We start from the raw sequence: 114,388 nt of genomic DNA, 5'->3' as shown, positions 1-114,388 counted from the left end.
ATGCGCGCGCGCAACCAGCAGCGCCCCCGCCAGGTCCAGGCACCACTTCTCCGAAATGAGCTTGGTGATGCTGGCCGGGTGCTGGCGGTAGTCGATGATCGGATGCGGCAGGTACAGCAGGCTGGCGCACTGGCTCAATAACCGGGGCAGTGTGGACACGTCCTCGAATACGCGCCCGGGCGGGAACACGGGCGCTTCCAGCTGCTCGTACACGGCGCGCTTGAAGACTTTGGCCCACACATACATCTGGCGGTCGGCGAAGAAGGTATTGAGGATGGTGGCCTGGTCGCGCAGCAGCGCATGCGGATAGCGCAAACCGACCCGGTGCGATTTGTCTTCCTGATCCGGCAGCCACACGCGGAAGTCGCAGGCGATGACGTCCGGATGGTGCGCGTCGATGGCCTGCTCGAGCGCCGCCAGCGAGCCGGCCAGCAGGCGGTCGTCGCTGTCGACGAACACGATGTACTCGCCGCGCGCTGCGGCCAGGCCCTGGTTGCGCGCCACCGCGATGCCCTGGTTGTCCTGCGCAATTACCGTGCACGCCACCTGCGGGCATGCCTCGAGCAGGGTGCGCACGCGCGCCAGGGTGGCGTCGCGCGAGCCGTCGTCGATGACGATCAGCTCATGGCGCGGCCCCATCTGGTCCAGCACCGATGCCAGGCACGCCACGATGTAGTTCTGCACATTCCAGGCGGGGACGATGATGCTCAATAGCGGCAGTGGCGCCGCGGCGTGCATGCTCATGTACGCAGTCAGCGCGCCAGTCCGACCGGCGCGCGAATGATCTTGTCGACCTGGCTCTGGTACACCAGCTTGTCGTGATGGGCCGCCTGGTCGCGATTGCGCTCCTTGTGCCACAGGTGGAACACCTCGGTGGCGAAGGCGCCGTCCTTGCGCCGCACGCCGGCGTTAAACAGGCGCACCACGAAATCGGCATCTTCATGGCCCCAGCCGGAGAACGATTCGTCGAAACCGTTCACGCGCTCGATGTCGCTGCGCCAGGCGCTCATGTTGCAGGACTTGATGCGGCGCATGGTGAAGCCGCGCCGCACTCGCCCCAGGTCGGGCAGGCGGATCGCCAGCTGCAGGATCTTCTGGATATTCCCGGCGCGCCAGGCACGCCACCAGACGCCCAGGCCCGCCTCGTGCAGGTCGCGCTGTTCGGCCAGGGCGGCGCGGGTAAATTCGGGACACAGCAGCACGCGGCTGCCGGTGATCATGCAGCCCTGCTGCGCCAGGCGCCGGTGGCTGGCCACGAAATCCTTGCGCGGCACGCAGTCGCCGTCGAGGAAGATCACGTAGTCGCCGCGCGCGGCCAGCACGCCCTGGTTGCGCGCGCGCGCCACGCGGAACCCGTCGTCCGGCTGCCACACATGCACCAGGCGGCGCTGCGTGCCCGCCGCGATGCGCTCGACGCAGTGCCGGGTCGCCTCGGTCGACCCATCGTCGGTGACGATGATCTCGAAATCGTCATCATCCTGCGCCAGGCAGGCGCGCAGCACCGCTTCCAGGGCATCGGGCCGGTTGTAGGTGGTGACGATCAGAGAAATGGTGTGCGGACGTGACAAGATGGACTCCCGGTGAAACGACATTCACTGCCAGCGGCAGCGCGCATCGCGTACATACCTATTATACGTCGCCGCCGCGCCGCGTCCAGCCTCTTGCGGGCGCAATGGCGGACGCCGCCTCATGCCAGCCCGCGCAGTGCGCGCACGGTGCGCTCGGCGGCGCGCTGGCGCACCAGCGCGCGGTTGCTCGAGGCCTCGTCGCGCGCGTTCTCGCGGTGCCACAAATGAAACACTTCGGTGGCAAACGCGCCATCCTTGCGCTTGATGCCGGCATTATGCAGGCGCACCACGAAGTCGGCATCCTCGTGCCCCCAGCCCTCGAAGCTCTGGTCGAAGCCGTTGACGGTGTCGATGTCGCTGCGCCAGGCCGCCATGTTGCAGCCCTTGATGCGGCGCCAGCTGAAGCGCGTCCGCACCCGTCCCAGGTCGGGCAGCTTGACCAGCAATTGCAGCGCCTTGTTGAGGTGGCCGCGCGCGCGCAGGGCCAGTTTGTCGGCCAGTCCGAGGGTGTGCAGGTCGCGCTTGTCGGCCAGCACGCGCTGCGTGAAGGCGTCGTCGAGCAGGATGCGGCTGCCGGTGACCATGCAGCCCGCTTGCGCCAGCGCGCGGTGGCGCGCCACGAAATCGCGCTGCGGGATGCAGTCGCCGTCGAGCAGCACGATGTACTCGCCGCGCGAGGCCAGAATGCCCTGGTTGCGCGCCATCGCCAGCCGGAAGCCCTGGTCCGGCTGCCACACATGAAGCAGGGGCACCGTCGCGCGCTGTTGCAGTCGCGCGACACAGGCGCGGGTCGGTTCGCCCGAACCGTCGTCGGCGATGATGATCTCGAACTGCCTGTCGCTCTGCGCAAAGCAGGCTTGCACCACCGCCTCGAGCGCGTCGGGGCGGTTGTAGGTGGCGATGACGATGGAGATGAGCGCGTCCGGCCGCATGCTCATGGCGCCGCCGGACGCAGGCCGGGCTGCGCCTGAAAGCGCGCGCTCGCATACAGGGAGCCGGCCAGCAGCAGGAACCAGTAGGCTTCCGTGACATCCCACAGCAGGCTGTTGAACGAGGAACTGACCACGTAAATCACCCACAGCAGCACCAGCGCGTCGGCGTGGAAGGAGCGCGCGCGCAGGGCCGGGCGCAGCAGGCTGGCGAGCATGGCGAAATACAGCAGCAGGCCGGGCACGCCAAGCTGGGCGGCGATCAGCAGGAATTCGCTGTGCGGCTGGTGGCGCGTGTGTCCGAGTTCGTCCTCGGGCCAGTCGTGCAGCGCGGTCGGCGCATACACCTCGGCGAACGAACCGGTGCCCAGTCCCGCCAGCGGATGGGCGGCGACGATGCCGGTGCCGACCCGCAGATAACTCATGCGCAGGCCGTTGGGCGAGCGTTTCTGGTCGGTGCGCACCTCGGTGATGAGGTCGTCGGTGCGCTGCTTGAAGTTGTTCGAGCTGGCGTAGAAGCCGACGAACAGCAGCACGATGGCGGCCATCCCGAACGTCGTGCGCAGCGGCGTGAAGCGCACCCGCAGCAGGAACAGCACCACCATGCCGACGAACAGGGTGACGTAGCCGGTGCGGCCCTGGTTGAGGAAAATGATCGGTACGCTGAACAGGATCCCGGCTGCCACGCAGGCCACGCGCGCGCGCGCTCCCTGCACATAGGTCGCGCCCAGCAGGCAGGTCACCGTGGCAAAACTGAGCAGGATGCCGATCGTGATGTGATTCTTGAACGAGAACGAATCGGTGGCGGTGCCGATGCGCCACCAGCCTGCGGAGGAGGCGGGCATCAGGTCGTGCCAGACCAGGTAGTTGGAGGTGGCCAGCATCGCCGCGCCGCCGAAAAAGGCGGCCAGCGCGCGCGCCGGCATGCCCGGGTCGCGCAGGCTGGTGGCCACCGCGATCGGCAGCATCAGCAGGCGCGCATATTTTTTCATGGCCGAGGCGATATCGGCCGGCGGCCCGATCGACCAGCTTGTGCCAAGCGCCAGCAGCGCCAGCAAAGCCATGGCCAACAGCGCCGGCGGCGTGCGCAGCGCGGCGCGCAGCGGCGCGCTGGTGGCGACGGCGGCGCCGAAACAGAGCAGGCAGCAACCGGCAAAGACATTTGTCAGGTAAGTGGAAAACGGTACGCAAAACAGCGCCAGCAAGAGCAGGTACTGGACTGCGCGCTCAAGCCTTGTAATCGGAAAACCGGGAGAATCTTGCATTGTAGCAATAGCCTTGTTAAGCGACCTTGGTCGTGCATGCCGCGCGAGCGGCGTGGCGATAGCGGGCGCCGGCCTTCGCGGCAGCTGCCCCCCTAAAATTCGTTCGCCATTTTACAGTACGGTCCGTGCGCGGCCCGGGGCGGGCGCATGCGTGCGCGCGCCAGCGGCCGCGCGGGCGTATTTGGCGGGCCTGCGATGTTGTAGTGGCCGCACCCGGACCGCCTGTGCGAGAATGTCGAGCCTCTGGTACAGGCCGCGTCTTTACAATCGCGGCATGCCGCAACCGGACCAGGTTCGAGCCTATTTCGGTATATCGGGGGAAGCGGGTGACGATGCATGGCGAGCGAGGGCAAGGCGCGAGGAGGCCGCATGGCTAACCATGCAACGACGAGTAACGCAGCACTCGCTTGTCAGGCGCGTCAGCAGCGACTCCGATGTACCGAAATAGGCTCTAAGCCTGAACGCGAAAGAAAACGATGGAAAATAGTGTCATAGTCCGGCGCCTGCTGGCTATCGTCAAACCGTACCGTGCGCGCGCGCTGATGTCGCTGCTGGCCATGGCCGGCACCGCCGTCACCGAGCCGGCGCTCGGCTACGCGCTGCAACTGCTGATCGACAAAGGCTTCGGCCCGAACCGGGTCGAATTTTCGCTGTGGCTGGTGCCGCTGGTGCTGCTGTCGATCTTCATCGGGCGCGGCATCTTCACCTTCTCCACCGCCTACCTGAACAACTGGGTCATCAGCCGCGTGCTCAACGACTTGCGGCGCATGGTGTTCGACCGCCTGCTGCGCCTGCCCGTGGCGCGCTTTCACGAAGAATCGACCGGCAAGATCATCAACGTCGTCATCGGCGACGTGCGCCAGGTGGTCGACATGATCAACTCCGTGTTCGTCGCCTACGTGCGCGACTCGCTCGTCATCGTCGGCCTGCTGCTGATGCTGATGTGGACCAACTGGAAACTGACCCTGATCGCGCTGGTCGTCATGCCGGTCACCGCCGCCATCGTGCGCACCACCGCCAAGCGCATGCGCCGCCTGAGCCGCGACAACCAGCGCGTCACCGCCGAAATGACCCAGGTGGTCGAAGAAGCGGCGCGCGGGCACCAGGTGATCCGCGTGTTCGCCGGCGAGCGCTACGAGCGCGAACGGTTCGAGCAGCGCAGCGGCGCGCTGCTCGGCTTCTCGCAGCGCATCACCGTCGCCAGCGCCGCCACCGTGCCGATCACCCAGAGCGCCACCGCGCTGGCGGTGTCGGTCGTGATCGTGATCGCCATGAGCTCCGGGATGACCCAGGGAGAATTCATCAGTTTCATCACCATGATGCTGATGCTGCTCGCGCCTCTCAAATCGCTGGTCGGCGTGAACGGCCCGCTGCAGCGCGGCATGGCCGCCGCCGAAACCGTGTTCGCCATGATCGACACCCCGGTCGAAGCCGACCCGGGCAAGGTTGTGCTGGAGCGCGCGCGCGGCCACCTGCGCTTCGAGAACGTGCAGTTTCGCTACACCGACAACAACCCGCTGGCGCTGGGCGGCGTCAGCCTCGAAGTGCTGCCCGGGCAGACCGTCGCGCTGGTCGGCATGTCGGGCGGCGGCAAGTCGACCTTCGTCAACCTGGTCACGCGCTTCTATTCGCCCGAGAAAGGGCGCATCTTGCTCGACGGCGTGCCATACGAAGACATCACCCTGCCAAGCCTGCGCGCGCAGCTGGCCATGGTCAGCCAGAACGTGGTGCTGTTCGACGACACCCTGGGCGCCAACATCGCCTACGGCGCCGAGCGGGTCGACCCGGCGCGCCTGGCCGCGGCCATCAAGGCGGCCCACCTGGACGACGTGGTGGCGGCGCTGCCGGAAGGCGTCGATACGCCGATCGGCGAAAACGGCATGCGCCTGTCGGGCGGCCAGCGCCAGCGCGTGGCGATCGCGCGCGCCATCTACAAGGACGCGCCGATCCTGATCCTGGACGAAGCCACCTCCGCCCTCGACAACGAATCGGAACGCGCGGTGCAGGGCGCGCTCGACACCCTGATGGCCGGGCGCACCACGCTCGTCATCGCGCACCGCCTCTCGACCATCGAACGCGCCGACCGCATCGTGGTGCTCGACCAGGGGCGGATCGTGGAAGCGGGCCGCCACGACGAACTGCTGGCGCAAGACGGCATATACGCCAACCTGTACCGCCTGCAGTTCGCCAACAAGGCCGACGCATGAGCGAGGGCCGCACCCTGGTCATCTCGCCCAACTGGATCGGCGACGCGGTGATGGCCCAGCCGCTGCTGCAACTGTTGAAACGGCAGCATCCGGAGCGTCCGATCGACGTGCTGGCGCCGCCCTCGGTGGCGCCGGCCTGGCGCGCCATGATCGAGGTCGACAGCGTGCTCGAAACCCCGTTCCGGCACGGCGCGCTGCAACTGCGCGAGCGCTGGCGCTACGCCAGGGTGCTGCGCGCGCGCGGCTACGTCGACGCCTACGTTCTGCCCAACACGATCAAGTACGCGCTCATTCCCTGGCTGGCGGGAATCGCGCGCCGGGTCGGCTACAAGGGCGAGATGCGCTATGGCTTGCTCAACGTGGTCCATCACGACGACACACCGAAGCGCGCGATGGTGCCGTTCTACGCGGCGCTGGCCGGCGCGCCGCATGCCGCGCTGCGCGCCGGCGTGCCGCGCCCGGCGATGCGGGTCAGCCCGGAGCAGGTTCTCGAGGTACGTGCGCGCCACGGCATGGGAGGGGCGGGGCGGCTGGTGGTATTTGCGCCGGGAGCGGAATTCGGCGCCGCCAAGCGTTGGCCGGCGCGCCACTTCGCCGCGCTGGCGCAATCGGTGCGCGAGCAGGACCCGGCGGCGCACATCGCCTTGCTCGGTTCGCCCAAGGACCGCGAAGCCTGCGCCGAGATCACTGCGATCACCGGCACCGACGGCATTCACAACGTGGCCGGCGCCACCTCGCTCAGCGAAGCGATCGCGCTCATAGCCGGCGCGGCGGCGGTGGTGGCCAACGATTCCGGCCTGCTGCACATTGCCTCGGCCCTGAACCGGCCGGTGATCGCGCTGTACGGCCCGACCGACCCGGACCACGCGCCACCGTTTTCCGACGTCGCCCGCTCGATCTCGCTGCGGCTGGCGTGTTCGCCATGCCGCCAGCGCGAATGCCCGCTGGGCCACCACGACTGCATGGAAAAGCTCGAACCAGGCATGGTCTGGCACGAACTGCGCCAAATGTAACCCCACCCCGGTGTCAACCACCGGTGTCTGTCAACCACCGGTGTCTGTCAACCACCGGTGTCAGGTCTGACATTCGGACACGAGTTCAACTGTCAACCACCGGTGTCAGGTCTGACATTCGGACACGAGTTCAACAGTATGCGGCGTGGGTTTCCCATCTAAAGTCGAGTTCGTGTCCGAATGTCAGACCTGACACCAGGTGGGGGATGCCAGCGTGGATCATTTAGGGTCGAGCTCGTGTCCGAATGTCAGACCTGACACCGGGGTGGGAGGTGAAATGTGGCGCTGGCAAGGGTATGATGTGACATCGTTATCGTCAGTTAGCATGGTTACTTTCAGGATCATCCATGAACCATCCCGTCATTCCGATCGTGCCCCAGGCCAGCAGCCGCCAGCGCAAGCGCCAGGCGCCCAAGGGCCGGCGCGTCGATCCGCAGGCCCTGCTGGACGTGCAAGCCCTGCTCGGCGCGCAACCGCGCCAGCGCGACCTGCTCATTGAGCACCTGCATAAAATCCAGGATGCCTTCGGCTGCCTGTCGCATGCCCATCTGGCCGCGCTGGCGCAGGAAATGAAGCTGGCCCAGGCCGAAGTCTACGAAGTGGCCACCTTCTATCACCACTTCGATGTCGTCCGCGAAGGCGAAAGCGCACCGCCGGCGTTGACGGTGCGCGTCTGCGACGGCCTTTCGTGCGAAATGGCCGGCGCGCGCGATCTGATCGAGCGCCTGCCCGCCATCCTGGGCGTCGGCGTGCGCGTGCTTGCCGCGCCCTGCATCGGCCGCTGCGAACAGGCCCCGGCCGCCGTGGTCGGCCAGCATCCGCTCGCCCACGCCAGCTGCGACTCGGTGGCCGCCGCGGTGAGCCACGGACATACCACCCATGCGCCGACGGGTTACATCGATTACGACAGCTACCGCGCCGCCGGCGGCTACGTCCTGGCGCGCGCGTGCCACGACGGCCAGCGCGATGCCGATACGCTGATCGCCACGATGGAGGAATCGAGTCTGCGCGGCCTTGGCGGCGCCGGTTTTCCGACCGGGCGCAAATGGCGCATCGTGCGCAACGAAGCCGGGCCGCGCCTGATGGCGATCAATATCGACGAGGGCGAGCCGGGCACCTTCAAGGACCGCTACTATCTCGAACGCGATCCGCACCGCTTCCTCGAAGGCGCGCTGGTGGCGGCCTGGGTGGCCGGCGTGGACACCATCTATATCTATCTGCGCGACGAATACCACGGTTGCCGCGCGATGCTGGAGACCGAACTGGCACGCCTGCGCGCCGACCCGCCGTTCGCGCCGATGCCGCAGCTGATCCTGCGCCGTGGCGCCGGCGCCTATATCTGCGGCGAAGAATCGGCCATGATCGAATCGATCGAGGGCAAACGCGGCATGCCGCGCCTGCGTCCTCCTTACGTGGCCCAGGTTGGCCTGTTTGGTTTGCCGACCCTGCAGCACAACTTCGAAACCCTGCACTGGGTGCGCGCCATCGTCGAGCGCGGCGCCGACTGGTTCAGCGGCCAGGGTCGCCACGGCCGTAAAGGCCTGCGCTCGTTTTCGGTCTCGGGCCGGGTGCGCGAGCCGGGCGTGAAACTGGCGCCGGCCGGCATCACGGTGCAGGAACTGATCGACGAATACTGCGGCGGCATGGCGCCGGGCCACCGGTTCTACGGCTACCTGCCGGGCGGCGCATCGGGCGGCATCTTGCCGGCCGCGCTCAATGCAATCCCGCTCGATTTCGATACCTTGCAGCCGTATGGCTGCTTCATCGGTTCGGCCGCCGTGGTCGTGCTGTCGGACCGGGATTCGGCGGTGGCGGCGGCGCGCAACACGCTGCGCTTCTTCAAGGACGAATCGTGCGGCCAGTGCACGCCGTGCCGGGTCGGCACCGCCAAGGCGCTGGCGCTGATCGAACAAGCGCAATGGGACACGCCGCTCCTGGCCGACCTGTCGCAGGTGATGCGCGACGCTTCCATCTGCGGCCTTGGCCAGGCCGCGCCCAATCCGGTCGATTGCGTCGTCAAGTACTTTTCTCATGAATTGGACAAGCCATGAATGCGATCGGCAGGATCAAGCAAGCGGCCTTGCAGGGCGCGCCCGTGGAGCTGGAAATCAACGGCCGGCTGGTAGCCGCCTTTGCCCACGAAACCCTGATCGAGGTGGCCGCGCGCGAAGGCATCGAGATTCCGCGCCTGTGCTACAAGCCGGGCATGGACACGGCCGGTAACTGCCGCGCGTGCATGGTGGAGATCGACGGCGAGCGCGTGCTGGCGCCATCGTGCTGCCGTCATCCGGCCGCCGGCATGAAGGTCGCGACAAACAGCGCGCGCGCCGTGGCGGCGCAAAAGATGGTGCTCGAACTGCTGCAGTCCGACATGCCGGAACGCGCCTACACGCGCCACAACGAAGTCGATTTCTGGGCCCGCAAGCTGGCCCTCGGCCAGCTGCGCTTCGCCGCGCGCAGCCAGCCGCCGCGCGACGCTTCCCACGCGGCCATTACCGTCAATCTCGACGCCTGTATCCAATGCACGCGCTGTGTGCGCGCCTGCCGCGACGAGCAGGTCAACGATGTGATCGGCCTGGCCTTGCGCGGCGACCAGGCGAAGATCGTCTTCGACATGGACGACCCCATGGGCGACTCCACCTGCGTCGGCTGCGGCGAATGCGTGCAGGCCTGTCCGACCGGCGCCCTGATGCCGGCGCGCGACGCCGCCCTGGCCGTGCCGGACAGGCAGGTCGATTCGGTCTGCCCGTACTGCGGCGTGGGCTGCCAGCTGACCTATAACATCAAGGACAACAAAATCCTGTTCGTCGAGGGGCGCGATGGCCCGGCCAACCGCGAACGCCTGTGCGTCAAGGGCCGCTACGGCTTCGATTACGCGCATCATCCGCACCGCCTGACCGTGCCGCTGATCCGCCGCCTCGATGCGCCCAAGAGCGGCGAATTTTCCATGGACCCGGCGCGCGTGCTCGACGTGTTCCGCGAAGCGACCTGGGAAGAGGCGCTCGATGCCGCCGGCGGCGCGCTGGCGCGCATCCGCGATACGCATGGCAAGCGCGCGCTGGCCGGCTTCGGCTCGGCCAAGGGCAGCAACGAAGAAGCCTACCTGTTCCAGAAGCTGGTGCGCACCGGTTTCGGCAGCAACAACGTCGACCACTGCACGCGCCTGTGCCATGCGTCGTCGGTGGCGGCGCTGCTGGAAGGGATCGGCTCGGGGGCGGTGTCGAACCCGGTGATGGACGTGACCCTGGCCGAGGTGGTGATCGTCATCGGCGCCAACCCGACCGTGAACCATCCGGTGGCGGCCACCTGGATCAAGAACGCGATCAGGAACGGCACCAAGCTGGTGGTGTGCGATCCGCGCCGCTCGGACCTGGCCCGCAGCGCGCACCGCTATTTGCAGTTCAAGCCCGATACCGACGTGGCCCTGCTCAATGCGATGATGCACACGATCGTGGCCGAGGGCCTGGTCGACCAGGACTTCATCGCCAGCCGCACCATTGGCTACGCGGAGCTGGAACGGAACGTGGCCGGCTACAGCCCGGAGCTGATGGCGCCCATCTGCGGCGTCGACGCCGACACCATCCGCTACGTGGCGCGCCTGTACGCCACGTCGAAAGCGTCGATGATCTTGTGGGGCATGGGCATTTCGCAGCACATCCACGGCACCGACAACGCGCGCTGCCTGATCGCGCTGGCGCTGATGACCGGCCAGATCGGCCGCCCGGGTACCGGCCTGCATCCGCTGCGCGGCCAGAACAATGTGCAGGGGGCGTCCGACGCGGGCCTGATCCCGATGATGTTCCCCGACTACCAGCGGGTCGACAATCCGCAAGCACTGGCCAAATTCGAGCAGGCCTGGGGCATGCCGCTCGACTCCACACCGGGCCTGACGGTGGTCGAAATCATGCACGCCATCCCGCGCGGCGAGATTCGCGGCATGTACATCATGGGCGAGAACCCGGCCATGTCCGACCCGGACGCCAACCACGCGCGCGCCTCGCTGGCCGCGCTCGATCACCTGGTGGTGCAGGATATTTTTCTGACCGAGACCGCGTACCTGGCCGACGTGATTTTGCCGGCCAGCGCCTTTCCGGAAAAGACGGGCAGCTTCACCAACACCGACCGCCTGGTGCAGATCGGCCGCCAGGCCATCGACCCGCCCGGCCAGGCCAGGCAGGATCTGTGGATCATCGGGCAAATGGCGCAGCGCCTTGGCCTGGACTGGCATTACGGGCACGTGTCGGAAGTGTTCGACGAGATGCGCCGCATCATGCCGAGCATCGGCGGCATCACCTGGGACAGGCTGGAACGCGAGCACGCCGTCACCTACCCGTGCACGAAGGAGGGCGATCCGGGCCAGCCGGTGGTCTTCACCGAGCAGTTCCCGCGCGAGTCCGGGCGCGCGCGCTTTGTGCCGGCCGATATCATCCCGGCCGACGAGCGCCCCGACGCGGCGTATCCGATGGTGCTCATCACCGGGCGCCAGCTCGAACACTGGCACACCGGCAGCATGACGCGCCGCACCGCCGTGCTGGACGCGATCGAACCCGATCCGGTGGCGCTGGTCCATCCGCTCGACCTGGCCGCGCTGGGCGGCAAACCGGGCGACGTGATCAGCATCGCCTCGCGCCGTGGCGAAGTGGCCCTGTACGCGCGCGCCGACGACAGTTCGCCGCGCGGCGCGATCTTCGTGCCGTTCTGCTATTACGAAGCGGCCATCAACCGCCTTACCAACGCCGCGCTCGACCCCTTCGGCAAAATCCCCGAGTTCAAATACTGCGCCATCCGGGTGACGCTGGGCGGCGTGGTGGAGCGGCAGGGCAGCTTCGGCGGCGGCCAGCTGCTGGAAAGGCTGGCCGTACCATGACAATGCCGCAACTGAGCGACGCCCGCGCGGCGCTCACCCACGAGGTGGAGGTGCTGGACGAACGCGGACGCCGCTCGACCATCGCCATTCCGGCCGAGCGGCCGCTGACGGTGTACGTGGACAAGCGCGAACTGGTGACCCTGATGACCCTGGGCGGCGCGCCCGAAGCGCTCACGCTCGGCTACCTGCGCAACCAGCGCCTGGTGACGTCGCTCGCCGATATCGTCTCGGTGCAGGTCGACTGGTCGGTCGACGCGGTGGCCGTGGTCACGCGCGCCGGCATTGCCGATGTGGCGGCGCGCACCGCCAAAAAGGTGGTCACCACCGGCTGCGGCCAGGGATCGGTGTTCGGTGGGCTGATGGACGACATCGACAAGATCGTGCTGCCTGCTGGTGCGCGCCTGGCGCAATCGACCGTGTACCGCATCGTCGACATCATCCGCACGCAGCAATCGATCTACAAGCAGGCCGGCTCGGTGCATGGCTGCGCGCTGTTCTCGAACGCGGGCGAACTGCTGTATTTTGTGGAAGACGTGGGCCGCCACAACGCGGTCGATGCCATCGCCGGGCGCATGTGGACGGATGGCGTGGCCGGCGGCGACAAGGTGTTCTACACGACCGGCCGCCTGACCTCCGAGATGGTGATCAAGGGCGCGCAGATGGGCATCCCGTTCCTGCTGTCGCGCTCCGGCACCACCCAGATGGGCCATATGGTGGCCGACAAGATCGGCATGGCGCTGCTGGCGCGCTGCAGCGGCAAGCACTTTTTGCTGCTGACCGGCCATGACCGCCTCGACTTCGAAGCGTTCGCGCCCTGATGTCGCTGCCGGAGGCCACGCGCGCCGCCTTTGCACTGCTGCTGTCGGGCGACGCCGCGCTGTGGGGCATCGTGTGGATGTCGCTCAAGACCAGCGTGCTTGGGCTGCTGCTGGCGACCGCGCCGGCGGTGCTGCTCGGGTATGCGATTGCCAGCTATCGCTTTCCGGCGCGCCGCATGGTGATCTGGCTGGTGCAGGCCAGCCTGTCGCTGCCGACGGTGTTGATTGGCCTGCTGCTGTATCTGCTGCTGTCGCGCCACGGGCCATGGGGTTCGCTGCACTGGCTGTTTTCGCAGCCGGGCATCGTGCTCGGACAGTGCGTCATCGCCACGCCGGTGCTGGTCGCCTTCACTTTGGCGGCGGTGCAGGCGCTCGACCCGCGCTACGCCGAAACCGCCATTGCCCTGGGCGCGTCGCGCTGGCGCACCATGTTCACGGTACTGCGCGAAGTGCGCTTCGGCGTCGTGGCGGCGCTGATCAGCGGCTTCGGGCGCGTGATTTCGGAAGTCGGCTGCGCGCTCATGGTGGGCGGGAATATCGCCGGCCAGACGCGCACCATCACCACCGCCATCGCGCTCGAAACGAGCAAGGGCGAGTTCGCGCAGGGCATCGCGCTCGGGATCGTGCTGGTGGCGCTGGCGCTGATCATGAACGGCGCGCTGATGCTGCTGCAGGGCGACACGCGCGCCGCCGGAGCCGGCCAATGAGCCTGCTGCGTATCGACAAACTGCGCAAGGCGCATGGCGCACGCGTGCTGTTCGACCTGGACGCCTTTGCGCTCGACGCCGGCCGCGCGTATGTGCTCACCGGGATCAACGGCGCCGGCAAGAGCACACTGCTGCGCGTGCTGGCCGGACTGGAAGCGGGCGACGCCTCCGGCGTGGCCTGGCAAGGGCAGGCCACGGCATGGTCGCCGTATCCGCCGGCGCTGCGCGCGGCGATCGTGTACGTGCACCAGCATCCGGTGATGTTTGCGAGCAGCGTGGCGGCCAACATCGGCTACGGACTGCGCGCGCGCGGCGTGCCGCGTGCGCAGGCGGCGCAGGCGGTGGCGCAGGCCATGGCATGGGCCGGGGTCGAGCATCTGCGGGGCAGCGATCCGGCCCGCCTGTCGGGCGGCGAGGTGCAGCGCGTGGCGCTGGCGCGCGCGTGGGTGCTGCGGCCTTCCCTGCTGCTGCTCGACGAACCGACCGCCAATCTCGATGGCGCCGCGCGCGAACAGGTGATATCGCTCATTCCCGCCCTGACCGCCGCCGGCGGCACGGTGGTGATGGCGTGCCACGACCGTGACCTGATCGGCATGCCTGGCGTGCAGCGCCTCAAACTTCGTGATGGAAAGCTCGAAACCAAATGATCAAGCACACCGTATTGGCGCTCTGGCTCTGCATCGCCGCTCCGCTGGCCCTGGCGGGCAGCCCGGTGCTGCGTCTGTCGACCACCACCAGCACCGACAATTCGGGTTTGCTGGCCTGGCTGCTGCCGGCGTTCGAGGCGAAGACAGGCACAAAGGTGCAGGTGCTCGCCGTCGGCAGCGGCAAGGCGCTGGAACTGGCGAAGAATGGCGATGTCGACGTCACCCTGGTGCATGCGCGCGCCGCCGAGGACCGCTTCGTGGCCGAGGGCCATGGCGTCGACCGGCGCGATGTCATGTACAACGATTTTCTGCTGGTGTGCCCGCCGTCCGACAAGGCGGACATCAAAGGCGGGTCCGATCTCATCGCCGCGCTGCGCAAGCTGGCCTCGAGCGAGGTGCGCTTCATTTCGCGCGGCGATAATTCCGGCACCGACCAGATGGAACAGCGCTATTGGAAAATGGCCGGCGTGCGCCCGCCGCCGCCCCGATACCTGTCGGCCGGGCTGGGCATGGCGCAGGTGCTGGGCATGGCGGCCGAGCTGCAAGCGTGCACCCTGACCGACCGCGCCACCTACGCCACCTGGAAGGACCGCGGCGCGCTGGCGATTCTGGTGCAGGGCGACCCGAGGATGTTCAACCCGTACGGTATCATCGCGGTCAATCCGGCGCGCCATCCGGGTATCAACGAGCGCGCTGCGCGCCAGCTGATCGACTGGATCACCTCCAGCGAAGGGCAGGCCCGGATGGCCGCGTTCCGCCCGAACGGGCAGCAACTGTTCTTTCCGTCGGCCTTGCCGGCGCGATGATGCAAAGAGAGACCCCGGATGGAAAAGATCATCCCGCTTCGCGGTCCTGCGTGCGCACCCGATAAGGCCTATCATATCGCCCTGATGCGCCGCTGCGCGGCAAGGAGGAAGACGACGTGAGAGTTCTGCTATTTGGCGCCACCGGCATGGTCGGGCAGGGCGTGCTGCGCGAATGCCTGCAGGCCGCCGATGTGGAGCAGGTCGTGGCCATCGGCCGCACCCCGACCGGGCAAAGCCACCCCAGGCTGCGCGACCTGGTCCACGCCGATCTGTTCAACTACGCCAGCGTCTGCGCGCAGCTGGACGAGATCGACGCCTGCTTCTTTTGCGTCGGCGTGACTTCCTCGCGCATGAACGAGGCCGGCTACACGCGCGTGACGCACGACCTGACACTGGCGGCTGCCAATGCGCTGGTGGCGGCCAATCCGCGCATGGTGTTCGTGTATGTGTCCGGCGCCGGCGCCGACAGCAGCGAAACCAGCGCCACCATGTGGGAGCGCGTGCGCGGCAAGACCGAGAATGCGCTGCTGGCGCTGCCATTTCGCGGCGTGTACATTTTCAGACCCGGGATGATCCAGCCGCTCGACGGCATCAAGTCCAGGACCCCCGCCTACCGCATTTTTTATGCGCTGATGAAGCCCGTGCTGCCGCTGCTGCGCGCCGCCATGCCGAAGCATGTGCTGACCACGCGCCAGGTGGGGCAGGCCATGCTGGCGGTGGTGCGCAGCGGCGCGCGCAAGCGCGTGCTCGACAGCGCCGACATCGGCCCGCTGGGCCGCAACGCCACGCCGCCGTAAGCGACCGATGGGCCGGCGCCACCACCACAGTGTGTACGTGATCGAGCTGTCGAAGGATGTGCTGTACGAGCCGCGTTTCAGGAAGTCCAATCCCGGCTACGTCAGCGGCAAACCGTGCGTGTACGTGGGCATGACGGGATTGAGTATCGACCTGCGCTTCGACAAGCACAAGGCCGGCATCCAGGCCAACAGGTTCGTGCGGAAGTACGGCCTGCGCCTGCTGCCGGACCTGTACGCGGTGTACAACCCGATGCCGTATGCGGGTGCGGCCGACATGGAAGTCGAACTGGGCATCGGGTTGCGCGAGGCCGGCTACGGCGTGTGGCAGGCCTGAGCTCAGCGCACGCTCTGGATCAGGAAGCTGGCCTGGCCCGGGCTGCAGCTGCGCGAGCTGCCGCTCTTGTCGTAGCAGGCATGCACCTCGCGCAAGAAGCGCCCGCCGCTGGCGCAGAAGGGCAGCACGCCATCCCTGGCCAGGGCCGGATTGGCGTCCTTGAAGGCGCTGTACAGCTCCGCGTTGGTGGTGCGCACAGGCGCCGCCGGCTTCCAATACGGTTCGGGGATCGCCAGCTGGTCCTTGAGCCTGGCCGACAGGTCGAAGTACGCCGCCGGCTCCAGTCCGGAGCAGGTTCCGTGCTTGCTCCATTCGTGGCCGATCAGTTTTGGGGAGGGGAACAGCGGCGTGTATTTTTCGCGCACGTCGTTGGGCAGCTTCTGCTTGGTGCAGTTCGATGGATAGCCTGTTTCGTACTGCGGCCACAGGCCGTGCAGCACGAAGCCGAGCTGGCGGCCGACCGCGCATTGATCGGGGGCGCTGCGGCTGGCGCAGTAGGACGGCGACCAGCTCAGCGCCACCGCGTAGTAATCGAACTGCCCGGTGACCGCACGCGGCGCCTTGGCGTGGCGTGGGCCGCCCCGGGCAGGGTAGCCCCGGCCAGGGCCATGAATGCCACCAGTGCGCATTGCCGTAATCGGACCATGATGTCTCCGCGTCGAAGGTTGAACGAATGATCATTTTTTCTGGAAATCATTTACGGAAAACAGTCATTCAGCATGTTCCTGACGGTGGCCAAGGGGCGCCGTGCGGCGGCGCCTGGCTTTCAGGCGGGATGTCATCCGGCTGATAAAATAGCAAGTTCTGGTCAATTGAGAATCATCATGGAAAAAATCATCCCCCACTTCGGCGCCATCAATCTGGCATTGCCTGAGGAATACAACGAAGCAACGTATCTTGTCGATGGACGCGAAATCGACCTGTCGCTCGCTTTCTTTAACGCATTCTCCGGAGAGGATGGCATTACCGAGTTCTCCGCGGTCAAGGACCTCGATCCTGCCGTGCTCGATCGCGTCGCGGGTTTCATGGAGCAGCTCGACAGCAAGATCGCGCGCGCGCATGCCGCCTGCGTGGCCGACTTCCATGCCGGCGGCGTGGTGCGGGAAACGTATGTCGATCATCACCTGGAAGAGTTCTCGCCCGAGGAGCTGGCGGCGCTGATCGACGGCACCGACGCCACGCTGCCGGTCGAGGAGCGCATGCTGGCGACCCTGCACCTGAGCCATGTGGGCCTGCACCCGATGCCGGACGATTCGGACGCCTCGTTCGCGATGTTCGATTTCACCTTCGGCGAAGACCTGACCAACTACGTGGTCGCGGTCAAGTTTGCGGAAGACGGCACGATCCAGGGCGTCGACGTCGAAAGCTGACGCGGCGCGCGGCCGCGCGGCGGCTCACGCACTGCGTTGGCGGCGGCGCCAGCGTGCCGCGCCCATGCCGGCCGCGCCGATCGCCATCAGCGCCAGCGCCAGCGGTTCCGGCACCGCATTGAGCGCGGCGATCGCAAACCGGGTCTGGTCGGTCCAGATCAGGCCGCGGGTATCGACACCGTTGGCGTTGCGGTAGTTGTAGACGTATTCTTCGCCGGTGATGGTCGAGCTGGTGACCTGGTAGGCGACATCCGACATCGACCAGGTGGTCGAAAACTTCAGCGGCCCGCCGATCCGGTAGCCGAAGCGCTCGATGCTGCATTTCCAGAAATACTGGTCGCCGACGCCGCAACCGATGTAATCGTTCGAACCATTGTGCTTGAACGACATCAGTTCTTCCTTTGCAAACAGGCCGTCGCCGTCCAGGTCATCGGCGATAAAACTGCCCGCGATCAAAGCCGCCGGATCGAACTGGTTGCTCACCTTATCGTAAAACCCCGTATAGCTGAACTGAAACTCGATGGGGCCTGCTTGGGCTACCGCGGCGCAACTTGCAAGCGCCGCCGCGCCGATCAATTTGAAGAACATGGCTACCTCCGCTGAGGATTGAACAAACTCCCGGGGCCGACAGCGCACCGGGCCTGCCACGTGAAGGCCACGTGTGAGCGGATCGTAGCAGGCCGACTCGTGCGCTCAGTAGCATATGCGCAACACATAACATTAGCTGCGGAAAATTTCTGGGGCAAATTTCAGCCACGCCGGGCGCGAGAATGTCAACTATTAAGAATTGAATAAGTCATAATTTTAACGTTGGTAATTTTGCTATAATCGTAAAAGGCAATTTCGCCCTGCACATATAGAGATCATTATGGCAATTGACGTATACCTCCAAATCGAAGGCGTAAAAGGCGAGTCCGCCGATTCCACCCACAAGGACTGGATCGAGTGCGAGTCCGTCGCATGGGCTATTTCGCAGCCACGTTCGGCGACGTCGTCGACCGCCGGTGGTCACACCGCCGAGCGCGCTGAACTCTCCGAGATCAGCTTTGTAAAAATCGCCGACCTGGCCTCGCCAGTGCTGGCGCAACACTGCGCTTCGGGTAAAACCCTGGCGAAGGCGAAGTTCGAATTCTTCCGTGCCGATGGCACGGGCGAGCGCGTGAAATACTACGAGATCGAACTGGAAAACGTACTGGTCGGGCACATCGCTCCGAGCGTCGGCGCTGGCAGCATCATGGCTGAAAGCGTTGCACTGAAATTCTCGAAAGTGAAGTGGAAATACACGCAACAAAAAATCGGCGGTGGCACTGGCGGCAATACGTCCGGCGGTTGGGACGCGGCAGCTAACAAGGTTGTTTGATCGGGCGGCGGCCGTTGGCCGCCGTTTGATGCGCTGTGAGCACATGCTGCTCATTGCGCAAACAAAGACGCTTGCGGGAGAGTCATCTTCCGCAAGCGTTTTTTTATTTGAGGGCGTCCGCTGGCGAATTTTCAGGCCGGCGCGCAGTCCTTCAAGTCCGCCGGACAGGATGATATAGCCTGCGCCCTGATGCACACGCATGGTCGCTGCGCCGGGCGATATGGCGCGGCATAGCGGAACGGTCCACATTGTTATATGCTGACCATGACCCGATCAGCTTTTGCTCGTTATCGTCAAGATGCATCGGGTGGGTTGAACCATCCAATACCAAAGTAGACATATTTTTCTATTAATACTGTTGCTTGACTCGAAAATCCAGCAGCTCGGCATACACCGCACGGCAACCCCAGGATGCGCGGGATTCCGGGTCGCTGCCAAGGCAGGTGCGCCGCTTGCGCACCTGGCGCACGCTTGCGGCGCTATCGATCGCAGCCGCGCCAGCGCAGTAACAGGCCTGGGCGGGCGCGGCGCTTGCTTTCACGATTAATTTAATAATAAGACATAATTTCAACGTTGGTGCTTTTGTTATAATAGTGAAAGGCAATTTCGCCCTGACCTAGGAAACTACTATGGCAATTGACGTATACCTCCAAATTGACGGCATCAAAGGCGAGTCCGCCGACTCCGGTCACAAGGATTGGATCGAATGTGAATCTGTGGCCTGGTCGGTCTCGCAGCCACGTTCGGCCACGTCCTCGACCGCTGGTGGCCACACCGCCGAGCGTGCCGAATTGTCGGAAATTAGCTTTGTCAAAATCGCCGACCTGGCCTCGCCTTTGCTCGCGCAAAACTGCGCGTCGGGTAAAACGCTGGCTAAAGCGAAGTTTGAATTCTGGCGTGCCGATGGCGCGGGCGAACGCATCAAATACTACGAGATCGAACTGGAAAACGTACTGGTTGGCCACGTTGCGCCAAGCGTCGGTGCTGGCAGCATCATGACCGAAAGCGTCGCCCTCAAATTCTCGAAGGTGAAGTGGAAGTACGTCCAGCAAAAAATCGGCGGTGGCGCTGGCGGCAATACGTCCGGCGGTTGGGACGCGGCAGCCAACAAGGTCGTCTGATCGAACGGCGGCCACTGGCCGCCGGCCGCCGCACCGGAGCGCAACACGGCTCCGGGTGCGAACAAAAACGCTTGAAGGAGAGTGCATCCTCCTCAGGCGTTTTTTCTATTTGGCGGTGCCTGCCGCGGCTTCTTTCCGGCCGCCGCCGCACAGCGTCCCCGGGTCCGCCGTGTCCGCGCCTGTATCGCATCGATGCGGGCGCTATCGCCCTGCCGCGCAATTTAACAATTGACATAAAAATAATACATAATTCCAACGTTAATGTTTTTGCTATAATACGCAAGGCAATTTCGCCCCTGTTTAAGGAAGCTACGATGGCAATTGACGTATATCTTCAAATCGACGGCATCAAAGGCGAGTCCGCCGACTCCGGCCACAAGGACTGGATCGAGTGTGAATCGGTAGCCTGGTCTGTCTCGCAGCCACGTTCGGCCACGTCCTCGACCGCTGGCGGACACACCGCCGAGCGCGCCGAATTGTCGGAAATTAGTTTTGTCAAAATCGCCGACCTGGCCTCGCCGCTGCTCGCGCAAAACTGCGCGTCGGGTAAAACGCTGGCTAAAGCGAAGTTCGAATTCTGGCGCGCCGATGGCGCCGGCGAACGCATCAAATACTACGAGATCGAACTGGAAAACGTGCTGGTCGGGCATGTGGCGCCAAGCGTCGGCGCTGGCAGCGTCATGACCGAAAGCGTCGCCCTCAAATTCTCGAAGGTGAAGTGGAAGTACGTCCAGCAAAAAATCACCGGCGGCGCCGGCGGCAATACGGCGGGCGGCTGGGACGCGGCGGCCAATAAAGTGGCCTGATGCGGGGGCGGCCGCTGGCCGCCTTTTTTACTATCATTACGCAGGAGAATACGATGGCGATAACGGCACCCCCGATTCAAGACAGCAGGGGTTTTTTCATGCTTCCGCAGGCACCGCAGGAATCCGGCTATTACGTCTATGGGACACCCGGCAACGGACGTGGACAATATGCTCATCCGGGATTGCTTTCGGCGATTTTCATGGTCGAGCGGCAGTGGGCTGCGATCAACAAGAACAAGTTCGGCATTGGCAATATCAGCCTGGCCGGTGGCCCCCGCTTTGAAGGCCACGGAACGCACAAGAGCGGCTTGGAAGTCGATGTGCGCCCGCTGCGCAAGGATGGCGAGAAGGCCGCTGTAACGCGCTTCTCGCAAGATTACGATCGTGAAGCCACCGCCACGCTGATCGGCTTGTTTCTTGCCCTTCCCAGCGTGCAACTGGTGTACTTCAACGACAAAGCGATTACCGGCGTGCGGCCGATGCCAAGCCACGACGATCACTTTCACGTGCTGATCAAGGTACCGTCATGAAGAAGATTCTTGTCCTGGTTACGCTGGCGCTTGCATTGCCTTTCCACGCTTTTGCAGACGATAAAGCGCCGTGGGAAGGCACGTACAAACCGATCAAGGGCAAGTATGAAATCTATGGCGGCTCGCTGCATGAACAGAAGGCGCCGGGCCGGAATGACAGCAAGGTGGCTTTCCGTGTCGAAGGCACGGCTGCCAAGGACATGTTCGATGCGATGCAGCCCGATGAAAAGCTCAAATGTACCGATGCCGCCGGCTACCGCGAGCGGCGCAAGGACAATCTGTTTTGCACCTACGAGACGGACAGTGGCTACAACTGCTACTTCGGCTTCGATCTGCGCACCGGTAAAAGCATCGGCGGCGCCAGCTGCTAGCCCGCTTCATCCGCCCACGTCCGGCGGATGAACAAAGGCCGCGCCGCTACATCAATATGACGTCGTACTGTTCCTGGTGATACGCGGTCTCGACCTGCAGCGAAATCTGCTTGCCGATGAAGTCCCCCAGCATCGCCAGGTGCTGCGACTCCTCTTCCAGGAACAGGTCGACCACCTCTTGCGAAGCGAGGATGCGGAATTCGCGCGGGTTGAACTGCTTCGCCTCGCGCATCAATTCGCGCAGGATCTCGTAGCAGATGGTGCGGCTGGTTTTCACCTGGCCCTTGCCGGCGCAGGCCGGGCAGGGCTCGCACAGGATATGCGCCAGCGACTCGCGCGTGCGCTTCCTCGTCATCTCCACCAGTCCCAGCGCCGAAAAGCCCGACACCGACACCTTGGTGCGGTCGCGCGACAAGGTCTTCTTCAACTCCTGCAGCACCGCGTGCCGGTGCTCGTTGTTGTCCATGTCGATGAAGTCGAGGATGATGATCCCGCCCAGGTTACGCAGCCGCAGCTGGCGCGCGATCGCATGCGCCGCTTCCAGGTTGGTCTTGAAAATGGTATCGGCAAAATTGCGCCCGCCCACGAAGCCGCCGGTGTTCACATCGATGGTGGTCATGGCCTCGGTCTGGTCGACGATCAGGTAGCCGCCCGATTTGAGGTCCACGCGCCGCCCGAGTGCGCGCAGGATCTCTTCTTCCACGCCGTACAGGTCGAACAGCGGGCGCTCGCCGGTGTAGTGCTGCAGGCGCGTGAGCACCGTCGGCGTGTAGGCTTTGGCGAATTCGACCAGCATGGCGTGGTTCTCGCGCGAGTCGACCTGGATGGTGGCCGTTTCGTCGTGCACGAAGTCGCGCAGCACGCGCTGGGCCAGGCTCAGGTCCTGGTACAGCAGGCTGGTGGCGGGGCGCGTTTTGGCGCCGTGCAGAATCGCGCTCCAGGTCTTGCGCAGGTAGTCCACATCGGCCGCCAGGTCGCTGTCGGACGCTTCCTCGGCCATGGTGCGCACGATGTAGCCGCCTTTTTCCTCGGCCGGCAGCAGGCTGTGAAGGCGCGTGCGCAGCAGTTCGCGCTCGGACTCCTTTTCGATCTTTTGCGAGATGCCGATATGGCTGTCCTGCGGCAGGTACACCAGCATGCGCCCGGCGATAGAAATCTGGGTCGACAGGCGCGCGCCCTTGGTGCCGATCGGGTCCTTGATCACCTGTACCGTCAGCACCTGGCCGTCGAACAGGATCTTCTCGATCGGGGTCGGCGCCACGCTCGGGCCTTCGTGGGTGCGCGCTTCCCAGATGTCGGCCACGTGCAGAAAGGCGGCGCGTTCGAGGCCGATGTCGATGAATGCCGACTGCATCCCCGGCAGCACCCGCACCACCTTGCCCGAGTAGACGTTACCGGCCAGCCCGCGCGTGAGGGTGCGCTCGATGTGCAGTTCCTGCACGGCGCCTTGCAGGATGAGCGCCACGCGCGTCTCCTGCGGAGTGATGTTGATCAGGATGTCTTCGTTCATGGTTCAGGGCCGCCGTGCAGATTGTAGTGTTAGGGACGAGGCCGGGGGGACGCGGCTGGCGCGCGCACAAGGGCGCATCAGGCCAGCGGAATGCCCGCTTCGCGCAGCAGCTGCGCGGTCTCGAACAGCGGCAGTCCGACGATGCCCGAATGGCTGCCTTCGATATGTTCGACGAACAGCGCGGCCAGGCCTTGCAGGCCGTAGCCGCCGGCCTTGTCGTACGGTTCGGGAGTGGAGCAGTAGGCCTTGATCGAGGCCGCCGACAGCTTGGCGAAGCGCACCTGGGACACTTGCGTGACCTGGCGTTTCATGTCGGTGTGATACACCGCGATCGCGGTCATCACCTGGTGGGTGCGGCCGGACAGGCGTTCGAGCATGTCCATCGCCTCGTTGGGCGAGCCGGGTTTGCCGAGGATGGCGCCATCGATGGTGACGGTGGTGTCGGCCGCCAGCACCGGACGCAGGGTCAGGCGGCGGTGCTGCACCATGTTCCAGCCGAAAGCGGCTTTTTCGTTGGCCACGCGCGCCACGTAGTCGATGGCCGCTTCGCCCGGGTTCACTACTTCGGTCACGTCCGGACCGCGCGGCGTATCGTTGCGCAAGGTGAGCAGCTCGAACTCGACGCCGATCTGGCGCAGCAATTCGCGCCGGCGCGGGCTTTTCGAGGCAAGGTAGATTTTTCTGTCGATCGGTTTCATCGGATTCCCGTTTTCTCAGACGCGATGATAAGGGTGATTCTGCGTGATCGACCACGCCCTATACAACTGCTCGGCAAGCATAACACGCACGATGCCGTGCGGGAGCGTCATACTGGAAATACGAATCAGCCCCTCGGCGCGCGCCTTGAGTTCGGGATCGAGGCCGTCGGCCCCGCCGATCAGGAAGACGGTGTCGCGCCCGTCCTGCTGCCACTGCATCAGCTGCTGGGACAGGCCCACGCTGGTCAGGTCCTTGCCGCGTTCATCCAGCGCGATGATGCGTGCGTTCTTGGGCAGGACTGCTTCGATGCGCTCGCGTTCGAGCGCCATGGCGGTGGCCGCCGTTTTGCTGCCGGAGCGTTCGACCGGCTTGATTTCCTTGAGCACGATGCGCAATTCAGGCGGCATGCGCTTCGTGTACTCGGAAAAGCCGGTCTCGATCCAGGCGGGCATCTTGTGGCCGACCGCAGCGATCATGAGCTGCATCGATGCTTACTCTGCGTCTTTTTTCGCGACGCGCTTGATGACTTTCTTGACCGGCACGGCGTCGGCCGGAGCCTTTGGCGCCTTGACGGCGGCGGCGCGTTTCGGCGGCAGTGCCTTGAGCGCCTTGACTGCGGCTTCTTCGGTCTTGGTCGCGGCGACCTTGACCACTTTGCCGACGGCTTTGCTGGCGGCTTTTTTGGCTGGCGCTTTTTTGGCGGCGGCAGAGGTCTTGGCGGCGGCGGCTTTTTTGGCGGCTGGTTTGCGTTCGTTGACCGGCTTGACTTCAGGCGCTTCCTGGGTCGAGGCAAGGTGCTTCGACTTCGGCTTGACTTCGGCCGCTTCGGCCGCTTCCACGGTGCCCTTGCGCTTGGCCGCGCCCAGCTTGACCGGCTTGTCGCCCCAGATTTCTTCGAGACGGTAGTACTGGCGGATCGCCGGCTGCATGATGTGGACGATCATGTCGCCCAGATCGACCAGGACCCATTCGCCGGTGTCTTCGCCTTCGATGCCGATCACGTCGCCGCCGGCTGCCTTGACCTTGTCGCGCACGGAGGCGGCCAGCGCCTTGGTCTGACGGTTGGAGGTGCCGGAAACGACGGCGATGCGGTCAAAGAGGCTGGTCAGGTGAACGGTATCGAACACGGTGATGTCCTGGCCCTTCACGTCTTCGAGGGCGTCGACGACGAGGGTCTGCAGTTTTTTAATATCCATTAGATTTCGTATAAATTATGTTGTTGAATATAGTCTAGCACTACCGGGGAGATAAGCGAGTTTGCCTTCTCGCCCCGTTGTAATGCCGCACGAATCTGGGTGGCGGAGATGTCCACATCCAGCGTCTCGGCCAGGTAAGCCCTGCCGGACGGGGTGTTACGCAATTGCGCCAGGCTGCCCCGGCGCATGGTGAGTTCTTCGGCGACGGCCGCCGGCAATGCCGCATCGGCCATCGAAAATCCAGGGCGTGCCGCCACGCCGATATGGGCCAGCTCGAACAGCGCGCGCCATTCGCGCCAGCTGTCGAGCTGCTGCAACTGGTCGGACCCCATCAGGAAAACGATCGACGCTTGCGGCCCGAGTTCGGCGCGTACGCTGCGCAAGGTGTCGATGGTGTAGGTCGGCGTGCCGCGTTCGATTTCCTGCAGGTCCAGCGTGACCGCCTTCGTAATATCGGCAGCGGCGCCGCCGAAGGCCAGCCGCAGCATGGCGATACGGTCGGCGTCGCGGGCCTGCAAGCCGCTCTTTTGCCACGGACTGCCGGCCGGCAGGATGCGCAGCTGGTCCGGTTCGAGCAGGGTGGCAAACAAGGTGGCCAGCGCCACATGACCGTTATGGACCGGGTCGAAACTGCCTCCCAGCAGTGCGACGCACAAGGTCACGTAGCGAGCCAGTCGCGATGCACCAGGAAGTCGCTGTACAGCGTCGCTTCGGCGCTGCCGGCTTCCGGATGCCAGTCGTAGCGCCACTTGACGATCGGCGGCATCGACATCAGGATCGCTTCGGTGCGGCCGCCCGACTGCAGGCCGAACAGGGTGCCGCGGTCCCACACCAGGTTGAATTCCACATAGCGGCCGCGCCGGTAGGCCTGGAAGTCGCGTTCGCGCTCGCCGTACGGCGTGTCCTTGCGGGCCATCAGGATCGGCAGGTAAGCCTTGACGAAGGAGTCGCCCACGCTTTGCGTCATCGCGTACGAGAGGTCGAAACCGGCTTCGTTGAAGTCGTCGAAGAAGATCCCGCCCACCCCGCGCGGCTCCTTGCGGTGTTTCAGGTAAAAGTAATCGTCGCACCAGTGCTTGAAACGCGCGTGCAGGGTGCTGCCGAAAGGCGCGAGCGCATCGTGGCAGGTCTGGTGGAAGTGGCGCGTGTCGCCTTCGTCGCCGTAGTAGGGCGTCAGGTCCATGCCGCCGCCGAACCACCATACGGGTTCCTCGCCTGGCGCGGTGGCGGTGAAGAAGCGCACGTTCATGTGGACCGTCGGCGCGTACGGGTTGCGCGGGTGGACCACCAGCGACACGCCCATCGCTTCCCAGGCGCGGCCGGCCAGTTCGGGGCGCGAGGCCGCGGCCGATGGCGGCAGGTTGGCGCCCATCACGTGCGAGAAGTTGACGCCGCCGCGTTCGAGCACATTGCCTTCCTCGATCAGGCGCGAGATACCGCCGCCGCCCTCGGGACGCTGCCACTCTTCACGCAGGAAGGGCTTGCCGTCGGCTTCTTCGAGCGCTTGCACGATGCGCGCTTGCAGGTCGAGTAGCCAGGCCTTGACGGCCGCAGGGGAAGGGGATGACATCGGGGAGCGGGACCGGGGAATAAAAATTGAGGACGAATTGTACACCGTGCCGGTGTTTTATGATATGTGCAGCATCGTTAAACTAAGAACCGTCGTTCTAATGGTCGTCGTCCCCGCCTCTGCGGGGAGTCGGGTTCGGCAGTGCCGGAGACGACAGTTTTGGGGCTAGTGGTCGATTCTTAGTGTTTCAACCCGCGCCAGCCGATATCGCGGCGGAACTGCGCGCCGTTGAAGTGGATCTTGTCGACCGTCTCGTAAGCCTGCTTCTGCGCCATCTTGACGCTGTCGCCCAGGCCCACCACGCACAGCACGCGGCCACCGCTGGTCACCAGCTTGCCGTCAAGCTGGCGGGTGCCCGCATGGAAGGTCACGCATTCCGGCGTTTCGGCGGGAATGCCGTCGATCACATCGCCCTTGCGCGGATCGTCCGGATAGCCGGCAGCGGCCAGCACCACGCCCACCGCCGTGCGGCGGTCCCATTCCAGTTCGACCGTGTCGAGCGTGCCGTTCACCGCATGCTCCATCACCGTCACCAGGTCGCTCTTGAGGCGCGCCATGATCGGCTGCGTCTCCGGGTCGCCCATGCGGCAGTTGAATTCGAGCGTCTTCGGATTGCCTTTGTCGTCGATCATCAGGCCCGCGTACAAAAAGCCGGTGAACGGAATGCCGTCCTTGGCCATGCCGTTGATGGTCGGGTTGATAATCTCGCGCATCACGCGCGCATGCATGGCCGGCGTGACGATCGGCGCCGGCGAATACGCGCCCATGCCGCCCGTGTTGGGGCCTTCGTCCGCATCTTTCAGGCGCTTGTGATCCTGGCTGGTCGCCAGCGGCAGGATGTTTTTGCCGTCGCACATGACGATGAAGCTCGCTTCCTCGCCCGCCAAAAACTCTTCGATCACGATGCGCGCGCCGGCGTCGCCGAAGCGGTTATCGGCCAGCATGTGGTCCACCGCCTGATGCGCTTCGTCGAGCGTCATCGCGACCACGACACCCTTGCCGGCAGCCAGGCCGTCGGCCTTGATGACGATCGGTGCGCCATTGGCGTCGATGTAGGCGTGCGCCTGCGCCACGTCCGAAAACGTCTGGTAGGCCGCCGTCGGAATGCCATGACGCTGCATGAAGGCCTTGGCGAAGTCCTTCGAGCTTTCGAGCTGCGCCGCTTCTTTGGTGGGTCCGAAAACCTTCAGGCCGCGGCCGCGGAAGAGGTTGACGATGCCGGCCGCCAGCGGCGTCTCGGGACCGACCACGGTCAGGGCGATGCCTTCGCGCTGGACGAATTCGGCCAGCTGCTCGGGGTCGGACAGTTCGACGTTGACCAGGCGGATGTCGCGCGCCGTGCCGCCATTGCCGGGAGCGACGTAGACCATCTGGATACGTTCGGATTGGGCCAGTTTCCAGGCCAGTGCATGTTCACGGCCGCCAGAGCCGACTACCAGGATTTTCATAGGAGCTTAATCTTCGATCAGGACGTTGGTATAGACTTCCTGCACATCGTCGAGGTTCTCGAGCGCGTCGAGAATTTTTTGCATCTTGATGCCGTCTTCGCCGCCGATCACGGTTTCGGTGGACGGCTTCATGATGATCTCGGCCACTTCGGCCTTGAAGCCGGCCGCCTCTAACGCTTCTTTCACGGTGGCGAACGCGAACGGATCGCACAGCACTTCGAAGCCGCCTTCTTCGTCGGCCACCACATCTTCGGCGCCGGCCTCCAGAGCCGCTTCCATCAACTTGTCTTCGTTCACGCCGGGCGCGAACAGGAACTGGCCGCAGTGCTTGAACATGAACGCGACCGAACCTTCGGTGCCCATGTTGCCGCCGTGTTTATTGAAGGCGTGGCGCACTTCGGCCACCGTGCGTACGCGGTTGTCGGTCATGCAGTCGACGATGATGGCCGCGCCGCCGATGCCGTAGCCTTCGTAGCGTACCTCTTCGTAGTTCACGCCTTCGAGCCCGCCCGAGCCGCGCAAGATGGCGCGCGTGACGTTCTCTTTCGGCATATTGGCGTCAGCCGCCTTGTCCACCGCCAGGCGCAGGCGCGGGTTGGTGGCGATGTCGGGGCCGCCCATGCGCGCGCCAACCGTGATTTCCTTGATCAATCGGGTCCAGATCTTGCCGCGCTTGGCGTCGGTAGCGGCCTTCTTGTGCTTGATATTGGCCCATTTGCTGTGTCCAGCCATGTCGAAATTTCCTTAGACGGTATGCATCAGTGGCCGACATTTTACCATAGCGCCCTTGTCAAAATCCGCCGGCCGCCAGCCAGTTTGCGCGATTCGTTCTACAATCGCTGCATGAACAAAAGCGCAACGGCCGTCGCCGCCCAATCGATCCCGCGCCAGGCCCTGATGGCCGGCCTGGCTCTCGCCATCGCGGGCGCGGTGCTGTTTTCGACCAAGGCGGTGCTGGCCAAGCTGATGTACCGCTACCACGTCGACGCCGTCACCGTGCTCGCCTTCCGCATGCTGTTCTCGCTGCCGGTGTTCGCCGCCGTCGCCCTCTGGAAGATGCGCACCGAAGCGCCGCTGCCGGTCGCCGACCGCTGGCGCCTGGTGTTGCTGGGCGTGGTCGGCTACTACCTCTCCAGTTTTCTCGATTTTCTTGGCCTGCAGTTCATCTCGGTCGGGCTGGAACGCCTGATCCTGTTTCTCACGCCGACGTTTGTCCTTCTGATTACCTCGGTGTTCCTCAAGCGGCACATCAGCCGCATCGAGTGGCTGGCGCTGCTGGTGTCGTACTGCGGCATCGTGCTGGTGTTCGTGCATGACCTTGACGGCGGCGCCGGCAGCACAGGACGCACCAGCGTCGGCGCGCTGCTGGTGCTTGGTTCGGCGCTGTCGTACGCGGTGTACCTCTTGATGTCGGGCGAGATGGTGCGCCGCATCGGCTCCCTGCGCCTGGTGGCGTATGCGATGTGCGTCTCGAGCGCGGTGTGCATCGGCCAGTTCTTCGTGCTGCGGCCCGCCTCGATGCTGGTGCAGCCGGCGGCGGTGTACTGGTACTCGCTGGCCAACGGGATTTTTTGCACTGTGCTGCCGGTCTTCATGACCATGATCGCGGTGCAGCGCATCGGCGCCTCGACCGCGTCGCAGGCCGGCATGATCGGCCCCGTCTCGACCCTGTTCCTCGGCGCGCTGGTGTTGAAAGAGCCGATCACCGCCGTGCAGCTGGGCGGCACCGCGATGGTACTGGCGGGGATTTACATGCTGTCGAAGAAAAAATAGTCGTCAGTCCACCACCATCAATCCGACCTCACGAAAGCGACCGAATGAACCAACCGACCATGCCCCGCATCGCCCTGATCGCGCACGACAAGAAGAAGGACGACATGATCGTGCTCGCCGGCGAGTACCTCGATTTCCTGCGCGGCTGCCAGCTGATGGCGACCGGCACCACCGGCGCGCGCCTGATCATGGAGCTGGGGCTGGCGGTGGAACGCAAGGAGTCCGGCCCTTTTGGCGGCGACCTGCAGATCGGCGCGGCCCTGGTCGAAGGCCGGATCGACGCGGTGGTGTTCCTGCGCGACCCGATGACGCCGCAGCCGCACGAGCCGGATATCAACGCGCTGGTGCGCGCCTGCGACGTCCACAACGTGGCCTGCGCCACCAATCTGTCGACCGCCCATGTGCTGCTGTCGCATCTCAGGCTGGCGGCCGCACAACCCGATTTTGAATCAGACAGGAGTCCAGCATGATGGCAAAAGCAATCCGCATCAACCGCACCGGCGGCCCCGAGGTCATGGAATACGTCGACGTGGAAGTGGGCGAGCCCGGACCGGGCGAAGCGCGCGTGCGCCACGCCGCCTGCGGCATCAACTATATCGATGTGTACTTCCGCACCGGCTTGTATCCGCAGCCGCTGCCGGCCGGCCTGGGCATGGAAGGCGCGGGCGTGGTCGAAGCGGTCGGCGAAGGCGTGACCGAGGTGGCCGTGGGCGACCGCGTGGCCTACGCCGGCCGTCCGAACGGCGCTTACAGCGAGGTGCGCAACATGCCTTCGGCGCTGCTGCTGCGTCTCCCGGACGCGATCTCGTTCGAGACCGGCGCCGCCATGATGCTGCAGGGGCTGACCGTGCAGTACCTGTTCCGCCGCACCGTGCCGCTCAAGCGCGGCGACACCATCCTGTTCCACGCGGCCGCCGGCGGCGTGGGCCTGATCGCCTCGCAGTGGGCGCGCGCGCTGGGTGTGAACATGATCGGCACCGCCGGTTCCGATGAAAAGGCGGCGCTGGCCAAGGCGGCCGGCTGCAGCCACGTCATCAACTACAACACCGAGGATTTCGTGGCGCGCGTGATGGAGATCACCAACGGCGACAAGGTCTCGGTGGTGTACGACTCGATCGGCAAGGACACCTTTATCAAGTCGCTCGACTGCCTGCGCCCGCTCGGCACGATGGTCAGCTTCGGCAACGCGTCCGGCCCGGTACCCGATTTTTCGCTGGCCGAACTGTCGTCGCGCGGCTCGCTGTTCATCACCCGTCCGACCCTGTTCAGCTACGCCGCCAGGCGCGCCGACCTGGAAGCGATGGCGGCCGACCTGTTCGCGGTAGTCGCCAGCGGCGATGTCAAGATCGCTATCCACCAGACCTACAAGCTGGCCGACGCCGCGCAGGCGCATATCGACCTCGAAGCGCGCAAGACGACCGGTTCGTCGATCCTGGTGCCATGAGCGCGCCGGAGGACGATGGCTCGCCCAAGTTCGGGCGCCTGTTGATCGGGCTGATTCTGGCGGTGCTGCTGATCGTGGGGATCACCTTCGGTTCGGAGGCCTGGCTCGGCCATCCATGAAAAAACGCGCCCGGTGGTGAGCCGGGCGCGTTTTTTTGCGAGGCCTGGCGACTCAGCCTTCGCGTTTCAGTTCGACCCGCCGCGCGACCCCGCTCACGCCCGGGAATTCGGCGAAGGCGCTGTGCACCAGCGCCGGCATCAGCGCCGGGGTGGACATGTCGCGGCTCATGTTATGCACGGTGACGTCGAACAGGCGCTTGCCGTCCGGGATCGACTTGATCCCGACCTGCAGTTCGCGCCGGTACTGGTGATCGATGCGCTCGCGGTACATCGGCGCGCCGGTCCAGAACGGGTCGTAGAAGGGGCTGTGCCAGCCGCCCCAGTAACGCCGCGCGCCCCAGTGGCGGCCGCGGTAGCCGTAGCCGCCGAAGGCGAAGCGCGGGCTGGCGTAAAAGAAGGGATCGACCATTTCGACGATCCGCACCGGGATGTCGGTGGTGGTGAAACGCATCGAGATTTTGAGGGTCGGCTTGCCGCTTTCGCCGGCGTCGCGGAAACCCAGCCGCGTCAGCTCCCCGCGCACCAGGTTCTGGTAGCTGCGCAGTTCGAGCGTATCGTCCTGCACCGGCGGCGCTTCGAATACATAGGTTTTATCCCGCAGCTCGGCCGGCCATTGGTGGAAGGTGGTCACATCGCTGCGGATCGTGGTCGCGCAGCCTCCCAGCAGCAGGGTCAGCGCCGCACCGGCGGCTATCAATAATCGTCTCATTGTTTTACTCCCATGACTCAAAACGGATTTCACCGAAGCTAACTTTATGTCTCGCAGCCTATTTTCGCAGAATTTTTACAAGTTGTTACCCCCGTTCACACTGCGATACAGGCAAATGCGAGGCAATCGGAGGCAATGAGGCGCGGCGCAAGCTTGCGGTATTGGTAAAATAGGCTCCCGACTCACCGTCCCTTCCGAGATCCCATGCGCACAGACACTCCGCAAACCATCTATCGCAAAGAGTACACCCCGCCCGGCTTCATGGTGGAAACGGTCGAACTTGGCTTTGATCTCGACCCGCAGCGCACCATCGTCGCCAGCCGCCTGAGCATGACGCGCAATCCCGAGAGCCAGGTGCGCGCGATTGAGTTGCACGGAGAGAACATCGTCCTGGTGGCGCTGCGCATGAACGGCACGACCCTGTCCAAGCGCGATTACCGACTCGACGACAAGATGCTGGTCATCCCGAACGCGCCCGACGAGGTGACCCTGGAAATCGAAACCCTGACCGCACCGGTCAAGAATACGACCCTGAACGGGTTGTACGTATCGAACGGCAACTTTTTCACCCAATGCGAAGCGGAGGGTTTCCGCAACATTACGTATTTCCCCGACCGTCCCGACGTGATGGCGAAATACACGGTGATGTTGCGCGCCGATAAGGCGACCTATCCGGTGCTGCTGTCGAACGGCAACCTGATCGAAGAGGGCGAGCTGGGCGATGGGCGCCACTTTGCCAAGTGGGAAGACCCGTTCAAGAAGCCGTCCTACCTGTTCGCGCTGGTCGCGGCGCGCCTGGTGTGCCAGGAAGAAATGTTCAAACTGGCCGATGGGCGCACGGCGCTGCTCCAGGTGTGGGTGGAAGAGGGCAACCTCGACAAGACCGATTACGCCATGCAGTCGCTCAAGAACTCGATCCGCTGGGATGAAGAGCGCTTCGGACTCGAGCTCGACCTGGACCGCTTCATGATCGTCGCCGTGGGCGACTTCAACATGGGCGCGATGGAAAACAAGGGCCTGAACATCTTCAACACCAAGTTCGTGCTGGCCAATCCGCGCGTGGCGACCGACATCGACTACGCCGGCATCGAAGCGGTGGTCGGCCACGAGTATTTTCACAACTGGACCGGCAACCGCATCACGTGCCGCGACTGGTTCCAGCTGTCGCTGAAAGAAGGGCTGACGGTGTTCCGCGACCAGGAGTTTTCGGCCGACATGATCGGCACCGAGAGCGGGCGCGCGGTCACCCGCATCGACCAGGTGCGCACCCTGCGCCAGGCCCAGTTCCCGGAAGACGCGGGGCCGATGGCGCACCCGGTGCGGCCCGATTCTTTTGTGGAGATCAATAACTTCTACACCGTCACGGTCTACGAAAAAGGCGCGGAAGTGGTGCGCATGTACCAGACCCTGCTCGGGCGCGAACGCTTCCGCAAGGGCATGGACCTGTATTTCGAGCGCCATGACGGCCAGGCCGTGACCTGCGACGACTTCCGCGCCGCCATGGCCGATGCGGGCGGGCGCGACCTGTCGCAGTTCGAACGCTGGTACAGCCAGGCCGGAACGCCCGTGGTGCGCGCCGAAGGGCGCTACGACGCCGACGCATTGACCTACGAGCTGACCCTGACCCAGCGCTGCCCGGCCACGCCCGGCCAGGAACACAAGCTGCCGTTCCATATTCCGGTGGCGGTCGGCCTGCTGGGCGCCGACGGCCGCGACCTGCACCTGAACGTCGATGGACTCGATGCCGTCACGGCGGTGCTGGAACTGACCGACGCCTCGCGCACCTTCCGCTTTTCCGGTGTGAAGGAAGCGCCGACGCCGTCGATCCTGCGCGATTTTTCGGCGCCCGTGGTGCTGGAATACGACTACACCGACACCGAACTGCTGCACCTGTTCAGCCATGACAGCGACCCGGTCAACCGCTGGGAAGCCGGCCAGCGCCTCGCCATGGCGCGCCTGCTCAAGCTCACCGCAGCCGTGGCCGCGGGCGACACGTTAGCGCTGGACGCCACCTTCATCGACGCGCTGCGCAAGATCCTGGCCGACGCCTCGCTCGATGCGGCCTTCCGCGAACAAGCCTTGCTGTTGCCGTCCGAGAGCATGATCGCCGACCAGATGGAAGTGGTCAATCCGCAGGCGATTCACCAGGCGCGCCAGTTCGTGCGGCGCACCATCGGCGAGGCGCTGCGGGTGGACTTGCGGGCCCAGTACGAGGCCAACCAGACTCCGGGCGCGTACAGCCCCGATGCCTTGTCGGCGGGCCGGCGCGGCCTGAAGAACCTGGCCCTGGCCTACCTGGCGTCGACCTCCAGCGAAGAGGGTATCGCACTGGCGCAGGCGCAGTTCGACACCGCCGGCAACATGACCGACCGGGTAGCCGCGCTGGCGGCCCTGATCCACGCGGGCGCGGCGTCGGCGCAGGCGGCGCTGCAATCGTTCTACCAGGACTTCGACAACGAGGCGCTGGTAATCGACAAGTGGTTCGCGATGCAGGCCTCGGCCCCGGCCACCGACCTGGCGGCGGTGCGCGCGTTGATGCGCCATGCGGCCTTCAACATCAAGAATCCGAACCGCGCGCGCAGCCTGGTATTTACTTTCTGCGTCGGCAATGCCTCGCAGTTCCACGCGCCTGACGGCAGCGGCTACGCCTTCTGGGCCGAGCAGGTGATCGCGCTCGACAGCCTGAACCCGCAGGTGGCGAGCCGCCTGGCGCGCTCCATGGACCGCTGGCGCAGGTACGCGCCGGCGCTGCAGGCGCACATGAAGAAGGCCTTGCAGAAGGTCGCCGGCGTGAAAAAATTATCCAACGACGTGCGCGAAGTGGTGAGCAAGGCGCTCGCCAATTAATCGCCGCGACGACCGGGGACCTCGAAAAACCTACTGCGCGTCGTCATTTTCGTCCGGGACGCGCAGTCCTGCGATGCTCACCGTACCTTCGTACGGCTGCGCTTCTCGTACGAAACTGACGCCGCTCGCTACGGTTTTTCGAGGCCCCCGGCCAAAGCATATTCAACACACCAAAGGGAAGTGAATGAAACGCGTCAGTCTCACGCAACACCTGGTCGAAGAACAACGGCTGCATAACTCCATCCCGGCCGAACTGCGCCTGCTGATCGAAGTGGTCGCGCGCGCCTGCAAGACCATCAGCCATTCGGTCGGCAAGGGAGCGCTCGGCGATATCCTCGGCAGCGCCGACACCGAGAACATCCAGGGCGAAGTGCAGAAAAAGCTGGACGTGATCTCGAACGAGATCCTGCTCGAAGCCAATGAATGGGGCGGCCACCTGGCGGCGATGGCGTCGGAAGAGATGGAATCGATCCATCCGATCCCGAACCGCTATCCGATGGGCGAATACATGCTCTTGTTCGACCCGCTCGACGGCTCGTCGAACATCGACGTCAACGTCTCGATCGGCACCATCTTCTCGGTGCTCAAGGCGCCGGACGGCATGGGCACGCCGACCGAAGCGGACTTCATGCAGGCCGGCAGCATGCAGGTCGCCGCCGGCTACGCCGTGTACGGCCCGCAGACCATGCTGGTGCTCACCACCGGCAATGGGGTGAACTGCTTCACCCTGGACCGCGAAATGGGCTCGTGGGTGCTGACCCAGCGCCACATGATGATTCCCGAAGCGACCAAGGAATTCGCGATCAATATGTCGAACCAGCGCCACTGGCATGCGCCGGTGCAGCGCTATGTCGACGAGCTGCTGGCCGGATCGACCGGCGTGCGCGGCAAGGACTTCAATATGCGCTGGATCGCCTCGATGGTGGCCGACGTGCACCGCATCCTGAACCGCGGCGGCATCTTCATGTATCCGGCCGATACGCGCGACACCTCGATGCCGGGCAAGCTGCGCCTGATGTACGAAGCCAATCCGATGGCGATGATCGTCGAACAGGCCGGCGGCGCCGCGACCGACGGGCGCACGCGCATCCTCGATATCGCGCCGCACAAGCTGCACCAGCGGGTGCCGGTGTTCCTCGGTTCGAAGAGCGAAGTCGAGCGCGTGAGCAGCTATCACGCCGAGTAAAACTGGTTTTTTTGACAGAAAACCGAAAGAACGCGTATTCGGACTAGCAATTTTGCCGGGTTGTTTGCTAGAATACGCGTCTTCGCCGATTTAGCTCAGTTGGTAGAGCAGTTCATTCGTAATGAAAAGGTCGCCAGTTCGATTCCGGCAATCGGCACCAGGTACATGCAGCAAGTCAGAACCCGCACGCCTCACGGCGTAGCGGGTTTTTTCTTGTGCGCTGGCGCGCCACCCGGGCGGCGCTACCCGGCATGCATGCGGCCGCTGTGGCGCGCTTGTGCCACCGGAAACGTATGCGCAGCGCGCGCCGCCAGCAGATCGATGCTGGCCTTGGCGCGTTGCAGCAGTTCAGGGTCGGGTTGCAGATAGCCTTCGATGGTGCTGATCTGCCCGCGGAAGTAGCCGCTGTCCCACACATCGGGTCCCGTCATGGCATCGGCGTGCCGGATCAGATTGCGCAGGGCCATGTTTCCCCGCTCGCATGGTTGACTCATGCAAACATTGTCATTGAACGGTCATGGGCCAGGCGCTCGGCGTGCGCGCAGCGCCGCTCATCGCACGCCTCGCGGATGTGCGCCGCCAGCCGCGCCAGATCGCACAGCTCGGTGGCATTCCAGCCGCCGGGCCGATGCAAGCGGGTGCCGTCATGACCGATGAAGTCGGCGCCCTGGGGACAGGTCACTTTCACCACCTCGTTGCCGGCCATCTGGCAATCGACCCGCGTCGCCGCCAGTTGCGTCAGCTCTTCGTCGAAGCCCTCGCCGACGAACATCGTCAGTTTCATGCCGTGCCACATTGTTTGCGTTACCGTCATTCAGCGCGCTCCCCATATCGTTGAGACAGGTACTATATTAGTCCGACTAATGATTTTTGTAAATAGTCCAGCTGATATATTTCGCTAAAGTGTTGTTTATTTGAGCATAAAACAGAAAACCCGCACAGGGCGGGTCGGGGTTGGGGGAGGGCGCGGGGAGGCCCCGGCCTGGCTGCTTGCTGGCCTCAGACGCGGCCCATCAGCGTGCGCGCTTCCTGGCGCACCACGCGTCCGACGATGATGCATTCGCCGCCGCGGCAAGCGCGCCGGTAGTAGGCCGGGTCCGGATTCATGGATGCCAGGTACCACTCGCGGCCGTCGCGCACCAGGCGCTTGACCACGGCTTCGCCATCGAAATTGACGGCGTAAAACTCGTTGTTGATGGGCTTGGTGTCGGCAATATTAATGACCACCACATCGCCTTCGATCATCAGGGGCCACATGCTGTCGCCCTTGACGCTGATGGCCAGCAGGCACTGCGGCACCAGGTCGTTTTCTTCGATGAAGCGCAGCGGCAGATCGATCGTGCTTTCGGAGGCATCCTCCTGCGACGCCTCGAAGCCCATGACGCCGGCACGCAGGGTCAGGCTGACCTTCTTGATGGGGACGTGCTCGGCCTGCTGCGCATCGATCGTGATGCGTTTGCCGACGATGCCGAAATCATGCTCGCGCGCCGTCGCCATCGCCATCGCATCCTTGGCTGCGGCGAAGTCATCGGCGTGCGAGGCCAGCGTGGAACTGAACGCCGAGATCGGCACCCCCAGCAATTTGGAGAACTTGATGGCCACGTCGATATTCAAGGGGATTTTTCCATTGAGATATTGGTTCAACGCGCTTTGACCGAACTGCAGATGGTTGGCGGCTGCTTCCTGGGACGCCGGCAGCCCTTGGCTGCGGCGCGCTTGTTGCCACTCAATGAAGAGTTGCTTGAGCTGCGCTGCTTCCGCGAGCTCGAATTGGTTTAGGGGGAGGGCTGGCATAGGTCGCACAATATAAGGAAAGCTAATAAACATCAATTAGTCGGACTGTTGACAAAGGTCATTAGTAAGACTAATATAGCACGTATGAACTCAATCGCACACATCCGGGCCAGGCTCGGCGTTACCCAGGCCGTGATGGCGAAGGGGATCAATGTTTCTCAGGGCAATGTTTCCAACTACGAGCGCGGGCAATCGATGCCGCCCGACGTGGCGGCCCGGCTGATCCGCTACGCGGCGTCGGTCGGCTGCACGATTTGTCACAACGATGTGTATGCGCCGCCCGCCGGCGCGCACGGAGACGCCCGCCGGGCCTGACCCGGCTGTTCGGTTTTACCCGGTTCCACCAAAAGCCCAGCGCCATCGCCAGCAGCGATGGCGGCTGCACCCCCACGTCCGCGCCAGTGGCGCTTTCACCAGAAGGAAGACACATGACCGTTCTACCCGAACTCAATCACGAGGCACGCCAGGTGCTCGCCATGGCGTGTGCCTGGCGCGACAGCCGCAACGCCACCTTCGCCCTGCGCGGCGTCACCGCGGAGCTGATGCAGTTGCGCCACCGCCTCGATGGCGACGCCTTGGCCGACGCCATCGACAGCTACTGGAGGACAGCATGAAAGCGCGCTGGACCGAAGCGCTGCGCACCAGCATCGTCAACGCCCTGGTGGACGGCCCCACGCAAGTGATCCCGCTGGCGCAGCGGCTTGGCGTCGACCCCGAGCAGGTGCGCCAGCAATGCCTGCTGCTGTTTCGCGAGGGCGCCATCGCGCGCGAGCCGCGCACCCGGCGCGCGCACATGGTGTACAAGTCCGCCGCCGACGCGCACGACGCCCCCGAGCACGACCCGCACCCGATCCAGCGCGTCCTGGCTGCCGAATGGAAGGGCCATCCGTTCCGCGACCCGCTGGTGGCCGCCCTGTTCGGCCCGACCGGGCCAGCGCGCGGCGCCGCCGGCATTGCGGCGCACGAGGGCGCCGCTCATGCCGCCGGCCAGCATGCGCGGTCGGCCTGACACGGCGGACCAGCGCGCCGCGCTGCGCGCCGCCGGCCAGCTGCGCCATCTGCGCACGCGCGCCGAGAAACGCCGGCTGGCACACGAACTATGCCGCTATCTGATAGCGGTTCTGAAACGCGGTCATTCGCAACGGAGGTAATCAATGGCAGGAGAATGGATCAAGATGCGCACCAATTTGTGGAGCGATCCGCGCGTGTCCCGGCTGTGCGACCTGAGCGGCAAGGGCGAAGCGACGGTGGTCGGCGCGCTGTACTGGCTGTGGGCCACTGCCGACGAGCATACCCAGAGCGGTCATATGCCGGGTCTGAGTATGGCCGGCATCGACCGCAAGACCGGCATCGACGGCTTTGGCGCGGCATTGCTGGCGGTCGGATGGATCAGCGACACCGACGGCGGCATCAGCCTGCTGCGCTTCGACGAACATAACGGTTCGTCTGCCAAGAACCGCGCCACCACCGCGCGCCGCGTGGCCACGCACGCCGCCGGTGCGCGCGCCAGAACGCAGGGCGGCGCCGTTGCCACACCCGCATCGGTGGCCGATGGCGAGAATGCTAACGGCGCCGCCGTTAGCGCCCCGTTAGCTAAAGAAGAGAAGAGAAGAGAAGACGTAAACAAACTTGCCCTGACCCCGCCTGTTTCCGCAGACCCGATCGTGGCCGGGCATCCGATCGCAGCGGCGGCTCCGGCCAGGCGCCGTGCGTCGGGCGCCATCTCGCTCCCGGCTTACCTCGAGCAATGCAAGCTGGCCGACGACAAGCCGATTCGCGCCGACGATGCGGTGTTCGACTATGCGGCCAAGGTGGGCGTGCCGACCGAGTTCCTGCGCCTGCAGTGGCTCGAATTCAAGGAGCGCTACAGCCTGGAGGGCGCGAAGCAGTACAAGTCGTGGCCCACGGTGTTTTCCAAGTCGGTCAAGGGCAACTGGTTCCGCCTGTGGTACATCCTGCCCGATGGCGCGTACGCCCTCACCACCAGCGGCCAGCAAGCCAGGCGCCAGCACGAGGCGAGCGCTTGAGCCGGCCCCTTTTCAGCATCAGCGCCGAACAGGCGGTGCTGGGCGCCATCCTGGTCGACAACGGCGCGCTCGACAAGATTCCGACCCTGCTTGAACACGACTTCTATCGTGCCGATCACCGCCTGATCTACGCCGAGATGGTACGCCAGGTGATGGACAACAAACGCGCCGACGCCATCACCCTGGCCGACACGCTCAAGGAACGCGTGGCCGATTGCCTGCCTTACCTGTTTGCGCTGCAGGCCTCGGCGGCCAGCGCGGCCAACGTCGTCAAGCACGCCGCGATCGTGCGCGACCGCGCCATGCTGCGCGCGCTCGACGCCTTCGGCCTGGAAGCGCAGAGCGAGGCCAGCGGCGCGCTCGAACCGGCGCGCGTGGTGCTCGACCGCATGGCGCACAAGCTCGATGCGCTGGCCCTGAACAAGGAAGAAGGCGCGCCGCTGCACAGCGCCGAACTGCTGGGCGGCTATGTCGAACTGCTGACCCAGCGCATGGATGGCCTGGTGCGCGCGATCCCGACCGGCTTTCGCGACCTTGACCGCCAGCTTGACGGCGGACTCGAACGCGGCACGCTGTCGGTGCTGGCGGCGCGTCCCGGCATGGGCAAGACCGCCATGGGCCTGGCGATGGCGCGCAACGTGGCGCGCGAGGGCACCGCCCTGTTCCTGTCGATGGAAATGAACCGCACCCAGATCAGCGACCGCAATATCGCGGCTCTGGGCGGCATACCGGTGGCGTGGCTGCGCAACCCGCACGCGGGCGATGCCGCCACCTGGGACAAGGTGGCGGCGGCGTGCGCGGCCAACGGACAACTGAACCTGTACGTGGACGATGCGAGCAGCCTGTCGATGCTGGAGATCCGCGCCAAGGCGCGCGCCATCAAGCGCCGCCACGGACTCGATCTGCTGGTGATCGACCAGCTCAGTTTCATCACCGGCGGCGGCAACGAGAACAAGGCCTACGACATCGGCGAACACACGCGCGGCGCGGTGGCGCTGTCGAAGGAGCTCGATTGCGCCGTGCTGCTGCTGGCGCAGCTCAACCGCGACTGCGAGAAGCGCCACAACCGGCGTCCCATCATGGCCGACCTGGCGATGTCGGGATCGGTCGAGCAGGATGCGGCCAACGTCCTGTTCCTGTACCGCGACGAGATGTACAACCCGGCCACGCGCGAGCGCGGCATCTGCGAAGTCATCACCGGCAAGCAGCGCCAGGGCGCCACCGGCACCGTGGGCGTGCAGTACATCGGCAACCAGACCAGGTTCGAAGACTTGCAGTACGCCTGGCAGGCGCCGAACCAGCGCGACGCCGATCCCGCTGCGCGCCTGCGCGGTTTCGATTAAGCGGCCGCACTGCGCAGCGGCCAGCAACACATTGATCAGGCCCGCGCGCCACGGCGGCGGGCCTGCCCACACACACATACAGATACACATAGAATCAGGAGCGCATCATGATCGTCAAATCCAAACACCCGGCCGCCCAGGCGGCGCCCGCGGCGCAACAGCCGGCGTCGCCGTTCGAGCACGCCATGTCGGTCTGGACGCGCTGGATCGCGCTCAAGGACAACCAGGTCTCGCAGGGCTGGGGCCATCCGCAGGACACCAAGGATTTCATGCGCGCCGGCGAAGCGATCGACGTCATGATCAACGACCTGCCGCGCGTGGAATGGTGGGCCGTGCGCAGGGCGCGCGGGGTGGCGACGGTGTGGCGTTTCCCCGATTTGTCGCTGCCCGACGCCATCGCGCGCGCCGAACACATGCTGACGCCAAAACTGAGAAATCACATTGCCACGCGCCGCTTCTTCCATTAGTATGGTGGTGTTAGATGTGATTTCTGCGTCAGAACCGACGGCAGTAAAATCACCCTGACGCACAAGGCCCGCTCCGCAAGGACAGCGGGCTTTTTCGTTTGCGCGCGCGCTTTTCCGGCGCCGCGTCTTTGAACAGCGACATGGATCGACAGGTACATTTATGGGCATGGAAACGATGGTAACGGCGGCACTCGCGCCCCTGGTCGGAGGGCGCGTCTTTCAGGATGTCCATCCATCCGTCACGCCGCGCCCTTGCATCACCTTCCGCGTAACGGGAGGAACGCCGCTCTCCTTCCTGGACGGCAGCGCACCGGCAAGAGAGATCGTGCGGGTGGCGGTCACCACATGGGGCAGCACGAACCTGGAAACTGCCGCCATCGGCAAGGCGGCGGAAGCGGTCCTGCGCGCCGCCACCGCCCTGCAGACCACGGTGCTTAGCTACCGCAACCCGATGATCGACAGCACGACCGGCGCCGCCATCACCACGCAGGAATTCGAATTTTTCGTCTGACACGGCGCCGCAGGGCGCCATTTACTTTGCCCGCAAGGGTTACAACCGACCGCCCACCGAGGCGGTTTTTTTATGCCCTCACGGGTCAACTATATCGGTCGACATCGACCGGAAAGGCACTATTTTGGCCGTATCTCTCCCTAATGGCATTGTTCTCGCTCTGGCGAACGCGTATGCCGCACCTATCGCCGTTACCGCGGCAAGCAACGGCGCCGAAGCCGTCCTGACCGTGGCCAATGCCCTGGTCGCCGGGGACTACTTCGAATTCACCTCCGGCTGGAGCCGTGCGAATGGCCGCGTGTTCCGCGTCAAGGCGCCGACCCCGACCACCATCGTGGCCGAAGCGCTGGACACCACGTCCACCTCCCTGTTCCCGATCGGTTCGGGCGTGGGCACGATCCGCAAGATCAACGCCTGGACCCAGATCACCCAGATCATGGGCTGCACCAGCTCGGGCGGCGAACCGCAGTACCAGACCTACTCCTTCCTGGAGCAGGACTTCGACAGCCAGATTCCGACCACCACGTCGGCCCAATCGCTGGCACTGGAAATCGCCGACGATCCGTCGCTGGCCGGCTACCAGGCGTTGAAGAACGCATCGCAATCGCGTAACCCGACGGCGCTGCGCGCGACCCTGCCGGCCGGTGGCTTCATTCTCTACAACGGCGTGTTCGCCTTTGACGAGACGCCATCGCTGACCAAGGGCAGCCTGATGGCCGTCAAGGCCGGCATGGCCCTGCAAGGCCGTCCGGTCCGTTACATCGCCTAAGTACCTTGTTGTCTGTGGCCCGCTATTGCGGGTCTTTTACGCCCCCGGCTTGATCCCTGGGGGTCTTTTTTCTTCTGAAAGCAAAAAATGACCAAGACAAACACCAAACAAAAATTTTCCCTGAACGTGGCCCCAACCTTCAAGGCCCCGGTCACGATCACCATTCCCGGCGGCGGCGAAGCTGAAATCATGTTCACCTTCAAGCACCGCACGCGCGACGAGTTCAAGGCCTTTACCGAGAACCTGAAAGCCAGCGCCGACGCCGACGACGGCACCAAGGGCGATGGCCCGAAGGATGCCGACGTACTGCTCGACATCGCCAGCGGCTGGGACCTGGACGAACCGTTCGACGCCGCCTCGCTCGACAAGCTGGTACAGCGCTACATGGGCGCGGCCCAGGCAGTCATTGGCGCCTACTTCGGCGAACTGACGGGCGCGCGCGCAAAAAACTGATCGCGCTTGCAGAGCACCTTTACCGCACAGCCCCGGGCGCCGACGAATTGGAGGCGGCGGGACTGACGGCACAGGACTTTGCAGGCGAAGCGGTCACGCCCTGGCCGGACAACCTGATGGCGTTCTCGCTGTTTCAGTTCATGCGCACCCAGTGGCGCATCGGGATGGCCGGGCCGACCGGCCTGGACTACGGTGTGCTGTTTCGCAAGATGGACCGGATGGGCTTGAGCCCGGACGAGTACGACCAGCTCGAGTGCGATATCCAGGTCATGGAAGTGGCCGCACTGAACTGTATTTTCGCAAAAACCTAGCCGCCTGCGGGCGGCATTTTTATTTGGACTTCCCATGCCGGACATCACAAACAATACCACCATCAAGCTCGATACGAGTAAGGTGGAAGCGGGTCTGAAGAGGATCGACGAGGCGCTGGCCAGGACTGGCCGCAACCTCGACAACCTTGGCGATGGCGATGGCATGGGCAAGCTGGGCGACGACGCCCAGGCCGCGGCCGCCGCGGTCTCGGAGGCAGCCGGGACCGTTGCCGACGCGGCCGAAAAGCAGGGCGCATCGATGGCGGACCTGGCCGGTAAGCTCACGGAGGTGACCAGCGCCAGCGAACTGTGCGCCGAAGCCCTGCTGGCAGTCAGCGCAGCGGCAGTACCGTTGCCGGAGCAGTTGACCGGCGCTGCGCAAGCGACGTCTTTTCTCGATGGCATGCTTGGCAAGGCCAAGGTATCGCTGATCGAATTCGGCGCCAGCCTGCTTGAAAAGGTCTCGTTCGGGGCCATGCTCGAGGGCATCAATGCCGCGATTACCGGGCTGGCCGACCTGGACGACATGGCGCAGCGCACCGGCACGTCGGTCGATACGCTCTCGCGCATGCAGAAGGTGGCGCAAATGACGGGCCAGGACTTCGGCGAAGTCGACCGCGTGCTGACCCGCCTGGCGGGCAATATGGGTGGCGTGGGCGAGGGGGCGGACAAGGTCAAGGACGCGCTCGCGCGCCTGGGCGTGTCGGCCACGGATGCGTCGGGCAACCTGCGCGATCCGGCCGAGGTGCTGATCGAGGCAAGCACCAAGCTCCAGGGCTATTCCGAAAGCGTCGCTAAAACGGCGCTCCAGCAAGACTTGCTGGGCACATCAGGCGCCAAGCTGACGCCCTATTTGAACGATGTGGTCGAGCATATCGGCAAGTTTTCCGGAACGAGCGAAGCATCCGCCGCCGCGGCGACGGCGTTCGCGCAGAACATGGCCAAGTTGCAGGTGCGCCTCGGTGAACTGGGCACGTCGGTGGCCGAGAATCTGCTGCCGCAGCTGGTCAAGCTGCTGGAAAAGGTCAATGAGCTGACCGACAGCGAGGGCTTCAAGTCGTTCGTGAAAGGCGTGGGCGAGGCCGTCGGCATGGTTGCCGGCGGCGTCGCGATCCTGGTATCGGCGATTGAGCCGGCGGCCAAGATCGTGGCGGCGTTTTTCGGTTTGTTCGTCGCCGCTCCGGCGGCGTATGGCCTGGTGATGGCGGGCCTGGCTGCACTGCCGGGTTTGCTGGCCGCCGTGCCGGGGATGATCGCTGCTGTGTCGGCTGCGGTCATCATCAACGGCGGCGTGTGGGCGACCTTGAACACCAACCTGGGCGGAGTATCGCTCTCGGCCCAATCGGCCAGCGGTTGGATGGGCAAACTCCAGATCGCCGCGGGAGTGGCCTTCGCCGCGTTTGCCGGATGGGAGATCGGCACCTGGCTGCGCAATGAATTCGAGATCGTACGCATTGCCGGCCTGGAATTCGTGCGTGCCATCCTGATTGGTTTCGAGAACATTTCCTTCTACAGCCAACAGGCGTTCACGCTCGTAAAGGGAGCGTGGTCCGACGCCCTTGGCAATATGTCGACCAGTTTCGGCAGCTTTGCCGATTGGGTTGCAGGCGGGTTGGACAAAATGGGCGCGAAGGGTATCGCCTCCGAGGTGCGCGCGTATGCCAATTCCTTGCGTTCGGTCAGTGAACAGCATCACGCCAATGCCGCCAGTGCACGCGAGTCGGCGAAGGCGCAGGTCAAAGCGCACGAGCAGATCCTGGCCGGGATCAACGGTAACATTGACGGCCTGGTCGAAACCGAGCGGCTCGGCGACAAGGTGGTGGAAGCAACCAGCGGCGGCAAGCCGAAAAAGGTTGTTCCTCCGAAGAAGGGCACGAACGGCAAGTCCGGCCAGCCGGACGATTACGACAAGCTGACTGCATCCATTCACGATCGGATCGCGGCCAACGAACTTGCGCTGAAAACCGACGAGAACGCGAGCGAAAGTCAGAAGCTGTCGCTCCAACTGGACCAGGATCTGGCCTCCGGCAAGGTCAAGTTGACGGAAAAGCAGTGGGCATTGGTGCAGGCCAATCTGGCCGAGCTGAGCGTGACGGAACGGCGCCTCAAGCTGAAAGTGGCCGAGGATGATGTGCTTGGCTACATCCTGCAAAGCACGGCGGCGAGGCTTGCCTCGAAAGATGCGCTTGCACAGGAATACAGCATGTACGGCAGATCGAGCGATGCGCGCGATCTGGCCAACGTGTCGGTACGCTCGGAAATCGAGTTGCAAAAAATACTTGACCAGAAGCGCAAGGTCGGCATTCCGGTGACCGACGAGATGCTCGGGCAGATGCGTTTGGAAAAAGAGCTGCGTGACGAGATTGAAACAGCGACGCTGGCGCAGACCAAGGCGCTTGGCTACGCCAGCACGCTGACCAGCGAGAACCAGCGCTTCGCGGCCGAATCGATTTTCGATGAGCGCGAGCGTGGCGCCGCCCTGCTGGAAATCGAGGCCGACACCTGGCGCGAGCGGATCGCGCTCGCCGGTGAAGGCACCGATGCGCAAAAGAAACTGCAGACGCAGTTCGACCAGTGGTACAAAAACCAGTCGGCCAAGCCGATGATCGAGGAGTGGAAGAAGTCGGTTCAGCAATATGAAGATGTGTTCCGCAAGGGATTCAGCGATATGCTTCTCAACGGCAAGGATGGCTGGAAGTCGTTTACGAAATCGCTGACCTCCACCTTCAAGACCTCGGTTGCGGACCAGATCTACAAGATGTTCATCAAGCCGCTCGTGTTGCAGGTCGTCGGCAATATAGTCGGTGGCCCCGGTTCGGGTGGCACGGGCGGCTTTGATTTTTCCAGCGCCGGGCAGTCGATTTATAAAGCGTTTTCCGCAGCCGCGTCCAGTGGGGGCGGCCTGGCCAACATGGGGAAAACATTTTTCACCACCTTGCGCGGCACGCCTGCGGCCTCGAATGTGGTGCCTGGCGCTGGAGGGGCAGTCACCAGCGGCACCACCACGGGCGGCGGCTTCAGCGCCGCTGGTGGCGCCATGTCCATCGCGGGCTGGATTGCCGCCGGCATGGCGCTGTCGAAATCGCTCTATGCGAAGGGCTGGGATGCGCAGAACGGGTCGATCAACTCGTCAGGCCCGGTGGCGCCGTTCAATGCGCCGATGCTGCACCTGAACAAGGGTCTGCAAAAGCTCGGGTTGGACAATACCACGGCCAACATGCTGTCGGGCGCCTCCACGGTGTCTCGCCTGTTCGGCCGCAAGAACCCCGAAGTGAAAGACTTCGGCATCGAAGGCAAGTTCGACGCATCCGGATTCGATGGAAAGACGTATCAGGACATCGTTGAAAAAGGCGGCATATTCCGCAAAACCAAGCGCTACACGAGGGACGGGGCGCTCGACGCCGCCAGTGAAAGCACCTTCGACGGCACGATCAAGAATCTGATGACGGCGGTGAAAGGCTTCGGCGCCCAGTTGGGCATCGAGGCGACGCAGGTCGACAGCTACACCAAGTCGATCAAGCTCGCACTCACCAGCGACGAGGCCAAGAACAAGGAACTGATCGTGTCCCTGTTCGGCGACATCGGCAACGAGCTGGCCACCCTGCTGCTGCCCACCATCGACGGCCTGAGCAGGGATGGTGAAACGGCGGCGGCCACGCTGCAGCGCATCGCAACCGAATTTGTCGCTATCGATGCCGCCCTGGCCTCGGTGGGCGACGCTTTCGGTGCGGTCGGCATGGGCTCGCTGGAGGCGCGCCAGCGCTTGCTCGACCTCAGCGGCGGCATGGAATCGTTCGGCAAGGATATCGCCTTCTTCGGCCAGAACTACTTGACCGAAGCGGAACGCCTGGCGCCGGTCGCCAAGACGGTTGAGGCCGCACTCGCGAGCCTTGGCATGTCGCAGATCAAGACCCGCGACCAGTTCAAGGAAGCGATCCTCGGCACGCGCGATGCGACGGGAGAACTGGTCGGCGGCCTGGATCTGACCACCCTGTCCGGCGCCAAGACCTACGCCGGCCTGATGGATATCCAGGAAGCGTTTGCACAACTTCATCCGGCGGTCGAGAAAGTGGTCAAAAAACTGCGCACGCCGGACGAGATCAAGGCCGAGCGCGACGGGTTGAGCGATCAGATCGATGAACTGACGATGACGCCGGAGGCATATCGCGACAAGCAGCGTATCAAACAGCGTGCCATAGACGCCGAGCTGATCGATCCGAGCAACATGGATCTGTTCGATAAGGTCCAGAACGGGCGCATCGCCGACGAGGCGAACCAGAAAACCTTCGCTGCTAAGGAAGCGCTGGACAAGACCAACAAGGCCATTCAGGACCAGATCGACGTCTACCGGAAAGCGAACATGGAGGTCACGGAGGCGCGTGCGTTCGAAATCGCCGGGATGGACGAGACCACGGTCAAGCTGTACGACTCCCTGGAAGCGTACAAGCAAACGGCGGCGGCGGCAGATGCCGTGAAATCGGCCAACAAGTCCATCCAGGACCAGATCGACGTCTACCGGAAAGCGAGCATGGAGGTCTCGGAGGCGCGTGCGTTCGAAATCGCCGGGATGGACGCGACCACGGTCAAGCTGTACGACTCCCTGGCAGTGTACAAGCAAACGGCGGACGCGGCAGATGCCTTGAAATCGGCCAACAAGGTCATCCAGGACCAGATCGACAGCATCCTCAAGTCGCGCATGGACCCGGACGAATTGCGCGCCGAGGAAACCAAGGACATGAAGCCGAAGACGATCGAGCTGTACGACACGCTGGCCGCCCTGAAGCTGGAGGAACAGCAGGCGCAGGCCAAGCGCGAGGCCGACGCGGCGCGCGCGGCCGACGAGAAACGCATCGCCGAAGAAGCGCAGCGCGCGGCGGAACAGTTGCGCGATGCCTGGAAGTCGGTCACCGATGCCATCTTTGACGAGGTCAAGCGGCTGCGCGGCCTGATCGACGACACCTCGGTGAACTCGGTGGCGAGCGCCCAGTCGGCCTTCACCATCGCCACGGCGCAGGCCCGTTCCGGCGACATGGAGGCCGGCAAGATGCTGCCGACCCTGTCGCAGAAACTGATCGAGCTGACCGAAGCGAATGCGACGTCGATGCTCGAACTGCAACGGGTGCGCGCGCAGACGGCGGCCAGCCTGGCCGTCACCGGCGCGCTGCTGAGCGCCACGATGGGAGTGAACCCGGCGCAGCCCGGCCAGGGCGCAGCCCCGTACGGGCCGGGCGGCATGCCGCAGCCTGGCGCCTATCAGCCACCGATGCAAGTGCCGCAGAACTGGGGCTTGCAGGGCGGCGTGGGCGGCAACCCGGATGCCCAGCGCCTGCAGGCCGAAGTCGAAGCGCTGCGCGCCGAAACGCGCGCCACCGCAACCCACACCGCAAAACTGGTGTCGATGCTGAGCCGATTGATTGTCGATGATGTACTGAAAACGAAGGAGACCGCATGAGCGGAATGAAGGTCATTAAACCGACCAATATCAGCGGCGCAATGCTCACCAGCAGCAGCGTGGCCGAACCGGATGTGGGCGAAGTGGTGTGGAGTCCGGGCACCAGCTACGGCGCGGGGGCCGTGGTGATCCGCACCACCACGCACATGAAGTACGAGCGCGTGGCCGCCGGCGTCAGCAACGTCCTGCCGGAAAACGATACCGTCAACTGGCTGCCGGCGGGCCCGACCAACAAGTGGGCCATGTTCGACCGCAAGATCGGCACCACCACCAAGGCCGGCACCAGCCTGACGGCGGTGATGCGGCCGGGCGGCATTTCGGGCCTGGGCATGCTGGAACTGGTGGGGCGCGAAGCGATCGTGACGCTGCGCGACGCGCCCGGCGGCAAGGTGGTCTACAGCCGCACCATCAATCTCGACGGCACCCTGATCACCAGCGTCTACGACTGGTTCTTCCTGGACTATGAGCAGTTGAGCGACTTCGTACTGACCGACCTGCCGCAGCATTACTCGGCGGGCGAGCTGAACGTGCAGCTCAAGAGCACTACCGGGGTCGCGGTCGGCGTGCTGCAGGTCGGCCAGGTGCTGGCGATCGGGCGCACCACGGGCGGCTCGACGGTCGGCATTGTCGACTACAGCCGCAAGGAGAAAGACCGCTTCGGTAACTTCGACGTGGTCGAAGGCGCCTTCAGCAAACGCGGCACCTTGCAGGTGGTGACCGAGGCGTCCGAGTTCAACAAGCTGTTCCGTTCGCTGGCGGCACTGCGCGCGATTCCCTGCATTTACATCGGCACCGACCAGATCGGTTTCGAGCCGATGATTAATTACGGTTTCTATAAAGACTTCTCGATGGTGGTTGCCTATCCGCACCACCACCTTTGCAACCTTGAAATTGAAGGACTTTCCCAATGACGATCACTGCCATTCCACCACTGGACCGCACCGCGCCGACCTTCCGTGCCGACTGCGACACCTATTTCGCCACCAGCATCCCGAACTTCACCACGGAGATCAATGCGCTGGCGCTTGATCTGACAGGCAAGCAAGACATCGCCAGCAAGGCCGCCGCCAGCGCGACCGAGTCCGCGAAAACCGCGAGCTCCAAAGCGGTCGAGGCCGGCACCAGCGCCGGTAGCGCGTCAGGCAGCGCCAAGATCGCGTCCGACAGCGCGGCCGCAGCGGCCGCCAGCGCCGCGACCATCGGCACCAGCGCCGCGTATTCCGACGCCACGCCGTTCGCCAAAAATGCGACCGACGCGACCAAGCAGGCCAGGATGAATCTGGCGGGATTGACGACGGGCGTGATTCGCACGCTGACCATTCCCGACAAGAACGGCACCCTGGCGATGATCGATGACCTCGATGCGCGCACCCGGGCCTTTTTCAACGCGAACAACATCAATGTCCTGGACTACAACAACGGCGGACACCAGCGCTGGGCGCCGGGCACGGGCGCGCAAGCCCTGGTCATCAACAACTGGCCCGCGGCCGGCACGCATGGCGAGCTGATGATCGAGGGCGTGAACCTGGGCGCGGCGACCATCACCTGGCCGGCCATCAACTGGATCCGCTACGACGGCACCAGCAGTCCGACGTTCAGTTACATGGGCTACGCCTTGCAGTCCAACGGCATCGATTTCATCGTGCTCTGGACCCGCTTGGGCAGTGCCGGCGTGTTCGGCAAGGTGGTGCGATGAGTGCGCTGCGCATGCTGGCGGCGACCAACGTCAAGCCGTATGTGCCGCCGGTGCAGCAGCAGGTGACGCAAACGTTTACCTCGTCGACATATTGGACGGCGCCGGGCAATGTGAACCATCTGATCAGCGTGACAGGCAAGGGCGACGATGGGCGTGCCGCGGAACGTATTCCGCAATCCGGGGTCGCTGTCAGTGTCACTCTTCAGCAAATTCATGGGGGCGACAGAGCAGGCAGCATCACCTGGGAATATGCCACCCTTGAAGTGAATCGCGTGGCCGAATCACTTAACTCGGGCGCGGCAGGGTACTGGAACGAGTCGATATTTCAGCAGTTCCTCAACGGATATACAAGCACATCGGTATATCACCGCCCTGCCGATCTCGTCGCTGGAAGTGCGGTGGTCTCATTTCCCTGGAACTGGAAGTACTCCGGGCCGGTGAACGGGCCGATGAGCGGATCGCAAGACGGAGCCTGGACTGCGACAGTGTCGTACCAGACATGGGGACCTGCCTTGGGCGGCCAGCCATCCTCGGGGTTCGACACCCTGCATTTTTCGGGCGGCTATGCGGGACCGGCCACGCCGGTCACACAAACCAATGTCCAGATCACCGCAGGCAAGACCTATTACCTGTCAATCACGGGCAACGGCTACATCACCATCACTTATTGGCAATAAAGGAAAAAAATGCGAGAACTTCGAATGAAAGACAGCGGCGCGGTCGTTACCGAAGCCGCCTACAAGGACCACTACCCACGCGTGTCGTTCGCCTTCGACTGGGAACCGCTCGACGCCGACTGGATCGTGCCGACGGCGCCGCCGGCGGCGCCAGCCGGCCTGCAGGCAATCCGCAACGGCGTCGAGCCGGCCGGCAGTCACTGGCAGCAAGCGTGGCAGCTGGCGCCGGCGCCGGTACCGGTCTCGGTCTCGATGCTGGGCCTGCGCCTGGCGCTGATCGGGGCCGGTCACATGGCAACCGTCAACGCCGCCCTGGCCGAGGCCGGCGGCACCGACGGCGAACAGGCGCGCGCCATGTTCGAATTCGCCACCAGCCTGCGGCGCGACCATCCCCTGGTCGAACGCGTGCGCCAGGCGCTGCGGCTCGAACCGGCCGCCATGGACGTGCTGTTCAGCGAAGCCGCCAGTTTCGAGTAAACCAACGCCACATCACCGGGAGGATCAGGCCCGCGCCTGCCTCCCGTCACCGACCTGCCCGCGCGGCACGGTCGCTAACGCATCAATGACCAGCAGGCCAAGGGGAGCCAATGGAACACATCAAAAATATGTTCGACGGCATTTCATACGGGCTTGCTGTCACCGCGTTTTTCGGATTTCTGCCGCCGCTGGCGGCGCTCGTATCGATCTTGTGGATCGGATTCCAGTTCTATCACTCGGCGCCCATGAAGGCGCACCGCGCCAAACGGGGACGAAGAAAATGGGATTAATCCGCGACTGGCCCAGGGTGCTGCACAAAGCCTGGAGCCTGAAATTTACCGCCGCCGCCGGCCTGCTCGGCGCCGCCGAGGTCTTCATCGCCATCGCCCAGCCATCGGACGTGCCGAACGGCGTGTTCGCCGGCATCGGCGCGCTGGTGTCGTTGCTGGCGTTTGTGGCGCGCCTGATGGCGCAGGAGGAACTGCGCGATGGCCAGCGTTAAACAGCGTGGGCTGGTGCGCGATCGCGGTCACGCTGGTCGGCGGCGTCGAGGGCTTGCGCCTGTCCGCCTGGCTTGACCCGGTCGGCATTCCCACCATCCGCTTTGGCGAAACCAAGGGCGTGCGCCTCCGCCAGCGCGCCACGCCGGCGCAGTCGGCCAGGGGCTGGTGCCGGCAATCGGGCGCACCACGGGCGGCTCGACCGTCGATGATTATTCCGGTTTTTATACAGACTTTTCAATGGTGGTTACCTATCCGCACTACCACCTTTGCAACCTTGAAATTGAAGGACCCTCCCAATGACGATCACTGCCATCCCACCACTGGACCGCACCGCGCCGACTTTCCGTGCCGACTGCGACACCTACTTCGCCACCAGCATCCCGAACTTCACTACGGAGATCAATGCGCTGACGCTCGATCTCAGCGGCAAGCAGGACACCGCGAGCAAGGCTGTCGCCAGCGTGACCGAGTCGGCAAAAATTGCGACAGCCAAAGCGGGCGAGGCCGGCACCAGCGCCGCTAACGCGGCGGCGAGCGCCAAGACCGCGTCCGACAACGCGGCGGCGGCGGCGGCCAGCGCGGCGACGATCGGCGTCACGGCCGCATTCTCGGATGCGAATCCGATAGTGAAGAATGCTGCTGATAATACGAAGCAAGGCAAATTCAAAGCCGACCTTATTTCGCCCGGTGTGACGCGCGAATATCAAATGCCGGATAAGAATGGCCGGCTCGCATTAATTGACGATACCGCGTTGGTATTACTGGCTTCAGTCGTTCCAGCCGCTAGTGCTTTGACCATTGATTTTCTAAACATCTTCTCTTCCGCTTACGATAATTACTTGATCAAAATCAGGACGATGGAAGGGTCAGGCACCCCCGGTGAGCATGTTCGTCTCCGCTTCGCTGTTGCCGGGATTGTTGATGCAAATTCCAGGTATCCGTGGAATTCGCTTGATAGCGGCACAGGAACCGGCATGCAGACAGATACGTCGGGCCGCGTATTGGCCGCCTTGTATAACGCATCCATGTTCGGTGAAATAAACATCTTCAACGCAAATGGAACTAACACCGCAAAAGGCTGGTCTGCTAACAGCAGTGTTAACAATTCGAATAGCCCAGGCGTGAACAACTCGGCAGGCTTTTACCTCGGAGCAAGTGCAATCAGTGGATTTCGCTTATTTGTACCCGGGGGCGTGTACGCCAAATTTCTGGCAAAAGGCAGCATCGAAGTTTATGGCTATAAAAAGGTGATGTGATGAGCGAAGAATATATTGTGTGCGGCTGGGATAAAGACATCGGCAGTTTCACCCGCCCGATGAGCGAAGAAGAAATTGCGCAGGTTCACGCGGATCGAGCGGCGGCCGCCGTGCCGGTGGTGCCGCCGTCCGTGCCGATGCTCAATGCCCGCCTCGCGCTCATCGCTGCCGGGCACATGGCAGCGGTGAAGACGTTTGTCGATGCGATGCCGGGCGTCGATGGCGAGCAGGCGCGCGCGTACCTCGAGTATGCGCAGAACGTCCGGCGCGACCACTGGCTGGTCGAAGGCATCCGGCAGGTGCTCGACCTCACGCCGGCCGACATCGACACCTTGTTTATCACCTCCGCCTCGATCGACTGAGCGCGCGCACGTCAGCGCCGGCCGCCTTCGGGCGGTTTTTTTATGCCGCTTCGCCGGCACGACGCGGTTCGCAAACATCTCGCGCCTGATGGCGCAGAAAGAACTCCATGGTAATGACCAATCCACGGCGCGCCGGCTGGGTCGCGCTCGCGCTCACGATGGTGGCCGGCTTCGAAGGGCTGCGCCAGGCGGCCTACCTTGACCCGGTCGGCATTCCCACCATCTGCTTCGGCGAAACCAAGGGCGTGCGCCTCGGCCAGCGCGCCACGCCGGCGCAATGCGAGGCCATGCTGGCCGACTCGCTGGCGATCGCCAACCGCGCGGTCGACGCCTGCATCCGCGCGCCGCTGGGCGACTACCGGCGCGCCGCGCTGGTCTCGTTCGCCTACAACGTCGGCCAGGCGAACTTATGCAGCTCCACGCTCGCCCGCAAGATGAATGCCGGCGACACGGTCGGCGCCTGCAACGAGCTGCCGCGCTGGAACCGGGCCAAGGGCATCGTCTTGCCCGGCCTGACCAGGCGGCGCGCCACCGAGCAAGCGATGTGCCTGGGAGCGCTGCCATGAACGCGCTCTTGTGGAAACCCATCGCCGCCGTCCTGCTGCTGGTGCTTGGCATGGCCAGCGTGGCCAGCGGCACCGGCTGGTTCCTGGCGCTGCGCGAGCGCGATAGCGCCCTTGCCGAGCTGCGTACGGAGCGCGGCCAGCGTGCCGCCTGCGGCGCCGCGCTCGACCAGCAAAACAGCGCCATGGTGGAACTGGCCGGGCAGAAGGCGGCCGCCGACCTGCGCGGCCAGGCCGCGCGCCAGCTCGCCGCGGCCGAGGGCAAGCGTTTCGACCAGGCGCTGGCGCAAGTGCGCGATGCCAGGGCCACCACCTGCGCCGAAGCCATGCCTGCGGTCAACATGATCCTGGAGTCCATCCGATGAGTTCAACGTTCTTGCGCTGGCGCAGGTATTGCCTGCTGGCGTTGCTGATGCTGCTGCTGCTGCCCTTGGTCGGCTGCGCCAGCGCCGGGCCGGCCATCCAGACAGTCCGCGTGCCGGTGCGCTCGCCCTGCATCGGGGCGTTGCCGCCGCGCCCGCTGTTCGCTACCCAGACCCTCAGGCCCGGCGCCAGCGACGGCGAGAAGGTGCTGGCCATCGCGCGCGACCTGCCACTGCACCTCAAGTACGAGAGTGCGCTCGAAGCCGCCCTCGCTGCTTGCCTGTAAGCAGGCGGCGGGCCGCCGTCGCCGTCCGCACGCCACCCATCCCCACCATTCCAGCCTGTTCCGCGCTGCTTCAAGCACGTCCGTTTGAGGCCGCGCAAGGCCGCCCCCGGCGTCCTCTGATAATGATGCCTCCTGGCATGCATGGCAACTCTGTTAGTCACCGCACAGTGAGCGAAGAGCAATCGTTATATTTTTTGTATTCGGCACCAAGAACAGGTGTCACCACCGCGCTGGTATAAAACTTTTAGAGGAAATGGATCATGGACAATCAAAAATCGAATGGCGGCAACGCAAGCAATCTGGGTAACGAAGGTTCGGGCAGCAGCATGGGCAAGGATCTTGGCGCCGGCCGCAGCGAGAATAACAAGCCCAATGACAACAACAAGGGCAGCGATCTGAGCAAAAGCGCGGCCGACATGCACAACACCATCGACAAGGCCGCCGACGCCGCCCAGCCAGTGGTGGACCGCCTGGCCTCCAGCGCCCACGCCGGCGTCGACAAAGTCAGCGGCGCCCTGAGCGGCGTGACAGGGCGCGTCGATGAAAAAACCCGTCAGCTGACCGACGCCTACAAAAACTTCGCAGAAACCGGCCGCGACTATGTCCGCACCAGCCCGGCGACCTCGGTCCTGGTCGCGCTGGGCATCGGCTACACGCTGTCGAAACTGCTGGGCCGCCGTAACTGATCTGCGCTGTCATGCGCTGGCATGGTCCCGGCCGGCTCACGCCGTCCGGGCCAGCCCCGTACGTCCCCACACTCTTGTTTTGATCGTTTCGCTACCGTGCCCTGGCAGGGTAGTGTCGCATTCCCGCGCCGGTCTCTCGTCCCACCTATTTTAGTTGAGGTATTTAATGGTCACACGTAAGAAAACTGGCTCCTCGGAAGATGGCGCCGGCTCCGTTCTGAGCACCGTCTCGGGACCGTCCAACGCCCAGCCGCCTGGCAGCCTCGGCAGCAGCGATCCGATCGCCGAACAGTTGCTCGTCAAAACCGTCGGCGGTCAGCAGCTGGCGGCAGCGATGCCGTTCAACCCGAACAAGCCGGCCGAGTACGGCGACGCCTCGCGCACGCCGCCAGCCGGCGCGACGGCCGAGCCATCGACCCCGCTCGCCACCGGCAGCACCCCGACCGAAACCATCGCCTCCGATAAACTCGGCAGCGGCGTGCCGGCGCCGGGCGCGAACCCGACCGTAGGCCCGCTCGACCGCGTGCGCGTCGACGGCGGCGGACAACGCCTGACCACCAACCAGGGCGTACCGATCGCCGACAACCAGCATTCGCTCAAGATCGGCCTGCGTGGCCCGACCGCGATGGAAGACTTTATTCTGCGCGAAAAAATCACCCATTTCGACCATGAGCGCATTCCCGAGCGCGTGGTGCACGCGCGCGGCTCGGCCGCCCACGGCTATTTCGAGGCCTACCAGGACATGAGCGCAGTGACGCGCGCGTCCTTGTTTTCCCAGCCCGGCAAGCGCACTCCCGTGTTCACCCGGTTTTCGACCGTGGCCGGCGAACGAGGTTCCTCCGATACCGTGCGCGATGTGCGCGGTTTCGCCGTCAAGTTCTATACCGACGAAGGCAACTGGGATCTGGTCGGCAACAACATGCCGGTCTTCTTCATCCAGGATGCCATGAAGTTCCCCGACCTGGTGCACTCGGTCAAGCCCGAGCCGCACCATGCGATGCCGCAAGCATCGAGCGCCCACGATACCTTCTGGGACTTCGTCTCGCTGATGCCGGAATCGACCCACATGCTGCTGTGGCAAATGTCGGACCGCGCCATTCCGCGCAGCTACCGCACCATGCAGGGTTTCGGCGTGCACACTTTCCGCCTGGTCAATGCGGCCGGCGCATCGGTATTCTGCAAATTCCACTGGACCCCGCTGCAGGGCACGCACTCGCTGGTGTGGGACGAGGCCGCCAAGCTGGTAGGCGCCGATCCCGACTACCATCGGCGCGACCTGTGGGAAGCCATCGACAGCGGCAATTTCCCCGAGTGGGAGCTGGCGCTGCAGATCTTCACCGAAGAGCAGGCCGAATCGTTCGCCTTCGACGTGCTCGATCCGACCAAGATCGTGCCCGAAGAACTGGTGCCGCTCACGCCGGTGGGCAAGATGGTGCTCAACCGTAATCCGGACAACTTCTTCGCCGAAACGGAACAAGTGGCCTTCTGTACCGCCCACATCGTCCCCGGCATCGATTTCAGTAACGATCCGCTGCTGCAAGGCCGTATCCATTCCTACCTCGATACCCAGATCAGCCGCCTCGGCGGGGCCAATTTCCACGAGATCCCGGTCAACTCGCCGATCGCGCCGGTGCACAACAACCAGCGCGACGGCATGCACCGCCAGGCCATCCACCGCGGCCGCGTCAGCTACGAGCCGAACTCGCTGGGCGGCGGTTGCCCGTTCCAGGCCGGCATGAAAAGCGGCTTCACCAGTTTTCCGCAGACCATCTCGGAAGACAAGGTGCGCGGCAATCCTGAACTGTTCGCCGATCACTATTCGCAGGCGCGCCTGTTCTTCAACAGCCAGAGCCCGGTCGAACAGGCCCACATTGCCGCCGCCTTCCGCTTCGAGCTGACGCGGGTGCAAACACCGGCCGTGCGCGAGCGCGTGCTGGCCACCCTGGCCAATGTGAATCCGGTGCTGGCCGGTACCGTTGCCGATGGCCTGGGCATGGATGTGCCGGCACCGCTGCCGCTGGCGACCGACCGTCCGATGCACGAGTACGAGCCGTCGCCGGCCCTCTCGCTGCTCAGCCGTCCGGGTGAAACCGGGATCCGCACGCGCAAGGTGGCGCTGCTGGTCGCCAACGGGGTCGACGGCGCCATGGTGCGCGCCATCTACCGTTCGCTGCTGGAAGATGGCGCCGTACCGCGCCTGGTCGGCAGCCAGCTGGGCAAGGTCAAGACCAGCGACGGCGGCACCCTCGACGTGGAAATCACGCTCGAAGCCGGCCCGTCGGTCCTGTACGACGCGGTGGTCGTGCCCGATGGCGATGCCGTCACTGTTCTCGGCCGCGATGCCCACGCGCTCGACTTCGTGCGCGAGCAATATCGTCACTGCAAGCCGATCCTGGTGGTCGGGGCCGGTGCCGGACTGTTGAAGAAGGCGGGCGTGCCGCCGGCCTTGCCGGACGGTTCGGCCGACCCGGCGCTGATCGGCACCGAAGGTGGCGCCCTGACTGCGGCCTTGACGGCATTCAAGACGGCGCTGGCGGGTCACCGCTCTTTCGCGCGCGAAACTGATCCGCCGAAAGTGTAAGCACGGCGTACAAGGTTCAGCCAAAAAAAAACGCCAGCAATGCTGGCGTTTTTTTCGGCTGAAACCGCGGTGCGGATCAGCGGAAAGTGTCGTGCTCGCCTTTGCGGCGGCGCGACATGAAGCCGATCAGGCCCAGGCCGGCCAGCAGCATGGCGTAGTTTTCCGGTTCCGGCACGGGCGTGGTCGGTACCTGGAAGGCGGTCTTGCTGACGTCGCGCGCGAAGATGGTCAGGTTCGAGTAATCCGACAGCCTGCCGCCGCCGTTGAGCGCATTCAGGGTCCAGTTGCCGCTGGTTTTGGCACCGGCGCCGAGGACGTCGTTATCGAACAGCCAGGCCGAACTGCCGCCGCCGGTGTGCATCGCAAACACCAGGTCGAGCTTGACGTTGTTGTTCAGGTCGTTGTTGGCCACAGTCCACGAACCATGGCGGCCGTCGGTCTTGTCGAAGGTGAAGGTCAGGCTGGTGCCCAGCTTGCTGGTCGAGATGGCCACGCCGTTGTCGGCGCCGCTGCCGAAGGCGGCGATCGAGGTCCAGCCCTGTTTCGAGCCGTACAGCGCAAAGTCGCTGGCGAAACCGCTGCTGCCGCCTTTGGTGGCGTTGCCGCTCTGGGGATTGACGCCGACGGCATAGTCGACCATATCGGCGCCCGCGCCGTTGAGGGTGACGTCGCCTTTGGCGGTGTTGCCGGCACTGCCATTGGCAGCGTGTGCGCCGGTGGCGGACAGCACGGTAGTGAAGAGCGCCGCGCCCAGGCTAATCGTTTTGGCAATGTTTTTCATGTCGTTTCCGATGTTTAAGAAAGTGATGGAGAAAGCATTGCGGGGGTTAGGCAGCGCTTGAAGCAAATGCGGAACTACAGGACCAATGGTACCCCATGTATTGATGAGATTCAAGGGAGAATGTTATTTACATGCAATTATACTGACTTGAATGCAACTTTATCGTCTTGGTATCTTGTCATGATGCAACTTCAGTGCAATGCGAAAATTGCTGGACCGGCCTCAACGGCGGGCTGCGCGCGGCGCGCCGGCTGAGCGGCTGGGGGCCATGGAAGTCCCCGCATGGCATGTTCGACGTTGTTGCAGCCCAACAAAAACGCCAGCACGAGGCTGGCGTTTTGAACCTGTGCGGCGCAGCGATCAGCTGAACAGCGGCTGTGCGGCCTTGCGGCGGCGCGTCATGAAACCGACCAGGCCCAGGCCGGCCAGCAACATGGCATAGGTTTCCGGTTCCGGTACCGGGGTGGTCGGCACCTCGAAGGCGGTCTTGCTGACATCGCGCGCGAAAATGGTCAGGTTCTCGTAGCCGGCCTTGTTGCCGAACAGCGCCAGGCCGTTGAAGGTCCAGCTGCCATTGCTGGTCGAGGCGGCGCCGATGGTTTCGTTGTCGAACAGGAAGGCCGAGCTGCCCATGCCGCCGTACATGGCGAACACCAGGTCCAGCTTGACGTTGTTCCTGGCATCGTTGTTGGCGACGGTCCACGAACCATGGCGGCTGTCGGACTTGTCGAAGGTGAAGGTCAGGTTGGTGCCCAGCTTGTTCGTGCTGACCGAGACGCCATTGTCGGCGTGGCTGCCGAAAGCGGCGATCGAGGTCCAGCCCTGCTTCGAGCCGTACAGCGCGAAGTCGCTGGCAAAGCCGCCGCTGCCGCCCTTGGTGACGAAAAAGCCCTGGGGATTGACCAGCACAGCGTAGTCGACCGCGTCGGCGCCGGCGCCGTTGAGGGTGACGTCGCCCTTGGCGGTCGTGCCGTTCCAGGTTGCCTGCGCGCTTGAGGCGAACAGCAGGGAGGTGCACAGTGCCGCGCCCAGGGTAAGATTTTTAGCAATGTTTTTCATGTCGTTTCCGGTGACGGGGATTGGAGGAAGAAGCATTGCGGGGATGAGGCAAGGCTTGCTGCAAATGCAGGAACGGGGCACATCATAGCGCGTATATTGCTGTTTTTCAAGCAAGAAAGTTATATTGGTGCAATTTAACTGATAAAAACACAACGCAAGCGCGTATTAGTGTTTCCAAAAAGAAAAACGCCAGCGCGAGGCTGGCGTTCGATGAGGACAGGCTTGCCGCTCTATTTGGACAAATCGAGCGCCGCTGTGCGGTGCACCACGGCCTTGTCCCGGCGCAGACGCTGCATGCCACGCTTGAGCAAGTGTTCCAGGTCATCGATATAGGTGAACACGGCCGGCACCACCAGCAAACTGAGCAGGGTGGACGTGATCAGGCCGCCGATCACGGCAATCGCCATCGGCGAGCGGAAGCTCGGGTCGGCGCCCCAGCCGAGCGCCAGCGGCATCATGCCGGCGCCCATGGCGATGGTGGTCATGATGATCGGGCGGCTGCGCTTGTGGCAGGCGTCGACCAGCGCATCGAAGCGGCTCATGCCAGCCTCGCGCGCCAGGATCGCATAATCGACCAGCAGGATCGAGTTCTTGGTCACGATCCCCATCAGCATGATCAGGCCGATCATGGACGGCATCGACAGCGCCTTCCCGGTCAGCAGCAAGCCCACGATCGCGCCGCCGATCGACAGCGGCAGCGCCGCCAGGATGGTCACCGGCTGCATGAAGTCCTTGAACAGCAGTACCAGCACGCCGTAGATGCACAGCACCCCGATCAGCATCGCCACGCCGAAGCTGGCGAACAGCGACTGCATCTCCTGGGCGTCGCCCAGTTCCGCGATCTTCACCGACGCCGGCAGGTTTTTCAGCGAGGGCAGGGCGCGCGCTTCGTCATTGACTTCGCCCAGCGAGCGGCCCGACAGCTCCACTTCCAGGGTCACATTGCGGCTGCGATTGAGGCGGTCGATCTGCGCCGGTCCGCTTTCCATGGTGATGCTCGCCACGTTGTCGAGCATGACCGGGCCGTTCTTGCCCGGCACCGTCAGCCGTCCCAGTGCCGACAGATCGGCGCGCACCGCGTCCGGCAGCTTGACCCGGATCGGTACCTGGCGCTCGCTCAGGTTCATCTTGGTCAGTGCCGTGTCGTAGTCGCCGGCGGTGGCCACGCGCACCGTCTCGCCGATGGCGGCGGCGGTCACGCCCATGTCGGCCGCCCTGGCGAAGTCGGGCCGCACGATGATCTCCGGACGCACCAGCGACGCGCTCGAACTGACGTTGCCGATGCCCTTGAGCGTGCGCAGTTCGCGTTCGGCCTGCTGCGCCGCGGCGGTCAGCGCCACCGGGTCTTCGCTGCGCAGCACCAGCTGCATCTTCACGCCGGTATCGGCCGGGCCGACGTTGAACCTGGCGCCCGGGATCTGATCGAGCCTGGCGCGGATCTGGCGCTCCAGCTGGTCCATCGATTCCTTGCGGTCGTTGCGGTGCAGCGTGGTCAGGGTCAGCACCGCGCGCCGCGCTTCGGCCGACGCGCCCGGAGCGAAGGCGTCGCCGCTGGAGCCGCCGCCGATCGAACTGAAGACACCTTTGATGCCGGGTACTTCCATCGCCGCCAGGCGCGCCCGTTCGGCCACCACGCGCGTCTCGGCCAGGGTGGAACCGGGCGGCAGTTCGACGTTGATCATGGTCTGGGCGCGGTCGGCCGCCGGCACGAAGCCGGTCGGCAGCAGCGGCACCAGCATGATCGAGCCGACGAAGAACAGGGCCGAGGCGATCACGGTCACCAGGCGGTGGTTCAGGCACCATTGCATGGCCGCCATGTAGCGCTGCATGATCCAGCCGTCCTTTTCTTCTCCATGCGGCAGGTCTTTGAGGATGTAGGCCGCCATCATCGGGGTGAGCAGGCGCGCCACCACCAGCGAGGCCAGGATCGCCAGCACCGCGGTCCAGCCGAACTGCTTGAAGAACAGGCCCGGCACGCCGCCCATGAAGGCGGTCGGCAGGAACACCGCGACCAGCGCGAAGGTGGTGGCGATGACCGCCATGCCGATTTCGTCGGCCGCTTCCATGGCCGCCTGCATCGGGGTCTTGCCCATGCGCAGATGGCGCGAAATGTTCTCGATCTCGACGATCGCATCGTCCACCAGCACCCCCACCACCAGCGCCAGCGAGAGCAGGGTCACGGTGTTGAGGGTGTAGCCGAACAGGTACTGGCCCAAGAAAGCGGGAATCACCGACAGCGGCAGCGCGGCGGCGGCCACCAGGGTGGCGCGCCAGTCGCGCAGGAACCACCACACCACCAGCACCGCCAGGATCGCGCCTTCGTACAGCAGCTCCATCGAGCCGTCGAAGTTTTCCTGCACCGGCTGGGCGTTGTCGATCACTTCCTTCAGCGCCACGTTCGCATGCGCTGCCTGCAATTCGGCGACAGCGGCGCGCGTGCCTTCGGCCACCGCCAGTTCGCTGGCGCCCTTGGTGCGGAAAATCTCGAAACCGACCACGCGCTTGCCATCCTGCTCGGCCACCGAACGCGGCTCGGCCACGGTATCGGTCACGCTCGCGATCTGGTCCAGGCGCACGCGCCGTCCGTCCGGCAGCGGAATATCCATCGCCGCCAGTTGATCGGCCGTCTGCACGGTGGCGATGGTGCGCACCGACTGCTCGGCGCCCGAGACGTCGCCGCGTCCGCCCGGCGCTTCGCGCTGCACGCTGCGCAGCTGGCGCGACACGTCCACCGCCGCCACCTGCAAGGCCGCCATGCGCGCATCGTCGAGTTCCACCCGGATCTCGCGCTGCACGCCGCCCACGCGCTTGACCGCGCCCACGCCCGGCACGCTCAGGATGCGCTTGGCGACCGCATTGTCGACGAACCAGCTCAGTTCCTGGTCGTCCAGCGGCACGCCGCCCTTGCCCGGCGCCGCGCTGGCGCTATAGGTCAGGATCACGCGCCCGGCTGTGGAAATCTTGGTCACGGTCGGATCGCGCATTTCGGCGGGCAGGTCGGCCTTGACCCGCGCCACCGCGTCGCGCACATCGTTCACCGCTTCCGAGATGTTTTTCTCGAGGATGAATTCGACCGTCACCGTGACCACGCCATCGAGCACCTTGGTCGCGATGTTCTTCACGCCTTGCAGGGTGGCGACCGAATCCTCGATCTTGCGCGCCACCTCAGTTTCCAGCTGCGCCGGCGCGGCGCCGTCGAGCGTGGCGGTGACGCTCACGATCGGCAGTTCGATGTCCGGAAAGTCCTGCACCGGGTTGGCCTTGTAGGCCAGCAGGCCGGCCAGGGTCAGCAGCACGAACAGCATGATCGCCGGTATCGGGTTCTTGATCGACAGGGATGAAAAATTCATGGTGGTTCCTTATTTGGCCGCAGTCGCCGGCGCCTTCGCCGGGGCGGCGGCAGGCACATTGCGTACCAGGTCGCCTTCGTTCAGGAAACCCGCGCCGCTGACCACGACCAGCGAATCGGCCGTCAAGCCACGGGTCACTTCAATGCGGTCGCCCAGGCGCCGTCCGGTCTGCACCTTGAGCTGGCTGACCCGGTTGTCCTGCTGCAGGCGGAACACGTAGCTGAAGCCATCGCGCACCACCACCGCCTGCTGCGGCACGGTCATGGCGTCCGAGGTGCCCAGTTCGAACTGGCCGCTGGCGAACATGCCGGCCTTGAACGGCGCGTTGGCGCTGGTAGCCGACGGCAGGTCGACGTACACCAGCGCGGAGCGGGTCTGCGGGTCGATGGTCGGCGCGATCATGCGCACCTTGCCGGTCAGTTCGCTGCCGTTGGCCGCCTTGACCACGGCGCTGGTGCCGGGCTTGAGGCGCGCCAGTTCGGAGGCAGTGACTTCGGCGCGCCATTCCAGGCGTCCCTGGCGGATCATGCGGAACAGTTCCGTGCCCACGCCCACCACCGAACCGACGCTGGCGGTGCGCGCGGAAATCACGCCATCGTCGGGCGCCACCACCTGCGTGTATTTCAGGCGCAGCTGCTGCGCCGACAGCGCCGCCCTGGCCGAGGCGATGCGCGCCCTGGCGGTCTGCTCGGCCGTCTTGTACTGGCTGATCTGCTGGGCCGACAGCGCGCCCGAATTTTCCAGGGTGCGCGCGCGCGCCGCGTTGGCCACCGCTTCGGCGGCATTCGCCTCGGCTTCGAGCAGGGCGGCGCGCGCCTGCGCCACGTCGGCGTTGACGCTGTCGGCCGAGAACACGGCCAGCACCTGGCCTTTTTTGACCACGTCGCCGACGTTGACCTTCACATCGGTCAGGCGCAGCCCGCCCGACTCGCTGCCGATCACCGCCTCCTGCCAGGCGGCCACGTTGCCGTTGGCGCCCAGCTTGATCGCCAGGGTCGCCGGCGCCGGCCTGGTGGTGGTGACGGTCAGCGCGGGTGTGGGCGCGCTGTCTTTCTTGTCGTCGGCCGCGACCGAATCGGACGAGACGGCCAACAGGGCGCCGGTGGCCAGCACCAGGGCGCCGATCACCAGCGCGGCGGCCGGTTTCAGTTTCAGGTTTTTCAAGGTGTAGTGTGTAGGGTTTGTCATGGTGTTCTATCCGTAGTCGTGTCGGGCGGTCAGTTCGGGGTGGCGGTCCAGCCGCCGCCGGCGGCGCGGTACAGCGCCACCGAAGCGGCGCTGCGTTCGCGCTGCAAGGTCACGACCGCGTTCTCGGCGGCCAGGCGGGTGCGGCGCGCGTCTTCCAGTTCCAGCAGGCTGCCCAGTCCATTCTTGTAGCGGTCTTCGGCGGCGCGAAAGGCCGCGCGGTAGCCGTCCAGCGACACCTGCGCATCAACGCCGCGCTCGGCCGCGCTGTTCAGGTTCACCAGCGCCTGTTCGACCTCGCTCACGGCGCGCCGCGCGCTGGCGCGGTACGACACCACGGCCGCGTCGTAGCGCGCCCTGGCCGCGTCCACATTGGCGCTGCGCCGCCCGCCGTCGAAGATTGGCAGGGTCAAGGCCAGCGGGCCGATGCTCCAGGTGTCGAACTGGGTGTTGTCGCCGCCGCTGCGCAGGTTCGCCCTGCCGATCGATCCTTGCAGCGCCAGGCGCGGATAGCGCTGCGCCTGCGCGCTGCCGACCTCGAAACTGGCGGCCGCCACTTCGCGCTCGGCGGTGAAGACGTCGGGCCGCTGGGCCAGCACCTGGGCCGGCAGGGCGGCAATCGCGGGCGCCGGCGGCGCCACCGGCGTGCTGGCCAGGAGGCGCGCGCGCAGTTCGGGTTCCTCGATCGCCGTCAACGCCACCAGGGTCTTGATATCGATGTCGCACAAGGCGCGCTGCAAGGTGGCGCGGCTCTTGCCCTCGGCCGCGCTGGCGCGCGCCAGGGCCGCCGTGGCGGGCGCCTGGAAGCCGGCATCGGCCGACAGCCCGGTCAGGCGCGCCGTGTCTTCGCGCGAGGCGGCGTCCAGGCGCGCCACCGCCAGCAGTTGCTCGCACGAGCGCAGGCTGTAATACTGGTTCGCCACTTCCGCCGCCACCGCCACGCGCGCGTCGTGCCAGCTGGCGTTGGCGCCGGCCAGCCGTTCCTCGGCCGCGTTGCGGGTGGCGCGCAGGCCGCCGAACAGGTCGATCTCCCAGGCGCTTTGCAGGCCGCCCTGGCTGGTGGTGCCGCCGGGCTGGGCGCCCTGCTGGTTGGCGCGGCTCACGCTCATGCTCGCGTCCAGGGTCGGCGCCAGCGCGGCGCCGGCGGCCACCCGGTCGGCGCGCGACTGCACGATGCGCGAGCGCGCCGTGGCCACGTTCGGGCTGGCCGTCTGCGCCGCCTCCACCAATTGCGCCAGCAGCGGGTCGCCCTGCTCGCGCCACCAGGCCGACAGGTCGGTCAGGCTGCCGTTGTGCGGCAGGGGCGCCTGCCATTGCGGCGCCACCGGCGCGTCGGTCTTCGCTGGCGGCGCCAGCGCGCACCCTCCCAGCGCCAGCGGCAGCAGGGCCGCGCTCAGTACATGGACGATCTTCATGCTTTCTTCTTTCGTGGTGTTTTTTTAATCGGCTTGACCGGTTCTGCGGCGCCGGCCTTGCGGCGCGCCAGTTCGGCATTGACCATCGCTTCGCCGTAGTCGACCAGGCGCGCCATCCAGGCATCGATGGCGGCGTCGTTTTCCAGCAGGTGCGGGTTGATGCGGTCGATCACGTCGCGCGTGACCATCAGCTGCACCGCCAGGCCGACCACCGAGAAGCCCAGGCGCAGCAGGTCGTCGTCGGGCGTGGCCAGGCCCAGGTGGCGGCCCAGCACCATCACCAGCGCGGCGTGGGCCGGCTTGATGCCGTTGTCGATTTCTTCTGCCCATACGCCGGTCGGTTCGAGCATCTCGCGAAACCACAGCCGCATCGACAGGCGCGCCATGTCGCCGCGTTTCAGGTCGGCCATCATGATGCCGTAGAAGCCTTCGAGCGTTTCGCGCAGGGTGGCGTCGGTTGCGGTGAACCTCTCCAGATTGGCCTCGCAGCCGGGCGACGGTTCGGTGAAGGCGGCGCGGTACAAGCCGGCCTTGTCGCCGAAGTAGTAGCTGATCGACGCAATGTTGGTGCCGGCGGCCAGCGCGATCTCGCGGGTGGAGGTTTTGGCGAAGCCCTGCTCGGCGAACAGGCGGGTCGCCGCCAGCAGCAGCCGCTCGCGCGACTGGGCGCCGTCCGAGCGCGTGCGGCGCGCATCCTCGGCCAGTAAAGTTGGTGTTTTTTCCATTCCGCGATTTAATCACGAAAATCAAACGATTGATATAACTAAAGCGTTCGTTTTAACTAAACCGGCAAATCTTTACATTTGAGTTACATTGTGGTCTATCTTGTGTGCAAATTAACGGGAACTTTTCACCGCTTGAGGCGCAATACCTGTAAGGCGGGGATGTTCCCGGCCACTTTTCGATCGGCCCGCCCATGAAACGCACTGTCTTCGCCCTGTTCGCCGCCGCCGCGCTGGCCGGCGCGCGCGCCGCGCCGCTGCCGCCCGGCCAGGAGGCCGCCCATGTACTGAACCGTATCGCTTTCGGTCCCGCTCCGGGCGACCTGGAACGCGTGACCCGCGGCGGCGTGCGCGCCTATATCGACAGCCAGCTGGCCCCCGAATCGATCGCCTTGCCGGCCGCGCTGAGCGAGCGCCTGGCCGGCCTGGAAACGCCCAACCGCAGCGCCGGCAAGACCCTGGCCGAATTCGAAGAAGCGCGCCGCAACGCGCGCGACGAAACGCCGGCCGCCCAGGAGCTGCGCCGCGCGCGCGTGGCCCGCATCGCCCGCGAAACGGCCGAAGCCCGCCTGCTGCGCGCCATCGCCAGCCCGCGCCAGCTCGAAGAAGTGATGGTCGACTTCTGGTTCAACCATTTCAACGTGGCCGCCTCCAAGGGCAATGTGCAGGCGCTGGTGGCCAGCTACGAGCGCGATGCGATCCGCCCGTACGTGTTCGGCTCCTTCCGCCAGATGCTGGGCGCCACCGCCAGGCACCCGGCCATGCTGTACTACCTCGACAACTACCTGTCCGCCGCTCCCGCGCCGGCCAAAGCCAGGGCGCGCGCGCGCGGCCTGAACGAAAACTACGCGCGCGAGCTGATGGAACTGCACACGCTCGGCGTGGACGGCGGCTACAGCCAGCGCGACGTGACCGAACTGGCGCGCATGCTGACCGGCTGGACCTACGACCAGCGCGCCCTGATCGGCGCGGACCAGCTATTCCGCTTCGATCCCAAGCGCCACGACCAGGGCGCCAAGACCTGGCTGGGACGCGCGGTGCCGGCCGACGGCCAGCAAGAAGGAGAAATGGCGCTCGACGTGCTGGCCATGCACCCGGCCACGGCGCGCCACCTGAGCTACAAGCTGGCCCAGTATTTCGTGCGCGACGACCCGCCGGCGGCCCTGGTCGAGCGGCTGGCGGCAAGCTGGCAAGCCAACGGCGGCGACATTCGCGGCGTGCTGCGGGTGCTGTTCGCCAGCGAGGAATTCATGGCCCCGGCCGCGGTCGGCGCCAAGTTCAAGACCCCGTATCAATATGTGGTGTCGGCGGCGCGCGCCAGCGCCACGCCGCCGGGCGACATCGGCCCGCTGCTCGGCACCCTGACCCAGCTCGGCATGCCGCTGTACGGTTGCCAGACCCCGGACGGCTACAAGAATACCGAGGCGGCCTGGATGAACCCGCACGCGCTGACGCGGCGCATCGTGTTCGCCACGGCGCTCGGCGCGGGGCGGCTGGCGCTGGCCAAAGGCGCGCCAGTGGTGGCGCTGGAGGATGCCAGTTCGGTCACGCCGGCGCCGCTCGACCCGCTGCTGCTGGCGTCGACCCTGGGTGCTTCGGTGTCGCCGCGCACCCAGGAGCTGGTGGCGGCGTCGCCGGTCGCCCTGCGCGCGGCGATGCTGCTCGGCGGGCCCGATTTCATGCAGCGCTAACACTACTCGGAGAGACGCATGCAACGCAGAGACTTTTTATCCTCGATGGCGCTGGGCGCCAGCCTGCTGGTGCCGGTCGGGCGCAGCGCCTGGGCCGCCAGTGGCACCAGCGCCACGCGCCAGAAACTGATCGTCGTGATGCTGCGCGGCGCCGTCGATGGCCTGAACGTGGTCGCGCCCGTGGGCGACGCCAACTACCGGCGCCTGCGCCCGACCATCGGGCTGGAATTGCCTGGCGTGGAGGGAGGAGCGCTCGACCTGGACGGCTACTTCGGCCTGCATCCGGCGCTGGCGCCCTTGATGCCGCTGTGGCGGCAAAAGCAGCTCGCGTTCGTGCATGCCAGCGGCTCGCCCGACGAGAGCCGTTCGCACTTCGACGCGCAGATCTATATGGAGACGGCCACGCCGGGCCGCAAAAGCACGCCGGATGGCTGGATGAACCGGCTGGTGACGGCGCTGCCGGGCGATTCCGCGGCCAGCCGCGCCATCAGCATCGGCCCGCTCATGCCGCGCATCCTGAGCGGGCCGGCGGCGGCCATCAACCTGCCCAACGGCGCCGGGGCGACGCGCGCCGATGTACTCGACCGCCCGGCGGTGGGCGCCGCGTTCGACCAGCTGTATGCCTCGCACGCGCGCTTCGGGCGCGCCTACAGCGAGGGCAGGGTGGCGCACAAGGAGGTGATGCAGGCGGCGATGAGCCAGGAAATGCGGGCAGCCGACAACGGCGCGCCTTTGCCGAATGGTTTTCCGGACGATGCGGCGCGGCTGGCGGGCCTGATGCGCGGCGATGCGCGCATGCAGGTGGCGTTTATCGCGCTGGGCGGGTGGGACACGCATGCCAACCAGGGCGCGGCGAGCGGCCAGCTGGCCAACCGGCTGGCGCCTGTGGGGCTGGGACTGGCGACGCTGGCGCAGCGCCTCGGGCCGCTGTTCGAGCATACGACCATTATCGTGATGTCTGAATTTGGGCGCACCGCGCGCCAGAACGGCAACGCCGGCACCGACCATGGGCATGGCAACGCCATGTGGCTGCTGGGCGGGCGGGTGGCCGGCGGCAAGGTGTATGGCGACTGGCAGGGCGTGGGCGACGACGCGCTCAACGAAGGGCGCGACCTGCCGGTGACCACCGATTTCCGCTCGGTGCTGGCGCAGGTGGCCGAAAAACACCTGCGCTTGCCGGATGGGCAACTGGCCAAGTTGTTTCCAGACATGCCGCGCCAGGGGCTGGGGTTTCAATTATTGCAAGTGTAGGGTGAAATGTTTGTATCCGTAGCGCAACACCGTAAAACTACCGTATTGCAGCGCACCATAAATGAGAATATAGTGGACTTGTCTCCTCCAGTTTTCTCAGAAGATTGGATTGCCGCCCGCACCGTCAAGGTCGCGGGCGTTTTTTTAGCGTTTTTCGCGCAAAGCGAGGGTGAAGGTGCTGCCGGTGCCGTAGTCGCTGGTGAAATACAGGTTCCCGCCCAGCAGATTGGCCAGGTTCTGGCACAGGTACAGCCCCAGTCCCGCTCCTTCGGCATGCCGGGTCGAGGTCGAATCGAGCTGCGAAAATGCCTGGAACAGCTTCGACTGGTCTTCCGGCTTGATGCCGGCCCCGCTGTCGCTCACACTGAACTCCGTGAGCAGCCCGCTGGCGTCGAGCCGCTGCGACAAGGCCACCTTCACCGATCCCTGGTCCGTAAACTTGATCGCGTTGTTAACCAGATTGATAATAATCTGGGTCAGCGCGCGCCGGTCCGAATCGATCACGATCGCTTCGAGCGGCAGCTCCACCGACAGCGACAGCCCCTTTTGCGCGGCCAGCGGACGCAGGGTGTCGGCCGTATGGTTCAGCAGGTCCTGGCACTGCACCCGCTCCAGTGCCAAGGTCACCTTGCCGGCTTCGATCTTGGCCACATCGAGGATGTCGTTGATCAGCGATAGCAGATGGCGCGCGCTCGAACGGATGGTGTTGAGCTGCTTGTCCTGATCCGGCGTGAGCGGGCCGGGAAGCTTCATCAGCAGCGCCCCGGTAAAGCCGATGATGGCATTGAGCGGCGTGCGCAGCTCGTGCGACATATTGGCGATAAAGGCCGACTTCATGCGGCTCGCCTCGGCCAGTTCCAGGTTCTTGTGCGCGATTTCGCGGTTGATGGTTTCGAGTTCGGCCGCGTGGTGCGCCAGGCGCATATTGAGTTCGATCACCTGGCGCTCGCGCGCCTGCAGCTCGCTGTTGACCTGCACCGCTTGCTCGTAGGTCGAAATGAGCAGGTCCAGGATTTGCTGGCGCCCGGCGTTGATGAAGTGCTTCTGGTTGCCGAGATAAAGCGCGATGCCCGCCTCCACCTCCGGCGGCGGCCCTTCGCGCAGGCGCAGGTTGAGCAGCATGTGGCTGATCCTGCTGAGCAGGTAATCCTCGGCATACGGCTTGCGCACGAAATTATCGGCGCCGCACTCGATGCCGCGGATGATGTCCTTGGGGTCGTTCAGCGCCGTCACCAGGATCACCGGGATGTCGCGCAGGGCCGGGTCGGACTTGATGATGTGGCAAAGTTCGTAGCCGTCCATCTCGGGCATGATGATGTCCGACAGGACCAGGTCGGGCTTTTGCTCGCGGATCAGGGCAAGCGCCAGCTGGCCGTTCAGGGCCACGCGCACCTGGTACGACTTGGACTGGATCAGCCGCCGCAGCCGCTCGGCCTGGGTCGGGCTGTCTTCGACGATCAGTATCTCGAATTCTTCTGGCTGGATTTGGTACGTCGAGTCCACGACATGGCTCCTTGCACGGCGGCTGCGTTGCACACGACTATATCGGATTTATCGCCCCACATGGTAAATTTACAGATACGATAATGTCACTGTTTTTTACTCCGTGTCGCCCTGGAAGCCTCCCGTGCGCCAGGTCAGCACCAGGGTATCGCGGTGGCCGTTCTCGCCATCGGGCTGGATCGGGGTCGATTCGTGGATGACGGTGGCGTCGTCGAGCAGGATCAGGGTCCATGGTTCGAGCATGGTGAAGCGCTTTCCATCCGGGCCGGCGGCTTCGAAAATGCGCGTCTCGCCACCTTTGATATGGCTGCGCCCGACCAGCAGCACGGCCACGAAGTCGACGCCGTCGCGGTGCGCGCCTTCCGGGGTGGGGCGGCCGATGCCTTCGAGCGTATCGATGCGGAACTGGTGCGCTTCCACGTACCAGGGCTGCGCCGGGCGCACGCGCGAACAGACGTCGCCCAGGGCGCGCAGCAGCTTGCCCCACGCCGGCAGCGCCACCGTGCTTGGCTCGACCGGTTCGAACAGGCGGTGCATGCCGCCGTGCAGGGCGTTGTATTCGATCGGCTGCCAGTGCGCGCGGTGCGCGGTCTGGGTCAGCGTGGCGCCGTCCTGGATGAAGCAGGAGTGGCGCCGGCGCCGGTAATTGCCACCGTCCTTGAGGTAGTTGTCGGGCGCAAGCTGGTCCCAGCTGGCGACCAGGGTGTTCAGGTCATCAAGGCCGCAGCCGGCCAGCGAGGCCACATCGGCGGGGCGCAGCAGGGCGTAGCCGCTGGTGCGCAGCGCGCTTGTGAGTTGGGAGATATCGTTAAATGGCGGTGCGTGTGTTGTCATCCCGATAGCGTAGCATTTTTCGCCACCGGCCGTCGGGAGTGCTGAGGATATCGCTCCTTTACCATTTTTTCACCAGCGTCAGCCGCAGCGAGCGCGATTCGACCGGGTGGAAGTGCACGTCCTCGCGCTCGGCGGCTTCATTTGGCAGGCGCGATTCATAATAGTAGGCGATTGCCGAATCGCGCCGGTTGGTCAGGTTGAAGCCTTCGATCTCCAGCAGCAGCCCGTTGGCGAGGCGGTAGCCGATGCGGCCATTCATGGTGGTGCTGCCCGCTGCGCGCACGCTGTTGTTTTCGATGAGCGGACGCGCGCCCACATAACGCAGGCGCAGCGCGCCCGACCAGGGTCCGCGCTCGAGCGTCAGCGCGAACTGGCCCACGCCTTCGACCGCGCCGGCGATGCGGTCCGCGCCCGCGGCCACTCCCGCGCCGCGCGCGCGCGCGCGGGCGAAAGCCAGGTCGAGATCGAGCGAGAGCCATTTGAACGGCTTGTAGTAGTTCGACAGCTCGATTCCGGTGCGGCGGCTGGCGGGGCCGGCTTCGGTGTTGCCGGCGTCGCCGACGTAGACCAGTTCCGACGCCATGTCGAGCCGGTACAGCGACAACGCGCTTTGCAGCCTGGGCACAAGCTCGCTGCGCACACCCACTTCCAGAGCGCGCGTGCGCGCCAGGCCCGGCGCGGGCGCCGTGCGCTCGACCGTGCCGCGCGCATCGTTACTGTGAAAGCCGTTGCCGGCGTTGAGATACCACTCGGTCTGCGCCCACGGGCCGAAAATCAGGTTCAGCGAAGGACTGAGCTGATGGTCGCGCGAGCGCGCCGCGCCGCCGCTGTCGCGCACATCGAAGCGGTAGCTGTCGGCGCGCAGGCCGGCCCTGCTGCGCAGCTTGTCGCTCCAGCGCACCTGGTGTTCGGCGAACAGGCCGAGGCTCGATTCGACGACGTGCTCTTCGCGCGTGGTGGAAAGGCGCTCGCGCCGGCGCGTGTTGTACAAACCGTTGAAGATATTGTCGTTCTGGAGTTGCAGGCCGACTGTCAGGTCTGAATTGACGCCGGTGCCGTGGCCATGCCAGGTGTGGGTGGCGTCGACACCGCTGGTCACGCGCCGGTCCGGCTGGCTGAACTGGTCGCCGTTGAGCGGATCGTTGAGAAAATACGTGAAGTTCGAATACAGGTCGAGCTGGTTGCGGATCACGTAGGCGTTGACCTTGGACGCCTGTTCCGCGCCGGTGCGGCGCCATACGCCGGACAGGCTGTAACGGCGCGCCTGGCCGCCATCGCTGTCGTCGATGGCGGCGAAGCGTCCCAGGGTGCCATCGTCGACGGCGCGCTGGGGAATCTGGTCGGTCGCATTCCAGCTGGCGCGGTAGGCCATGGCGCTGATCGTGAAACCGTTGTTGGCGTAGCCCTGGCTGTAGCGCAGCACGGCGTTGACCTTGCGGTAGTCGTCGGGCCGGGTGAAGGGGCCATCGTTGTGCATCGCCTCCAGCGCGTACAGCAGGTTGCCGGGACCCGCCTCGGGCGAACCGGCCAGCAGCGCGCGCGCAAAGCCGATCTGGCCGATGCTGGCGCTGGTGGTCGTTTGCGCCAGACGATTGGCGTAGGTGATCGCCGCCGCGCCGGCCGAAGCAAAGTCGCCATCGCGCGCCGAGTACGGGCCTTTGCGGTAATCCATGCGCGCGGCCAGCTCGGGAATCAGGAAATTGAGGTCGGTCCAGCCCTGGCCATGCGCGTGGCTGCGCTGGTTGACCGGCATGTCGTCCACCGTGGTGCGCAGGTCGGTGCCGTGATCGAGGTTGAAGCCGCGCAGGAAAAACTGGTTGGCCTTGCCCTCGCCGCTGTGCTGGGTGGCGATCAGGCCGGGGACCGCTTCGAGCAGTTCGCCGGGGCGGTACACGGTGCGCATTTCCAGCTGCTTCTGACTCAGGCTGCCGGCGTTGGCCGCGTCCGCGATGCCGAGCTGGCTGGCGCGCGAACCGTCGATCAGCACGCGCTGGAGCACCAGGTCGTCGGCGCGCGCGGCGCTGTGGCACAACAGGAGGGACAGGGCGATCGGGGAAAGGCGTAAAGCTGCTTGCATGGTCACGGTAGTTACTGTTCTTTTTTGTTGCGCTCAAAAGTGAGCGTGCCGATGGTGCCGCCGCGGTTGATGTTGACGGTATTGACCTGGTCGGGCAAAAAGTCGGACAAGACCTCGTCATGCACGCGCACGACGGCCGCCAGCGGGGTCTTTTCCACTTCCTGGTAGATCACCACGCTCTCGACGCTGGTGCTCACGCCGACCCAGCGCAGCGGCAGGCGTGCCCTGTCGGCGCCGAGCAGGTAGAACTGCCTGTCGACGTATTTGCGCAGCACCGCTTCGTCCTGCGGGTCGGACAGGTCGAGCTGGCGCTGGTACAGGTTGGCCAGCAGCGCTTCGATATCGTGCGCCATGTAGGTGTGCACGACTTCGATGCTGCCGGTGTTCTGGTTGAACGAGATATCGGTGATCCCCGCGTGAAAGCGGTGCGCCTGCGCGCCGAGGCAGGCGCAGGCCAGCAGCGCGCCCAGCGCGAGGCGGCGCTTCATTGCGCGGCCTTGCCGTCTTTGGATTTCAACGGTGTCTTGAAGTCCTTCATCAAGTCGTCCTTGCTGCGGTCGGTCTTGAACAGTTCCAGGCGCGACGGCGTAATCTTGCGCGGCCAGGCATTGTTGCTGTTGTCGATATCGGCCGTTTCCCAATACGGGTCCTGGGTCAGGCCGACCATCGGTTCGTCGGTGACGATCAGCTTCGTGATTCTCTTCGACGAGTAGCGCCACACTTCGGCCGGAATGCGCTCGATCGTCTTTTTGCCGGACTTGAGCTCGATCTCCAGCACCAGCGGCGTCACCAGCCCGCCGATGTTGGAAAAATCGACCAGGTACAGGTGCTTGCCCTTCGCGAGCAGCGCCTTTTCCCAGTCTTCCAGCCCTTCCAGGGATTCCTGGTACTTGTTGCGGTCCTTGTTGGTGACCGTGAAGTCGTCATGCTCGTTGTAGAAGTCCTTCAGTTCCGGATGCGCGTCGACGCGGCGCGCCATGCCCTTGTCGCGCTGGGTCGTCACCGACACCGGCTCGGCATCCTTGCGCGCCTTTTTCCAGGCTTTTTCGATTTCCGGATTCTTGGTGATGACGCCATATTCGGTGATGCCGTCGACGCTGACGTCCACCGCGTCGGTGGTGTAGAACCAGCCGCGCCAGAACCAGTCGAGGTCCGTGCCGGAGGCGTCTTCCATGGTGCGGAAAAAGTCGGCCGGGGTAGGGCGCTTGAACTTCCAGCGCTGCGCGTACTCGCGGAAGGCGAAGTCGAACAGCTCGCGTCCCAGCACCGTCTCGCGCAGCACGATCAGCGAGGTGGCCGGCTTGGCGTAGGCGTTGTTGCCGCGCTGGAGAACCGACTCCGAATCGGTCATCACCGGCACCTGGTTCTTGCTGCGCATGTAGTCGACGATGGCGCGCGGATCGCCGCGCGTGTCGGGGAAGTCTTCTTCCCAGGCGCGCTCGGACAGGTACTCCAGGAAGCTGTTCAGGCCCTCGTCCATCCAGGTCCACTGGCGCTCGTCGGAATTGACGATCATCGGGAAGTAGTTGTGGCCCACCTCGTGGATGATCACGCCGATCAGGCCATACTTGGTGCGGCGCGAATAGGTCAGTTCACCGGTCTTCTTGTCCTTGGTCGGACGCGGACCGTTAAATGAAATCATCGGGTATTCCATCCCGCCCACCGGGCCGTTGACCGAGATCGCGATCGGATACGGATAGTCGAAGGCGTACTTGTTGTACTGCTCGATGGTGTGGACGATGGCCTGGGTCGAATAGCGCTCCCACAGCGGATTGCCTTCCTTCGGGTAGTACGACATCGCCATCACGTCGGTGCCGCCCTTCTTGTAGCCCTGCGCATCCCAGATGAACTTGCGGCTGCTGGCAAAGGCGAAATCGCGCACGTTGTTCGCCTTGTAGTGCCAGGTCTTGCTGGCGCTTGAGCGCGATTTTTCGGCCGCTTCGGCTTCCTTTTGCGTGACGATGAGTACCGGTTTGCTGCTGGTGCGCGCCTGCCGCAGGCGTTCGCGCTGGGCGGCGCTGAGCACAGCGCCGGGATTCTGCAGCTCGCCCGTGCTGGCCACGATATGGTCGGCCGGGACGGTCAGTTCGATGTCGTAGTCGCCGAACTCCAGGGTGAATTCGCCGTCGCCGAGGTACTGCTTGTTCTGCCAGCCGGCCGCATCGTAATAGGCCGCCATGCGCGGGTACCACTGGGCGACTTCGAACAGGTCGTTCTTGTCTTCCTCGAATTTTTCGTAGCCGGAGCGGCGTCCGAGCACATTCATTTCGGGGATGTTGAAATTCCACGCCATCTGGAACGAGAAGCGCGAACCGGGCTTGATCGGCTGCGGCAGGTCGATCCGCATCATGGTCTTGTTGATGGTGTACCTGAGCGGCTGGCCGCCGCCATCGCTCAAGCTGGTGATATTGAAGCCGCCATCGAAGCTGCGGCTCAGGGCGATGAAGCGCATCGCCTCGAAACGCATGCCGTCCGCCTCGGTCGCCTTGGCCCACGCCTCGCGCGAAGGCACGGTGGAGATGGCGCGGTTGTCCGAATCGGCGCGGAACATGTTCTGGTCCAGCTGCACCCACAGGTACGAGAGCGTATCCGGCGAATTGTTATGGTAGGTGACCGTGCCGCTGCCATCGATGCGGCGCTTGGCTTCATCGAGCGTGGCGCGCAGCTTGTAGTCGGCGCGTTGCTGCCAGTAGGCGTGGCCGGGCGCACCCGACGCGGTGCGGGTGATGCCGGGCGTGGGCAGCAGCTCCTCGAGCTGGCGGAACTTGTCGTCGAAAGCCGGTGCCGCCGCAGCGGTGGCGCAAGCCAGGCAGGCCGCCAGGGCCAGGGAAAGGTGTTTGATGATCATTGGGGGCAGGCTCGTGTCATGCGAAAAGAGGCGGGCACCCGATCGTGCCCGCCCTTGCTACTTGGTTTTCAACGGCGTGTTGAAGTCCTTCATCAGGTCGTCCTTGGTGCGGTCGGTCTTGAACAGCTCCAGGCGCGACGGCGTAATCTTGCGCGGCCAGGCATTGTTGCTGTTGTCGATATCGGCCGTTTCCCAGTATGGGTCGTGGGTCAGGCCCACCAGCGGTTCGTCGGTGACGATCAGCTTCGTGATTCTCTTCGACGAGTAGCGCCACACTTCGGCCGGAATGCGCTCGATCGTTTTTTTGCCGGACTTGAGCTCGATCTCCAGCACCAGCGGCGTCACCAGCCCGCCGATGTTCGAAAAATCGACCAGGTACAGGTGCTTGCCTTGCGCGAGCAGCGCCTTTTCCCAGTCTTCCAGTCCTTCCACGGCTTCCTGGTACTTGTTGCGGTCCTTGTTGGTGACCGTGAAATCGTCATGCTCGTTGTAGAAGTCCTTCAGTTCCGGATGCGCGTCCACGCGGCGCGCCGTGCCCTTGTCGCGCTGGGTGGTCACCGACACCGGCTCGGCATCCTTGCGCGCCTTTTTCCAGGCTTTTTCGATCTCCGGATTCTTGGTGCTCACGCCATATTCGGTGATGCCGTCCACGCTCACGTCCACCGCGTCGGTGGTGTAGAACCAGCCGCGCCAGAACCAGTCGAGATCCGTGCCCGAGGCGTCTTCCATGGTGCGGAAAAAGTCCGATGGCGTCGGCCGCTTGAACTTCCAGCGCTGCGCGTACTCGCGGAAAGCGAAGTCGAACAGCTCGCGCCCCAGCACCGTCTCGCGCAGCACGTTCAGGGCCGCCGCCGGCTTGGCGTAGGCGTTGTTCCCGAACTGCAGCAGCGATTCGGAATTGGTCATGATCGGCACCTGGTCGCGCGAACGCATGTAGTCGACGATGGTGCGCGCTTCGCCGCGCGACTGCGGATAATTCTCTTCCCACGCGTTCTGCGCCAGGCCCTGGACGAAGGTGTTCAGGCCTTCGTCCATCCAGGTCCACTGGCGCTCGTCGGAATTGACGATCATCGGGAAGTAGTTGTGGCCTACCTCATGGATGATCACGCCGATCAGGCCATACTTGGTGCGCTTGGAATAGGTCAGCTCACCGGTCTTCTTGTCCTTGGTCGGACGCGGGCCGTTGAACGAAATCATCGGATATTCCATGCCGCCGATCGGACCATTGACCGAGATCGCCGCCGGATACGGGTAGTCCAGCGAATACTTGTTGTATTGTTCGATGGTGTGGACGATGGCCTGGGTCGAATATTTTTCCCACAGCGGATTGCCTTCTTTCGGGTAGTACGACATGGCCATCGTGTCGGTGCCGCCCTTCTTGTAGCCCTGCGCATCCCAGATGAACTTGCGGCTGCTGGCAAAGGCGAAATCGCGCACGTTCCTGGCCTTGTAGTGCCAGGTGCGGGTGCCGCTGGCGCGCGATTTTTCGGCCGCTTCGGCTTCCTGCTGGGTGACGATGATCACCGGTTTGCTGCTGGTGCGGGCCTTTTGCAGGCGCTCGCGCTGGGTCGCCGTCAATACCTCGCCCGGGTTTTGCAGCTCGCCCGTGCTGGCCACGATATGGTCGGCCGGGACGGTCAGCCGCACGTCGTAGTCGCCGAATTCCAGCGTGAACTCGCCGGCGCCGAGGAACTGCTTGTGCTGCCAGCCATACACGTCGTAGTACGCCGCCATGCGCGGGAACCAGTGCGCGATTTCGAACAGGTCGTTCTTGTCGTCGAATTTTTCGTAGCCGGTGCGTCCGCCCTGGACCTTGGCGTCGTTGATGTTGAAGCTGAAGTCGATGTCGAACGACAGGCGCGCGCCCGGCTTCATCGGCTGCGGCAGGTCGATCCGCATCATGGTCTTGTTGATCGTGTGGCGCAGCGGCTTGCCGTCCGCGCCCTTGACCGCGCCGATCGCGAAGCCGCCTTCGAAGCCGGGGTTTTCCAGGATCGAGCGCATGCCTTCGAAGCGCATGCCGTCTTCATCGCTGCGCGCCTTGGCCCAGGCCTCGCGCGAGGCCACCGTGGCCGACATGCGCGCGTCCGAATCGGGCTTGAAGATATTCTGGTCCAGCTGCACCCACAGGTACGACAGGGTGTCCGGCGAGTTGTTGTGGTACGTGATTGTCTCGGTCGCACTGATGGTGCGCTTGTTTTCATCGAGGCGCGCGCGGATCGTGTAGTCGGCGCGCTGCTGCCAGTAGGCGTGGCCCGGAGCGCCGGCCGCATTGCGGATCGTGTTCGGCGTCGGCAGCACTTCCTCGAGCTGGCGGAACTTGTCGTCGAACGGTTCGGCGGCCGAGGCGATGCCCGCCACGAGGAGCAACGCAACGAAGACCGGCATACGGATCATGTTTTCCCTGATTTTTCTCGTGAAAAAGAGGAAGTATTCTAAACGTACCGATTAGTCAATTGTTTCAGGGAATTGTAAAAAAGCTGAAACATACACGCGGGCGCAGGCTATGATTGCCGGGGCCGATTATTGCGGTGATGCGGGCGCGGGGAGGCGTGGCGGAATGGACATGAATTTCAAGGCAAGCATCCTGATTGTCGATGGCGTATCCGACAACCTTGTACTGATCGAAGAGCTGTTGCAGGAGCGTTATCACGTGCGGCTGGCGAGGAGTGGCGAGGACGCGCTGCGCATCGCGCAGCAGGCGCCGCTGCCGGACCTGATCGTGCTCGGTGGCGCGCTGGCCGATGCCGACAGCCTGCGCGTGTTTCACGGCTTGAAGTGCCAGGTATTGAGTAGCGAGACGCCGGTGATCATGCTCATCGCAGACGAGGGCGCGCAGCTGGAAGAGCGCGCGTGGCGCGACGGCGTGGCCGATGTGGTGCGGCTGCCGTTCACGCCGGCGGCGCTGCTGGCGCGCGTGGCCACGCAGCTCAAGTTGCGCGCGGCCGACGGCATGCTGCGCGACCAGCATCGCCATTTCGAACATTTGGTGGCCGAGCGCGTGCGCGACGCCGGCTTGATGCAGGATGCGACCGTGCTGGCGATGGCGGTGCTGGCCGAGTCGCGCGATCCCGGCGTCGGCCAGCATCTGCTGCGCACGCAGCGCTACGTGACGGCGCTGGCGCGCGAGCTGCGCTTTGTAGCGGCCTACACGGCCGAACTGACCAACGACGCCATCGCGCTGCTGCACAAGGCGGCGCCGCTGCACGACATCGGCAAGGTCGGCGTGCCCGATGCGGTTTTGCTCAAGCCGGGCAAATTGAGCGACAGCGAATTCGAGCTGATGAAACTGCATACCGTGTACGGGCGCGACGCGATTGCCGGCGTCGAACGCACGCTCGGCGGCAGCAACGGCTTTTTGCGCTGCGCGCGCGAGATCGCCTGGTCGCACCAGGAAAAGTGGGATGGATCGGGCTATCCGCAAGGGCTGGCGGGCGACGCGATTCCGCTGTCGGCGCGGCTGATGGCGGTGGCCGACGTGTACGACGCCTTGACCACGGCGCGCGTGTACCGGCCGGCGTTCACGCACGAAACTGCGGTCGAGCTGATCCGCCAGGGCCGCGGCGAACATTTCGATCCCGACATCGTGGACGCCATGCTCGCCATCGAAGAACGCTTCAAAGCCATCGCCACCGCGTTTCCGCCACCCTGAACCGGGGTCAGAGCTCTGACTTGCAACTTTTTCAAAATCGACATAGTGGTGGTGCCAAACACCGTGCAACGCCGGCGAAACATTCCTGGCTTGCCACGGTTTTTTGTGCTTACGAGCTATGACTCAGGCTGTTGACTTGACGTGATCGTCGACTTGCCCGTGATCGCCGCCTTTGAAACCGTCTTCTTTGCAAAACCGGAGCGTGCCCACGATTTTGTAACGTCTGACGTCGGGCAATGTTTCGAATTAGAGCTCTGACCCCGGTTGTAGGCGCTTGAGAGGGACGGCTGTAGGAAGTTGGGGTGTCGGGAAGTGTTGTTGGGCCGCGCCATTTGTGCGATTTCCGCATACCAATATGCTATAGTCAACTCGCATACCCGGGCGCGCCCGGCCTTCGGTACAACGTGGAGCGAACCGATGCGGACTCAAGGATACCTGGCCTTTGCAGTCGGTATTTGTCTGACCATGTGGACCTGCGTTGCCGTGCTCGATGCGCAGCAGGCGCGCATCGCGGCCGCCTTCCAGCGCGACGCCGACAAGGTGGCCACCGATACCAATGTGCGCCTGCAAACCTATTTCGACATGCTGCTCAGTATTAAGGGCGCCTTCGCCGTCAACGACCAGGTCGACCGCGCGCAGTTCGCCCGCTTCGTGCGCGAACTTAATCTGACCACGCGCTACCCCGGCTTCCAGGCGATCCAGTTCGTGCGCCATGTGCCGGCCGCCGACCTGGCCCGCTTCACCGAGTCCGTGCGGCGCGATACGCGCCTGGTTGCCGAAGGCTATCCGAGCTTCACCGTCCATCCGCAGGTAGCGCGCGCCGAGCACTTCATCATCGAATACACCGAGCCGCTCAAGGGCAACGAGAACGCCTTCGGCCTCGATCTGGCCGCGCTGCCGCCGCATTTGCAGGCGGTCGAATCGGGCCGCGACAGCGGCGAGATCGTCGCCACCGAACGCATCACACTGGTGCAGGATGACAGCGGCCAGCCCGGCTTCGTGGCGCGCGCGCCGGTCTACCGCCAGAACGTGCCGCTGACCACCGTGGCCGAACGGCGCGCCGCCCTGGTGGGTATGGTGGCGATCGTGTTCCGCGTGAAGAACCTGATGCACGAGGTGATCGAGCCGCAGTTGTTGAGCCAGATGGCGTTTCGGATCCACGATGCCGGCAATCTGGCCGACGGCGCGGCCGCGCCCTTCCACACCTCGAACGTGATGTTCGATACCACCCGCGCCGCCGCGCCGCCGCTGCCCGGCGTGCAGACCGAGGCGCGCCTGAACGTGGCGCAGCGCCAGTGGGTGATGCGCTTCGAGGCGCTGCCCGGAAGCCGCTACAGCCGCGATGTGCGGCCGGCGCTGGTCATCGCCACCGGCGGTCTGGTGATCAGCACCCTGATCGCGGCGCTGATGATCGCCTCGCGCCGCAGCCGCACCCTGGCGCAGCAGGTGCGTGTGACGCTCGACGAGCAGCGCGCCTTCCAGGACAGCGCCAACGTCGGCATCGCGCTGTTCTCGCACGGCGTGATCATGCGCTGCAACCGGGGCATGGAGGAGATGATGGGCTACGCGCCGGGCGAGCTGGCGGGAAGCCAGACGCAGGTGCTTTCGCGCGCGGCGGCGGCCGGCGCGCCCGATCCGTTTGCGGTCGATCCGCAAACCCGGCGCTGGCAGGGCGAGCTGAAACTGATGCGCAAGGACGGCAGCACGATCTGGTGCCTGATCAACGGCAAGGCGCTCGACGCCTCCGACCTGTCGAAGGGCGGCGTGTGGGTGATCCAGAATATCAGCGACCGCAAACACACCGAGGCGGCGCTGGTCGACGCCAAGGATGGCCTGGAGCACAGCCTGGCCGAACTCGAACAGCAAAAGGCCAACGTCGAAACCGCGCACCGCGACCTGTCGACGGTGCTGGCCACGCTCAAGCAGGCCCAGACCAATCTGATCACGTCCGAAAAAATGGCGTCGCTCGGGTCGCTCGTGGCCGGCATCGCGCATGAACTCAATACCCCGATCGGCAACAGCCTCCTGACCGCCACCGCGCTGGCCGACATGGTGGCCGAATTCGAGCGCAAGTACGCCGGCGGCGGCATCAAGCGTTCGGCGCTGGAGGCGCACATGGCCGATACGCGCCTGGCCTGCGACATCATGGCCAGTTCGCTGCGCCGCGCGGGCGACCTGATTACCTCGTTCAAGCAGGTGGCGGTGGACCAGACCTCGGACCAGCGCCGCCGCTTCGATCTGTGCGACCTGGTGCGCGACACCTTGGCGACTTACGCGGCGCAGCTGCGCCGAGCCAATTGCGAGACGCGCTTCGATGGCCCGGGCAGCCTGCTGCTCGATTCCTATCCGGGCAGCGTGGGACAGGTGCTGTCGAATTTGATCAACAACGCGCTGCTGCACGCGTTCGAGGGGCGCACCAGCGCGCTCATTACGATCACCGCGCGCGAGATCGAGGACGACAAGCTGCTGCTCATTTTCAGCGACGATGGGGTGGGCATGCCGCCCAAGATCCTGCACCAGGTGTTCGATCCGTTTTTCACGACCAAGATGGGACAGGGCGGCTCGGGGCTGGGGATGAATATCGTCTACAACATCGTCACCGGCATGCTCGGCGGGAGCATCGAGATCGAATCGTCGCCCGAGCATGGCACCAGCGTCACGGTGCGTATTCCGCGCAAGGCGCCCAACCGCGAGAGCGAGGCGGCCGAGGTGAATATGCTGCTGATGTAAGGGTGTCCCGCCGGGGAAGTTGGTGCTGGCCGTTGATGCCGGTTCAGGCGGCGTAGCGTTCCCTGAGCAGGCCCAGCATCGCCACGTTCTGGTCCCACGCGTTCGAGAGCGGCTCGCCGCTGAACGGCAGGGTCTGGGTGTACGGCACCGGTCCGAATTCGGGCGTGAGCGTCGTCAATTCGGCACCGGCGGCGCGGCGCAGCGTCACGATCCGGTCCCACCATGCAAGATGGCGCGCCAGTTCGGCGCCGAACTGCGGTGCGCGGAAGTCGCTCACCTGCGGTCCCTGCGCATGGCCGACGCGCGCGTGGATGTGGCGCACATGCGGCAAGGTCGCCTCAAGGGTGGCCGGCTGGTCCTCCAGCAGCGATTCGCAAGCGCAGCACCAGTGCGACAGGTCGGCTGTCAGTTCCAGTCCGGGCAGCTCGCGCAGGTACGGCAGCAGCAGCATCGGATGGCCCGAGAAGCGGCTGCGGTGGATCTCGTGCACGATCGGCACGCCGTGCTCGCGCGCGATGCCCGCCGTCAGCGCGATCAGTTCCAGGTTCTGTTCATGCGTGTAGAAGTCCTTGCCGGTGTGCGTGTTGACGAACAGCGGACGCGCGGCGCAGGCGTTGGCCAGATAAGCCGCCAGCGCCTCGCGGTGCGCTTCGAACTCCGGGTGGAACACGGTTTCCCACTGCTGCGCGATCAGCAGCAGGCCGGCGTCGGCGATGCGCGCGGTCCAGTCGTCGCGCTGGGCACAATCCAAAGGCAGCGACATTTCTATACCGTCGAAACCGGCCGCCTTGACGCGCGCGATGAACACGGCGGGCGCGAGCTCGTTGCTGCCCCAGTGCGGGGCGAAGATGCGGATGTCCATCGCCTGGGTCCCCATAATTTATTCGAAGCCCCGCACCGGAAAGCTGGCATCGCGCTGGATCCAGTTCTGCGGCGAGTAGGCGGTGGTGCCGTCGGTCGCATGCAGCGTGTACGCATGGCGCGACACCGGCGAGCGGTTCGGCGCGCTGTAGTGCGGCAGCAGTCCGTGAAAACATACCAGGCTGCCGGCTTTCGCTTCGAGCGGCACGGCGGTGCTGTCGTCCGGCCAGGGCATGCTGTCGAGCGTTTCCATCCTGATGTCGTCGCCATGGCGCACGAAGCGCTCGCGCATCGGGCCGCGATGGCCGCCCGGTTCGACCCACAGGCAGCCATTATCGATGGTGGCGTCTTCCAGCGCGAACCAGAAGGTGGTCACGCTGACCGGCGTGGTCTCGAAAAAGGTCGCGTCCTGGTGCCAGCGCACTTCGCCGCCGATGCCGGGCTGCTTGAAGATGTACATCGATTGCCACACCTTGGGGTCGACCAGTCCCAGGTCGCGCGCCACCGCGGCCAGTTTCGCGTCGCGCGAAAAGGCGTCGAACACCGGATCGAGATCGTGCAGCGCGTGGCCGATCTTGTTGATCGAGAGGGCCTTTTGCTGGCGCAGCTGGCCGTCCGGACCGAACGCTTCTTCCTCGAAAAAGCAGCGGATGGTGTTATCCGAGCGCAGGAAGTAGTCGTCGGTGGCGGTGGTCTGGTCGCGTGTGGTGAAGATCGAGCGGCCCTGGGCTGGATCGAATTCGTTGACAATCTCGCCGGCGCGCTGGCGCAGCCGGGCGATGTCGTCCATGGTCTTGAAGCCGGGGACGACGAGGTAGCCGTCGCGCTGGAATTGGTCGCGTTGTTCGGTGCTGAGCATGGGTGTGGCTCCTGCCATGGTGGAAGCTGCCATTGTAGGGTCGGCACGAGAGCCCGGCAATCGCCGGATCGGTTGACAGATTGTCGCCATCCGGTTGACAATCGGGCGCATGGATCAACTGCGCGCAATGGAGATGTTTGTCGAGGTGGCGCGCCTGCGCAGTTTTTCTGCCGCCGGGCGCCGCCTGGGCGTCACGCGCGCCATGGTCAGCAAGCAGATCATGCAGCTCGAAGCGATGCTCGATGCGCGCCTGCTGCACCGCTCCACCCGCGAAGTGAGCCTGACCGACGCCGGCCATGCCTATCTGGCGCCATGCCAGGCGACGGTGGAACAGGCGCGCGAGGCGGCGCGCGCCATCAGCCCGGCCGGCGCCGAGCTGGCCGGGGCGCTGCGGATCCAGGCGCCGTCCGGTTTCGGCAGCGCGTGGCTGGCCGACGCGGTGGCGCGTTTCAGCCTGCGCCATCCGCTGCTCACGCCCTCGCTGTTCGTCGACGATGCGCTGCTCGACCCGATCCGCCATGGCTTCGACCTGACCATCCGCGTGGGCGGCATCCCGGACAGCAGCGGCCTGGCCATGCGCCGCCTGGCGCCATGCCGCGGGGTGCTGTGCGCCAGTCCGGATTACCTGGCCAGATGGGGCGTGCCGCACACGCCGGAGGAACTGCTCGCTCACCAGTGCCTGCACTTTTCGCACCTGACCGACGGCACCAGCTGGCACTTCACGCGCGGCGGCGAACGGCGCACGGTGCGGGTCAACGCCGTGTTTACCGCGAATAGCGGGCTGGTGCTGCAGCAGGCGGCCGAGCGCGGGCTGGGCATTGTCTACAACACCACTTTCCTGGCGTGGCAAAAGCTGATCGACGGGGCCCTGGTGCCGGTGCTGCCGGACTGGGAACTGCCGCTGAACGACTTGTCGGCCCTGTACCCGGCCAGCCGCCAGCTCTCGCCCAAGGTCAGGGCGCTGGTCGATTTCCTGGTGGAGGAATACCGCGTGGCGCCGTGGGATCTGGCGCTGGCGCAGGCCGGCGTCCTTCCATAATCTACGTCTCGGCGCCGACCAGCCAGGCGCCGTCCTGGTAGACCAGTTCATCATCCAGGTACACCGCTTCCGTCACGGCGAAGATGTCGACGTGGTAGCGCGCATCCTTGCGCTTGAAGCCCGGCTTCTGGTACACGCCGTGCTTGGCCCCCAGCGACAGGTGGATGCCGCACATGCGCTCATAGGTGCCGATGTCGTTGACGCGGCGCTCGCGCGTAAACGCGCGGTTCATGCCGAAGCCGAGTTCGCGCAGCCAGACCTCGCCTTCCTCAAGCCGGATGATCTCCAGTACCTGCTCGAATTCCGGCGTGGCGTTTTCCGTACCGACCACGCGGCCGCGTTCGACGATCAGCGTGATCGGGGTCTCGGGACGGTTCACCATGTACGAGGTGTCGCCGAAGACGTGAATGCGCGCGCGCCCGTTGACCGCTTCCAGTTCCTGCGCTTCGGTGAACACTTCGCCGATCGGGAACTGGCCGCCGACATTGTTCATGCCGCTGTAGTCGCCCACATTGAGCTTGGCCGATTCGAACGGCGAGGCAAACACCAGCGTTTCGCCGCCGCTGTGCACCACGCCCATGGAGGCGCCATCGATGCGGCGCTTGAGCGCCTTGCCCACGCCGCGGTAATAGGCGCTGTCGTAGGCCAGCGATTCGATGTAGTGTTCTCCCTGCGCGCCCGGCATGCGCGACAGGTGCACGTGCTCGATCACTTTCAGTCCCAGTTTGAACAGCTCGACCCGGATGCGGAAGGCTTCAAGGCGGAAGTTGGTCGACTGGATCAGCACCACCAGGTCGTGCGCGGCCATGCCCTTGAAGGCGGCCAGCACCTCGCCGGCGGCGACGGTGTCGAAGTCGATGAAGACGGCGTCGGGCAGGTTGCGGCGGTAGCCAGCGGTGAGCGCGCGCGCCAGGTCGGAGCGGCGGTCGTATACCACCAGCGCGCGCTGCGCCGGGCCGTGTTCGACCACGGTGGCGAGTACCTCGCGCAGGTGGGCGGTGGCGGCATCGACGGCGTGCGCGGGAATGGCGCCCCAGGGGGCGGCGGTCAGGTCAGGGGAGGTCATGGTGCGCTGCAAGGTAGTCAATGGCATCCATTATACGTGCCCGGTTTTGCTTGGGAGCCACACTTCCTTGTCGAAGCAATAATGCTTTGCGTAATTTATTGCGATGACCCGACGGGCCTATGTTAACGTCGGGTAAAACTACACGGTTCAAGGCCGGACCCATCCATCCGAAAAATTCCAGGAGACAAAGATGAAATTACTTTTCCAGAAACTGCTGTTCGCTGTTTTTGCCATGACCCTCGCCGGCGCCGTCAGCGCGCAGGATGCCCCCAAGCGCGGTACGGCCGATGAAGCGGTGGCCATGGTCAAGAAGGCCAGCGCCTATGTCAACGAGAACGGCCGCGACAAGGCGATCGCCGCCTTCAACGATCCCAAGGGCGAGTTCATCAAGGGTGATCTGTACGTCTTCATGTTTACCTTCGACGGCACCGCGCTCGCGCACGGCCAGAATGCCAAGATGGTCGGCAAGAACCTGATGGACCTGAAGGCCGGCGAGGTGTTTCCGATCCGTGAATTCATCAAGATCGCCAAGAGCCCTGCGGGGACCGGCTGGTTCGGCTACAAGTGGCCCAATTCGATCACCAAGGCCATGGAAGAGAAAAACACCTACGTCGAGCGCAATGGCGATGTGCTGATCGGCGTGGGTACCTATAAGTAGGGCGTCCGCCAGGCATCCTGCCCCGCTCCCCCTTATGCCACGAGACGGTACCCTGTAAATAAACCGCGTATGCAATCCGTTTGCGCTATGATTTGAAGAGCAACACCGGCCCGCATCGACGGGCCGCAACTCTTATACATATATGGCGGCAAGCGAGATGGCACACCGATGGGAAACGCCCGGCAGCGTTTGGCTGGAAGATGAACACACGGCGCAGTTTGAACTGGCGTCGAGCGAGGGACTCGGGCGCATCGAGCGCCAGGCGCAGCCGCGCGGGCGCCTTCCCGATATCGCGCACCTGCTCGGCGCCTCGCTGCCGCTGTCCTGCGACTGTTCGCCCATCTATCCCGAAGGTTTCGCCTTCTGCCCCACCTGCGGCGCGCCGCTCGACAAACTGGCCGGCCGCGCCCGCACGCCGCCCGACTGGTGGGGGCCATGGCTTGACCAGCTGCTGCCGCGCCATGTGCCGCATGGCCTGAACGTGACCGCGCTGGCGCTGGGCGAGACCCTCGAAGAACGCCCGCCCGCACCGGCCCCCGGCCGCCCCGAGCGCAGCATGCCGGCCCCGCCCAACGCGCACTGCGTGTTCGCGGCCGGCGCCTTCGGCTTTCCTGCGCAGCGCCTGATCGCGCTGGCGCACGCCCGCAATGTGCTGCAGTACTGGGACCCGCACGGCCAGGCCTGGCACATCATGGCGCCCGAAGAAAATGCCTCCGACCTGAGCTTCGGCGTCGCGGCCGCGTCCTACGCCTGGCTGCCGGCCAGCGATCCGCAGCGCGGCGAAGTGGGGCTGGTGCCGACCGACCGTGGCCTGCGCCGCCTGTTCATCAATCCGGTCAGCGAAACCTATCGCACCGAGACCGTGTTCGATGGCCTGCTCGCCAGCGCTCCGGGCGCCATGCGCCGCCACGTGGCCTGCCTGGTCAACGGCGAGGCCGGCACGCAGCTGTGGAGCGCGCACAGCGACATGAGCGACGAAGTCGTCTACGACTGCGACGCGCCGGCCGGGCAATGGGCGCGCCCGGTCGGCTACGACGGCAAGCTGTTCTGGCTGCACGCCCAGGGCCAGCTGGTATGGCAGCCCGGCGCGCCGCCGCAATGGATCGCGTGGCCGCCCGGATGGTCGCCGCGCCTGCAGTTCGGCGGCCCCACCCAAAGCCGCGACGGCCGCCTGTGGCTGATCGGCCATGACGGCCAGGCCTATTCCTTCCTCGAACTGGGCAAGCTGGCCGGCCAGCGCGAAGAATTGAGCGGCGCGCGCCTCGGTTTCGCCAGCCTGCTGTTCCGGCGCGGCCACGCGGTGGTGGGCGAACCGTGGGGCCAGGAGCACGTCGAAGATCCGCACGACGACGACGCCATGGTGCTGCCGCTGCTGCGCGGCTTTAACAACAACCGCAGCCAGCCCAGTGGCCTGGTGCTGCGCTTTCACCAGTACACCGGCATGGCCGAAGATGCGCTGGCCGGACGCATCATCGCGCGCACCACGTTCGAATGGATCGGCAAGCGCAACGTGATCCTCGACGACATCGCGCGCCTGGCGCATCCGCTCGAGTGCGTGCCCTTCGTGTACGACAACTGCCTGTGGCTGCACCATCCAGACTGGAACCAGGTGCGCGGCTGGCGCCTGGACGCACTGCCGTGACCCGCGCGATGTCGCGCTACGCGTGCTTTGCCGCCAGCGTTGCCCTGCTGTGCGCCGGCGCGCCCGCCATGGCCGCTTCGCACGTGTTCCTGGTCCAGAATTCCGGCTGGATGGAGCCGTTCTACACCGACCCGGCCTCGCCCTTCAAGCCGCTGGTGGCCGAAATCATCATGGCCGCCACCGGCCCGGGCGACCCGATGGTGCTGGCCGCCTTCAACCAGAGCCTGCCCGGCGCGCCGTCGCCCAGGGCGCTGCTCTCGCTCAAGGTCGACCCGGTGCCGGCCCGGCGCGCGGTAGTGAGCGCGCTCGCAGCCCTTGAGGTCGCACGCAAACCGGGCGGCACCGCGCTGGCCGACACCGACCTCAATGAAGCCGTCAGTTCGGCCATTGGCACGGCGCTGGGCGGCAAACCGGGCCTGGTGTGGCTGGTCACGAACAACCGCAACAGCCCGAACAACGACCAGGCCACGGCACTGCGCAACCGCGATTTTTACCAGCTGATTCACCGTGGCGGCGCGATCAGCAAGGCGCTCGCGTTCCCGCTGCAAATGCCGGTGCAGGGCACGCAGTACCGCGCCAATGGGCTGATGGTGTATGTGTTCGCGGTGGGCGAGCAGGGCGCGCGCGAGCTCGATGCGCTGCTGGCGTCGGGCCGCCTGCAGCGCGTCATCACCGAACCGGCCGCGCGCCTGAAACCGCTCGACCGCGATACCGTGCGCCTGGTGCCGCGCAAGGTCAGCGACGCGCCGGGCGTGGCGTTTTCGATGGCGCCCGGCGGCGTGCTGCATGTCGCTGTCGATGCCGATACGCGCGCCCCGGCCGCCAGGATCGAGTGGAATCTGGAGAACACGATTTACCCTTACACGATCGCCAGCGCGACCCTGGGCGCACGCTCGGTGCTGGGCGGCGAAAACCGTCCCATCTCATTGGCCAGCACCGGGGTCAGCCAGCTGGCGCCTGGCAAAAGCGCGCCGCTGGCGTCGACCATGCAGCTGCCGGTGGCGCAACTGCCGGGCACATGGTCGCTCGACGCGATTACCTCGGCCGGATCGGCCTACGTGCTGCCGGGGCGGATCGAACTGCAACTGAGCGGCCAGCGGCTGGAACTGTCGCAGGCCTTCCGCCAGCGCATGGCCACGCTGTTCCCGGGCGACCCGCTGCCGGATATCTTTACGCCGCCGGCGCAGATCGACGCGTCGAGCGTCGCGCTGCCGCTCGAAGTGCGCGTCCATTACGGCGTCGGCCCGCTGCTGGCGGCCATCGGCGCGGCGCTGTTGCTGCTGGGCGCGGCCGCTTGGGCCATGCTGGCCATGGCGCGCCCGCGCAAGGCCTACGTGACGGTGGAGGACGAATTGCGTACCATGCAGGCGCGCGCCGGCACCGTGCAGCCGATCTACGACAAGGCGGGCAACAAGGTGGCGCAACTGAAAACCACGCTGTTCGGCCATCGGCTGATCGACCTGCGCGAAGGCGCGCAGGTTCGGCTGGGCCGCTAAACTTTTACTCTCATCAGGACGATCTTCATGCAAAATCCCCAGGCTCCCGCAAGCGCACCCGCCGATCCCGGTTTCAAGCTCCCCGGCGACAGCAGCGCGCCGGCCGGGCAGACCACCAGGGAGGCCGATGGCACCTTGAGTACGCAGGCGCCGATCGAAGTCGCGCCGGTGCTTGGCGCGCCAGCGGCCGATACCTCCTCGCGCGACCTGGCCATCGGCGGCGCCGTGTTCCTGGTACTGCTGATCGTGTACTTTTTCGTGCGTAACGCTTACGTGCACCACCTGGTGGTCAAGCGCGTGGCGCCGTCGACCGCCGGCAGCGCCGGCTGGCTGCTGTTCGTCGGCCTGTCGTTCGTGAGCGCGGCGGCGGTGCTGGCGCTCATCAACGCCAGCAAATTCCTGACCCTGGCGATCACCGCGCCGCTGGTGGCGATCGGCCTGGTCGCCCTTGGCGCCGCCCTGTTCGTGGGCCGGCGCTGATCGGCCTGCGCCGACGACGCAACGTGACGATTCAATGATTGAAAGACAATGACAATGGCAGAATTTCCCAACACCGGCAGCGGCGCAGCGAAGGCCGAACTGAAGGTCGACCTGCGGCCCACGCTGTTCATCGGCGCTGGCGGCACCGGCATGGAAGTGATGCTGCGGATTCGCCGCCGCATCCTGTCGGAGGTCTGGAACCGCCACAATCCGACCCGCGTCGAATCGATCGCGCAGTTCCCGGTCGCGCGCTTTTTGCACTTCGACCTCGATAACAACGCCATCATCGACGAGGGCAAGTCGCAGCGCACCGACCCGTGGTACGAACTGGTCAAGCTGGGCGACGACGAGCGCCTGGTCGAGTCGCTCGACCTGCCGCAGTATCACGAGTCCGACGACAGCCTGGCGCGCTTTCCGCTGATCGAAAACTGGATGCCGCTGCGGCCCAAAAAACTGCGTTCGCTCGGGATCGATCCGTCCAAGGGCGCGGGCCAGATCCGCGCGCTGGCGCGCCTGTACCTGTTCGACAAGTATCCCAAGCTGCGCGGCCGCATCAAGAGCTCGCTCAATTTCTTGAGCAGCAACGCCGGCAACGAGCGCAAGGAAACCTACCAGCGCCTGGGGCTCCAGGTCGATACCTCCAAGTTCCGCATCGTCGTCATCGCCTCGTGCGCGGGCGGCACGGGCGCGGGCAGTGCCATCGACCTTGGCTGGATTTCCAAGGCCATCGCGCGCCAGGAAGTATCCGACAACCAGGTCGACCTGGTCATGTTCATGCCGTCCGGTTTCGCCAAGGCCAACAAGGAGCGCACCGAGGCCAACGCCTACGCCACCCTGATGGAGCTGGAAACGACCATGCGCGACATGAATGCGCAGGTCCGCTGGGCCGAGCCGGATAACCTGGTCGGCAAGGGCGCGCCCTTCGACGATGTGTATTTTGTCGATACCGCCAACCTGGCCAACAAGGCCACCAGCGACGTCAAGGATGTCTACCAGATGGTGGCCGACACCCTGTTCGAAGACTTCGCCTCGGCCGATTTTGCCAACCGCAAGCGCTCGATCGCGGTCAACCAGCAGCAGCACAAGCTTGGGCCGTTCAATCCGCGCGTGCCGGAACAGCGCTTCGGCGACATGCGCCTGTCGTATTCCAAGGTGTATTCGGCCTTCGGCCAGGCGGTGCTCGACACCCAGCAAAGCCTGCGCGACGATATCCGCGCCTACGAGCTGGCCGCGCTGATGGTCAAGGCCTTCTTCGGCCTGGCTGGCGAGCACGCGGCCAGTGGCCGCGGGCTCGGACAGCTGGTTTCGCGCCGCGCGGGCGACCAGGAGCGCGACGTCTTCATGCGCGAGCAGATGTCGATGAGCGAGCATCCGTTCGACGAATTCCCCGACTTCAAGAAGGGCACGGTCGACCTGACCCCGTTCCAGGAATACGCGCTGACCGACCAGCTGCTGATGGACAAGGACCAGCGCTCGCTGCTCGAACGGGTCGAGAGCAAGGTGCAGCTGGAGATGGACCGCATCATGGCGTCCTACGATCTGGGCGTGTGGCGCGAAAAAGTGGCCGAGCTGCTGCCGCACCTGGAGCGCGACGCCATCCGCGAAGCCGGCGCCACCGCCGAAACCAGCGAAGACCGCATCAAGCGCCATACGCTTGAACTGACCACGCGCCTCAAGGGCCGCGCGCGCACCCAGTTGTACGCGCTGCTGGACGACCGCAAGCAGGGCGGGCTGGAATTCGTGCTCTCGCTGCTGGAGCAGATCAAGGCGCGCCTGCTGCAGCGCGACCTGGGCAACGCCGAACGCAATGGCAAGCGCTATCGCGACATCCGCGACGCGCTGCGCACGCGCCAGGTCGAGGAATCGCTGGGCAACCTGTCGCAGGCGGCCAGCCGCCTGTTCGGCAAGGATGCGCAGGCGCGCGAAGTGATGGCCCACCTCAAGCGCGACATCGCCGACTATCTGCGCTTCCACCTGCTGGCGGTGGCGGCCGGCCAGTCGATCGACGTCATGCGCACCATGTCGGCCTGGCTGGGCGACCCGCAAAGCACCGACGAACAGGGCCAGGCTGTGTGGACCGGCATCGCCGGCGAATTCCAGGAAGGGCGGCGCTGCGTGCAGGCCATGCTCGGCGCGGTCGACCAGCGCATCGACCAGCTGCGCGCCGACGCGCGCCACGAACACGCAACCTATATCAAGCTGGCCAGCGACATCCTGCCCGAGCCGGTGGCCTTGAGCGGCGACATTCACGCCTGGAGCGAAGAAGTGCTGCTCGAATTCGGCGGTTCCGCGCGCCTGTTCCCGCAGCTGGGCGACGAAAAACTGCGCGCCAGCCTGCTGCTCAAACTGTTCCGCCGCGCCCAGACCCAGCTCACCGTCGAACAACTGGACGACGCCGAACCGGTCGATCCGCTGCTCGAACGCCTGGGCGCCATGTCGCCGCAGGAGCGGGCCCGCATTTTCGGCGAGTGGCTCAAGAGCGCCATGCCGTGGATGAACGCGCGCTTCTCGGCCGAGTTCACGCCCCGCGCCGACCAGTTCAAGTGCTTCATCGGGGTGGGCGACGTCAATGCCTGGCGCCTGATGGAAACCGAGATCCGCGCCGCGGTGCCGGCCGGCTCCTTCCATGGCGACCTGGTTTCGGTGGTCAATACCGGCATCAGCGGCAAGGCGGTGTGCTACATCGAGCTGTCGGGCTTTCCGATGACGGTGCTGCGCGGCCTGCCGACCTGGCGTACCTCGTACCAGATCGAAAACCCCAAGATCCCGACCCACCTGCACTTCGACGCCACGCGCTTCCGCCATCCGATTTCGCCGTCGATGGATGAACTGAACCGCCTGGCCGATGACTACGAGTGGTTCTTGCAGGCCAACGCGCTCGGCGTGATCCGCCGCAAGGGCGACCTGGCCGACCGCGAAGCGTCGTTCCAGCCGCGCGGGCAATACCTGTTCGAAGTCGAACCGGGTTCCGGCGAGTGGCTCCAGATCGGCAACGAGTTCGCGATCCGCTCCAACGGCCTGCCGCCGTACTACCGCGAACAGGTGATCGGCGCGGTGCAGCAGCGCCTGGCCAGGCTCGGGCCGAACCAGTTCGTCATGCTGGCGGCCCTGATGCGCCACTTCCAGCAGCGCGTGTATGAACCGAAGCTCGAAGTCGACGAAACCGGCGCCCAGCTGCCGTCGCCGTCGCTGCCGAACATCACCGCGCGCCGCCTGTACGAGCAATGGTTCAAGCGCGCGCGCGCCATGAATCCGGCGCTGTCGCAGCGCGATATCGACGACGCCGGCGCCGCGCTGACGCAGTGGACCGAGCCGGTGCCCGGTTCGGCCAGCGATGCCTACGCGTGGGAGGTCGAGAAATCGGTCGACAAGCGCGCCATTCGCGCTGCCTTCCTGGCCAGCGAACCCGAGGCGGCTCAGGCGCTGGCCGCGCGCGCGCTGGCGCCGCCACCACCGCCGCCGCAGGCCGTGGGCGGGCGCTATAAACTGTTCATCAACGGCGCCCAGCAGGGACCGTTTTCGATTGACGAGATTGCGCTGCGCATCGGGCGCGCCGAAGCCGGGCCTGACACCCGCGTCTGGAACATGCAGTGGAATCCCAAAGCCGACAAGTGGAAGACCGCGGGCGAGCTGCCGGAACTGGCCACCTTGTTCGACGATGCCATCCCGGACCCCGACAACGACATACCCGATCCGGACTGACGCCATGAACCTGCAAGACCAAGTGATCTACCGCTGCATCCACGCCGCCTGCGCGCGGCCGATGCCGCGCCGGGTCGATTTTTGCCCGTATTGCGGCACCGCCCAGCACGAGGGCGCGCTGCGCCCGGCGTCCGCCGCCGTGTGCGAGCCCGTGCCCGCGCCCGAACCGGTGTCCAAGCCGGTGCCCGCACCTGCGCCGCCGGTCGATACGCCGGCCTTCGTGCAGCAAGTGCCGCCCGCGCCGGCCATGCCCGCTCCGGCCGCCGCCGCGCCACTCCAGCCGCCCATGCCTGGTCCGGCCGCCGCCGCCGTACCACCGCCGCCGCCCAAGGCCGCGCCGCGTGCCGCGCCCTCCGGGCCGGCACTGCGCAAACCGATCCGCCTGCGCTACTGGCTGCTGGCACTCGCCATCCTGGCCGGGATCTGGTTCATGGCCAGGCCCGAGCCGAAGAAGTTCGAGGCGCGCATCGAGCAGGCGATTTTGCAGGCCGAGGATTGCAATATCAAGGAGGCCAGGGCCGAACTGCAAGCGCTCAGGAACGACAAGGCCGGCGCCGCCCAGCTTGAGCGCCTGCAGTCGTCGATCGGCGCGGCGGCCAGTGCCTGCGAGCGCAAACGCGCGCGCGGCGCCAAGGCCAAGCCCACGCCCAAACGCGACACCCCGGCCGCCGCGCTCAAACCCGCAGTCCCGGTGCTCGAACGGCCAGTGCTGGAACGCCCGGTTGGCCAGTCGGCGCGCAACCTGATCGCCGAGGCGGAGCGCGACATCGCCCGGGGTAATTACAAGGCTGCGTCCAACAAGCTCGAAACCTGCATCGCCATGGTGGAGGGCAGCCGCGAATGCGCCGCCTACAAAGTGCACGCCGACCGCCTGCTCAGGGACATGCAGCACTGCGTGGCGACCGGACGCGACTGGATGAACGAGCGCTGCATGTAAATACAATCGCACTGCGGCAACTCGTCATACATGTATCTTTTTTGTAAAGATTGTCAAAGTGCTTGCGGGAATGTTGCTACTTGGTCTACGATCAACGTTTTCCACCTCACCGGAGACGTCGATGGCTCTCAGCAGAATTTTTCCATCGCTGGCGCTGGCCTGCGGCGCAGCCTCGGTACAAGCTGCCAGCTTCGACTGCGTGTCGCCCGAGTTTCCCGAAAAGTTGGTATCGAGCCAGGCCGCGCGCCGCATCGACGACCAGGTGCGCGCGTGGGAAAAATGCTATGCCCAGTTCCGCGCCAGCCACTGGAGCATCGATGCCGCGCGCCAGAACGACGAAGTGGCGGCCGGCGCCGAACGCTGGATCACGCTCTCGCGCGCGGCGGGCACGCCCAACCCCGCCACTGCGCCGCGCGCACGCAATACCGACGCGCCGGCCAGGGTCGCGCGCGGAAGACGCGAGAGCCAGGCCATGCGCTTCGTCGAACAGACCCCGGTCGAATACGCGGTCGAACTGCGCTAACCGTCTACAATGGGCGCATCTCGATCGCAATGCCCGACAACACCGCGTTGCCCGATAAAGGGTCGCGCAGGTTTTCATCGAGCAGCGCGTTCAGGTTCACCCCCGGCCGTTCGGCCGCCACGCGCATCTGCGTGCCTTCCAGGTTGTGGCCCCAGCCATGCGGCAGGCTGACCACCCCCGGCATCATCTGCTCCGACATCTCCACCTGCACTTCGATCATGCGTTCGCCGTTGCGGATCTGCGCCATCGCGCCATCGACCAGGCCAAGCCGCTCGGCGTCGACCGGATGGACCAGCGCAGTGCAGCGGTAGGGGCCTTTGGCCAGCACCGGCAGGTTGTGCATCCAGCTGTTGTTCGAGCGTAGCTGGCGCCGCCCGACGATGACCAGCTCCGGCCTTGGGGCTTGCAGGTCGGCGCTTGCCCTCGCCAGGTCGTCCAGCAGCACCTGCGGCGCCAGTTCGATCTTGCCCGAGGGGGTGCGCAGCGCTTCCGGAATGCGGCTGCTCATCGGCCCCAGGTCGATGCCGGACGGCGCCGCCTTCAGGCGCGCCAGGGTCAGCCCGTCCGGATGTTTGCCGAACTGGTCGCCGTACGGGCCGCTGCGCAGCGCCAGGTCGAGCATGCGTTCGGCGCCGCGCCCGCTGCCCAGGGCCGCCATCAGCGCGGGCGCCGCCGTACCCGCCGCGCGCGCCAGGTCTTCCTGCATCTGTTCGTCGTCGAGCGCGTCGACGTCGGCGTTCGCGCCCAGTCCTTTGGCGATGGCGGCGATGCGCATCAGGCTTTGCCACTCGTCCGGCTGATCGCCCGTGCGCGCCAGCACCGGTGCGCTGTAGCGGGCGTGATTGCGGTGCGAGAACTGGGTGAATGTGACGTCGTAATGCGCCTCTTCCAGCGGCGACAGGGCCGGCAGAATCACGTCGGCGTGGCGCGAGGTTTCATTCAGATAGATATCCATGCTGACCATGAAATCGAGCCCGTCGAGCGCTTTGGCCAGGCGCGCCCCGTTCGGCGCCGACAGCACCGGATTGGCGGCAATCGCAATGACCGCGCGCACCTGGCCGGGGCCGGGCGTGTCGATTTCTTCGGCCAGGCAGGTCACCGGCAGTTCGCCCGACACTTCCGCCGCGCCCGAGACGCGCGAGCGATAGCGCCCGGTGACCACGCCGCGCCCGATGCCCGGGGCGCCGCGCGTGTTGGCCGAAAACGCGGCCGCTTTCGGGAACATGGCGCCGCCTTCCTGGTCCAGGTGCCCGGTCAGCACGTTGATCACATCGATCAGCCACGAACACAGGGTGCCGAATTGCTGGGTGCAGGTGCCGATGCGCCCGTAAATGGCCGCGCGCGGGGTGTTGGCCAGGCTGCGCGCCAGCTGGCGCATGGTGCCCGCGTCGATGCCGCAGCGCGCCGCCACCCGTTCGGGCGCGTACTCGCGCACCGCCGCTTCGACCTGCTCCAGGCCCACCGTGTGTTCAGCCAGGCGGCCGAGGCGCACCAGTTGTTCGTCGAACAGCGCGTGCGCGATCCCCAGCAGGAAGAAGACATCGGCGCCGGGGCGGATGAAGTGATGGGCGTCGGCCACGTCGGCCGTTTCGGTGCGGCGCGGATCGACCACGACCAGCTGGCCGCCGCGCGCGCGCAGGGCCTTGGCCTTGCCGCGAAAGTCCGGCACGGTCCACAGGCTGCCGTTCGAGACCATCGGATTGGCGCCCAGGACCAGCAAGAAGTCGCAGCGCTCGATGTCCGGCACCGGCACCGACAGCCAGCTGCCGAACATCAAGCCGACCGACAGCATCTTCGGCACCTGGTCCACGCTCGACGCCGAGAACATATTGCGCGTGCCGAGTGCGCGCGCCAGGCGCGGAAAATACAGCATCAGGCTCATTTTGTGCGACACCGGGTTGCCCAGCACGGTGGCCACGGCGTTGGCGCCGCCGGCGGCGATGACGGGCGGCAGGCGGCGTTCGATTTCGGCGTAGGCTTCGTCCCAGGTGGCTGGCTCGAACACGCCATTGCGTTTGATCAGCGGCGTGCGCAGGCGGTCCGGATCGTCGTGCAGGTCTTTCAGGCCGATCGCCTTGGGGCACAGGAAGCCATGCGAAAACACATCGCTGGCGTCGCCGCGGATGCGCACCACCTTGTTCTCTTCGAGGTCGAGTTCAAGCCCGCAGCACGCTTCGCAAAACGGACAGATACGGTGCGCGAGGGCGGCAGGCACGGCGGCGGGAATGGAGGTGGACAAGGTCATGGCGAGCGCTTTCCAAAAAATCGAACGGTCGTGCGATTGTATGCACTCGTGGTCCAACTGTCAACCGAAATGTCGGGCACCGGTGTATGCTATTGGGCAACAACAACCGTAGGGGAAATCATGAAAATCACATCGCTCATCGGCTGCGCCATGATGCTCGCGGCGCTGGCCGGCTGCCAGAAGGACGAGCAGGGCGTGGGACCGGCGCAGAAGGCCGGCGCCAAGCTCGATCAGGCCGGCGACAGCGTCGGCGAGAGCCTCAAGGCCAACGTCGACAAGGCCGAGGAAGCGGGCAAGAAGATCACCGACGCGGCCAAGGCCACCGGCGACAAGATCGAAGAGGCGACTGTGGACGCCAGCAAGGGGCTGGACCAGGCCACCGAAAACGTCGGCAAGAAGGTGGAACAGGCGGGCGAGAAAATCCAGGAATCGGCGCGCAAATAGAACGCCGCGTACGCTACGCCGCGCGGCGCCAGTCGTCGACGGCGTCGACGCTCACCACCAGCGCCACCATGTTCGGGTAGCGTTCGAGCATCTGGTCCAGCCACGGCAGGTCCTGCATCAGTTGATCGGGCGCTGGCGGCGCCGGCGCGCGCAGGCGTTCCAGCACGCCGCGCCGGCGCGCCAGTTCGGGGTGGACAGCGGCGTTGAACAGCGTCATTTCGCCGACGGCGCGGTCGACCAGGCGGCCGGCCGCGCCGAAGCGCAGCAGGCGCGCCCGGTCGCCGGCCCAGTCGAACAGGCTGGCCGCCACCGGCAGCAGCGTCTCGTGGCCCGGCTTCCAGCCGGCCGCCAGCAGGTGCGCCATGACTTCCTCGAACAAGGTGCGCGCGCAGACGTTGATCATGGCCTCGCCGTCGAGGATGCGCTGCATCTCGCGCCGCCACGCGGCCGCGTCGCCGGCCACATGCGCCTGCGTCAGGCGCGGCAGCGCGGCGCGATACTGGGCGATGGCCAGGTCGCACAGATGCTGCGGATCGCCCCGCTCCAGGTCGGGCATCAGCGCCTGCGCGGCCGGCGCGCTGGCCATCATCGGCTCGGCCCACGCCAGCGCCAGTTCGTACGCCTCGCGCAGGTACTGGAAGCCGGCGGCGTCGCGTTCCTGGTCGATCTGCTTGAGTTCACGCGCATAGGCGCGCCGCACCGTGCGCGTGTCGGCGTCCTGGCCCAATCCCAGCCTGGCGAACGAGGGGTGCGTGTGCGGCATGTCAGACGATGGTCAGCTTCGGTGGCGTGGCCGCGTTTTTCGATTCCGGCCAGGTGCCCAGCACGATCGACATGTCGACGTAGCCGGCGCCCCAGGCGCGCTCCAGGTCCTGCTCGATGTTTTCCATCGTGGTCTGCTCGAAGTTGGCGAAGCCGCGCACGCCGTAGGCGCGGTTGCGCCCGTGCGCCTTGGCCAGGTAGAGCGCCATGTCGACCAGGTTGACCGCGCGTTCCCACGGCAGCGCATCGGTGTCCGGCACCAGCGGAAACGGCGCGAAGCCGATCGACACGTTCACCGACAGGCTCTTGTCCTGGTAGTCGATGCTCTGCTGCGAAATCCCGGTCAACAGGCGGCGCGCGATTTCCTCGACGCCGCTGCGCGGAATGGCCGGCAAAAAGGCCAGGAATTCTTCGCCGCCCCAGCGCACGATCATGTCGGTCTCGCGCAGGATATCGCGCAGGCTGTCGGCGATCATTTTCAGCACGGCGTCGCCGGCCGCGTGGCCATGGCTGTCGTTGACGTGCTTGAAGTGGTCGACGTCGAGCAGGAACAGGGCGCCGACGATTTCTTCGCCCGAGGTGCCGGCGCCGCGCTTTTCCACCTGCAGGTGGCCGCGCATGAATTCCTGGAAGTGGCGCCGGTTGTACAAGCCGGTGAGCGGATCGCGCGAACTTTGCTGCTTCAGTTCCAGGTTCTTGACCTTGAGCTGGGCATTCGCGTGGCGCACCTTGCGGTACAGGATGCCGACCACCAGCGCGGCCAGCGCAAACACCACCGCCAGCAGCCACCACACGCGCTGCTGCAGGCGGCGGTTGTCGATTTCGGTCGTCTTGAGCTGGTTCTCGCGGCTTAACAGTTCGATCTGGCGCTGCTTCTTTTCGGTATCGTACTTTTCCTGCAGCTCCAGCGTGGCTTTCTGGCGCCGTTTTTCAAACAGCTCGTTCGACAGCGCGCGCTCGCGGTGATAGGCCTTGACCGCGCCCGCCATGTCGCCGGCGCGTTCGAGCGCGGCGCCGTATTCCATCAGCACTTCCTGCAGTTCCGGCTTGTCGCCGACCTTTTCGTACCAGGCCAGGCCCAATTCGAAATGGCGCTTGCCCTCGGCCAGGCTGCCCAGGCCCAGGTGCGCCTGGCCCAGGTTCAGGTGCGCGGTGGCCACGGTGCTGTCGTCGTTCAGGCTGCGCCCGGCCTTCAAGGCCTGGTTGGCGAACGACAGGGTGCGCGGATAATCGTGCTGCTTCAGGTAGCTGTCGGACAGGTTCACCAGCGTCCCGGCGATCATCGCCTCGGCGCCGATCTGGCGCTCGTACTCCAGCCCCGCCAGCAGGGCGCGCAGGCCGCGCTGCGGCTGGTTGGTGTCGACCGCCAGGCCGTATTCGGTATCTTTCAGCGTCGCCAGGCGTCCCGGCGAATTGGTTTGCTCGGCCAGCGCGGTGGCTTCTTCGAGCGCCTCGAAGCCCTTGTCATGCTCGTTCAACTGGCCGTACAGGATGGCCAGCGCATTGAGCGCCTGGACCTTGGGGATCGGCTGGCCGTACTGGCGCGCCAGGGTAAGCGCGGTCTGCATCTTGCCCATCGCGGCCGGAAAATTGCCGTCTTCCGCATACGACTGGCCCGAGGTGATCGCCGCCTGCACGCGCAGCATCATGTCGCCGGTGCTGCTGGCGATCTTTTCGCCTTCCCACGCCAACTGGTGCGACAGCGCCAGCTGGTCCATGCGCGAGACCACATAGGCCTTGGTCAGCAGCCCCTTGGCCTGGACGACGGGGTCCTTGGTGTCACGTCCGAAGGCGATCAGTTCCTCGGCCGCGGCCAGCGCTTCGGCCACCTGGTTCATGCCGCGCAGGGCGAGGCACAGCTGGACCAAAAAATCGGCCCTGGTGTGCACGGGCGCGGCGCGCGCCTCGGTCTCGATTCTGCGCAGTTCGGCCAGCGCCTTGGGCGGCACGTAGCGGTTGATCTCGCGGATCTCCACCAGGCGCGCATCGAGGGCCGGATGCTGGGCATGGGCGACACCGGCCATGGCCACCAGGCATAACGATGCCAGCAGCACGCGGGCCTTGCGGCCCGGCGGGGTGTCTGATAAACCTGCCAACATCGCATTCCTTCATGTGAAAACCGTTGCTCTCCGAACGGGAAAACAGCAGCCAATTATATTCTTGTTGCAGTCGAGAAAGTTCCAGCCGCACGCAGATTGTGCCTCCAAATGCACATTTAAGTGGCAGGCACGTGTGTTTCGATGACGCTTTGGCATGGAAGTGTTGGTCCGATACGACGCCTCCGGCGGCACTTGACGACCACGATTTTGCCGTCTGTCGCATTGGCCGCCCGGCGCTGTGCGTTTGGCTTACATTCCTGTCAAGCCCATCCATCAACATGTCAGGAAATACCATGCTCGAGCTGCGCAATGTGGTCAACACATTCGGCAAGCGCATCCGCGCGGTCGACGGCGTGACCCTCTCGCTGGAACGCGGGGTGGTCGGCCTGATCGGCCACAACGGCGCCGGCAAGACCACGCTGATGCAGATGATCGCCACGCTCACGCGTCCGAGCAGCGGCACCATCCTGTTCGACGGCGCCGATATCGTCGCCCGCCCGCAGGAGATCCGGCGCCGGCTCGGCTACCTGCCGCAGGACTTCGGCGTGTATCCGAACCTCTCGGCCGTCGAATTCATGCAGTATTTCGCCGCCCTCAAGGGCGTGCGCGATCCGGGCCGCGTCATGCGGCTGCTCGAACTGGTCAACCTGCACGACCAGGCCAGGCGCCCGGCGGCCTCGTTCTCGGGCGGCATGCGGCGCCGTCTCGGCATCGCCCAGGCGCTGCTGAACGACCCGGATATCCTGATCGTCGACGAGCCCACCGCCGGTCTCGATCCCGAGGAACGCCTGCGCTTTCGCAACCTGCTCGGCGAACTCGGATCGACCAAGCTGGTGCTCATCTCGACCCACATCGTGTCCGACGTCGAAACCATCGCCGCTCGCCTGGCCACCATGGATGCGGGCCGGCTGATCGCCTGCGAAACGCCGCGCACCCTGCTCGACCAGGCGCGCGGGCGCATCTGGTCGGCCACCGTCGACGCGGCCGGCTACGAGCCGCTGCGCGCCACGGTCGATGTGCTGCACGCGCAGCGCGAGGGCGGGCAGGTGGCGCTGCGCATCGTGCACGGCGTCTCGCCGTGTGCGGGTGCGCGCGTGGCCGAACCGACCCTGGAAGAAGCGCTCATCGCCCAGCGCCACGCATTGAAGGAGGCGGCGTGATGCTCCCGATGTTACCCATGCTGCGCGCACTGGCGCTTAACGAAGTGCGCCTGCGCATGCGCCGCAGCTCCACCATGGTGGCGCTGCTGGCGGTGGTGGCGCTCAGCTGGGCGATGATCGCCGATCCGGCCAGCGGCGAAGCGCTACTGGTGTTTAACAAGGCGCGCGTGCTCTACACCAGTTCCGCACTGGCGCTGGGCAGTGCCGCCATGGGCGCCTTGCTGTTCGGGCTTGGCGGCTTTTACCTGGTGCGCGGGCGCATGAGCGAAGACCTGCGCAGCGGCATCGGCGGCGTGATCGGCACCACCCCGGTCGGCAGCGCCCTGTTCCTGGCCGGACGCTGGCTGGGCGCCTGCGCCTACCTCGGCGCGCTGGTGGCCGCCTTCATGCTGACCATGCTGGTGCTGCACGCGCTGCGCGGCGACGGTCCGCTCGAACCGCTGGTCTACCTGCAAACCTACGCGCTGCTGCTGGTGCCGATGGTGTTTTTCGCGGCCAGTTGCGCGATCCTGTTCGACAGCTGGGCGCCGCTGATGGGCAAGGGCGGCGACGTGCTGTTCTTCGTGCTGTGGGTGGCGCAGCTGGCGCTGATGACGCAAGGCGGCAGCAGCGAACTGCCGGCGCGCATGGTGTTCGATTTTTCCGGGCTGGCGGTGTCGGTGGCGGCGGTCCAGGGCTTTGTCAACGGCGCCGATTTCGCCATCGGATCGAGCAAGTTCGACCCCGCGCTGGCGCCGCTGGCGCTGCCGTCGCTGCTCTGGTCCGGGCGCATGATGGCGCTGCGCGGCAGCAGCGCGATCGCGCTGCTGCCGCTGCTGCCGGCGTGGTGGCTGTTCCACCGCTATTCGCCGGACCGGGTCAAGCCCGGGCGCGCGCGCCTGCGCCGCTCGCCGCTGGCGCTGCTCAACGCGGCGCTGCGCCCGCTGGCCGCGCTGGCGCTGCCGCTCATGCGCCAGGCCGCGCGCATGCCCGGCCTGGCCGGACAGGTGCTGGCCGATCTCGCGCTGACCTTCATCATCGCCCCGTCCGCGCTGCTGGTGGCCGTGCTGTGCGCGCTCGCCGCCCTGTTCGCGCCCGCTGCCGCCCTGGCACCGGTGGTGATGGCCGCGGTGGCGTTCTGGGGCATCCTGGTGAGCGACATCAGTACCCGCGATTACGCGGCCGTCACCGAAGACCTGAGCGGCACCGTGAGCGGCGGGGTGGCGCTGCGCTACCTGCGCCAGTACGCGGCCAGCGTGCTGCTTGGTTTACTGTTGATGGGGCCGGTGGCGTTGCGCTGGTCGTTCGCGCAGCCCCTGCGCGCGCTGGCGCTGGTGGCGGGCGTGGCCTGCCTGTCCGCGCTGGCCAGCCTGTTCGGCCGCTGCGGCAGGAGTGCGCGCCTGTTCCTGTCGCTGTTCCTGTTTGGCCTGTACGTGGCCGTCAACGCCACCACGGCGCCGATGCTCGACGCGGTGGGCTTCAACGGCGCGGCCAACTTGCACTCGGTCGCCATGTATGCGCTGGTTGGCACGCTGGCGCTGGCAGGCGGCTACCTGTACAACGCCAGCCGCCTGGCGCGCTAGGCCGCCAGCTGCTGCAGCAGGTACAGGCGCTGATACAGGCCGCCGTCGACCTGCATCAACTCGTCGTGCGAACCGGCTTCCGAAATGCGGCCGTGATTGAGCACCACGATGCGGTCGGCCTCGCGGATGGTGGAAAGGCGGTGCGCGATGGCGATGATGGTCACCCGTCCGCGCAGTTCGTTCAACGCCTCCTGCACTACCTGCTCGGTGGCGCTGTCGATATGCGAGGTCGCTTCGTCCAGCAGCAGGATGCGCGGCTGGCCGGCCAGTGCGCGCGCCACCGCGATCAGCTGTTTCTGGCCGGTCGACAGGCGCGAGCCGCCTTCGCCGAGCGGCGTGTCGTAGCCTTCTTCCAGCGCCGCGATGAAGTCGTGCGCATGCGCCGCGCGCGCCGCCGTTTCGATGGCTTGCTGCGACAGGCCGCGTCCCATGTCGATGTTCTCGCGCGCCGACGCCGCCAGCAGGAACGGGTCCTGCGGCACCAGGCCCACCTCGGCGCGGAAACGTTCGTTGTCGATGGCCGCCAGCGGCTGGCCGTTCACTTCGATGGTGCCGGGGCGCGACGGGTAGTAGCGCAGCAGCAGCGACAGCAAGGTCGACTTGCCGCTGCCGGTGTGGCCGACGATGCCGAAGAACGCGCCCTGCGGCACGTCCAGGTCGAGGCCGTGCAGCACGTCCTGGCCGGGCGCGTAGCCGAAGGTCAGGCCGCGGATGCGCACCGCCGGCGCGTCCGGCGCGGCGGACTCCGGGGCCGGCGAACGGCCGCTGTCGTGCTCCGGCGCGCCGGCTTCGCCGAGCAGGGCCGACACGCGCGCGGTCGCCACCACCGCTTGCTGCAAGCCGCTGAACTGCATCGTAATCTGGATCATCGGTTCGACCACGCGCGCGATGTAGCTGATGAAGGCGTACAGCACGCCGACTTCGAGCGCGTTCATTTCGCGCCGCCCGAAGCTGTAGATCACCACCGCCAGCAGGATCACGTTGAGCAGGTCGAGCGCGGGGCGCAGCAGGAAGGCGTTGGCGCGCAGTTCGGCCAGGCGCGCCTTGTAATGCGCATCGTTGGTGGCGGCGAAGCGCTCGCCGAAGCGGTCCTGCGCATTATTCGCCTGCAGCACGCTCATGCCGCCGATCGACTCGGCGATCTGGCCGTTGATGTCGCTGCGCAGCGCGCGCGCGCGGGTCACCGCCGGCGCCGACAGGCGCTGGTAGACGAACACGATGGCCACCACCGCCGGCACCAGGGCCAGCACGATCAGCATCAGGCGCCAGTCCAGCCAGGCCATGGCGATCATGGTCCCGACCAGCACGATGCTGCTGTCGAGGATCACGAACAGCACCTGGATGTACAGGGTCTTGACGGCCTCGGTGTCGTTGGTGACGCGGCTGATCAACTGGCCGGTGATGGCGCGGTCGAAGAACGCCATCGGCAGGCGCAGCACGTGGCCGAACACCCATTCGCGCAGGCGCTGCACCGAGCGCATGGCCAGGCCCGACAGGCGCACCAGCTGCAGGTAGCGCAGCCAGCTGGCGATCCAGCCGCTCACCAGCAGGGCGCCGAGCAGCATGGCCATGCGCGGGAAGTCCAGCTTGCGCGGCAGCAGGTGCTCGTCGATCAGGGCCTTGCCGAGGATGGGGCCGATCACTTCCAGGCCGGCCGCGAGGATCAGCCACAGGGTGGCCCAGGCCAGGTGCCGGCGGTCGGGATGGGCGGCGCGCCGCAGCAGGCCAATCGCTTGCGCGGCCTGGACCCGCATGTCCTTGGGTGTGGAATCAGATTGCATCGAGGCTGGCCTCCAGTTGTTGATAGCGCCACTGGCTGGCGTACCAGCCGTCGCGTTCGAGCAGGGCCTCGTGGGTGCCCGATTCGGTGATGCGGCCGTCGCGCAGCACCACGATGACGTCGGCGTTGACCACGGCCGAGAGGCGGTGGCTGGCGATGATCACGCTGCGCTCGGGGCGCGCGCGCCGCAGTTCCTCCAGGTGTTCGAGGATGCGCGTTTCGGTGCCGGTGTCGACCGCCGAGAGGGCGTCGTCGAGCAGCAGCAGGGTGCTGTCGGCCAGTAGCGAGCGGGCGATCGCCACGCGCTGGCGCTGGCCGCCCGAGAGGGTGATGCCGCGTTCGCCCACCGGCGTGTCGTAGCCCTGCGGGAAGCGCAGGATATCTTCGTGGATGGCCGCCATGTGCGCCGCATGTTCGATCTGCGCGCGCGAGGCGTCGGGCCGGGCCAGCGCGATGTTTTCGGCGATGGTGGCCGAGAACAGGAACGACTCCTGCGGCACCCAGCTGATCGCCGCGCGCAAGGTGGCCAGCGTGTAGTCGGCCAGCGGCTGGCCGCCCCATGTGGCGGTGCCGGCTTGCGGCGTGGCCTGGCGCAGCAGCACGCGCAGCAGGGTCGATTTGCCGGAGCCGGTCGGCCCCACCAGGCCCAGGGTCTGGCCTGGCGCGACGCGGCACGAAATATCGGCCAGCGCGGCAATGGTCTGGCCGCTGTAGGTGTAGCCGACATGGTCGAGCAGCAGCGGGCCGGGGGCCAGCGTGGCCACCGTGCCATGGTCGTCCACCGAGAGCGGCGTGTCGAGCAGGGGCTGCACGCGCGCCAGCGCCGCGCGCCCGCGTTCGATGAGCGAGAGCACCCAGCCGGCCGCGAACATCGGCCAGATCAACTGGCCCAGGTACATGCTAAAGCTGGTCAGCGCGCCGATGGTCAGCTGGTTCTGCCACACCAGGTAGCCGCCCAGGCCGAGCGTGAGCGCGCTGGCGGCGGTGAGGGTGAGGCCGACGGCCGGCTCGTAAGCGGCTTCCCATTTTTGCGCGCGCAGGCTGGCGTCGGCGGCGCGCGCGGCCAGTTCGCCGAATTGCGCCGCGCTGCGTCGCTCCAGGCCGAGCGCGCGCAGCGTACGTACGCCCGACAGGGCTTCCTGCACATGGTCGTTCAGGCTCGAAAAACGCTGCAGCGACTCGGTGGCCGCCACGTGGATATGGGTGGAGATGCGCCAGAACGCGAACGCCATGAACGGAAACGGCAGCAGGGCCACGCAGGCCAGGCGCCAGTCGACGCCGAGCGTCATGATCCCCAGTACCATGACCAGGGTCAGGGTGCCGTCGAAACCGGCCAGCATGGCTTCGCCGGCGGCCATTTCGATGGCGTCGATGTCGTTGGTGGCCAGCGCCATCAGGTCGCCGGTGCGCTGCTTCTGGTAGAAGGCCGGTCCCTGGGCCGACAGGCGCGCGTAAAAACGCGTGCGCAGTTCGACCCCGAGCCGGTAGGCGGCGGCGAACAGGCGCAGGCGCCAGCCAACCCGCAGCAGATAGATGGCCACGCCCATGCCGAGCAGCTGGAATAGTCCCAGCAGCAGGTCGTCGCGGGTCAGGCTGTGGGCGGCCAGGCCGTCGATCAGCGCGCCGATTTTGCGCGGAATCCAGACAGTGAGGGCCGCCACGCCGGCCAGCATGAAGGCCGACGAGATATAGGCGCGCCAATGGCGGCGCACGAAGCTGCCAACGAGCCGCGATAAAGTCATTAATACGTTCCTTGGATGTTGCGCCCGGACGAAAAAAACGGGCCGAAGCCCGTCAATTTACTACTTTTGGCAACTTGGCGCAGAGGCCGGCCGTGCCGCTACTTTCGGCGCGCGCCTTTCGACGGCGACGATTCGCCCAGTTTGCCGTTGCCCGGCTTGCCCGGATAGGTCCCCGCCGGCGGCGTGGCGTCGACCGGCTTGATGCCGGAGACGTCGATCTGGATGGCGTCGTCGGCGGCCAGCGGCGCGGCGGCGGGCGTCTCGTGCACGGGGCTGGCGGCCACGCTGGCGGCGGCGCGCGCGATCGGCGTGGCCTCGGCCAGCGGCAATGGATCGGCCTCGGGTTCGTCGGCCGCGCGCAGGCTGACGATGATCGGTTCCTCGCGCGCGTCTGGCGAGTCCGGCGAGTCGGGTGAGACCCCGCGTTCGGATTCGGGCTCGCTGTCGGCGCCGGCGGCGGCTTGTTCGTCGTAGTCCTCGCTGTAGTCCTCGTCGTCAGCGCTGTGCGCTTCATCGTTGGCCGGCTGGCGCAGCGGCGCCGGCGCGGCCAGTGCCGCCAGGATGGACGATCCGGGCGCATCGGCGCGCGCGCTGCCGGCGATGCCGAACAGGGCGCGGCTGTAGGCGAGCATGGTGTCGAAGCTGTCGCGGCTGTGCGCGCCGAGGGCGAACAGGTCGCGCGGATCCTTGGCGGTCAGCAACTGCTGGATGGCCGCCGTCGATTTTTCGACGCTGGCGCGGGTGGTCTGGAGATTGAGGGCAATCAGCTTTTCGGTATTTTCTACCGCCTTGCCGGAGAAATGGCGGAAAGCGTCGAGCTGGGCTTCGATCTGGGCCTTGCGTGCTGCGGAAAACTGTTCTGGAAGGTTACTCATCTGGGTTCCTTGGAAGTGTTTTATGACGCGCTGCAATATTGCTAAGTCTATCCATGATTGCCTGCCTTGAAAAGCAATTTTTCAACTGTGTTCACGAAATTATCTTGCATCGCAGCATTTATCTTATTGGCATGACGGCGCCATGACAAACACGCACACGCCCGCCCCAATTCGCGCCGAACTCGCTACAATCGCAGACACCGCCGTTCCCAGGAGTTCACGATGGATCTCGTACTGCGCAACGCCAGCCTGCCCGACGGGCGCCTTCACATGGACATCGCGATCGACAACGGGCGCATCGCCGCCGTCGGTGCGCGCTTGCCGGTGCGGGGCGCGCGCGAGATCGACGCCGGCGGCGACCTGGTGACGCCGCCTTTTGTGGACGCCCACTTTCACATGGACGCCACCCTCAGTTACGGCCTGCCGCGCGTGAACGGATCGGGCACCCTGCTCGAAGGGATCGCGCTGTGGGGCGAACTGAAACCCGGCCTGACCCAGGATGCGCTGGTCGAACGCGCCATGCAGTACTGCGACTGGGCGGTGGCGCGCGGCCTGCTGGCGATCCGCTCGCACGTCGACATCTGCGACGACCGCCTGCTGGCGGTGGAAGCGCTGCTGGAAGTGCGGCGCCGGGTGGCGCCATATCTCGACCTGCAGCTGGTCGCCTTTCCGCAGGATGGGATTTTGCGCAGCGCCACGGCCTTCGACAACCTCAAGCGCGCCATTGGCATGGGCGTCGACGTGGTGGGCGGGATCCCCCATTTCGAGCGCACCATGAGCGAAGGCGCGGCCTCGGTGCGCCTGCTGTGCGAATACGCGGCGCACCATGGGCTGCGGGTGGACATGCACTGCGACGAGTCGGACGACCCCATGTCGCGCCATATCGAAACGCTGGCGTTCGAAACGCAGCGTCTCGGCATGCAGGGCAGGGTGGCCGGCTCGCACCTGACCTCGATGCACTCGATGGATAACTACTATGTGAGCAAGCTGCTGCCGCTGATCCGCGAGGCGGGCGTGGCGGCGATTGCCAACCCGCTGATCAACATCACCCTGCAGGGGCGGCATGACAGCTACCCCAAGCGGCGCGGCATGACGCGCGTGCCCGAGCTGATCGCCGCCGGCGTCGATGTCGCCTTCGGCCACGACTGCGTGATGGACCCGTGGTACAGCCTGGGCTCGGGCGACATGCTGGAAGTGGCGCATATGGGCCTGCATGTGGCGCAGATGACCGGGCAGGACGCGATGCACCAGTGCTTCCTGGCGGTGACCGAGGTCCCGGCCCGCATTCTCGGGCTCGAAGGCTACGGGATCGCGCCCGGCTGCCACGCCGACCTGGTGCTGCTCGACGCCGGCGGCACGGTCGAAGCGATCCGCCTGCGCGCGGCGCGGCGCATGGTGATCCGGCGCGGCGTGGTGGTGAGCGAGGCGCCGCGCGCGCAGGCGACCCTGAACCTGCCGGGACGCCCGGCCAGCACCGGTTTTCGCCTCGGGCGCTGAGCCCCGGCGCAGCACTTGTCAGCGCGTTTCAAGCGGGAGAGCATGTGAAACCAATACAGACCCGGATCCGTCCGGCCGCCGACACCGACATCGATGCGCTATGGGCGATTTTCGACGCGGTCTTGGAGGGCGGCGAATCCTATCCTTTCGCTGCGGGCGCCTCCCGCCAGGCCTGCGCCGATTACTGGTTCAGCCCGCGCGCGACCAGCTTCGTCGCCGTGTCCGCCGACGACCGCGTGCTGGGCATGTACAAGCTGGTGCCGAACCAGATGGAGCGCGGCGCGCACGTGGCCAGCGCGTCCTACATGGTCAGCCCCGGGCAGCGCGGCGCCGGCGTGGGCACCTTGCTGGGCCGGCACAGCCTGGACGAGGCGCGCCGCCAGGGCTACCTGGCGATGCAGTTCAACTACGTCGTCAGCAGCAACCACGCCGCCGTCGGCTTGTGGAAAAAGCTCGGTTTCACGATCGTCGGCACCTTGCCAAAATCGTTCCGCCATGCGCGCCTGGGCTACGTCGACGCCTACGTCATGTACCAGCTGCTGGACGACCCTGACAACTGGCCGGCGCCCTGATGAAAATCCTCGACACCGCGCGCCTGCTGGTGCGCACCATCGAAGCGGCCGACGCGCCGTTCTACCTGGAGCTGGTCAACGATCCCGATTTCCTGGCCCACATCGGCGACCGCGGCATCCGCACGCTGGACGCGGCGCGTGCCCACATCGAAAACGGCCCGGTGAGCATGCAGGCCGCGCTGGGCCACGCCATCTGGCTGGTGGCGCACAAGGACAGCGGCGCGGCGATCGGCATGTGCGGCCTGATCAGGCGCGACACCTTGCCCGGGGTCGATCTCGGCTACGCCTTCCTGCCGGCCTGGCGCGGCCAGGGTCATGCGTTCGAGGCGGCCCGCGCCGTGGTCGACTACGCGCGCGACACGCTGGGACTGGCGCGCCTGCTGGCGATCACCTCGCCGGGCAACACCGCCTCCGGCGCGCTGCTCGAAAAACTCGGCCTGCGTTTCGACAAGATTGTCCACCTTACACCGGAAGACCCGGGTACCCGGCTGTATGCGATGCAACTGTGTGCAACTGGCTGAAATACTTGTTGTCAGTTAACTGAAACGTATTTCTTTTTATCTTTCACGGGTGCATGATTAACCGGCAGAGCAAGCGTCTTTACAGGCGCTGCGACAGGTATCCACGCAACCATCCCGAGAGAGCACATGAAACTCGCCAACCTCCGAATTGCCGTACGCCTCGGTGCGCTCGGCGCTTTCTTTTTTGCCGCATTGCTGTTGGTGGGGATCGGTGCCTGGTCGGCGCTGTCCGGCGCCAATGCCAAGAGTGCGCTGGCGATGCAGCGCGCCGCCAAGCTGACCGAAGCGGTCGATACGGCGCGCAGCGCCCAAGTCGAGTTCAAGATCCAGGTGCAGGAATGGAAGAACATTTTGCTGCGCGGCTCGGATCCGGCCCAGCTCGAAAAGTACAGCGCCTCGTTCGTCAAGAGCGGCGAGAGCACGCGCGCGGAACTGGGCAAGGTCAATTCCCTGCTGGGCGAGCTGGGGCTGAAAACGCCGCTGGTCGACGAGGCCATCAACGCCACCGGCGAACTGGGCAAGAACTACCTGGGCGCGCTGCAAAAATTCGACGGCGCCAATCCGGACAGCTATAAAGAGATCGACAAGCTGGTCAAAGGCATGGACCGCGCGCCGACCCAGAAAATCGACGCCATTGTCACCTACATCGGCACCGAAACGCGCGCGCTGACCCTGGCCATGGTCAAGGAGCAGGCCGCTAGCGAACGCACCGCGTCCATCGAACTGCTGGTGATCGTGCTGGTGACGGTGGTGGTCGGCGCGGTGATCATGGTATGGCTGGTGCGCAGCATTACCGGACCCTTGAATGAAGCGGTCAACATCGCCCGCATCGTCGCCAGCGGCGACCTGTCGACCTCGATCGAAGCGCGCGGCAGCGACGAAATCGGCATGCTGCTCAAGTCGCTCAAGGACATGCACGACAGCCTGGCCGCGATCGTCGGCAAGGTGCGCGCCGGGACCGATGCGATTGCCAGCGCATCGAGCGAGATCGCCGACGGCAACCAGGACCTGTCGGCGCGCACCGAACAACAGGCCAGTTCGCTTGAAGAAACAGCCTCCGCCATGGAAGAACTGACCTCGACCGTCAAGCAGAACGGCGAGAATGCCAGCCAGGCCAGCAAGCTCGCCAGCGACGCCTCGACGGTGGCGGTGCGCGGCGGCGACGCGGTGGCGCAGATGATCCACACCATGGGCTCGATCAACGAATCGTCGCGCAAGATCGTGGACATCATCGGCGTGATCGACGGCATTGCGTTCCAGACCAATATCCTGGCCCTGAACGCCGCGGTGGAAGCGGCGCGGGCCGGCGAGCAGGGGCGCGGCTTCGCCGTGGTGGCCTCCGAAGTGCGCAACCTGGCCCAGCGTTCGGCGGCCGCGGCCAAGGAAATCAAGGCCCTGATCAACGACTCGGTCGACAAGGTCGACACCGGCAGCAAGCTGGTGGGGCAGGCTGGCAGCACCATGAACGACGTGGTCGCCAGCGTGCAGCGGGTCACGGCGATCATCGGCGAGATTGCCGTCGCCAGTGGCGAGCAGAACGTGGGAATCGACCAGATCAACGATGCGATCAGCCAGATGGACACGGTGACGCAGCAGAACGCGGCGCTGGTCGAAGAAGCGGCGGCGGCGGCGGAAGCGATGAAGCACCAGGCGGCCAGCCTGGCCGAAGCGGTCAGCGTCTTCAAGATCAGCGACGAGCACATGGTGGCGGCACCGGCGGCGCGCGCGGCGCAGCACCGGACGGCAGCGGCGGCACGGGCACCGGCGGCTGCGGCGCGCCTGCCGGCCGGCAAAGCCAAAGCGGCCCCTGCCCGCCCGGTCGCCGCCGGCGACAACGAATGGGAAGAGTTCTGACCCCGACCGGGAGCCCAAAACCGGGGTCAGAGCTCTGACTCGAAACATTTCACGAAGTAGTTTCAAAAAAACCGGGACGAGCCCGGTTTTTTTACGTTTGACTGCCCGTCCATGGGTCGCTTTTATACCAATATTCGTTGAATAACTGGCTTTCTGACGTCGTTTTGCTTCAAGCGCCTATCCAAATAAAAAATGTTTCTATTTAGCCTGAATTTTGCATAAAAAAGGGCAAGAATGCCGTAAGTGATTGATAAAATGTGAGTTATCGAGAAACACAGCTATCAACAAAAACGCCACCTTGCCCGACATGAATTCTACCT

General features: G+C 65.3%; 104 protein-coding genes and 1 tRNA gene (1 of these 105 cut by a window edge). 66 read left to right on the top strand and 39 right to left on the bottom strand.

The features are described 5' to 3' along the window. The 4 genes from F2P45_RS10000 to F2P45_RS09985 all read right to left on the bottom strand — a co-directional run. A protein-coding gene (locus F2P45_RS10000; RefSeq protein ID WP_166873618.1) for a glycosyltransferase family 2 protein crosses the window boundary here: on the bottom strand, positions 1-744 show its 5' portion. Its footprint begins 360 nt before the window's first position; 744 of the gene's 1,104 nt are visible here — the first part of the coding sequence; its start codon is at positions 742-744; the stop codon falls past the left edge of the window. An 8-nt stretch (positions 745-752) separates the two neighbouring features. Continuing rightward, on the bottom strand, positions 753-1,568 hold the full coding sequence (locus F2P45_RS09995; protein WP_229505004.1) for a glycosyltransferase family 2 protein: 816 nt from the start codon (positions 1,566-1,568) through the stop codon (positions 753-755). A gap of 119 nt (positions 1,569-1,687) precedes the next feature. Beyond that, positions 1,688-2,506, bottom strand: a complete 819-nt coding sequence (locus F2P45_RS09990; protein WP_229505003.1) for a glycosyltransferase family 2 protein — start codon at positions 2,504-2,506, stop codon at positions 1,688-1,690. Beyond that, complete coding sequence (locus F2P45_RS09985; RefSeq protein WP_166873612.1) at positions 2,503-3,762, bottom strand: O-antigen ligase family protein; 1,260 nt, start codon at positions 3,760-3,762, stop codon at positions 2,503-2,505. The genes F2P45_RS09990 and F2P45_RS09985 overlap by 4 nt, the downstream gene beginning before the upstream one ends. A gap of 476 nt (positions 3,763-4,238) precedes the next feature. Between F2P45_RS09985 and msbA the strand changes: the two genes are divergently transcribed. The 10 genes from msbA (at position 4,239) to F2P45_RS09935 (ending at position 15,958) form a co-directional block, all read left to right on the top strand. Continuing rightward, on the top strand, positions 4,239-5,969 hold the full coding sequence (gene msbA / locus F2P45_RS09980) for a lipid A export permease/ATP-binding protein MsbA (protein ID WP_166873609.1): 1,731 nt from the start codon (positions 4,239-4,241) through the stop codon (positions 5,967-5,969). Next, positions 5,966-6,982, top strand: a complete 1,017-nt coding sequence (gene waaF, locus F2P45_RS09975; RefSeq protein WP_166873607.1) for a lipopolysaccharide heptosyltransferase II — start codon at positions 5,966-5,968, stop codon at positions 6,980-6,982. Before msbA ends, waaF begins: the two co-directional genes overlap by 4 nt. 347 nt (positions 6,983-7,329) lie before the next feature. Next, entirely contained in the window at positions 7,330-9,033 is a 1,704-nt protein-coding gene (locus F2P45_RS09970; RefSeq protein WP_166873604.1) for an NAD(P)H-dependent oxidoreductase subunit E, read from the top strand. Then, positions 9,030-11,849, top strand: a complete 2,820-nt coding sequence (fdhF, locus tag F2P45_RS09965) for a formate dehydrogenase subunit alpha (RefSeq protein WP_166873602.1) — start codon at positions 9,030-9,032, stop codon at positions 11,847-11,849. Before F2P45_RS09970 ends, fdhF begins: the two co-directional genes overlap by 4 nt. After that, positions 11,846-12,667: a formate dehydrogenase accessory sulfurtransferase FdhD gene (locus tag F2P45_RS09960; protein ID WP_166873600.1), complete on the top strand. Its 822-nt coding sequence runs from the start codon at positions 11,846-11,848 to the stop codon at positions 12,665-12,667. The genes fdhF and F2P45_RS09960 overlap by 4 nt, the downstream gene beginning before the upstream one ends. Next, positions 12,667-13,374: an ABC transporter permease gene (locus tag F2P45_RS09955; protein WP_166873597.1), complete on the top strand. Its 708-nt coding sequence runs from the start codon at positions 12,667-12,669 to the stop codon at positions 13,372-13,374. The genes F2P45_RS09960 and F2P45_RS09955 overlap by 1 nt, the downstream gene beginning before the upstream one ends. Then, positions 13,371-14,021, top strand: a complete 651-nt coding sequence (locus F2P45_RS09950; RefSeq protein ID WP_166873595.1) for an ABC transporter ATP-binding protein — start codon at positions 13,371-13,373, stop codon at positions 14,019-14,021. The genes F2P45_RS09955 and F2P45_RS09950 overlap by 4 nt, the downstream gene beginning before the upstream one ends. Beyond that, positions 14,018-14,827, top strand: a complete 810-nt coding sequence (locus F2P45_RS09945; protein ID WP_166873592.1) for an ABC transporter substrate-binding protein — start codon at positions 14,018-14,020, stop codon at positions 14,825-14,827. The genes F2P45_RS09950 and F2P45_RS09945 overlap by 4 nt, the downstream gene beginning before the upstream one ends. 116 nt (positions 14,828-14,943) lie before the next feature. After that, positions 14,944-15,624, top strand: a complete 681-nt coding sequence (locus F2P45_RS09940) for an NAD(P)H-binding protein (protein WP_166873590.1) — start codon at positions 14,944-14,946, stop codon at positions 15,622-15,624. 7 nt (positions 15,625-15,631) lie between these two features. Beyond that, a complete protein-coding gene (locus tag F2P45_RS09935) occupies positions 15,632-15,958 on the top strand; it encodes a hypothetical protein (RefSeq protein WP_166873588.1) in 327 nt (108 codons plus the stop codon). Positions 15,959-15,960: 2 nt separating this feature from the next. Here the strand turns inward: F2P45_RS09935 and F2P45_RS09930 are convergent, their stop codons facing one another. Continuing rightward, positions 15,961-16,587 (bottom strand): ribonuclease T2 family protein, encoded by a 627-nt coding sequence (locus F2P45_RS09930; RefSeq protein WP_166873586.1) that lies wholly within the window; start codon positions 16,585-16,587, stop codon positions 15,961-15,963. Between the two features lie 195 nt (positions 16,588-16,782). On the opposite strand from F2P45_RS09930, the gene F2P45_RS09925 reads away from it, so the two are divergent. After that, positions 16,783-17,328, top strand: a complete 546-nt coding sequence (locus tag F2P45_RS09925; RefSeq protein ID WP_166873583.1) for a DUF2004 domain-containing protein — start codon at positions 16,783-16,785, stop codon at positions 17,326-17,328. A gap of 24 nt (positions 17,329-17,352) precedes the next feature. Here F2P45_RS09925 and F2P45_RS09920 read toward each other — a convergent pair whose 3' ends face one another. Further along, positions 17,353-17,916, bottom strand: coding sequence for a PEP-CTERM sorting domain-containing protein (locus F2P45_RS09920; RefSeq protein WP_166873580.1), 564 nt, complete (start codon positions 17,914-17,916; stop codon positions 17,353-17,355). Between the two features lie 280 nt (positions 17,917-18,196). Here F2P45_RS09920 and F2P45_RS09915 point away from each other — a divergent pair, with 280 nt between their 5' ends. From F2P45_RS09915 to F2P45_RS09895, 5 genes are all read left to right on the top strand, one after another. Beyond that, positions 18,197-18,688 carry an Hcp family type VI secretion system effector gene (locus tag F2P45_RS09915; protein ID WP_166873578.1) on the top strand — a complete coding sequence of 164 codons (492 nt, stop codon included), beginning with the start codon at positions 18,197-18,199 and terminating at the stop codon, positions 18,686-18,688. Positions 18,689-19,317: 629 nt separating this feature from the next. After that, positions 19,318-19,809, top strand: coding sequence for an Hcp family type VI secretion system effector (locus F2P45_RS09910; RefSeq protein ID WP_166873575.1), 492 nt, complete (start codon positions 19,318-19,320; stop codon positions 19,807-19,809). Positions 19,810-20,123: 314 nt separating this feature from the next. Then, entirely contained in the window at positions 20,124-20,615 is a 492-nt protein-coding gene (locus tag F2P45_RS09905; protein ID WP_166873573.1) for an Hcp family type VI secretion system effector, read from the top strand. 53 nt (positions 20,616-20,668) lie between these two features. Next, complete coding sequence (locus tag F2P45_RS09900) at positions 20,669-21,145, top strand: penicillin-insensitive murein endopeptidase (RefSeq protein ID WP_166873569.1); 477 nt, start codon at positions 20,669-20,671, stop codon at positions 21,143-21,145. Further along, positions 21,142-21,516, top strand: coding sequence for a hypothetical protein (locus F2P45_RS09895; RefSeq protein WP_166873566.1), 375 nt, complete (start codon positions 21,142-21,144; stop codon positions 21,514-21,516). Before F2P45_RS09900 ends, F2P45_RS09895 begins: the two co-directional genes overlap by 4 nt. 46 nt (positions 21,517-21,562) lie before the next feature. On the opposite strand, the gene rng is transcribed toward F2P45_RS09895, so the two are convergent. The 8 genes from rng to F2P45_RS09860 form a co-directional block, all read right to left on the bottom strand. Then, on the bottom strand, positions 21,563-23,026 hold the full coding sequence (gene rng / locus F2P45_RS09890) for a ribonuclease G (protein ID WP_166873563.1): 1,464 nt from the start codon (positions 23,024-23,026) through the stop codon (positions 21,563-21,565). A gap of 77 nt (positions 23,027-23,103) precedes the next feature. Continuing rightward, complete coding sequence (locus F2P45_RS09885) at positions 23,104-23,724, bottom strand: Maf family protein (RefSeq protein ID WP_166873560.1); 621 nt, start codon at positions 23,722-23,724, stop codon at positions 23,104-23,106. A 15-nt stretch (positions 23,725-23,739) separates the two neighbouring features. After that, positions 23,740-24,210, bottom strand: coding sequence for a 23S rRNA (pseudouridine(1915)-N(3))-methyltransferase RlmH (gene rlmH / locus F2P45_RS09880; RefSeq protein ID WP_166873557.1), 471 nt, complete (start codon positions 24,208-24,210; stop codon positions 23,740-23,742). A gap of 6 nt (positions 24,211-24,216) precedes the next feature. Continuing rightward, the gene (rsfS, locus tag F2P45_RS09875; protein WP_166873554.1) at positions 24,217-24,921 is read right to left on the bottom strand and encodes a ribosome silencing factor; all 705 of its coding nucleotides are present in this window, start codon (positions 24,919-24,921) and stop codon (positions 24,217-24,219) included. Then, positions 24,921-25,583, bottom strand: a complete 663-nt coding sequence (locus F2P45_RS36120; RefSeq protein ID WP_370663230.1) for a nicotinate-nucleotide adenylyltransferase — start codon at positions 25,581-25,583, stop codon at positions 24,921-24,923. Before F2P45_RS36120 ends, rsfS begins: the two co-directional genes overlap by 1 nt. Then, complete coding sequence (gene hemF, locus F2P45_RS36115) at positions 25,580-26,491, bottom strand: oxygen-dependent coproporphyrinogen oxidase (protein ID WP_229505002.1); 912 nt, start codon at positions 26,489-26,491, stop codon at positions 25,580-25,582. The genes F2P45_RS36120 and hemF overlap by 4 nt, the downstream gene beginning before the upstream one ends. Before the next feature lie 179 nt (positions 26,492-26,670). Then, complete coding sequence (purD, locus tag F2P45_RS09865; protein ID WP_166873548.1) at positions 26,671-27,939, bottom strand: phosphoribosylamine--glycine ligase; 1,269 nt, start codon at positions 27,937-27,939, stop codon at positions 26,671-26,673. Positions 27,940-27,945: 6 nt separating this feature from the next. Then, positions 27,946-28,671, bottom strand: coding sequence for a YebC/PmpR family DNA-binding transcriptional regulator (locus tag F2P45_RS09860; protein WP_166873546.1), 726 nt, complete (start codon positions 28,669-28,671; stop codon positions 27,946-27,948). Between the two features lie 111 nt (positions 28,672-28,782). Here F2P45_RS09860 and F2P45_RS09855 point away from each other — a divergent pair, with 111 nt between their 5' ends. Genes F2P45_RS09855 through F2P45_RS36745 form a run of 4 tightly spaced genes read left to right on the top strand, consistent with a single transcriptional unit; the run spans position 28,783 to position 31,275 of the window. Next, complete coding sequence (locus F2P45_RS09855) at positions 28,783-29,712, top strand: DMT family transporter (protein WP_166873543.1); 930 nt, start codon at positions 28,783-28,785, stop codon at positions 29,710-29,712. Between the two features lie 44 nt (positions 29,713-29,756). Continuing rightward, positions 29,757-30,182 (top strand): methylglyoxal synthase, encoded by a 426-nt coding sequence (locus F2P45_RS09850; RefSeq protein ID WP_166873540.1) that lies wholly within the window; start codon positions 29,757-29,759, stop codon positions 30,180-30,182. Then, the gene (locus F2P45_RS09845; protein WP_166873795.1) at positions 30,182-31,156 is read left to right on the top strand and encodes a quinone oxidoreductase family protein; all 975 of its coding nucleotides are present in this window, start codon (positions 30,182-30,184) and stop codon (positions 31,154-31,156) included. Before F2P45_RS09850 ends, F2P45_RS09845 begins: the two co-directional genes overlap by 1 nt. Beyond that, positions 31,153-31,275, top strand: a complete 123-nt coding sequence (locus F2P45_RS36745) for a hypothetical protein (protein WP_267877343.1) — start codon at positions 31,153-31,155, stop codon at positions 31,273-31,275. The genes F2P45_RS09845 and F2P45_RS36745 overlap by 4 nt, the downstream gene beginning before the upstream one ends. Positions 31,276-31,327: 52 nt before the next feature. Here the strand turns inward: F2P45_RS36745 and F2P45_RS09840 are convergent, their stop codons facing one another. Next, complete coding sequence (locus F2P45_RS09840; protein WP_166873538.1) at positions 31,328-31,984, bottom strand: DUF4136 domain-containing protein; 657 nt, start codon at positions 31,982-31,984, stop codon at positions 31,328-31,330. A gap of 204 nt (positions 31,985-32,188) precedes the next feature. Here F2P45_RS09840 and pepN point away from each other — a divergent pair, with 204 nt between their 5' ends. From pepN to F2P45_RS09825, 3 genes are all read left to right on the top strand, one after another. Further along, the gene (pepN, locus tag F2P45_RS09835; protein ID WP_166873534.1) at positions 32,189-34,831 is read left to right on the top strand and encodes an aminopeptidase N; all 2,643 of its coding nucleotides are present in this window, start codon (positions 32,189-32,191) and stop codon (positions 34,829-34,831) included. A gap of 184 nt (positions 34,832-35,015) precedes the next feature. After that, entirely contained in the window at positions 35,016-36,017 is a 1,002-nt protein-coding gene (locus tag F2P45_RS09830) for a class 1 fructose-bisphosphatase (protein ID WP_166873530.1), read from the top strand. A gap of 84 nt (positions 36,018-36,101) precedes the next feature. Further along, a tRNA-Thr gene (locus F2P45_RS09825) sits at positions 36,102-36,177 on the top strand. A gap of 82 nt (positions 36,178-36,259) precedes the next feature. On the opposite strand, the gene F2P45_RS09820 is transcribed toward F2P45_RS09825, so the two are convergent. The 3 genes from F2P45_RS09820 to F2P45_RS09810 form a co-directional block, all read right to left on the bottom strand. Next, positions 36,260-36,511 carry a hypothetical protein gene (locus F2P45_RS09820; RefSeq protein WP_223164706.1) on the bottom strand — a complete coding sequence of 84 codons (252 nt, stop codon included), beginning with the start codon at positions 36,509-36,511 and terminating at the stop codon, positions 36,260-36,262. Next, positions 36,508-36,801, bottom strand: a complete 294-nt coding sequence (locus F2P45_RS09815) for a hypothetical protein (protein ID WP_166873524.1) — start codon at positions 36,799-36,801, stop codon at positions 36,508-36,510. Before F2P45_RS09815 ends, F2P45_RS09820 begins: the two co-directional genes overlap by 4 nt. Before the next feature lie 215 nt (positions 36,802-37,016). Continuing rightward, complete coding sequence (locus tag F2P45_RS09810; protein WP_166873521.1) at positions 37,017-37,811, bottom strand: LexA family transcriptional regulator; 795 nt, start codon at positions 37,809-37,811, stop codon at positions 37,017-37,019. 84 nt (positions 37,812-37,895) lie between these two features. Here F2P45_RS09810 and F2P45_RS09805 point away from each other — a divergent pair, with 84 nt between their 5' ends. The 24 genes from F2P45_RS09805 to F2P45_RS09690 all read left to right on the top strand — a co-directional run bounded on the left by F2P45_RS09805 (position 37,896) and on the right by F2P45_RS09690 (position 58,594). After that, complete coding sequence (locus tag F2P45_RS09805; protein ID WP_166873517.1) at positions 37,896-38,126, top strand: helix-turn-helix domain-containing protein; 231 nt, start codon at positions 37,896-37,898, stop codon at positions 38,124-38,126. Positions 38,127-38,239: 113 nt separating this feature from the next. Continuing rightward, the gene (locus tag F2P45_RS09800) at positions 38,240-38,425 is read left to right on the top strand and encodes a hypothetical protein (protein ID WP_166873514.1); all 186 of its coding nucleotides are present in this window, start codon (positions 38,240-38,242) and stop codon (positions 38,423-38,425) included. Next, positions 38,422-38,820, top strand: a complete 399-nt coding sequence (locus F2P45_RS09795) for a hypothetical protein (protein WP_166873511.1) — start codon at positions 38,422-38,424, stop codon at positions 38,818-38,820. The genes F2P45_RS09800 and F2P45_RS09795 overlap by 4 nt, the downstream gene beginning before the upstream one ends. Positions 38,821-38,965: 145 nt before the next feature. Continuing rightward, the gene (locus tag F2P45_RS09790; protein ID WP_166873509.1) at positions 38,966-39,838 is read left to right on the top strand and encodes a hypothetical protein; all 873 of its coding nucleotides are present in this window, start codon (positions 38,966-38,968) and stop codon (positions 39,836-39,838) included. Continuing rightward, positions 39,835-41,181, top strand: coding sequence for a replicative DNA helicase (locus F2P45_RS09785; RefSeq protein ID WP_166873506.1), 1,347 nt, complete (start codon positions 39,835-39,837; stop codon positions 41,179-41,181). Before F2P45_RS09790 ends, F2P45_RS09785 begins: the two co-directional genes overlap by 4 nt. A gap of 107 nt (positions 41,182-41,288) precedes the next feature. Continuing rightward, entirely contained in the window at positions 41,289-41,648 is a 360-nt protein-coding gene (locus tag F2P45_RS09780) for a hypothetical protein (RefSeq protein WP_166873501.1), read from the top strand. 166 nt (positions 41,649-41,814) lie between these two features. Further along, positions 41,815-42,159, top strand: a complete 345-nt coding sequence (gene gp17 / locus F2P45_RS09775) for a tail completion protein gp17 (protein WP_166873499.1) — start codon at positions 41,815-41,817, stop codon at positions 42,157-42,159. Positions 42,160-42,283: 124 nt separating this feature from the next. Next, complete coding sequence (locus F2P45_RS09770; protein ID WP_166873496.1) at positions 42,284-42,928, top strand: phage tail protein; 645 nt, start codon at positions 42,284-42,286, stop codon at positions 42,926-42,928. An 87-nt stretch (positions 42,929-43,015) separates the two neighbouring features. After that, positions 43,016-43,381, top strand: a complete 366-nt coding sequence (locus tag F2P45_RS09765; RefSeq protein WP_166873494.1) for a phage tail assembly chaperone — start codon at positions 43,016-43,018, stop codon at positions 43,379-43,381. 47 nt (positions 43,382-43,428) lie between these two features. Next, positions 43,429-43,692 carry a DUF1799 domain-containing protein gene (locus tag F2P45_RS09760; RefSeq protein ID WP_229505000.1) on the top strand — a complete coding sequence of 88 codons (264 nt, stop codon included), beginning with the start codon at positions 43,429-43,431 and terminating at the stop codon, positions 43,690-43,692. A gap of 34 nt (positions 43,693-43,726) precedes the next feature. Beyond that, complete coding sequence (locus F2P45_RS09755) at positions 43,727-49,144, top strand: hypothetical protein (protein WP_166873491.1); 5,418 nt, start codon at positions 43,727-43,729, stop codon at positions 49,142-49,144. Beyond that, positions 49,141-50,055 (top strand): hypothetical protein, encoded by a 915-nt coding sequence (locus F2P45_RS09750; protein WP_166873488.1) that lies wholly within the window; start codon positions 49,141-49,143, stop codon positions 50,053-50,055. Before F2P45_RS09755 ends, F2P45_RS09750 begins: the two co-directional genes overlap by 4 nt. Next, complete coding sequence (locus tag F2P45_RS09745; protein ID WP_166873485.1) at positions 50,052-50,840, top strand: hypothetical protein; 789 nt, start codon at positions 50,052-50,054, stop codon at positions 50,838-50,840. The genes F2P45_RS09750 and F2P45_RS09745 overlap by 4 nt, the downstream gene beginning before the upstream one ends. Further along, entirely contained in the window at positions 50,837-51,517 is a 681-nt protein-coding gene (locus F2P45_RS09740; protein WP_166873482.1) for a hypothetical protein, read from the top strand. The genes F2P45_RS09745 and F2P45_RS09740 overlap by 4 nt, the downstream gene beginning before the upstream one ends. 9 nt (positions 51,518-51,526) lie before the next feature. After that, positions 51,527-51,994 carry a hypothetical protein gene (locus F2P45_RS09735; RefSeq protein ID WP_166873479.1) on the top strand — a complete coding sequence of 156 codons (468 nt, stop codon included), beginning with the start codon at positions 51,527-51,529 and terminating at the stop codon, positions 51,992-51,994. 110 nt (positions 51,995-52,104) lie between these two features. Beyond that, on the top strand, positions 52,105-52,284 hold the full coding sequence (locus F2P45_RS09730) for a hypothetical protein (RefSeq protein ID WP_166873476.1): 180 nt from the start codon (positions 52,105-52,107) through the stop codon (positions 52,282-52,284). Beyond that, the gene (locus F2P45_RS09725) at positions 52,275-52,496 is read left to right on the top strand and encodes a DUF7940 domain-containing protein (protein ID WP_166873473.1); all 222 of its coding nucleotides are present in this window, start codon (positions 52,275-52,277) and stop codon (positions 52,494-52,496) included. The genes F2P45_RS09730 and F2P45_RS09725 overlap by 10 nt, the downstream gene beginning before the upstream one ends. Before the next feature lie 297 nt (positions 52,497-52,793). Next, a complete protein-coding gene (locus tag F2P45_RS09720; protein WP_166873366.1) occupies positions 52,794-53,753 on the top strand; it encodes a hypothetical protein in 960 nt (319 codons plus the stop codon). Continuing rightward, the gene (locus F2P45_RS09715) at positions 53,753-54,115 is read left to right on the top strand and encodes a hypothetical protein (RefSeq protein WP_166873470.1); all 363 of its coding nucleotides are present in this window, start codon (positions 53,753-53,755) and stop codon (positions 54,113-54,115) included. The genes F2P45_RS09720 and F2P45_RS09715 overlap by 1 nt, the downstream gene beginning before the upstream one ends. A gap of 107 nt (positions 54,116-54,222) precedes the next feature. Beyond that, entirely contained in the window at positions 54,223-54,681 is a 459-nt protein-coding gene (locus F2P45_RS09710) for a lysozyme (RefSeq protein ID WP_229504999.1), read from the top strand. Continuing rightward, positions 54,678-55,043, top strand: coding sequence for a hypothetical protein (locus F2P45_RS09705; protein WP_166873467.1), 366 nt, complete (start codon positions 54,678-54,680; stop codon positions 55,041-55,043). Before F2P45_RS09710 ends, F2P45_RS09705 begins: the two co-directional genes overlap by 4 nt. Beyond that, a complete protein-coding gene (locus tag F2P45_RS09700; RefSeq protein WP_166873464.1) occupies positions 55,040-55,327 on the top strand; it encodes a hypothetical protein in 288 nt (95 codons plus the stop codon). Before F2P45_RS09705 ends, F2P45_RS09700 begins: the two co-directional genes overlap by 4 nt. Before the next feature lie 260 nt (positions 55,328-55,587). After that, complete coding sequence (locus F2P45_RS09695; RefSeq protein WP_229504998.1) at positions 55,588-56,013, top strand: ElaB/YgaM/YqjD family protein; 426 nt, start codon at positions 55,588-55,590, stop codon at positions 56,011-56,013. Positions 56,014-56,179: 166 nt separating this feature from the next. Beyond that, positions 56,180-58,594, top strand: a complete 2,415-nt coding sequence (locus tag F2P45_RS09690; RefSeq protein ID WP_166873462.1) for a catalase — start codon at positions 56,180-56,182, stop codon at positions 58,592-58,594. A 76-nt stretch (positions 58,595-58,670) separates the two neighbouring features. Here F2P45_RS09690 and F2P45_RS36110 read toward each other — a convergent pair whose 3' ends face one another. The 6 genes from F2P45_RS36110 to F2P45_RS09660 all read right to left on the bottom strand — a co-directional run bounded on the left by F2P45_RS36110 (position 58,671) and on the right by F2P45_RS09660 (position 67,109). After that, positions 58,671-59,375, bottom strand: a complete 705-nt coding sequence (locus F2P45_RS36110) for a PEP-CTERM sorting domain-containing protein (protein ID WP_229504997.1) — start codon at positions 59,373-59,375, stop codon at positions 58,671-58,673. Between the two features lie 360 nt (positions 59,376-59,735). Further along, positions 59,736-60,434 carry a PEPxxWA-CTERM sorting domain-containing protein gene (locus F2P45_RS36105; protein ID WP_229504996.1) on the bottom strand — a complete coding sequence of 233 codons (699 nt, stop codon included), beginning with the start codon at positions 60,432-60,434 and terminating at the stop codon, positions 59,736-59,738. 230 nt (positions 60,435-60,664) lie between these two features. Then, positions 60,665-63,784, bottom strand: a complete 3,120-nt coding sequence (locus tag F2P45_RS09675) for an efflux RND transporter permease subunit (protein WP_166873459.1) — start codon at positions 63,782-63,784, stop codon at positions 60,665-60,667. Positions 63,785-63,793: 9 nt separating this feature from the next. Beyond that, a complete protein-coding gene (locus F2P45_RS09670) occupies positions 63,794-64,972 on the bottom strand; it encodes an efflux RND transporter periplasmic adaptor subunit (RefSeq protein ID WP_166873456.1) in 1,179 nt (392 codons plus the stop codon). Positions 64,973-65,001: 29 nt separating this feature from the next. Then, the gene (locus F2P45_RS09665; protein ID WP_166873453.1) at positions 65,002-66,384 is read right to left on the bottom strand and encodes an efflux transporter outer membrane subunit; all 1,383 of its coding nucleotides are present in this window, start codon (positions 66,382-66,384) and stop codon (positions 65,002-65,004) included. After that, positions 66,381-67,109, bottom strand: a complete 729-nt coding sequence (locus tag F2P45_RS09660; RefSeq protein ID WP_166873450.1) for a CerR family C-terminal domain-containing protein — start codon at positions 67,107-67,109, stop codon at positions 66,381-66,383. The genes F2P45_RS09665 and F2P45_RS09660 overlap by 4 nt, the downstream gene beginning before the upstream one ends. Before the next feature lie 191 nt (positions 67,110-67,300). Here F2P45_RS09660 and F2P45_RS09655 point away from each other — a divergent pair, with 191 nt between their 5' ends. Beyond that, positions 67,301-68,797, top strand: coding sequence for a DUF1800 domain-containing protein (locus F2P45_RS09655; RefSeq protein ID WP_166873448.1), 1,497 nt, complete (start codon positions 67,301-67,303; stop codon positions 68,795-68,797). An 18-nt stretch (positions 68,798-68,815) separates the two neighbouring features. Next, positions 68,816-70,048, top strand: coding sequence for a DUF1501 domain-containing protein (locus F2P45_RS09650; RefSeq protein WP_166873445.1), 1,233 nt, complete (start codon positions 68,816-68,818; stop codon positions 70,046-70,048). Between the two features lie 144 nt (positions 70,049-70,192). Here the strand turns inward: F2P45_RS09650 and F2P45_RS09645 are convergent, their stop codons facing one another. The 6 genes from F2P45_RS09645 to F2P45_RS09620 form a co-directional block, all read right to left on the bottom strand. After that, a complete protein-coding gene (locus tag F2P45_RS09645) occupies positions 70,193-71,551 on the bottom strand; it encodes a hybrid sensor histidine kinase/response regulator (protein WP_166873442.1) in 1,359 nt (452 codons plus the stop codon). A 96-nt stretch (positions 71,552-71,647) separates the two neighbouring features. After that, on the bottom strand, positions 71,648-72,385 hold the full coding sequence (locus F2P45_RS09640; protein ID WP_166873440.1) for a 2OG-Fe dioxygenase family protein: 738 nt from the start codon (positions 72,383-72,385) through the stop codon (positions 71,648-71,650). Between the two features lie 58 nt (positions 72,386-72,443). Next, positions 72,444-74,462, bottom strand: a complete 2,019-nt coding sequence (locus F2P45_RS09635; protein ID WP_166873438.1) for a TonB-dependent receptor — start codon at positions 74,460-74,462, stop codon at positions 72,444-72,446. Positions 74,463-74,473: 11 nt separating this feature from the next. Continuing rightward, positions 74,474-74,950 (bottom strand): DUF6702 family protein, encoded by a 477-nt coding sequence (locus F2P45_RS09630; RefSeq protein ID WP_166873435.1) that lies wholly within the window; start codon positions 74,948-74,950, stop codon positions 74,474-74,476. Then, complete coding sequence (locus F2P45_RS09625) at positions 74,947-77,310, bottom strand: M1 family metallopeptidase (RefSeq protein WP_166873432.1); 2,364 nt, start codon at positions 77,308-77,310, stop codon at positions 74,947-74,949. Before F2P45_RS09625 ends, F2P45_RS09630 begins: the two co-directional genes overlap by 4 nt. 57 nt (positions 77,311-77,367) lie before the next feature. Beyond that, positions 77,368-79,707 carry a M1 family metallopeptidase gene (locus F2P45_RS09620; protein ID WP_166873429.1) on the bottom strand — a complete coding sequence of 780 codons (2,340 nt, stop codon included), beginning with the start codon at positions 79,705-79,707 and terminating at the stop codon, positions 77,368-77,370. Between the two features lie 169 nt (positions 79,708-79,876). Between F2P45_RS09620 and F2P45_RS09615 the strand changes: the two genes are divergently transcribed. Both F2P45_RS09615 and F2P45_RS09610 read left to right on the top strand, forming a co-directional pair. Further along, complete coding sequence (locus F2P45_RS09615; RefSeq protein WP_166873426.1) at positions 79,877-80,962, top strand: HD-GYP domain-containing protein; 1,086 nt, start codon at positions 79,877-79,879, stop codon at positions 80,960-80,962. A 417-nt stretch (positions 80,963-81,379) separates the two neighbouring features. Then, positions 81,380-83,692 (top strand): sensor histidine kinase, encoded by a 2,313-nt coding sequence (locus F2P45_RS09610; RefSeq protein WP_166873424.1) that lies wholly within the window; start codon positions 81,380-81,382, stop codon positions 83,690-83,692. A gap of 43 nt (positions 83,693-83,735) precedes the next feature. On the opposite strand, the gene F2P45_RS09605 is transcribed toward F2P45_RS09610, so the two are convergent. Both F2P45_RS09605 and F2P45_RS09600 read right to left on the bottom strand, forming a co-directional pair. Then, positions 83,736-84,554: an IolE/MocC family protein gene (locus F2P45_RS09605; protein WP_166873422.1), complete on the bottom strand. Its 819-nt coding sequence runs from the start codon at positions 84,552-84,554 to the stop codon at positions 83,736-83,738. A gap of 18 nt (positions 84,555-84,572) precedes the next feature. Next, complete coding sequence (locus F2P45_RS09600; RefSeq protein WP_166873419.1) at positions 84,573-85,412, bottom strand: phytanoyl-CoA dioxygenase family protein; 840 nt, start codon at positions 85,410-85,412, stop codon at positions 84,573-84,575. Positions 85,413-85,521: 109 nt separating this feature from the next. Between F2P45_RS09600 and F2P45_RS09595 the strand changes: the two genes are divergently transcribed. After that, complete coding sequence (locus tag F2P45_RS09595; RefSeq protein WP_229504995.1) at positions 85,522-86,451, top strand: LysR family transcriptional regulator; 930 nt, start codon at positions 85,522-85,524, stop codon at positions 86,449-86,451. A gap of 1 nt (position 86,452) precedes the next feature. Here F2P45_RS09595 and F2P45_RS09590 read toward each other — a convergent pair whose 3' ends face one another. Further along, entirely contained in the window at positions 86,453-87,517 is a 1,065-nt protein-coding gene (locus F2P45_RS09590; RefSeq protein WP_166873780.1) for a M29 family metallopeptidase, read from the bottom strand. A 190-nt stretch (positions 87,518-87,707) separates the two neighbouring features. Here F2P45_RS09590 and F2P45_RS09585 point away from each other — a divergent pair, with 190 nt between their 5' ends. From F2P45_RS09585 to F2P45_RS09555, 7 genes are all read left to right on the top strand, one after another. Beyond that, complete coding sequence (locus F2P45_RS09585; protein WP_166873416.1) at positions 87,708-88,175, top strand: cache domain-containing protein; 468 nt, start codon at positions 87,708-87,710, stop codon at positions 88,173-88,175. Positions 88,176-88,332: 157 nt separating this feature from the next. Continuing rightward, positions 88,333-89,817 (top strand): hypothetical protein, encoded by a 1,485-nt coding sequence (locus tag F2P45_RS09580; RefSeq protein ID WP_166873414.1) that lies wholly within the window; start codon positions 88,333-88,335, stop codon positions 89,815-89,817. Beyond that, entirely contained in the window at positions 89,814-91,313 is a 1,500-nt protein-coding gene (locus F2P45_RS09575) for a hypothetical protein (protein WP_370663229.1), read from the top strand. Before F2P45_RS09580 ends, F2P45_RS09575 begins: the two co-directional genes overlap by 4 nt. A gap of 27 nt (positions 91,314-91,340) precedes the next feature. Beyond that, on the top strand, positions 91,341-91,793 hold the full coding sequence (locus F2P45_RS09570) for a hypothetical protein (protein ID WP_166873411.1): 453 nt from the start codon (positions 91,341-91,343) through the stop codon (positions 91,791-91,793). A 54-nt stretch (positions 91,794-91,847) separates the two neighbouring features. After that, the gene (locus F2P45_RS09565) at positions 91,848-95,495 is read left to right on the top strand and encodes a tubulin-like doman-containing protein (RefSeq protein ID WP_166873408.1); all 3,648 of its coding nucleotides are present in this window, start codon (positions 91,848-91,850) and stop codon (positions 95,493-95,495) included. 4 nt (positions 95,496-95,499) lie between these two features. Beyond that, positions 95,500-96,432, top strand: coding sequence for a hypothetical protein (locus tag F2P45_RS09560; protein ID WP_166873405.1), 933 nt, complete (start codon positions 95,500-95,502; stop codon positions 96,430-96,432). Between the two features lie 121 nt (positions 96,433-96,553). Then, positions 96,554-96,955 (top strand): hypothetical protein, encoded by a 402-nt coding sequence (locus F2P45_RS09555; protein ID WP_166873402.1) that lies wholly within the window; start codon positions 96,554-96,556, stop codon positions 96,953-96,955. Between the two features lie 4 nt (positions 96,956-96,959). Here the strand turns inward: F2P45_RS09555 and F2P45_RS09550 are convergent, their stop codons facing one another. After that, on the bottom strand, positions 96,960-99,200 hold the full coding sequence (locus F2P45_RS09550; RefSeq protein ID WP_166873399.1) for a molybdopterin-dependent oxidoreductase: 2,241 nt from the start codon (positions 99,198-99,200) through the stop codon (positions 96,960-96,962). A 120-nt stretch (positions 99,201-99,320) separates the two neighbouring features. Between F2P45_RS09550 and F2P45_RS09545 the strand changes: the two genes are divergently transcribed. Next, positions 99,321-99,644 (top strand): hypothetical protein, encoded by a 324-nt coding sequence (locus tag F2P45_RS09545; protein WP_166873395.1) that lies wholly within the window; start codon positions 99,321-99,323, stop codon positions 99,642-99,644. A gap of 13 nt (positions 99,645-99,657) precedes the next feature. Here the strand turns inward: F2P45_RS09545 and F2P45_RS09540 are convergent, their stop codons facing one another. After that, complete coding sequence (locus F2P45_RS09540) at positions 99,658-100,407, bottom strand: PH domain-containing protein (RefSeq protein WP_166873392.1); 750 nt, start codon at positions 100,405-100,407, stop codon at positions 99,658-99,660. A 1-nt stretch (position 100,408) separates the two neighbouring features. After that, positions 100,409-102,505, bottom strand: coding sequence for a tetratricopeptide repeat-containing diguanylate cyclase (locus F2P45_RS09535; RefSeq protein ID WP_166873389.1), 2,097 nt, complete (start codon positions 102,503-102,505; stop codon positions 100,409-100,411). Positions 102,506-102,798: 293 nt separating this feature from the next. On the opposite strand from F2P45_RS09535, the gene F2P45_RS09530 reads away from it, so the two are divergent. Next, positions 102,799-103,665 (top strand): ABC transporter ATP-binding protein, encoded by an 867-nt coding sequence (locus F2P45_RS09530; RefSeq protein WP_166873386.1) that lies wholly within the window; start codon positions 102,799-102,801, stop codon positions 103,663-103,665. Further along, the gene (locus F2P45_RS09525) at positions 103,665-105,227 is read left to right on the top strand and encodes an ABC transporter permease (protein ID WP_229504994.1); all 1,563 of its coding nucleotides are present in this window, start codon (positions 103,665-103,667) and stop codon (positions 105,225-105,227) included. Before F2P45_RS09530 ends, F2P45_RS09525 begins: the two co-directional genes overlap by 1 nt. Here F2P45_RS09525 and F2P45_RS09520 read toward each other — a convergent pair. The 3 genes from F2P45_RS09520 to F2P45_RS09510 all read right to left on the bottom strand — a co-directional run bounded on the left by F2P45_RS09520 (position 105,224) and on the right by F2P45_RS09510 (position 109,624). Further along, positions 105,224-107,008: an ABC transporter ATP-binding protein gene (locus tag F2P45_RS09520; RefSeq protein ID WP_166873382.1), complete on the bottom strand. Its 1,785-nt coding sequence runs from the start codon at positions 107,006-107,008 to the stop codon at positions 105,224-105,226. The two genes, F2P45_RS09525 and F2P45_RS09520, sit on opposite strands and share 4 nt — an antisense overlap. Then, on the bottom strand, positions 106,998-108,749 hold the full coding sequence (locus F2P45_RS09515) for an ABC transporter ATP-binding protein (RefSeq protein ID WP_166873380.1): 1,752 nt from the start codon (positions 108,747-108,749) through the stop codon (positions 106,998-107,000). Before F2P45_RS09515 ends, F2P45_RS09520 begins: the two co-directional genes overlap by 11 nt. 98 nt (positions 108,750-108,847) lie before the next feature. Next, positions 108,848-109,624, bottom strand: coding sequence for a phasin family protein (locus F2P45_RS09510; RefSeq protein ID WP_166873377.1), 777 nt, complete (start codon positions 109,622-109,624; stop codon positions 108,848-108,850). Between the two features lie 222 nt (positions 109,625-109,846). Between F2P45_RS09510 and F2P45_RS09505 the strand changes: the two genes are divergently transcribed. The 4 genes from F2P45_RS09505 (at position 109,847) to F2P45_RS09490 (ending at position 114,068) form a co-directional block, all read left to right on the top strand. Further along, the gene (locus tag F2P45_RS09505; RefSeq protein ID WP_166873374.1) at positions 109,847-111,121 is read left to right on the top strand and encodes an amidohydrolase family protein; all 1,275 of its coding nucleotides are present in this window, start codon (positions 109,847-109,849) and stop codon (positions 111,119-111,121) included. Between the two features lie 44 nt (positions 111,122-111,165). Continuing rightward, on the top strand, positions 111,166-111,693 hold the full coding sequence (locus F2P45_RS09500) for a GNAT family N-acetyltransferase (protein ID WP_166873371.1): 528 nt from the start codon (positions 111,166-111,168) through the stop codon (positions 111,691-111,693). Then, positions 111,693-112,214 (top strand): GNAT family N-acetyltransferase, encoded by a 522-nt coding sequence (locus tag F2P45_RS09495; protein ID WP_188130124.1) that lies wholly within the window; start codon positions 111,693-111,695, stop codon positions 112,212-112,214. Before F2P45_RS09500 ends, F2P45_RS09495 begins: the two co-directional genes overlap by 1 nt. Before the next feature lie 126 nt (positions 112,215-112,340). Then, the gene (locus F2P45_RS09490; protein ID WP_166873368.1) at positions 112,341-114,068 is read left to right on the top strand and encodes a methyl-accepting chemotaxis protein; all 1,728 of its coding nucleotides are present in this window, start codon (positions 112,341-112,343) and stop codon (positions 114,066-114,068) included. The last annotated feature ends 320 nt before the right edge of the window (positions 114,069-114,388 follow it).

This window comes from Massilia mucilaginosa, assembly GCF_011682145.1.
GTDB classification, from domain to species: Bacteria; Pseudomonadota; Gammaproteobacteria; order Burkholderiales; family Burkholderiaceae_D; genus Telluria_A; species Telluria_A mucilaginosa.
Note: the sequence above shows the minus strand (reverse complement) of the source record. Positions and strands in the feature narration are given on the sequence as shown.

Coding starts and splice junctions, on each gene's coding strand:
- F2P45_RS09990 (WP_229505003.1), bottom strand. CDS start 2,506: ATGAGCATGCGGCCGGACGCGCTCATCTCCATCGTCATCGCCACCTAC.
- F2P45_RS09985 (WP_166873612.1), bottom strand. CDS start 3,762: ATGCAAGATTCTCCCGGTTTTCCGATTACAAGGCTTGAGCGCGCAGTC.
- msbA (WP_166873609.1), top strand. CDS start 4,239: ATGGAAAATAGTGTCATAGTCCGGCGCCTGCTGGCTATCGTCAAACCG.
- waaF (WP_166873607.1), top strand. CDS start 5,966: ATGAGCGAGGGCCGCACCCTGGTCATCTCGCCCAACTGGATCGGCGAC.
- F2P45_RS09970 (WP_166873604.1), top strand. CDS start 7,330: ATGAACCATCCCGTCATTCCGATCGTGCCCCAGGCCAGCAGCCGCCAG.
- fdhF (WP_166873602.1), top strand. CDS start 9,030: ATGAATGCGATCGGCAGGATCAAGCAAGCGGCCTTGCAGGGCGCGCCC.
- F2P45_RS09960 (WP_166873600.1), top strand. CDS start 11,846: ATGACAATGCCGCAACTGAGCGACGCCCGCGCGGCGCTCACCCACGAG.
- F2P45_RS09955 (WP_166873597.1), top strand. CDS start 12,667: ATGTCGCTGCCGGAGGCCACGCGCGCCGCCTTTGCACTGCTGCTGTCG.
- F2P45_RS09950 (WP_166873595.1), top strand. CDS start 13,371: ATGAGCCTGCTGCGTATCGACAAACTGCGCAAGGCGCATGGCGCACGC.
- F2P45_RS09945 (WP_166873592.1), top strand. CDS start 14,018: ATGATCAAGCACACCGTATTGGCGCTCTGGCTCTGCATCGCCGCTCCG.
- F2P45_RS09935 (WP_166873588.1), top strand. CDS start 15,632: ATGGGCCGGCGCCACCACCACAGTGTGTACGTGATCGAGCTGTCGAAG.
- F2P45_RS09930 (WP_166873586.1), bottom strand. CDS start 16,587: ATGCGCACTGGTGGCATTCATGGCCCTGGCCGGGGCTACCCTGCCCGG.
- F2P45_RS09925 (WP_166873583.1), top strand. CDS start 16,783: ATGGAAAAAATCATCCCCCACTTCGGCGCCATCAATCTGGCATTGCCT.
- F2P45_RS09920 (WP_166873580.1), bottom strand. CDS start 17,916: ATGTTCTTCAAATTGATCGGCGCGGCGGCGCTTGCAAGTTGCGCCGCG.
- F2P45_RS09915 (WP_166873578.1), top strand. CDS start 18,197: ATGGCAATTGACGTATACCTCCAAATCGAAGGCGTAAAAGGCGAGTCC.
- F2P45_RS09910 (WP_166873575.1), top strand. CDS start 19,318: ATGGCAATTGACGTATACCTCCAAATTGACGGCATCAAAGGCGAGTCC.
- F2P45_RS09905 (WP_166873573.1), top strand. CDS start 20,124: ATGGCAATTGACGTATATCTTCAAATCGACGGCATCAAAGGCGAGTCC.
- F2P45_RS09900 (WP_166873569.1), top strand. CDS start 20,669: ATGGCGATAACGGCACCCCCGATTCAAGACAGCAGGGGTTTTTTCATG.
- F2P45_RS09895 (WP_166873566.1), top strand. CDS start 21,142: ATGAAGAAGATTCTTGTCCTGGTTACGCTGGCGCTTGCATTGCCTTTC.
- rng (WP_166873563.1), bottom strand. CDS start 23,026: ATGAACGAAGACATCCTGATCAACATCACTCCGCAGGAGACGCGCGTG.
- F2P45_RS09885 (WP_166873560.1), bottom strand. CDS start 23,724: ATGAAACCGATCGACAGAAAAATCTACCTTGCCTCGAAAAGCCCGCGC.
- rlmH (WP_166873557.1), bottom strand. CDS start 24,210: ATGCAGCTCATGATCGCTGCGGTCGGCCACAAGATGCCCGCCTGGATC.
- rsfS (WP_166873554.1), bottom strand. CDS start 24,921: ATGGATATTAAAAAACTGCAGACCCTCGTCGTCGACGCCCTCGAAGAC.
- hemF (WP_229505002.1), bottom strand. CDS start 26,491: ATGTCATCCCCTTCCCCTGCGGCCGTCAAGGCCTGGCTACTCGACCTG.
- purD (WP_166873548.1), bottom strand. CDS start 27,939: ATGAAAATCCTGGTAGTCGGCTCTGGCGGCCGTGAACATGCACTGGCC.
- F2P45_RS09860 (WP_166873546.1), bottom strand. CDS start 28,671: ATGGCTGGACACAGCAAATGGGCCAATATCAAGCACAAGAAGGCCGCT.
- F2P45_RS09855 (WP_166873543.1), top strand. CDS start 28,783: ATGAACAAAAGCGCAACGGCCGTCGCCGCCCAATCGATCCCGCGCCAG.
- F2P45_RS09850 (WP_166873540.1), top strand. CDS start 29,757: ATGAACCAACCGACCATGCCCCGCATCGCCCTGATCGCGCACGACAAG.
- F2P45_RS09845 (WP_166873795.1), top strand. CDS start 30,182: ATGGCAAAAGCAATCCGCATCAACCGCACCGGCGGCCCCGAGGTCATG.
- F2P45_RS36745 (WP_267877343.1), top strand. CDS start 31,153: ATGAGCGCGCCGGAGGACGATGGCTCGCCCAAGTTCGGGCGCCTGTTG.
- F2P45_RS09840 (WP_166873538.1), bottom strand. CDS start 31,984: ATGAGACGATTATTGATAGCCGCCGGTGCGGCGCTGACCCTGCTGCTG.
- pepN (WP_166873534.1), top strand. CDS start 32,189: ATGCGCACAGACACTCCGCAAACCATCTATCGCAAAGAGTACACCCCG.
- F2P45_RS09830 (WP_166873530.1), top strand. CDS start 35,016: ATGAAACGCGTCAGTCTCACGCAACACCTGGTCGAAGAACAACGGCTG.
- F2P45_RS09820 (WP_223164706.1), bottom strand. CDS start 36,511: ATGAGTCAACCATGCGAGCGGGGAAACATGGCCCTGCGCAATCTGATC.
- F2P45_RS09815 (WP_166873524.1), bottom strand. CDS start 36,801: ATGAAACTGACGATGTTCGTCGGCGAGGGCTTCGACGAAGAGCTGACG.
- F2P45_RS09810 (WP_166873521.1), bottom strand. CDS start 37,811: ATGCCAGCCCTCCCCCTAAACCAATTCGAGCTCGCGGAAGCAGCGCAG.
- F2P45_RS09805 (WP_166873517.1), top strand. CDS start 37,896: ATGAACTCAATCGCACACATCCGGGCCAGGCTCGGCGTTACCCAGGCC.
- F2P45_RS09800 (WP_166873514.1), top strand. CDS start 38,240: ATGACCGTTCTACCCGAACTCAATCACGAGGCACGCCAGGTGCTCGCC.
- F2P45_RS09795 (WP_166873511.1), top strand. CDS start 38,422: ATGAAAGCGCGCTGGACCGAAGCGCTGCGCACCAGCATCGTCAACGCC.
- F2P45_RS09790 (WP_166873509.1), top strand. CDS start 38,966: ATGGCAGGAGAATGGATCAAGATGCGCACCAATTTGTGGAGCGATCCG.
- F2P45_RS09780 (WP_166873501.1), top strand. CDS start 41,289: ATGATCGTCAAATCCAAACACCCGGCCGCCCAGGCGGCGCCCGCGGCG.
- gp17 (WP_166873499.1), top strand. CDS start 41,815: ATGGAAACGATGGTAACGGCGGCACTCGCGCCCCTGGTCGGAGGGCGC.
- F2P45_RS09765 (WP_166873494.1), top strand. CDS start 43,016: ATGACCAAGACAAACACCAAACAAAAATTTTCCCTGAACGTGGCCCCA.
- F2P45_RS09755 (WP_166873491.1), top strand. CDS start 43,727: ATGCCGGACATCACAAACAATACCACCATCAAGCTCGATACGAGTAAG.
- F2P45_RS09750 (WP_166873488.1), top strand. CDS start 49,141: ATGAGCGGAATGAAGGTCATTAAACCGACCAATATCAGCGGCGCAATG.
- F2P45_RS09745 (WP_166873485.1), top strand. CDS start 50,052: ATGACGATCACTGCCATTCCACCACTGGACCGCACCGCGCCGACCTTC.
- F2P45_RS09740 (WP_166873482.1), top strand. CDS start 50,837: ATGAGTGCGCTGCGCATGCTGGCGGCGACCAACGTCAAGCCGTATGTG.
- F2P45_RS09735 (WP_166873479.1), top strand. CDS start 51,527: ATGCGAGAACTTCGAATGAAAGACAGCGGCGCGGTCGTTACCGAAGCC.
- F2P45_RS09730 (WP_166873476.1), top strand. CDS start 52,105: ATGGAACACATCAAAAATATGTTCGACGGCATTTCATACGGGCTTGCT.
- F2P45_RS09725 (WP_166873473.1), top strand. CDS start 52,275: ATGGGATTAATCCGCGACTGGCCCAGGGTGCTGCACAAAGCCTGGAGC.
- F2P45_RS09720 (WP_166873366.1), top strand. CDS start 52,794: ATGACGATCACTGCCATCCCACCACTGGACCGCACCGCGCCGACTTTC.
- F2P45_RS09715 (WP_166873470.1), top strand. CDS start 53,753: ATGAGCGAAGAATATATTGTGTGCGGCTGGGATAAAGACATCGGCAGT.
- F2P45_RS09710 (WP_229504999.1), top strand. CDS start 54,223: ATGGTAATGACCAATCCACGGCGCGCCGGCTGGGTCGCGCTCGCGCTC.
- F2P45_RS09705 (WP_166873467.1), top strand. CDS start 54,678: ATGAACGCGCTCTTGTGGAAACCCATCGCCGCCGTCCTGCTGCTGGTG.
- F2P45_RS09700 (WP_166873464.1), top strand. CDS start 55,040: ATGAGTTCAACGTTCTTGCGCTGGCGCAGGTATTGCCTGCTGGCGTTG.
- F2P45_RS09695 (WP_229504998.1), top strand. CDS start 55,588: ATGGACAATCAAAAATCGAATGGCGGCAACGCAAGCAATCTGGGTAAC.
- F2P45_RS09690 (WP_166873462.1), top strand. CDS start 56,180: ATGGTCACACGTAAGAAAACTGGCTCCTCGGAAGATGGCGCCGGCTCC.
- F2P45_RS36110 (WP_229504997.1), bottom strand. CDS start 59,375: ATGAAAAACATTGCCAAAACGATTAGCCTGGGCGCGGCGCTCTTCACT.
- F2P45_RS36105 (WP_229504996.1), bottom strand. CDS start 60,434: ATGAAAAACATTGCTAAAAATCTTACCCTGGGCGCGGCACTGTGCACC.
- F2P45_RS09675 (WP_166873459.1), bottom strand. CDS start 63,784: ATGAATTTTTCATCCCTGTCGATCAAGAACCCGATACCGGCGATCATG.
- F2P45_RS09670 (WP_166873456.1), bottom strand. CDS start 64,972: ATGACAAACCCTACACACTACACCTTGAAAAACCTGAAACTGAAACCG.
- F2P45_RS09665 (WP_166873453.1), bottom strand. CDS start 66,384: ATGAAGATCGTCCATGTACTGAGCGCGGCCCTGCTGCCGCTGGCGCTG.
- F2P45_RS09660 (WP_166873450.1), bottom strand. CDS start 67,109: ATGGAAAAAACACCAACTTTACTGGCCGAGGATGCGCGCCGCACGCGC.
- F2P45_RS09655 (WP_166873448.1), top strand. CDS start 67,301: ATGAAACGCACTGTCTTCGCCCTGTTCGCCGCCGCCGCGCTGGCCGGC.
- F2P45_RS09650 (WP_166873445.1), top strand. CDS start 68,816: ATGCAACGCAGAGACTTTTTATCCTCGATGGCGCTGGGCGCCAGCCTG.
- F2P45_RS09640 (WP_166873440.1), bottom strand. CDS start 72,385: ATGACAACACACGCACCGCCATTTAACGATATCTCCCAACTCACAAGC.
- F2P45_RS09635 (WP_166873438.1), bottom strand. CDS start 74,462: ATGCAAGCAGCTTTACGCCTTTCCCCGATCGCCCTGTCCCTCCTGTTG.
- F2P45_RS09630 (WP_166873435.1), bottom strand. CDS start 74,950: ATGAAGCGCCGCCTCGCGCTGGGCGCGCTGCTGGCCTGCGCCTGCCTC.
- F2P45_RS09625 (WP_166873432.1), bottom strand. CDS start 77,310: ATGATCATCAAACACCTTTCCCTGGCCCTGGCGGCCTGCCTGGCTTGC.
- F2P45_RS09620 (WP_166873429.1), bottom strand. CDS start 79,707: ATGATCCGTATGCCGGTCTTCGTTGCGTTGCTCCTCGTGGCGGGCATC.
- F2P45_RS09615 (WP_166873426.1), top strand. CDS start 79,877: ATGAATTTCAAGGCAAGCATCCTGATTGTCGATGGCGTATCCGACAAC.
- F2P45_RS09610 (WP_166873424.1), top strand. CDS start 81,380: ATGCGGACTCAAGGATACCTGGCCTTTGCAGTCGGTATTTGTCTGACC.
- F2P45_RS09605 (WP_166873422.1), bottom strand. CDS start 84,554: ATGGACATCCGCATCTTCGCCCCGCACTGGGGCAGCAACGAGCTCGCG.
- F2P45_RS09600 (WP_166873419.1), bottom strand. CDS start 85,412: ATGCTCAGCACCGAACAACGCGACCAATTCCAGCGCGACGGCTACCTC.
- F2P45_RS09595 (WP_229504995.1), top strand. CDS start 85,522: ATGGATCAACTGCGCGCAATGGAGATGTTTGTCGAGGTGGCGCGCCTG.
- F2P45_RS09590 (WP_166873780.1), bottom strand. CDS start 87,517: ATGACCTCCCCTGACCTGACCGCCGCCCCCTGGGGCGCCATTCCCGCG.
- F2P45_RS09585 (WP_166873416.1), top strand. CDS start 87,708: ATGAAATTACTTTTCCAGAAACTGCTGTTCGCTGTTTTTGCCATGACC.
- F2P45_RS09580 (WP_166873414.1), top strand. CDS start 88,333: ATGGCACACCGATGGGAAACGCCCGGCAGCGTTTGGCTGGAAGATGAA.
- F2P45_RS09570 (WP_166873411.1), top strand. CDS start 91,341: ATGCAAAATCCCCAGGCTCCCGCAAGCGCACCCGCCGATCCCGGTTTC.
- F2P45_RS09565 (WP_166873408.1), top strand. CDS start 91,848: ATGGCAGAATTTCCCAACACCGGCAGCGGCGCAGCGAAGGCCGAACTG.
- F2P45_RS09560 (WP_166873405.1), top strand. CDS start 95,500: ATGAACCTGCAAGACCAAGTGATCTACCGCTGCATCCACGCCGCCTGC.
- F2P45_RS09555 (WP_166873402.1), top strand. CDS start 96,554: ATGGCTCTCAGCAGAATTTTTCCATCGCTGGCGCTGGCCTGCGGCGCA.
- F2P45_RS09550 (WP_166873399.1), bottom strand. CDS start 99,200: ATGACCTTGTCCACCTCCATTCCCGCCGCCGTGCCTGCCGCCCTCGCG.
- F2P45_RS09545 (WP_166873395.1), top strand. CDS start 99,321: ATGAAAATCACATCGCTCATCGGCTGCGCCATGATGCTCGCGGCGCTG.
- F2P45_RS09540 (WP_166873392.1), bottom strand. CDS start 100,407: ATGCCGCACACGCACCCCTCGTTCGCCAGGCTGGGATTGGGCCAGGAC.
- F2P45_RS09535 (WP_166873389.1), bottom strand. CDS start 102,505: ATGTTGGCAGGTTTATCAGACACCCCGCCGGGCCGCAAGGCCCGCGTG.
- F2P45_RS09530 (WP_166873386.1), top strand. CDS start 102,799: ATGCTCGAGCTGCGCAATGTGGTCAACACATTCGGCAAGCGCATCCGC.
- F2P45_RS09525 (WP_229504994.1), top strand. CDS start 103,665: ATGCTCCCGATGTTACCCATGCTGCGCGCACTGGCGCTTAACGAAGTG.
- F2P45_RS09520 (WP_166873382.1), bottom strand. CDS start 107,008: ATGCAATCTGATTCCACACCCAAGGACATGCGGGTCCAGGCCGCGCAA.
- F2P45_RS09515 (WP_166873380.1), bottom strand. CDS start 108,749: ATGACTTTATCGCGGCTCGTTGGCAGCTTCGTGCGCCGCCATTGGCGC.
- F2P45_RS09510 (WP_166873377.1), bottom strand. CDS start 109,624: ATGAGTAACCTTCCAGAACAGTTTTCCGCAGCACGCAAGGCCCAGATC.
- F2P45_RS09505 (WP_166873374.1), top strand. CDS start 109,847: ATGGATCTCGTACTGCGCAACGCCAGCCTGCCCGACGGGCGCCTTCAC.
- F2P45_RS09495 (WP_188130124.1), top strand. CDS start 111,693: ATGAAAATCCTCGACACCGCGCGCCTGCTGGTGCGCACCATCGAAGCG.
- F2P45_RS09490 (WP_166873368.1), top strand. CDS start 112,341: ATGAAACTCGCCAACCTCCGAATTGCCGTACGCCTCGGTGCGCTCGGC.